This window comes from Pseudomonas sp. SWRI179, assembly GCF_014268705.1.
Classification (GTDB): Bacteria; Pseudomonadota; Gammaproteobacteria; order Pseudomonadales; family Pseudomonadaceae; genus Aquipseudomonas; species Aquipseudomonas zanjanensis.
In genome coordinates this window covers 1-114259 of record NZ_JABWRA010000012.1, presented here as the reverse complement: position 1 = coordinate 114259, position 114259 = coordinate 1, and the positions used below count along the sequence as shown (strand labels likewise).

At 60.7% G+C, this 114259-nt stretch carries 106 protein-coding genes, 1 tRNA gene and 5 pseudogenes; 83 read left to right on the top strand and 29 right to left on the bottom strand.

Going from position 1 to position 114259, the window contains the following annotated elements:
- The first annotated feature begins 127 nt into the window (after positions 1-127).
- The 4 genes from uvrY (at position 128) to HU767_RS09535 (ending at position 3327) form a co-directional block, all read left to right on the top strand.
- Positions 128-769, top strand: a complete 642-nt coding sequence (uvrY, locus tag HU767_RS09550; protein WP_003200277.1) for a UvrY/SirA/GacA family response regulator transcription factor — start codon at positions 128-130, stop codon at positions 767-769.
- Between the two features lie 2 nt (positions 770-771).
- A complete protein-coding gene (gene uvrC / locus HU767_RS09545; protein ID WP_186706176.1) occupies positions 772-2595 on the top strand; it encodes an excinuclease ABC subunit UvrC in 1824 nt (607 codons plus the stop codon).
- Positions 2596-2627: 32 nt separating this feature from the next.
- Positions 2628-3188, top strand: a complete 561-nt coding sequence (gene pgsA, locus HU767_RS09540; protein WP_018608070.1) for a CDP-diacylglycerol--glycerol-3-phosphate 3-phosphatidyltransferase — start codon at positions 2628-2630, stop codon at positions 3186-3188.
- Positions 3189-3251: 63 nt separating this feature from the next.
- Positions 3252-3327: transfer RNA gene (locus tag HU767_RS09535), tRNA-Gly, on the top strand.
- A gap of 211 nt (positions 3328-3538) precedes the next feature.
- Here the strand turns inward: HU767_RS09535 and HU767_RS09530 are convergent.
- Positions 3539-3835: a hypothetical protein gene (locus HU767_RS09530; protein ID WP_186706177.1), complete on the bottom strand. Its 297-nt coding sequence runs from the start codon at positions 3833-3835 to the stop codon at positions 3539-3541.
- 165 nt (positions 3836-4000) lie between these two features.
- On the opposite strand from HU767_RS09530, the pseudogene HU767_RS09525 reads away from it, so the two are divergent.
- Together HU767_RS09525 and HU767_RS29165 are read left to right on the top strand one after the other, a co-directional pair.
- Positions 4001-4329 (top strand): annotated as a pseudogene (locus HU767_RS09525) (transposase); the annotation flags it as partial.
- A 76-nt stretch (positions 4330-4405) separates the two neighbouring features.
- Positions 4406-4660, top strand: a pseudogene (locus HU767_RS29165) (hypothetical protein); the annotation flags it as partial.
- 70 nt (positions 4661-4730) lie between these two features.
- Here the strand turns inward: HU767_RS29165 and HU767_RS28695 are convergent.
- A complete protein-coding gene (locus tag HU767_RS28695; protein WP_272972253.1) occupies positions 4731-5183 on the bottom strand; it encodes a hypothetical protein in 453 nt (150 codons plus the stop codon).
- A 300-nt stretch (positions 5184-5483) separates the two neighbouring features.
- On the opposite strand from HU767_RS28695, the pseudogene HU767_RS09515 reads away from it, so the two are divergent.
- Together HU767_RS09515 and HU767_RS09510 are read left to right on the top strand one after the other, a co-directional pair.
- Positions 5484-5603, top strand: a pseudogene (locus tag HU767_RS09515) (transposase); the annotation flags it as partial.
- A 127-nt stretch (positions 5604-5730) separates the two neighbouring features.
- Positions 5731-6033 carry a transposase gene (locus HU767_RS09510; protein ID WP_186706179.1) on the top strand — a complete coding sequence of 101 codons (303 nt, stop codon included), beginning with the start codon at positions 5731-5733 and terminating at the stop codon, positions 6031-6033.
- A 40-nt stretch (positions 6034-6073) separates the two neighbouring features.
- Here HU767_RS09510 and HU767_RS09505 read toward each other — a convergent pair whose 3' ends face one another.
- On the bottom strand, positions 6074-6700 hold the full coding sequence (locus HU767_RS09505; RefSeq protein WP_346343459.1) for a LysE family translocator: 627 nt from the start codon (positions 6698-6700) through the stop codon (positions 6074-6076).
- A 30-nt stretch (positions 6701-6730) separates the two neighbouring features.
- Entirely contained in the window at positions 6731-7549 is an 819-nt protein-coding gene (locus HU767_RS09500; RefSeq protein ID WP_186706181.1) for an autoinducer binding domain-containing protein, read from the bottom strand.
- A gap of 159 nt (positions 7550-7708) precedes the next feature.
- Here HU767_RS09500 and trpC point away from each other — a divergent pair, with 159 nt between their 5' ends.
- The 16 genes and pseudogenes from trpC to HU767_RS28690 all read left to right on the top strand — a co-directional run bounded on the left by trpC (position 7709) and on the right by HU767_RS28690 (position 22004).
- Complete coding sequence (gene trpC, locus HU767_RS09495; protein WP_186729388.1) at positions 7709-8497, top strand: indole-3-glycerol phosphate synthase TrpC; 789 nt, start codon at positions 7709-7711, stop codon at positions 8495-8497.
- Entirely contained in the window at positions 8494-9549 is a 1056-nt protein-coding gene (locus HU767_RS09490; protein WP_186729387.1) for a Gfo/Idh/MocA family oxidoreductase, read from the top strand. Before trpC ends, HU767_RS09490 begins: the two co-directional genes overlap by 4 nt.
- Positions 9546-10679 carry a DegT/DnrJ/EryC1/StrS family aminotransferase gene (locus HU767_RS09485; protein ID WP_186706184.1) on the top strand — a complete coding sequence of 378 codons (1134 nt, stop codon included), beginning with the start codon at positions 9546-9548 and terminating at the stop codon, positions 10677-10679. Before HU767_RS09490 ends, HU767_RS09485 begins: the two co-directional genes overlap by 4 nt.
- A complete protein-coding gene (locus HU767_RS09480) occupies positions 10676-11791 on the top strand; it encodes a DegT/DnrJ/EryC1/StrS family aminotransferase (protein WP_186729386.1) in 1116 nt (371 codons plus the stop codon). The genes HU767_RS09485 and HU767_RS09480 overlap by 4 nt, the downstream gene beginning before the upstream one ends.
- The gene (locus HU767_RS09475; RefSeq protein ID WP_186729385.1) at positions 11775-12644 is read left to right on the top strand and encodes a sugar phosphate isomerase/epimerase family protein; all 870 of its coding nucleotides are present in this window, start codon (positions 11775-11777) and stop codon (positions 12642-12644) included. The genes HU767_RS09480 and HU767_RS09475 overlap by 17 nt, the downstream gene beginning before the upstream one ends.
- Complete coding sequence (locus HU767_RS09470) at positions 12628-13902, top strand: M20/M25/M40 family metallo-hydrolase (protein ID WP_186706187.1); 1275 nt, start codon at positions 12628-12630, stop codon at positions 13900-13902. Before HU767_RS09475 ends, HU767_RS09470 begins: the two co-directional genes overlap by 17 nt.
- Before the next feature lie 6 nt (positions 13903-13908).
- On the top strand, positions 13909-14994 hold the full coding sequence (locus tag HU767_RS09465) for an Ldh family oxidoreductase (protein WP_186729384.1): 1086 nt from the start codon (positions 13909-13911) through the stop codon (positions 14992-14994).
- Positions 14991-15908: a Gfo/Idh/MocA family oxidoreductase gene (locus tag HU767_RS09460; protein WP_186706189.1), complete on the top strand. Its 918-nt coding sequence runs from the start codon at positions 14991-14993 to the stop codon at positions 15906-15908. Before HU767_RS09465 ends, HU767_RS09460 begins: the two co-directional genes overlap by 4 nt.
- Positions 15898-16314 (top strand): hypothetical protein, encoded by a 417-nt coding sequence (locus HU767_RS09455; protein ID WP_186729383.1) that lies wholly within the window; start codon positions 15898-15900, stop codon positions 16312-16314. Before HU767_RS09460 ends, HU767_RS09455 begins: the two co-directional genes overlap by 11 nt.
- A pseudogene (locus HU767_RS28780) lies at positions 16200-16883 on the top strand (phenylalanine--tRNA ligase beta subunit-related protein); the annotation flags it as partial. The gene HU767_RS09455 and the pseudogene HU767_RS28780, both read left to right, overlap by 115 nt.
- Before the next feature lie 84 nt (positions 16884-16967).
- Entirely contained in the window at positions 16968-18179 is a 1212-nt protein-coding gene (trpB, locus tag HU767_RS28775) for a tryptophan synthase subunit beta (RefSeq protein ID WP_238349446.1), read from the top strand.
- Positions 18176-18964 (top strand): tryptophan synthase subunit alpha, encoded by a 789-nt coding sequence (gene trpA, locus HU767_RS09445; protein WP_186706192.1) that lies wholly within the window; start codon positions 18176-18178, stop codon positions 18962-18964. The genes trpB and trpA overlap by 4 nt, the downstream gene beginning before the upstream one ends.
- On the top strand, positions 18961-19587 hold the full coding sequence (locus HU767_RS09440; protein ID WP_186706193.1) for a phosphoribosylanthranilate isomerase: 627 nt from the start codon (positions 18961-18963) through the stop codon (positions 19585-19587). The genes trpA and HU767_RS09440 overlap by 4 nt, the downstream gene beginning before the upstream one ends.
- Positions 19588-19651: 64 nt before the next feature.
- On the top strand, positions 19652-20683 hold the full coding sequence (gene trpD, locus HU767_RS09435) for an anthranilate phosphoribosyltransferase (protein ID WP_186706194.1): 1032 nt from the start codon (positions 19652-19654) through the stop codon (positions 20681-20683).
- Positions 20684-20712: 29 nt separating this feature from the next.
- Positions 20713-21819 carry a nucleotide sugar dehydrogenase gene (locus HU767_RS09430; RefSeq protein ID WP_202894654.1) on the top strand — a complete coding sequence of 369 codons (1107 nt, stop codon included), beginning with the start codon at positions 20713-20715 and terminating at the stop codon, positions 21817-21819.
- A complete protein-coding gene (locus tag HU767_RS28690; protein WP_202894653.1) occupies positions 21762-22004 on the top strand; it encodes a UDP binding domain-containing protein in 243 nt (80 codons plus the stop codon). Before HU767_RS09430 ends, HU767_RS28690 begins: the two co-directional genes overlap by 58 nt.
- Here HU767_RS28690 and HU767_RS09425 read toward each other — a convergent pair.
- From HU767_RS09425 to HU767_RS09415, 3 genes are all read right to left on the bottom strand, one after another.
- Entirely contained in the window at positions 21986-22786 is an 801-nt protein-coding gene (locus HU767_RS09425) for a LuxR family transcriptional regulator (protein WP_186706196.1), read from the bottom strand. The genes HU767_RS28690 and HU767_RS09425 overlap by 19 nt on opposite strands.
- A 79-nt stretch (positions 22787-22865) precedes the next feature.
- Positions 22866-23450 carry an aminodeoxychorismate/anthranilate synthase component II gene (locus HU767_RS09420; protein WP_186706197.1) on the bottom strand — a complete coding sequence of 195 codons (585 nt, stop codon included), beginning with the start codon at positions 23448-23450 and terminating at the stop codon, positions 22866-22868.
- Positions 23447-24916 (bottom strand): anthranilate synthase component I family protein, encoded by a 1470-nt coding sequence (locus HU767_RS09415; protein WP_186706198.1) that lies wholly within the window; start codon positions 24914-24916, stop codon positions 23447-23449. The genes HU767_RS09420 and HU767_RS09415 overlap by 4 nt, the downstream gene beginning before the upstream one ends.
- A gap of 658 nt (positions 24917-25574) precedes the next feature.
- Between HU767_RS09415 and HU767_RS09410 the strand changes: the two genes are divergently transcribed.
- From HU767_RS09410 to HU767_RS09380, 7 genes are read left to right on the top strand one after another with little or no spacing between them, the layout of a single operon-like run.
- Positions 25575-26927, top strand: coding sequence for a phenylacetate--CoA ligase family protein (locus HU767_RS09410; RefSeq protein ID WP_186706199.1), 1353 nt, complete (start codon positions 25575-25577; stop codon positions 26925-26927).
- A gap of 8 nt (positions 26928-26935) precedes the next feature.
- Complete coding sequence (locus tag HU767_RS09405; RefSeq protein ID WP_186706200.1) at positions 26936-27481, top strand: acetyltransferase; 546 nt, start codon at positions 26936-26938, stop codon at positions 27479-27481.
- 1 nt (position 27482) lies between these two features.
- Positions 27483-28166: an iron-containing redox enzyme family protein gene (locus HU767_RS09400; RefSeq protein WP_186706201.1), complete on the top strand. Its 684-nt coding sequence runs from the start codon at positions 27483-27485 to the stop codon at positions 28164-28166.
- A gap of 3 nt (positions 28167-28169) precedes the next feature.
- Positions 28170-28781 (top strand): flavodoxin family protein, encoded by a 612-nt coding sequence (locus HU767_RS09395; protein ID WP_135845913.1) that lies wholly within the window; start codon positions 28170-28172, stop codon positions 28779-28781.
- 5 nt (positions 28782-28786) lie between these two features.
- Positions 28787-29695 carry a DMT family transporter gene (locus HU767_RS09390; protein WP_186729382.1) on the top strand — a complete coding sequence of 303 codons (909 nt, stop codon included), beginning with the start codon at positions 28787-28789 and terminating at the stop codon, positions 29693-29695.
- Positions 29682-30590: an alpha/beta fold hydrolase gene (locus HU767_RS09385; RefSeq protein ID WP_186706203.1), complete on the top strand. Its 909-nt coding sequence runs from the start codon at positions 29682-29684 to the stop codon at positions 30588-30590. Before HU767_RS09390 ends, HU767_RS09385 begins: the two co-directional genes overlap by 14 nt.
- A complete protein-coding gene (locus HU767_RS09380) occupies positions 30578-31186 on the top strand; it encodes an acyl-homoserine-lactone synthase (RefSeq protein ID WP_186729381.1) in 609 nt (202 codons plus the stop codon). Before HU767_RS09385 ends, HU767_RS09380 begins: the two co-directional genes overlap by 13 nt.
- Before the next feature lie 47 nt (positions 31187-31233).
- On the opposite strand, the gene HU767_RS09375 is transcribed toward HU767_RS09380, so the two are convergent.
- The 4 genes from HU767_RS09375 to HU767_RS09360 all read right to left on the bottom strand — a co-directional run bounded on the left by HU767_RS09375 (position 31234) and on the right by HU767_RS09360 (position 34516).
- Positions 31234-31461, bottom strand: a complete 228-nt coding sequence (locus HU767_RS09375; protein ID WP_238349444.1) for an IclR family transcriptional regulator C-terminal domain-containing protein — start codon at positions 31459-31461, stop codon at positions 31234-31236.
- Positions 31462-31510: 49 nt separating this feature from the next.
- Entirely contained in the window at positions 31511-31873 is a 363-nt protein-coding gene (locus HU767_RS09370) for a hypothetical protein (protein WP_186706205.1), read from the bottom strand.
- A 350-nt stretch (positions 31874-32223) separates the two neighbouring features.
- Positions 32224-33381 (bottom strand): prolyl oligopeptidase family serine peptidase, encoded by a 1158-nt coding sequence (locus HU767_RS09365; RefSeq protein WP_186706206.1) that lies wholly within the window; start codon positions 33379-33381, stop codon positions 32224-32226.
- Positions 33382-33604: 223 nt separating this feature from the next.
- The gene (locus HU767_RS09360; RefSeq protein WP_186706207.1) at positions 33605-34516 is read right to left on the bottom strand and encodes a LysR family transcriptional regulator; all 912 of its coding nucleotides are present in this window, start codon (positions 34514-34516) and stop codon (positions 33605-33607) included.
- 326 nt (positions 34517-34842) lie between these two features.
- Here HU767_RS09360 and HU767_RS09355 point away from each other — a divergent pair, with 326 nt between their 5' ends.
- From HU767_RS09355 to HU767_RS09255, 21 genes are all read left to right on the top strand, one after another.
- Positions 34843-35781, top strand: coding sequence for a VOC family protein (locus HU767_RS09355; protein ID WP_186729380.1), 939 nt, complete (start codon positions 34843-34845; stop codon positions 35779-35781).
- 15 nt (positions 35782-35796) lie between these two features.
- A complete protein-coding gene (locus tag HU767_RS09350; RefSeq protein WP_186729379.1) occupies positions 35797-36159 on the top strand; it encodes a Rieske 2Fe-2S domain-containing protein in 363 nt (120 codons plus the stop codon).
- A 178-nt stretch (positions 36160-36337) separates the two neighbouring features.
- Positions 36338-37462 carry an FAD-dependent oxidoreductase gene (locus HU767_RS09345; RefSeq protein WP_186729378.1) on the top strand — a complete coding sequence of 375 codons (1125 nt, stop codon included), beginning with the start codon at positions 36338-36340 and terminating at the stop codon, positions 37460-37462.
- Between the two features lie 128 nt (positions 37463-37590).
- Positions 37591-39270 (top strand): DUF1302 domain-containing protein, encoded by a 1680-nt coding sequence (locus HU767_RS09340; protein WP_186706211.1) that lies wholly within the window; start codon positions 37591-37593, stop codon positions 39268-39270.
- A gap of 12 nt (positions 39271-39282) precedes the next feature.
- Positions 39283-40647: a DUF1329 domain-containing protein gene (locus HU767_RS09335; RefSeq protein ID WP_186729377.1), complete on the top strand. Its 1365-nt coding sequence runs from the start codon at positions 39283-39285 to the stop codon at positions 40645-40647.
- Between the two features lie 71 nt (positions 40648-40718).
- Positions 40719-41822: a YCF48-related protein gene (locus HU767_RS09330; RefSeq protein ID WP_186729376.1), complete on the top strand. Its 1104-nt coding sequence runs from the start codon at positions 40719-40721 to the stop codon at positions 41820-41822.
- Between the two features lie 4 nt (positions 41823-41826).
- Complete coding sequence (locus HU767_RS09325; RefSeq protein WP_186729375.1) at positions 41827-44358, top strand: MMPL family transporter; 2532 nt, start codon at positions 41827-41829, stop codon at positions 44356-44358.
- A gap of 125 nt (positions 44359-44483) precedes the next feature.
- The gene (locus HU767_RS09320) at positions 44484-45686 is read left to right on the top strand and encodes an MFS transporter (RefSeq protein ID WP_186729374.1); all 1203 of its coding nucleotides are present in this window, start codon (positions 44484-44486) and stop codon (positions 45684-45686) included.
- Between the two features lie 48 nt (positions 45687-45734).
- Positions 45735-46808, top strand: coding sequence for an aromatic ring-hydroxylating dioxygenase subunit alpha (locus tag HU767_RS09315; RefSeq protein WP_186729373.1), 1074 nt, complete (start codon positions 45735-45737; stop codon positions 46806-46808).
- Positions 46805-47848, top strand: coding sequence for an aromatic ring-hydroxylating dioxygenase subunit alpha (locus tag HU767_RS09310; protein WP_186729372.1), 1044 nt, complete (start codon positions 46805-46807; stop codon positions 47846-47848). Before HU767_RS09315 ends, HU767_RS09310 begins: the two co-directional genes overlap by 4 nt.
- Positions 47848-48801 carry a PDR/VanB family oxidoreductase gene (locus tag HU767_RS09305; protein WP_186729371.1) on the top strand — a complete coding sequence of 318 codons (954 nt, stop codon included), beginning with the start codon at positions 47848-47850 and terminating at the stop codon, positions 48799-48801. The genes HU767_RS09310 and HU767_RS09305 overlap by 1 nt, the downstream gene beginning before the upstream one ends.
- Positions 48802-48864: 63 nt before the next feature.
- Positions 48865-49437, top strand: a complete 573-nt coding sequence (locus HU767_RS09300) for a cupin domain-containing protein (protein ID WP_186706219.1) — start codon at positions 48865-48867, stop codon at positions 49435-49437.
- Positions 49434-50426 carry a fumarylacetoacetate hydrolase family protein gene (locus HU767_RS09295; protein ID WP_186729370.1) on the top strand — a complete coding sequence of 331 codons (993 nt, stop codon included), beginning with the start codon at positions 49434-49436 and terminating at the stop codon, positions 50424-50426. The genes HU767_RS09300 and HU767_RS09295 overlap by 4 nt, the downstream gene beginning before the upstream one ends.
- On the top strand, positions 50417-51424 hold the full coding sequence (locus HU767_RS09290) for an NAD-dependent epimerase/dehydratase family protein (protein WP_186729369.1): 1008 nt from the start codon (positions 50417-50419) through the stop codon (positions 51422-51424). Before HU767_RS09295 ends, HU767_RS09290 begins: the two co-directional genes overlap by 10 nt.
- Complete coding sequence (locus HU767_RS09285; RefSeq protein WP_186706222.1) at positions 51411-52196, top strand: cyclase family protein; 786 nt, start codon at positions 51411-51413, stop codon at positions 52194-52196. The genes HU767_RS09290 and HU767_RS09285 overlap by 14 nt, the downstream gene beginning before the upstream one ends.
- Positions 52193-52924, top strand: coding sequence for a FadR/GntR family transcriptional regulator (locus HU767_RS09280; protein WP_186729368.1), 732 nt, complete (start codon positions 52193-52195; stop codon positions 52922-52924). Before HU767_RS09285 ends, HU767_RS09280 begins: the two co-directional genes overlap by 4 nt.
- Positions 52921-53871: a LysR family transcriptional regulator gene (locus HU767_RS09275; protein ID WP_186729367.1), complete on the top strand. Its 951-nt coding sequence runs from the start codon at positions 52921-52923 to the stop codon at positions 53869-53871. Before HU767_RS09280 ends, HU767_RS09275 begins: the two co-directional genes overlap by 4 nt.
- 99 nt (positions 53872-53970) lie before the next feature.
- Positions 53971-54981: an NAD(P)-binding domain-containing protein gene (locus tag HU767_RS09270; RefSeq protein ID WP_186729366.1), complete on the top strand. Its 1011-nt coding sequence runs from the start codon at positions 53971-53973 to the stop codon at positions 54979-54981.
- A 28-nt stretch (positions 54982-55009) separates the two neighbouring features.
- The gene (locus HU767_RS09265) at positions 55010-56026 is read left to right on the top strand and encodes a dihydrodipicolinate synthase family protein (RefSeq protein ID WP_186729365.1); all 1017 of its coding nucleotides are present in this window, start codon (positions 55010-55012) and stop codon (positions 56024-56026) included.
- 16 nt (positions 56027-56042) lie between these two features.
- Entirely contained in the window at positions 56043-57512 is a 1470-nt protein-coding gene (locus HU767_RS09260; protein ID WP_186729364.1) for an NAD-dependent succinate-semialdehyde dehydrogenase, read from the top strand.
- A 315-nt stretch (positions 57513-57827) separates the two neighbouring features.
- Complete coding sequence (locus tag HU767_RS09255) at positions 57828-58961, top strand: FAD-dependent oxidoreductase (protein ID WP_186729363.1); 1134 nt, start codon at positions 57828-57830, stop codon at positions 58959-58961.
- Between the two features lie 43 nt (positions 58962-59004).
- Here the strand turns inward: HU767_RS09255 and HU767_RS09250 are convergent, their stop codons facing one another.
- Positions 59005-59739: an EthD domain-containing protein gene (locus HU767_RS09250; RefSeq protein WP_186729362.1), complete on the bottom strand. Its 735-nt coding sequence runs from the start codon at positions 59737-59739 to the stop codon at positions 59005-59007.
- A gap of 280 nt (positions 59740-60019) precedes the next feature.
- Here HU767_RS09250 and HU767_RS09245 point away from each other — a divergent pair, with 280 nt between their 5' ends.
- A complete protein-coding gene (locus HU767_RS09245; protein ID WP_186706229.1) occupies positions 60020-60796 on the top strand; it encodes an EAL domain-containing protein in 777 nt (258 codons plus the stop codon).
- Positions 60797-60884: 88 nt separating this feature from the next.
- Here HU767_RS09245 and HU767_RS09240 read toward each other — a convergent pair whose 3' ends face one another.
- Positions 60885-61289 (bottom strand): hypothetical protein, encoded by a 405-nt coding sequence (locus HU767_RS09240; protein ID WP_186729361.1) that lies wholly within the window; start codon positions 61287-61289, stop codon positions 60885-60887.
- A 252-nt stretch (positions 61290-61541) separates the two neighbouring features.
- Here HU767_RS09240 and HU767_RS29050 point away from each other — a divergent pair, with 252 nt between their 5' ends.
- Both HU767_RS29050 and HU767_RS09230 read left to right on the top strand, forming a co-directional pair.
- Positions 61542-61772 (top strand): SDR family oxidoreductase, encoded by a 231-nt coding sequence (locus tag HU767_RS29050; RefSeq protein WP_346343460.1) that lies wholly within the window; start codon positions 61542-61544, stop codon positions 61770-61772.
- A gap of 573 nt (positions 61773-62345) precedes the next feature.
- Entirely contained in the window at positions 62346-63617 is a 1272-nt protein-coding gene (locus tag HU767_RS09230; protein WP_186729360.1) for an outer membrane protein transport protein, read from the top strand.
- A 68-nt stretch (positions 63618-63685) separates the two neighbouring features.
- Here HU767_RS09230 and HU767_RS09225 read toward each other — a convergent pair whose 3' ends face one another.
- Positions 63686-64708: an AraC family transcriptional regulator gene (locus tag HU767_RS09225; protein ID WP_186729359.1), complete on the bottom strand. Its 1023-nt coding sequence runs from the start codon at positions 64706-64708 to the stop codon at positions 63686-63688.
- A gap of 143 nt (positions 64709-64851) precedes the next feature.
- Between HU767_RS09225 and HU767_RS09220 the strand changes: the two genes are divergently transcribed.
- From HU767_RS09220 to HU767_RS09210, 3 genes are all read left to right on the top strand, one after another.
- Positions 64852-65751, top strand: coding sequence for a fatty acid desaturase (locus HU767_RS09220; RefSeq protein WP_186729358.1), 900 nt, complete (start codon positions 64852-64854; stop codon positions 65749-65751).
- A 278-nt stretch (positions 65752-66029) separates the two neighbouring features.
- Positions 66030-67127, top strand: coding sequence for an ABC transporter substrate-binding protein (locus HU767_RS09215; RefSeq protein ID WP_186729357.1), 1098 nt, complete (start codon positions 66030-66032; stop codon positions 67125-67127).
- Between the two features lie 26 nt (positions 67128-67153).
- Positions 67154-70927, top strand: a complete 3774-nt coding sequence (locus HU767_RS09210) for an ATP-binding protein (RefSeq protein WP_186729356.1) — start codon at positions 67154-67156, stop codon at positions 70925-70927.
- Positions 70928-70932: 5 nt separating this feature from the next.
- Here HU767_RS09210 and HU767_RS09205 read toward each other — a convergent pair whose 3' ends face one another.
- From HU767_RS09205 to HU767_RS09195, 3 genes are all read right to left on the bottom strand, one after another.
- The gene (locus tag HU767_RS09205; RefSeq protein ID WP_238349438.1) at positions 70933-72000 is read right to left on the bottom strand and encodes a DUF2955 domain-containing protein; all 1068 of its coding nucleotides are present in this window, start codon (positions 71998-72000) and stop codon (positions 70933-70935) included.
- Positions 71990-73009: an HlyD family secretion protein gene (locus HU767_RS09200; protein ID WP_346343458.1), complete on the bottom strand. Its 1020-nt coding sequence runs from the start codon at positions 73007-73009 to the stop codon at positions 71990-71992. The genes HU767_RS09205 and HU767_RS09200 overlap by 11 nt, the downstream gene beginning before the upstream one ends.
- A gap of 183 nt (positions 73010-73192) precedes the next feature.
- The gene (locus HU767_RS09195; protein ID WP_186706237.1) at positions 73193-73717 is read right to left on the bottom strand and encodes a transporter suffix domain-containing protein; all 525 of its coding nucleotides are present in this window, start codon (positions 73715-73717) and stop codon (positions 73193-73195) included.
- A 301-nt stretch (positions 73718-74018) separates the two neighbouring features.
- On the opposite strand from HU767_RS09195, the gene HU767_RS09190 reads away from it, so the two are divergent.
- A complete protein-coding gene (locus HU767_RS09190) occupies positions 74019-74390 on the top strand; it encodes a carboxymuconolactone decarboxylase family protein (RefSeq protein ID WP_225917636.1) in 372 nt (123 codons plus the stop codon).
- A 45-nt stretch (positions 74391-74435) separates the two neighbouring features.
- Positions 74436-74825: a MerR family transcriptional regulator gene (locus HU767_RS09185; protein ID WP_186729354.1), complete on the top strand. Its 390-nt coding sequence runs from the start codon at positions 74436-74438 to the stop codon at positions 74823-74825.
- Between the two features lie 12 nt (positions 74826-74837).
- Here the strand turns inward: HU767_RS09185 and HU767_RS09180 are convergent, their stop codons facing one another.
- Positions 74838-75731, bottom strand: coding sequence for a LysR family transcriptional regulator (locus HU767_RS09180; protein WP_186706239.1), 894 nt, complete (start codon positions 75729-75731; stop codon positions 74838-74840).
- A gap of 95 nt (positions 75732-75826) precedes the next feature.
- Here HU767_RS09180 and HU767_RS09175 point away from each other — a divergent pair, with 95 nt between their 5' ends.
- The 5 genes from HU767_RS09175 (at position 75827) to arsJ (ending at position 80714) form a co-directional block, all read left to right on the top strand.
- Positions 75827-76993, top strand: coding sequence for an MFS transporter (locus HU767_RS09175; RefSeq protein WP_186729353.1), 1167 nt, complete (start codon positions 75827-75829; stop codon positions 76991-76993).
- A gap of 85 nt (positions 76994-77078) precedes the next feature.
- A complete protein-coding gene (locus tag HU767_RS09170; RefSeq protein WP_186729352.1) occupies positions 77079-77708 on the top strand; it encodes a LysE family translocator in 630 nt (209 codons plus the stop codon).
- A 306-nt stretch (positions 77709-78014) separates the two neighbouring features.
- Positions 78015-78377 carry a metalloregulator ArsR/SmtB family transcription factor gene (locus HU767_RS09165; protein WP_186706242.1) on the top strand — a complete coding sequence of 121 codons (363 nt, stop codon included), beginning with the start codon at positions 78015-78017 and terminating at the stop codon, positions 78375-78377.
- A gap of 102 nt (positions 78378-78479) precedes the next feature.
- Entirely contained in the window at positions 78480-79484 is a 1005-nt protein-coding gene (locus tag HU767_RS09160; RefSeq protein WP_186729351.1) for an ArsJ-associated glyceraldehyde-3-phosphate dehydrogenase, read from the top strand.
- Positions 79485-79493: 9 nt separating this feature from the next.
- On the top strand, positions 79494-80714 hold the full coding sequence (arsJ, locus tag HU767_RS09155; RefSeq protein ID WP_186729350.1) for an organoarsenical effux MFS transporter ArsJ: 1221 nt from the start codon (positions 79494-79496) through the stop codon (positions 80712-80714).
- A 20-nt stretch (positions 80715-80734) separates the two neighbouring features.
- On the opposite strand, the gene glcF is transcribed toward arsJ, so the two are convergent.
- From glcF to glcD, 3 genes are read right to left on the bottom strand one after another with little or no spacing between them, the layout of a single operon-like run.
- The gene (gene glcF, locus HU767_RS09150) at positions 80735-81952 is read right to left on the bottom strand and encodes a glycolate oxidase subunit GlcF (protein ID WP_186729349.1); all 1218 of its coding nucleotides are present in this window, start codon (positions 81950-81952) and stop codon (positions 80735-80737) included.
- Between the two features lie 3 nt (positions 81953-81955).
- Positions 81956-83020 (bottom strand): glycolate oxidase subunit GlcE, encoded by a 1065-nt coding sequence (glcE, locus tag HU767_RS09145; RefSeq protein ID WP_186729348.1) that lies wholly within the window; start codon positions 83018-83020, stop codon positions 81956-81958.
- Positions 83020-84519, bottom strand: a complete 1500-nt coding sequence (gene glcD, locus HU767_RS09140) for a glycolate oxidase subunit GlcD (protein WP_186729347.1) — start codon at positions 84517-84519, stop codon at positions 83020-83022. The genes glcE and glcD overlap by 1 nt, the downstream gene beginning before the upstream one ends.
- 232 nt (positions 84520-84751) lie before the next feature.
- Between glcD and glcC the strand changes: the two genes are divergently transcribed.
- Positions 84752-85519 (top strand): transcriptional regulator GlcC, encoded by a 768-nt coding sequence (glcC, locus tag HU767_RS09135; protein ID WP_186729346.1) that lies wholly within the window; start codon positions 84752-84754, stop codon positions 85517-85519.
- Between the two features lie 14 nt (positions 85520-85533).
- Here the strand turns inward: glcC and HU767_RS09130 are convergent.
- The 5 genes and pseudogenes from HU767_RS09130 to HU767_RS09110 form a co-directional block, all read right to left on the bottom strand.
- Positions 85534-85889 (bottom strand): annotated as a pseudogene (locus tag HU767_RS09130) (type II toxin-antitoxin system RelE/ParE family toxin).
- Positions 85890-85891: 2 nt separating this feature from the next.
- The gene (locus HU767_RS09125) at positions 85892-86182 is read right to left on the bottom strand and encodes a type II toxin-antitoxin system ParD family antitoxin (RefSeq protein ID WP_186729345.1); all 291 of its coding nucleotides are present in this window, start codon (positions 86180-86182) and stop codon (positions 85892-85894) included.
- A 108-nt stretch (positions 86183-86290) separates the two neighbouring features.
- Positions 86291-86707, bottom strand: a complete 417-nt coding sequence (locus tag HU767_RS09120; protein ID WP_186729344.1) for an ACT domain-containing protein — start codon at positions 86705-86707, stop codon at positions 86291-86293.
- 149 nt (positions 86708-86856) lie between these two features.
- Positions 86857-88107, bottom strand: a complete 1251-nt coding sequence (locus HU767_RS09115; protein ID WP_186706252.1) for an MFS transporter — start codon at positions 88105-88107, stop codon at positions 86857-86859.
- 174 nt (positions 88108-88281) lie between these two features.
- A complete protein-coding gene (locus HU767_RS09110) occupies positions 88282-88674 on the bottom strand; it encodes an ester cyclase (RefSeq protein WP_186706253.1) in 393 nt (130 codons plus the stop codon).
- A 366-nt stretch (positions 88675-89040) separates the two neighbouring features.
- Between HU767_RS09110 and HU767_RS09105 the strand changes: the two genes are divergently transcribed.
- From HU767_RS09105 to HU767_RS09090, 4 genes are all read left to right on the top strand, one after another.
- Positions 89041-90060: a substrate-binding domain-containing protein gene (locus tag HU767_RS09105; protein WP_186706275.1), complete on the top strand. Its 1020-nt coding sequence runs from the start codon at positions 89041-89043 to the stop codon at positions 90058-90060.
- A gap of 128 nt (positions 90061-90188) precedes the next feature.
- Positions 90189-90614, top strand: coding sequence for a YciI family protein (locus HU767_RS09100; protein ID WP_186706254.1), 426 nt, complete (start codon positions 90189-90191; stop codon positions 90612-90614).
- A 23-nt stretch (positions 90615-90637) separates the two neighbouring features.
- Complete coding sequence (locus HU767_RS09095) at positions 90638-91045, top strand: VOC family protein (RefSeq protein WP_186729343.1); 408 nt, start codon at positions 90638-90640, stop codon at positions 91043-91045.
- Positions 91046-91464: 419 nt separating this feature from the next.
- A complete protein-coding gene (locus HU767_RS09090) occupies positions 91465-93204 on the top strand; it encodes an OPT family oligopeptide transporter (protein ID WP_186729342.1) in 1740 nt (579 codons plus the stop codon).
- Positions 93205-93858: 654 nt separating this feature from the next.
- On the opposite strand, the gene HU767_RS09085 is transcribed toward HU767_RS09090, so the two are convergent.
- Positions 93859-94761, bottom strand: coding sequence for a LysR substrate-binding domain-containing protein (locus tag HU767_RS09085; protein ID WP_186706258.1), 903 nt, complete (start codon positions 94759-94761; stop codon positions 93859-93861).
- A 157-nt stretch (positions 94762-94918) separates the two neighbouring features.
- Between HU767_RS09085 and HU767_RS09080 the strand changes: the two genes are divergently transcribed.
- The 3 genes from HU767_RS09080 to leuD all read left to right on the top strand — a co-directional run bounded on the left by HU767_RS09080 (position 94919) and on the right by leuD (position 100312).
- Positions 94919-97981, top strand: a complete 3063-nt coding sequence (locus HU767_RS09080) for an FAD-binding and (Fe-S)-binding domain-containing protein (protein WP_186729341.1) — start codon at positions 94919-94921, stop codon at positions 97979-97981.
- Positions 97982-98278: 297 nt separating this feature from the next.
- The gene (leuC, locus tag HU767_RS09075) at positions 98279-99700 is read left to right on the top strand and encodes a 3-isopropylmalate dehydratase large subunit (RefSeq protein WP_186729340.1); all 1422 of its coding nucleotides are present in this window, start codon (positions 98279-98281) and stop codon (positions 99698-99700) included.
- Positions 99701-99703: 3 nt separating this feature from the next.
- Positions 99704-100312, top strand: coding sequence for a 3-isopropylmalate dehydratase small subunit (gene leuD / locus HU767_RS09070; protein WP_186706261.1), 609 nt, complete (start codon positions 99704-99706; stop codon positions 100310-100312).
- 38 nt (positions 100313-100350) lie between these two features.
- On the opposite strand, the gene HU767_RS09065 is transcribed toward leuD, so the two are convergent.
- On the bottom strand, positions 100351-101277 hold the full coding sequence (locus tag HU767_RS09065) for a LysR substrate-binding domain-containing protein (protein ID WP_186729339.1): 927 nt from the start codon (positions 101275-101277) through the stop codon (positions 100351-100353).
- A 291-nt stretch (positions 101278-101568) separates the two neighbouring features.
- On the opposite strand from HU767_RS09065, the gene HU767_RS09060 reads away from it, so the two are divergent.
- The 3 genes from HU767_RS09060 (at position 101569) to HU767_RS09050 (ending at position 104741) form a co-directional block, all read left to right on the top strand.
- Entirely contained in the window at positions 101569-102984 is a 1416-nt protein-coding gene (locus HU767_RS09060) for an acyclic terpene utilization AtuA family protein (RefSeq protein ID WP_186729338.1), read from the top strand.
- Positions 102981-103289, top strand: a complete 309-nt coding sequence (locus HU767_RS09055; RefSeq protein ID WP_186706262.1) for a DUF4387 domain-containing protein — start codon at positions 102981-102983, stop codon at positions 103287-103289. Before HU767_RS09060 ends, HU767_RS09055 begins: the two co-directional genes overlap by 4 nt.
- Before the next feature lie 78 nt (positions 103290-103367).
- Positions 103368-104741, top strand: coding sequence for an MmgE/PrpD family protein (locus tag HU767_RS09050; RefSeq protein WP_186706263.1), 1374 nt, complete (start codon positions 103368-103370; stop codon positions 104739-104741).
- A 50-nt stretch (positions 104742-104791) separates the two neighbouring features.
- On the opposite strand, the gene HU767_RS09045 is transcribed toward HU767_RS09050, so the two are convergent.
- A complete protein-coding gene (locus HU767_RS09045; RefSeq protein ID WP_186729337.1) occupies positions 104792-105997 on the bottom strand; it encodes a citrate synthase in 1206 nt (401 codons plus the stop codon).
- Positions 105998-106257: 260 nt separating this feature from the next.
- On the opposite strand from HU767_RS09045, the gene HU767_RS09040 reads away from it, so the two are divergent.
- From HU767_RS09040 to HU767_RS09010, 7 genes are all read left to right on the top strand, one after another.
- On the top strand, positions 106258-107547 hold the full coding sequence (locus tag HU767_RS09040) for a citrate:proton symporter (protein ID WP_186729400.1): 1290 nt from the start codon (positions 106258-106260) through the stop codon (positions 107545-107547).
- An 84-nt stretch (positions 107548-107631) separates the two neighbouring features.
- Positions 107632-109026, top strand: coding sequence for an OprD family outer membrane porin (locus tag HU767_RS09035; RefSeq protein WP_186729336.1), 1395 nt, complete (start codon positions 107632-107634; stop codon positions 109024-109026).
- A 28-nt stretch (positions 109027-109054) separates the two neighbouring features.
- Entirely contained in the window at positions 109055-110083 is a 1029-nt protein-coding gene (locus HU767_RS09030) for a phosphoglycerate dehydrogenase (RefSeq protein WP_186729335.1), read from the top strand.
- Positions 110080-111447 carry an acyclic terpene utilization AtuA family protein gene (locus tag HU767_RS09025; RefSeq protein WP_186729334.1) on the top strand — a complete coding sequence of 456 codons (1368 nt, stop codon included), beginning with the start codon at positions 110080-110082 and terminating at the stop codon, positions 111445-111447. The genes HU767_RS09030 and HU767_RS09025 overlap by 4 nt, the downstream gene beginning before the upstream one ends.
- Position 111448: 1 nt before the next feature.
- Complete coding sequence (locus tag HU767_RS09020) at positions 111449-111775, top strand: DUF4387 family protein (RefSeq protein WP_186729333.1); 327 nt, start codon at positions 111449-111451, stop codon at positions 111773-111775.
- Positions 111772-112755, top strand: coding sequence for an alpha/beta hydrolase fold domain-containing protein (locus HU767_RS09015; protein WP_186729332.1), 984 nt, complete (start codon positions 111772-111774; stop codon positions 112753-112755). Before HU767_RS09020 ends, HU767_RS09015 begins: the two co-directional genes overlap by 4 nt.
- Positions 112752-114020, top strand: coding sequence for a lipase family protein (locus HU767_RS09010; RefSeq protein ID WP_186729331.1), 1269 nt, complete (start codon positions 112752-112754; stop codon positions 114018-114020). Before HU767_RS09015 ends, HU767_RS09010 begins: the two co-directional genes overlap by 4 nt.
- Positions 114021-114259: the final 239 nt, after the last annotated feature.

Sequence of the window (114259 nt, the reverse complement as noted above, 5' to 3'; positions counted from 1 at the left end):
AGCCTCGGATACCGTGGCGATAAAGATGCGTTGTAACTTTTATCTGTCCCTTGGCGCTAGGTCTGCGGGATGCTTTTTTGCTAAGGTGTCGTGCAACCCAAATAAGACCAAATCGTGAGGTGTCTGCTTGATTAGGGTGTTAGTGGTCGATGACCATGATCTCGTCCGTACGGGCATTACACGAATGCTGGCTGACATCGATGGCCTGCAGGTAGTTGGCCAGGCTGAATCCGGGGAAGAGTCCCTGATCAAGGCGCGTGAATTGAAGCCCGACGTGGTGCTGATGGACGTCAAGATGCCCGGCATCGGCGGCCTGGAAGCCACGCGCAAGCTGCTGCGCAGTCACCCGGACATCAAGGTGGTCGCAGTGACCGTCTGTGAAGAGGACCCATTCCCCACCCGGCTGTTGCAGGCGGGCGCGGCGGGTTACCTCACCAAGGGCGCTGGCTTGAACGAGATGGTCCAGGCCATTCGTCTGGTTTTTGCCGGGCAGCGCTACATCAGCCCGCAAATCGCCCAGCAATTGGCGATCAAGTCGTTCCAGCCAACCAACGACTCGCCCTTCGACGCACTGTCGGAGCGGGAAATCCAGATTGCCCTGATGATTGTCGGTTGCCAGAAGGTGCAGATCATCTCCGACAAGCTGTGCCTGTCGCCTAAAACCGTCAACACCTACCGTTACCGTATCTTCGAGAAGCTTTCGATCAGCAGTGACGTCGAATTGACACTGTTGGCGGTGCGCCACGGCATGGTCGATGCCAGCGCCTGAACATGACTGAATTGTTTGATCCCAGCGCGTTCCTCTCCACTTGCAGCGGTCGCCCCGGCGTGTACCGCATGTTCGACAGCGAGGCGCGCCTGCTTTACGTCGGCAAGGCCAAGAACCTCAAGAAACGCCTGGCCAGTTACTTTCGCAAGACCGGCCTCGCGCCGAAGACCTCCGCCCTGGTGGGGCGCATCGCGCAAATCGAAACGACGATCACCGCCAATGAAACCGAGGCGCTGCTGCTCGAGCAGACGCTGATCAAGGAATGGCGCCCGCCGTACAACATCCTGCTGCGGGACGACAAATCCTACCCCTACGTGTTTCTGTCCGACGGGGCCTTTCCGCGCCTGAGCATTCATCGAGGCGCAAAAAAGGCCAAGGGTCGCTATTTCGGCCCGTATCCCAGCGCCGGGGCGATTCGTGAAAGCCTCAGCCTGTTGCAGAAGACGTTTTTCGTTCGCCAGTGTGAAGACAGCTACTACAAGAACCGCACCCGGCCCTGCCTGCAATACCAGATCAAGCGCTGCAAGGCGCCTTGTGTGGGGTTTGTCGAGCCGCAGGTCTACGCCGAGGACGTGCGTCACTCGGTGATGTTCCTGGAAGGCCGCAGCAATGCGCTGACCGATGAACTGTCGGCGGCCATGGAGGAGGCGGCGGTCAACCTTGAGTTCGAACGGGCCGCCGAACTGCGGGACCAGATCGGCCTGCTGCGCCGCGTGCAGGACCAGCAAAGCATGGAAGGTGGCAGCGGTGACGTTGATGTAATCGCCGCGTTCATCAACCCGGGCGGCGCCTGCGTGCATTTGATCAGCGTGCGGGGCGGTCGCGTGCTGGGCAGCAAGAACTTCTTCCCGCAAGTGGGTATCGAGGAAGACGTGGCCGAGGTCATGGCCGCTTTCCTGGGCCAGTACTACATCAGCAGTCCGGAACGCGACTTGCCTGCCGAGTTGATCGTCAATGTGGTCCATGAGGATTTCCCGGCCCTGATCGAAGCCATCGACAAGCTTCGCGGTCGTGAACTGACCATCAGCCACCGCGTTCGCGGCACCCGTGCCCGTTGGCAGCAACTGGCGGTGACCAACGCCGAGCAGGCCTTGGGCGCGCGCCTGGCCAACCGGCAACACGTGGCGGCGCGGTTCGATGCCCTGGCCGATGTCCTCAACCTGGACGAGCCGCCGCAGCGACTGGAGTGCTACGACATCAGCCATTCCAGTGGCGAGGCGACCGTGGCGTCCTGCGTGGTCTTCGGTCCGGAAGGCCCGATCAAGTCCGATTACCGCCGCTACAACATCGAAGGCGTCACGCCCGGCGATGACTACGCGGCGATGCACCAGGCATTGATGCGCCGCTTCGGCAAGCTCAAGGACGGGGAGGGCAAGTTGCCGGACATCCTTCTGGTGGACGGCGGCAAGGGCCAGTTGTCCATGGCCCGCGATGTGCTCAATGAGCTGATGGTCCCCGACCTGATCCTGCTGGGCGTGGCCAAGGGCGCGACGCGCAAGGCCGGTTTCGAGACCTTGTATCTCAACGATGCCGCCCATGAATTCACCCTCAAGGGCGATTCGCCGGCGCTGCACCTGATCCAGCAGATCCGCGACGAAGCCCACCGTTTCGCCATCACCGGACACCGTGCCCGTCGCGGCAAGACGCGCCGTACGTCTACACTGGAAGGTGTGGCAGGCGTCGGCCCGACGCGCCGTCGCGACTTGTTGAAACATTTTGGTGGATTGCAGGAACTGTCTCGTGCCAGCATCGAGGAGATAGCCAAAGCACCCGGTATCAGTAAAAAGCTCGCTGAGTCGATTTATGCAAACCTGCACAGCGAGTAGAATGCCCGTCAACCTCGCAGCCAGTTGTGCCGATGAATATCCCAAATCTGATTACCGTTCTACGCGTCCTGCTCATTCCGATCTTCATTTTGCTGTTCTATTTGCCGTACCACTGGAGCTACGTGGCTTCCGCCTCGGTCTTCGCCTTCGCCGCCGCGACGGACTGGCTGGATGGTTACCTGGCCCGACGCCTCGAGCAGAGCACGCCGTTCGGTGCCTTCCTCGACCCGGTGGCCGACAAGCTGATGGTCGCGGTGGCCCTGGTGCTGCTGGTGCAAGAGCACGGCAACCTCTGGCTGACCTTGCCGGCGGCGGTGATCATCGGCCGCGAAATCGTCGTCTCGGCGCTCCGTGAATGGATGGCCGAGCTGGGCGCCCGCGCCCAGGTCGCCGTGTCGAACCTCGGCAAATGGAAAACCGCCGCGCAGATGCTCGCCCTGGTGATTCTGCTGGCCAACCCTTCGGATTTCAGTTTCTGGGTGCTGTTGGGCTATGCGCTGTTGCTGGTTTCCGCAGGGCTTACGCTGTGGTCGATGGTCCAATACCTGCGCGCCGCCTGGCCGCATCTGCGGACGGATGTTGAGCCGAAATAAAACTTTTTTGAATCAAAGGGTTGACGGCGTAATTTGAATCTATAGAATGCGCCACACCAAGACGCGGGAATAGCTCAGTTGGTAGAGCACGACCTTGCCAAGGTCGGGGTCGCGAGTTCGAGTCTCGTTTCCCGCTCCAAGATTCAAAAAAAGCCACTCATCTGAGTGGCTTTTTTTGTGCCTAAAAAATGTCTGCACTCATGTCGACATGGCTACTTCGGGCCCAGCCTGTGTGAAAACACCGCCGAGCAGTTCAAGACCTGCGGTTTGAAGCAGTATGAGCCGATAGTGGATTTTCACGACCGGCAGCCTTTGTTCGGTCGTAGTCCTTCGAACAGCAATGGCTGGGCTCACTCATAAAATTTACCAGCCAGCAGAATGGCCGCACAGCGTTGCCATACGTTTGATCTACTGGCACTCAAAGGGGAACTGCGTGAGCTGGCAGTCGCCCACGCTGCGGCAGCATCAAGAAAGGTATCAATAGAGCCGTTTTCCCATCCCAACGCCCCCGGTCCATAGGGAGACGACGGAGAGCTCTCTTCCAGCAAACGCTCATCGGCGAAATCCATACCTAGAGCTTCAATGAAGCCGATGAATGACTGTTCGTCGTCTACGGTTTTCAGTAGCTCATCAAGACTTATGGACATGGTGACCTTGGAAGTGCGGGATAGGTGATAGCGAAGGAGTAAATTCTCACTATGCTGCTATGCCACGAGATGAGGAGCAAGCTTACTTTCTCTTTGGGGGAGGCTGTGAGAAAGGGCAAGCAATCGTCTAACCTTTTCGTCGTCGAGGTCGTAACAGGGGCGATCATGAAGCGATTCATTGAAGGCGAGGCCCGGACGCAAGTCACCTTGCTGCCGGAGTGTCTGGACGATTACGTAACCGAAGAAAATCCAGTGCGAGTGGTCGACGTTTTCGTCGATGAACTCGACTTGGGCGCACTTGGGTTTGAGGGCGTCGATCCTGCCGCAACCGGTCGGCCAGCCACCACCCAGCGGTCTTGCGGAAGATCTATATCTACGGCTACCTCAATTGGATTCAGTCCAGTCGCCGGCTTGAGCGTGAGGCCGAGCGCAACGTCGAGTTGATGTGGCTAACGGGGCGTTTGGCTCCGGAGTTCAAAAACATGGCCGACTTCGGCTGCCCCATGCGATTTGTCGTATGAACTGCATACGAATCAATCGAGACAATTCTCAGAGAGCATTTCGATAACCATGGCTTCAATTTCTCGCTCGGTTGGACGTGCGCCCGTAGTTCTGCCCAATATCGGTGGGTCTATCCCTAACGATATGTTTGCCCATTCCCTCGGGTTACCGACGCTGTGGATACCTCATTCCTACGCAGCCTGTGCTCAGCATGCGCCAGATGAGCATCTGTTGACCGATATTGTTCAAGAGGGGCTGGGGATAATGGCGGGGCTGTGGAGGGGCTTGGGAACACTGAATTCACATCGCGGATTCACGGAGTAGCCATGTGATGTTTCGCGGCTTCCTGAAGTGCCGCAATCCGTGATCATGTCAGCGTTGGCCTTCTGAGCGTTCACTCTGCGGCAACGATAAACAAAATTCTTGGTATTGGTTGGACGTTATACGGGCGACATACTCGGGGCAGGCTAGTGAGTCTGGCCTCCTGTAACGCTGGTATTTCCGAAAGATCCAGCTCACGGGGCACAGCATATCCTTTTGCAAATGGAATCGGGCTCGGCCCGACAGGCTCCCAGCCTCCTTGCTCCGCGAGCAATGGAAGGTCACCCTCCCAAGGCCTTAGACGACTGGCCTTACGACCCGCATGGGAAAGTTGAATGCCTGGAACACTCCCCTGCGCACTCAAGAATGAAGCAAGTTCCCTGAGTTTTGGCACTGCCGCGTCCGACCAGAGACCAAGATCCTGGGGTGTTACTCGTCCGTCCGCAGTCACAGAGGTGGCCTCGAGGATGATAAGACCTACCCCCCCCAATTGCCCGAGCACCCAGGTGAACTTTGTGCCAGTCATTCACCAGCGAGTCGTCGGACAGGTATTGACACATGGGCGCCATACCAATTCGATTTCGAATAGTAGTTCCGCGCAATGTTAGCGGCGAGAATAGTCGGGACACTGTTTCCTCCTTTAAAAGTGTTGATTAGTCGTCCGGCTAATCAATTGGACTCAAACCATAACAAGGAGGACGGAAATTAGACCTGTCAGAACACACAGTGTTGCCGCTGACCGAAAACTGGTAATGTGAACTAGCCCCATGAAACACGTACTCGTCGGAAGTAGAATTTTCTCCTGATTGGATCAGGGAAATTTTGCGTGAAGACATCGCGTTTTTCCGACAGCCAAATCATTGCCATTCTTAAGTAAACTGAGGTCGGCAGCCCAGTCCCGGAGCTGTGCCGCGAGCACGGCATCAGCTTGGCGATCCTCTATAAGTAGCGCGCCAAGTTCGGCGGTATGGACGCGTCGAGGTGATCAGCATGGAAATGATGGGCAAGATTCGGCGTATTCACTTTCGAGATAAGTTGTCGCTGCATGAGATAACCAAGCACGTCGGATTTCCATGCGCCAACGAAGCTCTTACCCGAAGCCCTTCAAAGCCCAGGTTGTTCAGGAATGCCTACAACCGGGGGCAACCCTATCCAGCGTTGCCATCAGCCGCGGCATCAACGCCAACGTTATCCGCAAGTGGATACCGCTTTACCGAGATCAGCCGCCAGCGGCGTTGCCGGCTTTCGTTCCGTTGAGAGCTACGCCCAAACGGCAGGCGGAAACGTTGGCGATTATTGGCGAGCAATCGATCACCGTGAAATGGCCAACTTCCGATCCTGACGGCTGCGCCCGCTTTGTCCGTGAACTCCCTTAATGATCCGCATCGACGCCATCTGGCTCACCACCGAACGCAGTTATTTCTGGCTAAGAGCAGCGATGGAAAGTCCTGACACGATGAAGGTCAATCCCGCGCCGAGGTTGAGTCCGTTGGCAAGGCGCGGGCGTCGACAAATGTATTGCGACAGGCGCGTGGCGAAAATCCCCATCAGCGAAAATCCCACGGCCGTCAGCAGAGCGAACCAGAACCCGTAGACCAGCATCTGCACAGTGACCGAGCCGAGTGCAGGATTGATGAATTGAGGGATGAACGCCAGCACGAACAACCCTGGCTTGGGATTGAGCGCCGCGGAAAGGAAACCTGTGAGCAATATGTTTCGAAGGGGCTGCCGCGCGGCGGGTGCGAAGGTCACCAGGCTCCTGGAACGCAGCACCTTTATCCCGAGCCAGAGCAGGTAGGCTGCCCCCACCAACTTGACCACCCAGAAGGCGACGGTCGAGGTCTGGATCAACAACGTGAGCCCCAGCGACGCGGTGGTGACGTGAAACAGGATACCCAGGCCAGACGACAGGCCCGACACGAGGGCAGCCAGGCGACCCTGGCTGAGCCCGCGTCCTATCGCCAGCAAATTGTCAGGGCCTGGAGAGAGGACCAGCAGCACGCAAGCTGTGGTGTAGGTGAACCAGATGTCCATTGGAAACACGGTGACGCTCCCTGTGAGGTAGATGTGGGGTCAACTGATGATGCCCAGGACGGCTGCCCTGACCACCGCTGCGGTTTTGTTAGTGGCGCCGAGCTTGCCCACGGCGTTCTTCACATGGAATTTGACGGTGTCGAAGGAGATGGCCAGGATCTGCGCGATCTCTTCCTGCGTCTTGCCATCGGCCGTCCAACGTAGCACCTCGATTTCCCGTGCGGTCAGCCGGTAATGCTGGGCCTGATGGGACGGGGTGATCAGCAGCCTTTCCATCACTGGCGCGATAGTCTCGGCGAGCCAGCGCATCTTGAGTTCCTTGGCATTGAGTTCGGCCACATCCAGCGTAGAGCTGCCGCGGGCGAGGGTCAGCATGCTCTGGTGGCGCGAGGCATTGGTACGCGAGCAGGCCCAGCCGTATCTCAGGCCTGCGGCGCGAGCTTCTTCCCAGAACTGCGGCATCTTGCGCAGGAGTTCTCCCTGCCACAAAAAGGGTGTGGTGCAGGCGCGCGCGCGCTGTACCGAAGGGTCGACAAGCAGGAAATCGGCGTCGCTGTAGCGGCGCTGCCAGGTGCTCGAGAAATTGCAGCGCATCTGCATGATGGGGTTGGAAAAAGGCAGGGCTGTGCAGACACCGAACGAAAACCATTCGAAATCCAACTCCCAGGCAACACGTTGAACGCCGTTCACCAAGTCCTGCTCATCTTTGACCGAGCTTGTCCATGCCAGCAGGTTTGCGAGCCAAGTACGCATCGAATCTCCATTTCCGGATGCCGTTTCCCGACGTTTGTTATACCCCAGTGAAATCCCCTTGGAAAGCCTGCAGGGCCAGTGCCATCGCATGTCGGTGCGGTCCATCGCCGATGGCATCCTGGCGCCTGCCTACCCCATTGGGTAGGTGGTTTTAAACCTTCACGGCCATTAGGTTTGCTCCTCGCCGGCTGACAGAGGAACAGCACTGTTTCTCTGCAGCCTTCTTACCGGCGCTATCCCAAACTCATTGATGGTGGTCGATCCATGCTCGAAGAGATTGTCAGATACAAAGTCCAGGAAACGGCTCAACGCAAGCAGGCGCATGGTATCGATGCCCTGCTCAAGCGGATTCGTGACGCACGAGCGCCCCGTCACTTTGCCGGTGCCTTGGCAGGCGAGGGAATCTCGCTCATTGCCGAAGCCAAGTACCGCTCGCCGTCCAAGGGCGTGCTGCGTGCTGACTATGATCCACTCCAGTTGGCGATGGCGTACCAGGCCGGGGGCGCCAGTGCCCTGTCGGTCATCGCCGACAGTCGGTTCTTTGGTAATGCGCCCCATGTCGTTGGCATGCTGGCCAACCATCCTCAAATCACCTTGCCGGTGATGTACAAGGACTTCATCGTCGATGAGTACCAAGTCTACGAGGCGCGGGCACTGGGCGCCGACGCGGTGTTGATGATCGTCCGCTGCCTGCCGCCCGGCAGCCTTGCGAGGTTGCATACCTTGGCGAACCAGCTGGGGCTGGATGTATTGGTGGAGACTTTTGACGAGGCGGACATCGACCAGGCGCTATCGGTCGACGCGTCGATAGTAGGTATCAACAATCGCGACCTCGATACCTTCAAGGTCGACTTCGACCGCTCCGCCCAATTGTTCGAGTGTCTGCCTGCTTCGGTTATCGCCGTGGCGGAAAGCGGTGTTGCCGGTCATCAGGACATGCAGTTGGTAGAACGCATCGGCTTTGCCGCTGCGCTGGTGGGGGAACGTCTGTTAACAGCTGCTGACCCTTGCCTGGAGAGCCGTCGGCTGCTGGGCGCGGATGAGGCTGTATGACGATGCTGCGCTCAATCATCTTCGGCTTCGGTCACTGCGGGAGAAACCTGCATCTGGCCAGCCTGCGCTCATTGCATCGGCAGGGCTGCCTGCCCGATGTCGACACCACCATCACGGTCGTGGACCCTGAGCTGGGCGGTGGGTTGGTCGATGGCCTGGTGATGCTGCACTGTCTACCCGAGGCGTCGGCACTGCAGGGCAGGGTAGGTGTCGTGCACATCTGTACGCCACCGGCCCTGCACTTGCGTCATGTGCACGAGGCGCTTATGGCCGGTTTCCGATACATCATCATTGAGAAACCCATGGTGATGAACCTGGCCGAGGCCCAGGCACTGCGTTCCATGGAGCAACAATATGATGCGCAGATTCTGGTGGTTTCGGTGTGGGGCCACAGTCTGTTGATTCCACGGCTCACCCGGTGGCTGGAAGCCAGTGAACAGCCGCTTCGCAGTGTGCACATCATCCATGACAAGCCTCGCTTTTCGCGCTCTTTCACCCGCCATGGCGAACACCTGTTCGACATTGAAATGCCGCATCAAGTCAGCCTGGCGTTGCTGTTCGCCGGTGCTCCGGCGTCCGGGTTTCACGCGCACACCGAAGATCTGCGCGTCGAAGGCAAGCTGCGCCAGGCCATGAAGGCGGGCAGCATCGGTTGGCACGATGAGCAAGGCATCGAGGTGCTGCTCGAATCGGATCTTGCCAGTCCGATCCGCCAACGCAGTGTGCGCCTGCAACTGGAAAGTGGCGAATGCTGCGAAGGTTTTTTCCCCGTAGGTGCCGACGACAGCTACGCACAGCTCAGATGCGACACCGAGCACAGTGGCAGTAGCGCTCACCAGATCTTCGCTGACGAGCCCCTGACCACCTGTGTGGGCGAGTACTACCGCTATTTCCGGAACCACCTGCAGGGTCACGGCGGCGATATGCCTCGCAGCGGCACGGTGGCCTTCAACCAGCAGGTTGTCGAACTGCTGGAGCAGGCCCGCGGCGTTGCATCTGCCAGCGCATTGGCGTCGATCAATATGCATATGGCCAAGGAGGCCGTTCGATGAGTGTTCCGTTTTTCCAGATCACCGAAGGATTCACCCGCGCCTTGCCGCTGCTGGAGGAGGGGCTGGCGGAGTTTCATCGACAGTCCGGCTGGGTCAATGACCAACAGGTGCGGGCTTTTGAGCAGGCTATCGCCACTTATACCGGCGCGCCCCATGCTATCGCTACCGGCAACGCTACCGATTCGCTGATCATCTGTCTGATGGCGTTGGGCATCGGCCCGGGTGATGAAGTCATCGTGCCTTGCTACAGCTTCTTCGCTTCGGTCTCCTGCATCCTGCAAGTGGGGGCGACGCCGGTGTTCGTCGATATCGAACCTGGCAGCTATGCAATTGACTGCTCCCTGATCGAAGCCTGCATCACCCGGCGTACCCGAGCCATCATGCCAGTCCATCTGTTCAGGCAAATGGCCGAAATGGATGCGTTGATGGACATCGCCTGCCGACATGGGCTGAAGGTTGTCGAGGACAGCGCCGAAGGAATCGGAATGCGCTGGAACGACAGGCATGCCGGGCTGATCGGGGACCTTGGCGTACTGTCGTTCTTCCCCACCAAGACCCTGGGTGCGCTCGGCGATGCCGGAATGGTCCTGACCCGCGATGCGGACCTGGCCAGGCGGGTGCGACAGATCCTCGACAATGGCCGTGATGCCAGCGGCCTGGCGCAGTGCCTGGGCTACAACAGCCGAATGGACGACCTGCAGGCCCTATGGCTGAGGGCGCGCTTGCCCGAGCTGGACCAGGAGATCGAACGACGTGCCGCGCTTCGCGATGCCTACGACTTGCACCTGGGGCCCTTGGGTGAATACCTGCAGGTGCCGGTCACGTTGCCTCGGGCAGCGCGCCAGCGATGCGTCGACTATGTCTACCTGATCGAGGCGCAGAACCGTGACGGCCTGGTCGAGCATCTCGCTGCGCGCGGGGTTGGCGTCGAGGCCTACTACCCGCTGCCGCTGCACCTGCAGCCGGTGTGCGCCGGGCCAACCCATGCCGAGGGTCGCTTTCCGGTCGCCGAGCGGGCCGCCACCCGGGCGTTGGGCCTTCCTCTCTATGCCGATCTGAGTGCGTCAGATGTTGCCAGCGTGTGCCAGGCGATCACCGAGTTCTATGCCGCTGCCGGAGCCCAGTCATGATCAAGTACCAGGATTTCCAACGCCGTTATCCCAATGCGCAGACACAGATACTCGAGATTCTCGCTGCCCGGGTCCAACAAGGCGATTTCATTCTCAAGCAGCAGGTTCAGGATTTCGAGCAAGCCCTGGCGGCCAAGGTCGGTGCGCGCCACGCTGTCTGTGTAAGTTCTGCGACCTCCGGCCTGACCCTGTCGCTGATTGCATCCGGTATCGGGCCGGGAGATGAGGTCATAACACCTGCTTTTTGCTACGTATCGGCCGCCTCATCCATTGTGCAGGCGGGTGCTACACCGATATTCGTGGACGTTGCCCCCCACAGCGGCGTGCTCGAGGCCGAGGCCGTCGTCCGCGCCTTGACCCCACGGACGCGGGCGGTATTGGTCGCCCACCTGTTCAGCGGCCTGGCTGACATCGATGCGTTGCGTGAGGCATTGCCCGAGGATGTCCTGATTCTCGAGGACAGTGCTACCGCATTCGGGGCGCGCCTGCGCGGCCGTCATGCAGGCACACTCGGTGACATTGGCGTGTATTCATTCTTTGCGGCCAAACCCTTGGGCGGTATCGGCGATGGTGGTGCGGTGATTACTGACGACGACCAGGTGGCGGAAGCCCTCCGGATGCTGCGCAATCATGGGCAGGACGGCCGTCGGCGTTTCTACCACCAGCGCTTGGGATACAACAGCCGCATGGATGAGACCAATGCCGCCTGGCTGCAGGCCCGGTTGCGGGAAAACGACTTGCACCTGGCCCGCAAGCAGGCCATTGCAAAGGCCTACGACGAAGCCATCGAAGCCAGCGACGGCGTGTTGCTCGGCCAGCATCGCGGTACCCCGGATTTCTCCCCTCACGCCTATGTCGTGCGCAGTGCAGAGCGTGAGCGGCTAGCCAGGCATCTCACCGCGCGCGGTATCCAGACCCGCGTGCATTTTCCTGTGCCCTTGCCTGAGCAGCCGGCGTTTGTCCAATGGTCCGCAGGGCCGGCGCACTACCCCAATGCGCGTCTGCTGGGCAAGCAATGCCTGGCATTGCCCCTGTGCTCCGGCATGAGCGACGGGCAGGTATCGCGCGTCATCGAGGCGTTGAAGGAGTTCAGCCATGCCGAGGTCATTTAAGCTCACGGGAATCGCCGATGAAGGCTGCGCGTCCTTGGCCGAGCAGTTGGCGTGCCACGCTGAACTGGGCTGGCGACATCTCGAGCTGCGCAGTGTCGACAGCGTGCCGCTGGCCAACCTGTCGGAACGATCACGCGTATCGATGTGCGATTCGCTGCTCGCACAGTCCATGGACGTGGTGGTCCTGGCCTCACAGATCGGCAATTGGGGCAGCAGGATCGATACCGACTGGCAGACTGACCGGGCCGAATTGCAATGCCTGTTACAGATGGCCGGGCGTCTGGGGACGCGGATGATCCGTGTCATGTCCTACCCCAATTGTGGCTGGGACGAGGCCCGCTGGCGGCATGCGGTCATTGAGCGATTCAAGCGTCTGGTGGAAGTGGCCGAAGACGCCGACGTCGTGCTGATACACGAGAACTGTGCCGGGTGGGCCGGCCAGGGCGCCGAGCAGACCCTGCAGTTGCTCGATGCCGTTGGCTCGGATCACTTGAAGCTGCTGTTCGATATCGGCAATGGTCTGAGCTATGGCTATGACGCCCTGGGATTCCTGCGCCAAGTGCTTCCTCATGTGGCGCATGTGCATCTGAAGGATGGTTGCTGGGTATCGGACGAAGTGCACTACACCTTCCCCGGAGAAGGGCAAGTGGGTGCCAGGGACTGCATTGAGCTGTTGATGGGCGAGGGTTACGACGGTTGGTTTTCGATCGAGCCGCACCTGTGCCTGATCCCGCATCTCAAACAGACGGCTACGGACCCGCATCGACAAAGGCGGACCTATCAGGCCTATGCCGAGCATGCGCGGGACTTGCTGCAATCCTGCAGGGAGGCAAGACATGCTGTTCACGGATAAATATGTAGACCGGCTTGAGCAACTGCTGCGCATCGACACCGTGACCCCGATGGAGACCGGACAGCCCTCGTGCATTGCCCAGGCCAATACCCTGTTCGCCCAGTGGGCGCAGACAGTCGGCATGCGCGAGGTGTTCAGCGGTCCAGGCGTCCTGCCCGATGAGGCGCGGGTGCCGGTTTCGGTGCTACGCCGGATGAACGAGGCGCCCGAGTTCCTGGCTTGGCAGCCGCATAGCGTTCTGGAGATCGGCAACGGGCCGCGGGAACGTACGATCATGTTCAATTTCCACATGGACACTGTGTCACCTCATCTGCCGGTGCGGGTGCTCGACGGCGCCGTACAGGGTCGCGGCGCGGTGGATAATAAGGGGCCAGGCTTGGCGGTGCTGGCAGCCCTGGAGGCATTGCAGATGCAAGAGCCGCAGGTGCTGGACGATATCCGCGTGCTGATCCAGGTGGTGGCCGGTGAAGAAGGGGGCGCCATGGGCGTCTATGGCACCCACTACCTGTGCCAGCAGGGTCACCTGGGGTGTTTGAACATCTTTGTGGAACCGACGGGAGCCGGTTACTTCGATGCCTCTACCACCTCCATGACGTATGAAGTACGGATGGACGGCAGGGATTCGACCGACGACTTTCCGCACCAGGGCGACAATGCTTCGCTGGTTCTGGGTTTCATCGCCCAGGCCATGGCTGCCCAGTTGGCAGAGCCGTTGCACGCGCTGCAGGTGAAGATGACCCTGGCCGGTCTGCATACCGGCATGCACCACAACCGGGTTTACGGTAGCGGGCACTGTCTCTTCAATTTTGCCTATCGCAGCGCCGCTCAGGCGCGCGATGCCGAAGTGTTGGTGGAGCAAGCGTTCGACCAGGCGCTGCAGCAGTGCGGCTCACGTTTCGCCCAAAGCCCGCCATTCCTCATGACTGTCGAACGCCTGCGCACCACCTGCAGCGCTCGTTGGCTCAAGCGCGGCTTGCCGGTCCTGAACAACCACCATGTGGCCTTGCAGCGCCTGTTGGGCGAGGCCGGCATCGTGCCGAACCCGGATGCCGAACAGGCCTTCACCTGCGATGCGATGTGGGCTCAGGGCGACGGCGTCTACAGCGTCGTCTGGGGGCCGGGCTCACTGGCCGACAACGGTGCGCACACCTCCCGAGAATACGTTTCGATCAATGACCTGGACACCTTTGCAGTTGCTGTAAAGCGGCTGCTACGCCGCTTTGCCGAGCCGATCGCAAACACTCTCAAGCAAGGATAAAACGCTATGGATTTCTTCTGCATTGCAGCCAACGAGCTGCATGGGTTCACTGTGGCTGCCCTCAAGGCAGCCGGGTTCACCGCATCCCAGGCCCAGAAGGCGGCGCCCGTGTTATTGCATGCCGATCTGAACGGCCACGATACCCATGGCATCGCCAACCTGGTCAATGTCTATATCGCCGGTGCCCGGAGCGGTGAAATCAACCTGGCCGCCACCGGCCAGTGGATCAGCGATCAAGGGGCCTGCGCCACGCTTGATGCCGACGGCGGGCTGGGACTGTTGGCGGGACAGCAGGCCATGGAACGGGCCATCGACAAGGCCCGGGACTTTGGGATTGGCTGTGCGGTGGTGCGCAACAGTTCGCACTTCGGCGCGGCAGGTTTCTACGCCAGCATGGCACTGGAACACGGCATGATCGGCATGGCCATGACCAACCTGGGTCGTGAGCCCGTCGCTCATCCGCTGGGCAGTATGGCGCCCTTGATGGGGACGAACCCGATCAGCCTGGCGGCTCCGGTGGCTGCTATGCCAGCGCCATTTCTGTTGGACATGAGCACGACGGTCTGCGCCAGCGGCAAGATCAAACAGGCCATTCGACGCCAGCAAACCATTCCCACCGGCTGGCTTCACGATGCCGAAGGCCGCGAGGTTAGCGATCCTGGCGCGTACCTGGACGGCAGCGCGATGTTGCCGATGCTCGGCGGGGCTTACGCGGAGCAGGGCGGACACAAGGGCTTGGGCCTTGGGATGATGGTCGAGATCCTGTGTGGGGTGCTCAGTGGTGCCCAGACCGGTGCGGACCTTGGCAACCCGGGGCGCAATAGCATCGGCCACTTCTTCCTGGCCCTGTCCCCCGAAGCCTTTGGTGCTGGCGAAGGTTTCCGCTCGTCGATGGACCGATTGCTCCAGCACATCACGCAGGCGCCTGTGCATCCGGCGTTCGACCCGCTGAGCTATCCCGGCGCGCCTGACCTGAGGGTGCGTACCGAACGCCTGGCACAGGGCATTCCCGTCGATGCCGCACTGTTGGAGCAGCTCGATAGCATCGCGGGACAACTCGGTATTTCACAAATCACGAGGACAGCGGCATGACCATAAGGCTTGGCATCATCGGCATGGGAGTGATCTCCCACTACTACCTCAAGGCGCTGCAAGACAGCACCCTGTGCCAGCTGGTGGCGGTGTGCGACAAGGCGCCCGAACGGCTGGCGCCATTCGCGGCGACGGATGTGCGTTGCCATACCGATTACACCACCTTGCTCGCCGACCCGGACCTCGACGCGGTGATCATCAACCTGCCCAACCATCTTCATTTCACCGCTTGCATGGCTGCCCTGGAGGCGGGCAAGCATGTGTGCTGCGAGAAGCCATTGACCCTCGAACTGGACCAGGCCGAGCAGTTGCGCGACATGGCCCGCCGCTTGAACTTGACGCTGCTCACGGCCTTTCACCGACGCTACAACACCCACCTGCTCAATGCCGTGAAGCAAGGCCTGTTCAATGGTGCGGTGCATGTTCGGGCGCGTTACCACGAGCGCATCGAGGATCATGCCGGCCATGACACCTGGTATTTGGACAGTGCCTCCTGTGGTGGCGGCTGCATTGCCGACAATGGCCCGAATGTCTACGACACGCTGAGCTTTGTGCTTGGCCGACTCGAGGTCACTGGGGCGCAGGTTCGTCGAAATGCGTTGGGGATCGACATGGGGGCATTGGTCACGCTGACCAACGCGGTCGGGCTTGAGGCGAGCGTTGAACTGAGCTGGGACTATGCCCACGGCGAACAGAAAGACCTGGTGATCGACTACGCCGACGGACGCCAAGTCATCGTCGACCTGCTCAAGGACAGCGTGGGTTTCAAGACGTCCCTCTATCACGAATACGAGGGCGTCATCGCCCATCTAGCCAGGAGCATCCAAGGCATGGTCGAAGACGGTTCGATTGGTGTCGATGCGGTGCGGCTGGTGCGCGCTACCTATGCCATGGAGGCCCGCGATGCTCGCTGAACAGCCCCGTCAGCCGTCCAAGGCCAGGCTCGAGGCTAGGCTGGTGAAGCTGCTCTATCACACTCAGCAAGCACGTGGCATGACGTTGATCGAGCACCGCTCCCGTTGTGTGCGGCGCGGCGAGTTGCACGAAGTGGTGACGACCGACCAGTCAGGGGCTGAGCCGGGCGACCGGATTGAGCGGGTCGGCTTCATCGGCTTCGTCGAAATCCAGCAGGCCGGGGTCATCGAGCGCGGTGATCGGGTGTTGCTAGGCGACACCTGCATTGGTCAGGTCATTGGCTTTGACGAATGCCACTTTCCCAACCACTACAACATCCTGATAGCGGCGGACGACCTGCTGACCGGTGGCACCCTCCGGGATTGCGGCTTAGGCAGTTACCTGCACTTCGAGGAAGAGCAATGAACGAGATATTCGAGATCGATGTATCGGCAGCGGCGCGCGTGCAGTTTCCAGGCGCCAGGGTCCTGGCAATGCGCCTGCCTGGCGTGGGAAGCGTCGATGGGGCAGGGCTTGACTGGTCGGCCAACCGCGCAGCATGGACTGGCGTAGACAAGGATGCCTTGCTGACCCACCCATCGATTGCGCCGTATGCGAACTACTACCAACGTGCGGGCATTAATCCGCGCAAGCACCTGCCTTCGGTCGCCAACTTCATCCACCGTGCATTCGGCCGGGCCCAGGCGCGGTTGCCGCGCATAAATGAGGTGGTCGATACGGTCAATTGGGTGGCGGTCTCCACCATGACTTCGCTGGGGGCATTTGATGCCGCAGGAATCGAGGGACCGGTGCTGCTGGACCTCTCTGGTGAGGACGAGTCGTACGAGCCCGTTGGCGGCCAAGGACGCGAGCCGCTGCCGGCTGGCCTGCTGGTGCTGCGTGACTCAAAGAAAGTCTTGTCGCTGTTTTCCATTCGAGACACGGTCCATACCGCTACCCGCGACAGCACCTCTGACCTGCTGTTGCTAGGGTGCGTATTGCCGCCACTCGACAGCACCCCAGTCAGGGCAGCCCTGCAACTTGTCGCGCAACGCCTGGGAGATGGGCGTTCGCCAGCGCTGGAAACCCTGGCGGGGCAAGGTCCTTGGTTCGATGACCATGGTGGGTGTTTCATCGCTGAAACACTCTCGCCTCCGGTCAGCGAACTGACCGAGCGTTATCAGCAAATCATCGCCAGTGCAGCGTTCCAGCAACGTTATCGCAGCTTGCTCAAACACTATGTGGGGCGGGCTACTCCCTTGACGTTGGTGGAGAACTTCTCCCGGGAAATCGGGGTGAAAACCTACCTCAAACGCGAAGACCTGGCCCATACCGGCGCCCACAAGATCAACAATGCCCTGGGTCAGGCGCTGCTGGCGCAGATGATGGGTAAACGCCGCGTGATCGCAGAAACAGGTGCAGGCCAACATGGCGTGGCGACTGCTGCGGCCTGTGCCTTGCTGGGGATCGAATGCGTGATCTATATGGGCTTGCGTGATATGCAACGCCAGGCGCTGAACGTACAACGCATACGGTTGATGGGCGCGCGGGTAGTGGCGGCCACTGGCGGCACCCAGACCCTCAAGGACGCGATCAACGACGCCCTGCGCGACTGGGTGGCCAATGCCGACACGACCTATTACCTGCTGGGATCGGCGTTGGGCCCGCACCCATACCCGGCCATCGTCCGCTATTTCCAGAGCGTCATCGGCGACGAGGCCAGGCAGCAGTTCGCCGCGCTTGAGGACGGAGCACTCCCGGATGCGCTGGTGGCATGTGTCGGAGGGGGATCGAACGCCATCGGGTTGTTTTCGGCCTTCATCGAGGAACCTGACGTGCAGCTGTTCGGTGTCGAGGCCGCCGGCCAGGGCGAAAGCACTGGCAATCATTCGATCCGTTTCGGCCAGGGCGGACAGAGCCGCTCCGGGGTCTTGCAAGGGTGTCGCTCCTACGTCCTGCAGGACGCCAATGGGCAGATAGGTGAAACCCACAGCATTGCGCCCGGACTGGATTACCCGATGGTCGGGCCTGAGCATGCCCAGTTGCGTGACAGCGGTCGCGCCAATTATCTCTGGGCCAGCGATGACGAGGCGCTGCAAGCACTCCAGCTGCTATCGCGCTGTGAAGGCATCATCCCGGCCCTGGAAAGCGCCCATGCGTTGGCCGGCGCCATCAAGGTCGCGCGGCAACTGCCCCAGGGAGCGCGAATCATCATCAACCTCAGCGGGCGTGGCGACAAGGACATGCAAACCATTGCCCAGCTCACGAGCGCGGAGGAAGTCCCCCAATGAACCGTATCGACAGCTGTTTCGCCGATCTCGCGCAAAGAGGCGAAAAGGCCCTGATGCCTTACCTGACGGTCGGCTATCCGGCACTGGACAGCCTGCCGGAGCTGGTACAGGCCGCACGTAATGCTGGTGCGGATGTCATCGAGCTGGGTGTGCCTTTCTCCGATCCGGTCGCCGATGGTCCGGTGATCCAACAGACCAGCCACGCAGCGATTGCCAATGGCATGACCATGACGTTGGCATTGAAGCAGATCGCCGGACTTCCCCAGGACGACCAGGCGCCCGCGCTGGTGGTGATGACCTATACGAATCTTCTGCTTAACCATGGTTACGAGCGGTTCGCCGCGCAGGCCGCCGAGGCGGGCATCAGTGCAGTGATTGTCCCGGACATGCCGGTCGAGGCCAGTGGTGAGTTGCGTGCCGCCCTGGAGGCCCACGGTTTGTATCAGATCTTTCTGATGACACCGAACCTCAGCGACGAGCGCCTGCGCACGATTGCCGAACACGCCAAGGGCTTCATCTATCTGGTGTCGGTGCTGGGCACGACCGGTGAGCGCGACCAATTGGCCGACATCGGTCCGTTCGTGGCGCGGGTACGGCGATTTACTGACTTGCCTTTGGCGGTTGGTTTCGGCATTGGCACCCCCGAACAGGCCCGAGTCATGTGGCAGCAGGCAGAGGGCGTGATCATTGGCAGCGCTTTGGCACGCCGGCTGGCCGACCCGGTCGAAGCCGCTACGCAGGCCCACCACTATCTCGCTGGTTTCAAGGCCGGGGGCCGGCGATGAATGGCTGGCAGCAGGGAACGATCAAGGTGTGCGGGGTACGGACACCGGAAGATATCCAGGCGTGCCTGCAAGCCCGTGTCGATTTGATCGGCCTGGTACTGGTGCCTGGTTCGAAGCGCGAACTGTCGCCCAAACAGGCAACGGTCTTGCGTGACCTGATCGGTGACCAGGCCAGGGTAGTGGGCGTGTTCATGAATCAGTCGTACAGCCAGGTCTACGAAACCACCCTGGCCCTGGACCTGGATCTGGTGCAGTTGCATGGCCAGGAGCAGGGGCGTTGTTGGGAGCAGCTGGGACGGCCTTTGATTCGTCGTGTGATGCCGTCGGATTACCGCCGCGATCGAAGGGCCTCGGCACTGCCACTGGTCGATGCAGGGGCAGGCCATGGGGTTGCGCATCCTTGGCCGGCCGCGCGCTACCCGGAGGCGATGATCGCGGGCGGTTTGACGGTCAACAGTGTCGCAGCGTTGATCGAAGCACTCGAGCCCGCGGCCGTGGATGTGTCCTCGGGGGTGGAGTCGTCGCCGGGTTGCAAGTCACCCCGGGCTATTGAGGAGTTCTGTCGAAATGCCCGGCTCGCCTTCGAGCAGGTGCGACGCGTGCAACGCAGCATCAATCAGTAATGACGGCAGCCGCCGTGGCCTGCCAACAGGCGGGATCAGCCCAGCTAACAGGTGAGGGAGAACAATGCCGCAGAATGTGCGTGGAGTGGTTGCACGGTACAGCCAGGGGGAGCCGGTCGAGGCGCATCAGTTGCAAAGCGCCTTTCGAGCATTGATGCAGGGACAGCTGCCGGACTCGTTGATCGCTGCGCTGCTGGTGGCTTTGCAAGTGAAGGGCTTGGAGTTCCAGGCGATCGAGTGTGTCGCCCGCGTGGTGCGTGAATTTCTGATTCCGGTCCGGCATTCGGTGGCGGGGCCGCTGGTGGACCTGTGCGGAACAGGAGGGGATGCGCGGGCCACGTTCAACGTGTCGACCACCGCCAGCTTTGTGGTGGCCGCGGCGGGTGTGCGGGTGGCTAAACATGGCAACCGCAGTGTCAGCTCGACCTGTGGCAGCGCCGATGTACTGGAAGCGCTGGGCCTGGATTTGCAATTGACGCCCGCACAGATCGCTACGTGCCTGGAACGAGTGGGGATTGGCTTCATGTTCTCGCCAGTCCATCGACCGGCTCTGCCGGGCTTGACGCGGGTCCGCAGTGAACTGGCCATCCGCACGATTTTCAATGTCATCGGCCCGCTGACCAACCCCGCTGCGGCGAGCAGGCAATTGCTGGGTGTGTTCAGCGCCGAGCTGGTGCCGATCATGGCGCAGGTACTCAGGGCACTGGGCAGCGAGCGCGCGCTGGTGGTCCACGGCGAGGATGGCTTGGACGAGATTTCCCTATCCGGTAGCACGCTGGTCGCTGAGCTCTGGGATGGCGACATACGCCAGTACCACCTCCACCCCAGCGATTTCGGAATGAAGGTGTGTGATCTGGCAAGCCTGCAGGTCAGCAGCATCGACCAGGCCCGGGCGTTATGCCTGGAAGTGCTCGCGGGTCGGGAAGGTGCTCCACGCGACATTGTCCTGCTCAACAGTGCTGCGGCGCTCTACCTGGGCGACAGGGTCGAGAGTATCGCCCAGGGGCTGGAGCTGGCGACCGGCATTCTGGACAGCGGAAAGGCCATGCAAACCTATGAATCGTTGTTGTCATTTACCCGTGGATTGCGAAATTGAAGGCACAGCCGGGTTTCAAGGAGCGAAGGATGGAACAGATTTTTGGGACTGTCGCGGTGGTGGGGCTGGGCTATGTCGGGCTTCCTCTGGCGGTTGAGTTCGGCAAGCGCTTGCCGACCATAGGCTTCGATATCTGCCAGCACAGTATCGATCAATTAGGCGATGCCATAGATCCATCCGGGGAGCTTGGCGAGGAGCAGATGCAGCAGGCGCACTTGCTCACCTATACGAGCGATCCGGCGGCGCTGCGCGGCGCGGACATTATCATCGTCGCGGTCCCCACACCTGTGGATGCGGCGAATCAACCTGATTTGTCACCCTTGATACGAGCCAGTGAAACGGTGGGGCGGAACATGAAGCCCGGGGCATTGGTCATCTACGAGTCGACCGTTTACCCGGGCGCGACCGAGGAACGGTGCATTCCCGCCTTGCAGGAGGCTTCGGGGCTGGTGTGGAAAGAGGGCTTCACTGTCGGCTACTCGCCTGAGCGAATCAATCCCGGCGATCGTACCCACACGCTTTGCGATATTGTCAAAGTCGTGTCCGGCGACAGTCCGCAGAGCTTGCAGACTGTGGCCGCGTTGTACGAGCTGATTGTCCGGCCGGGGGTGCATCGTGCTCCTTCGATCAAGGTGGCCGAAGCGGCCAAGGTCATTGAGAACACCCAGCGCGACCTGAACATCGCCCTGATGAATGAGTTATCGCTGATCTTCTCGGAACTGAAGATCGACACCTGCCAGGTGCTGGAAGCGGCGAACACCAAGTGGAACTTCCTTGATTTCAAGCCAGGGCTGGTAGGCGGTCACTGCATTGGCGTCGATCCCTATTACCTCACCTACAAGGCCGAGTCCCATGGCTACCATCCCCAAGTGATCCTTGCCGGGCGACGGATCAACGATGGCATGGGCAAGTGGATCGTCGAGAAAACCATCAAGCTGCTGATCGCCGCCAACCGTGTGGTGAAGGGCTCGACGATCAATGTGCTGGGAATCACGTTCAAGGAAAATTGCGCAGATGTGCGCAATTCGAAGGTTCACGACATCATCGTCGAATTGCGAGCCTTGGCGTCAACGTCCATGTGCATGACCCACTGGCCGACCCGGCGACGGTCATGCGTCAGTACGACTGCGCATTGAGCAGTTGGGAACAGCTGCCCGCAGGCGATGCGCTGATCGTGGCTGTGCCGCATGAGGCCTATCGGCGCACCTCATTGCAGCAAATGCGCACCAAGTTATTGCCCGGGGCGTGTGTGATTGATGTCAAGGCTGTCCTGGATCGGGAGTCCTACGAGGCCGAGGGTTATCATTTCTGGCGTCTGTAAACCGGTGGGGCAACCGTCGGCATGACCAGCCCGCAGGCCGCTGCAGCACTGACGGCCTGTTGGCGACTCACCGAACCCAGCTTGCGTCGGGCATTGAGCAGGTGGAAGTCGATGGTGCGCTCGGAACAGGTCAGGATGTGGCTAATCTCCCAAGTGGTCTTGCCGACGCTGGCCCAATACAGGCAGTCCAACTCCTTGGGCGTGAGGTCCTGGCAGGGTTGGGCAGGAACCTGCAACTGATGGCGCATTCCGGCGAGCAGGTAGGGGATGAGCATGAACAGTTGATAAACGGCAGGGTTGGAAAAGCCCTCCTGTTCGGTGATCTGGGTGTCATCGAAAGCCACACTCAGTGTTCCCCTGAGCAGCTCGTAGCGCAGCGGGATGCTCAGGCCGCTGCGCAGGCCGTGTTGCTCGCGTTGTTGCCAGAAGTGCCGGGAACGTCCACGGGCGCGCCTGCGCTCGCTGTCCCAGAAAAAAGGTAGCAGTTCGCGTCGACAGTGCCTGAGTATCGGGTCGATCTCGATCAACCCGTCACCGCGATAGTGTTCCAGCCAGCGTTTGGGAAAGGTGGTGATGAGGCCGGCGAGAGGGTCGGTATCCCTCGGTGCTGCCGGTCCCAGGCTGATGAGGTAGCTGCCGAAGCCGAGCTGACGCAGCACTTTGTTCAGCAGGCGCTCCCAATCGCAACGGTTGGCATCTTTGGCGAGACTCATGAAGGCGGTCAGCGGTGCGGTACGCCCGGCCTGGTTCCGGCTGCAGACGGGGGAGTTGTGTTTGTCCATAAACGAGTCGCTCTTGTTATAGCGGGAATGAAACAGCTGGAGCACGGAAAAAGAAGGGGAGTGCGCCCCTTCTGGCGGATCACTGGTGCACGTAACACTTGATGAAACTGCGAAACAGGTCCAGGCCGTTTTCGGTCAGGATGCTCTCAGGGTGAAACTGCACTCCTTCCACTGGCAGGTGGCGATGACGCACACCCATCACATAGCCGTCATCGGTGGATCTCGAGGTGACTTCCAGGCTGTCGGGTAGCTGCTGGTCGCTGACCATCAACGAATGGTAGCGGGTGGCCTGTATGGCGCGTGCCTGCGTGTGGTCATAGACGCCCTTGCCATCGTTCTCGATCGTGCTCACTTTGCCGTGCATCACGTGCGGGGCGCGGCAAACCTGAGCGCCGAAGGCCAGGCCGATGGCTTGATGACCCAGGCATACGCCCAGTAGCGGCAAACGCCCCTGCAAGTGCCTGATCACTTCGATGTAGCCAACGTCGGCCGGATGCCCAGGCCCAGGGCCCAGCACGCAGAAGTCCGGCGAAAAATCCTCGATGCGTTGGAGGAGGTCTGGCACGTCGTGACGCTCGACGCGGGTTTCCAGCCCCAGTTGTTCCAGGTACTGGCTGATGATAAAGACGAAGCTGTCGTAGGCGTCGATCAGGAATACTTTCACAGTGCGATCTCCTTGCCGGTCACTGCCCGGTATACAGAACCCATCTTGTACAGCGTCTCTTTCCACTCCATCTCGGGAACGGAGTCGGCGACCACCCCGGCGGATGCACGCAAGTGGTAGGTCCCCTCGTCGAAGACGGTCGAGCGAATGCACAGGGCGGTATTTACACTGCCATCAAAACCCACCAGGCCAAGGGCTCCGGCGTAGATGCCCCGGCGGTTGCTCTCCATTCCCTCGATCAGTTCCATTGCCCTGACCTTGGGCGCGCCGGACATGGTTCCTGCGGGGAATGAGGCCTTGATCACGTCGTAGGCATCCAGGCTTGGGCGCAGCAGACCGCGAACGTTCGACACCATGTGGTAGAGGTGCGAGTACTCCTCTACCAGCATGAATTCGTCGACTTCCAGCGAGCCGGCCTGGCAGACGCGACCGATATCATTGCGACACAGATCGATGAGCATCAGGTGCTCGGCGCGTTCCTTCTCCGAGCGGGTCAGCTCCAGCACCAGCTGGGTCGGATCGACGCCAGGCTTCTTGCCGACAGTACCGGCGATCGGACGCATCTCAATCAAATCGTCCTTGATCCTGACGAACAGCTCCGGACTGGCACCGATCAGGTCGATACCGCCCACATGGGCCAGGTACATGTAAGGAGAGGGGTTGCGCAGGCGCAGGTTCTGGTACACATCGAACGGCGCAACCTGCGAGCGAATGCGGATCTCATGGCCGAGTTGGATCTGGTAGACGTCGCCGGCGCGGATGTGCTCCATTGCGACTTCGACACGTTCGCAAAATTGCTCCGGGGTGACCGTGCGGATTTCCTCGAATGTCTCTGGATACGGTGGCAGATCCACTGCCTCGCACGCCGGGGTTGCGCTCAGGAAGGGGTAATCCTCCACTGTACGGGGCGCCCACAGAGGGTGGTTGTTGATCAGGGTTTCGACAATGCCGTTGCTGTGGAAATAAACCAGTGTCTGATAGACCGACAGGGCGATGAGCGGGTAGCTGTAGGTCTGTTCGGCGAGATCGGGAAGGCGCTCGATCAGGCGAACGCAGTCGTAGGAGAAATAGCCGAAGAACGCCAGGCTGGACGGGGCATTGGGTGCAGGCTGGAACGTAGCCTGGATGGTCCGGAGCAGGTTCCACCCTGACTCGCTGTCCGGTAGGTGGATCTTGTGCTCGGGATCGACTTGCACCCCCCCTTGTTGCAGGCTGGCGGACAAGTGTTCACACAGCGCAGGACAGCCTCGCAGTTGTGCCTGGCCCTCATCGATACACACTTCGAAAAGGGGATCGAGCCCGACGATCGTCGCCCGGCGATCGCGGCTTGGACCGGACAGTGATTCAAGAATGAAGACAGACTCGCGACCCAGTTGCTCCAGTGCATTTGCATATATGCCAAGTGCATCTGTAGATCGACGTTCTTCGCGGCGAAGAACATTGACGTCAATTAAATGTTTATTCACGGTTATACCATTTTCAAGGTGCAACGATTCAGGCACTCCATTAAGAGAGCACCACGGGAATATAAAGTGCGCAGGCACTTTAAATAGGTGTTGACGGATATCCTGAATGTTCGGGGCGGACGCTGTTCATGTCGCGCGCAATACCAGGCTTGCAACGGATTGCAGCCATCGATGCGCAGGGCACAAGGCGCGAGCACCTTCGAATTTCATTGTGGAGAGAGCAGGACGTTGCTGGCAGGCAGCAGACAGACGCTGGTCTTCGCTAGATTATTAGCGACGCCAGATATTGCTTTTGAAGATGGCCAGAGTGGCCCGGGAACAGCTGTCGGGGTAGCTGTGGGAAGAACTGATAGCAGAAAGGTGATAGTACATTTTAGACATCCCAGTCTTGGCTAGGCACTGCGGGAACGAGCGGCAGTGCAGCGAAATTACCAGTGTGCCCCGGGGCTGTCAACTGCTGGACGGATATTGATATCTCATTCATTTCTTAGTGTCGACAGGCACAAAAACTATTCCTGCGCATATGTAATCGCGCGTGCTTTTAACAAGAAACTCGTACGCGCACAACTGCGGGATAACGCAGCTGGGTATTTGTAACTTCTGTCACTAACGTAGTGGCCGTTGAGTTCCAGTAACCCATCAAACCTGAGCGGCTGAAATGAAAGAGCATTTAGACACATTCAAGAAGCGGTACGATCCGATTCATCATGCCTATTGGACCGACGTCCTCAGCGACACCGCGTTGGCGGCATGGCATCAGGAACAGTTGCGGGAAGTGATCGGCCACGTGAAGCGTTCTTCGCCGTTCTATGCCAGGCACCTTGCCCAGGTCGACGAGCGTTCGCTGACCTTGGATGAGCTCGTCACCTTGCCATTCACGACCAAGGATGATTTGCGCGAGGCAGGCTTCGACATTCTGTCCGGCCCGCTGGAAGACAGCATCTTCTATTACGAGACGACGGGCACCACCGGGCCTGCTACGCCATGCCCACGGGATCGCAAGGAAAGCTACGCGAGCAATCGCCAACTGGCCATGGCCTACCAGGCGGTGATCGAAAAGCACTTTGCGGGTGAAAAGACCGTGGTCGGCATCATGGGGCCCACCGAGGTCCATTCCTTCGGTGACACCCTGGGCGATGTCTGCACCCAACTCGACCTGTGCAATGCCAAGATCTGGCCGCACTCACCGGTGATCGGTTGGCTCAAGGCGCTGCAACTGCTCAAGGATCTGCGGATCGGCGTGCTCGCGTCGGCGCCGGGGCTCTTGCTGGCCATGGCCAAGGAAGCCGAGCGGCAGGGCTTGAACCCACGCGAGGACTTCGCCCTGCGCGCGTTCATGATGAGCGGCGAGCTGTGCACGCCAGCGTTGAAGAACAACCTCTACAGCCTGTGGGGCGCGCAGGCCTACAACAGCCTGTATGGCTCCCAGGAAGCGATGATCATCGCGGCCTGCAACGCCAATGACCAGTTGGTGCCTCATCGCCTCAACTACATCATCGAGGTGCTCGATCCCAAGTCCGGGGAAAGCCTCGGCTGCACCGGCGACGGTGAGTTGTGCGTGACCATGCTGATCCCTGGCAGCAAGCCGTTGATCCGCTACCGCACGGGTGACCTGGTCTCGATCCAGTCGCGCCCCGGCTATCCGCAATCGATGCGCCAGACCGTCAAGGTTGTCGGTCGGGTGAAGGATGCCGTGCAACTGAACGGTCGCGCCTTCTCGGCTGCGCAGATCGAGCAGGCGTTGCTTGAAGGCGTCGAACAATGCCTTGGTTACCAGATCATCCTCAGTCGCGCCAATGATCGCGACACCGTCATCGCCAAGCTGGAAATGTCGCGCTTCTTCGAGGGTGATCGTGGGCGTCTGGTGCTGCTGATCAAGGAGCGCCTGCGCGAACGGCTGGGGGTCGATGCCACGGTCATGGTGGTGGGCGATCTTGCTGAACATGTGAACCTTGGAAGTTGGTTCAGCTGGAAAGAAGCGCGCATCGTCGATCAGCGTCAAGGCCAGTGAGGTCACCGATGAGCCTGTCTGTTCGCGTGATCGACAACGCAAATGAGCTGTTCGAGTCCGTCAGGCACCTCAGGAGTCGCTATCTGGGGACCAACCCGGCACGGGAGGATGACTTCGAGCGAAGGGAGCAGGTGCGCGACGCCTTGTCCTATCACCTGGTCTACCTGGACAAGGACGAAGTGGTCGGGACGTTGCGCGTCACCCCGCTGGGCCATGGCCTGAGTTTCGTCGAGCGGGCAGTCAATGTGCACGCCTATTTCGAACAATCGACGGACGCCTTCGATGCCAATCGCTTGGTGCTGGACGAGCGATACCGCGGCGGGCGGCACCTGCGCATGTTTCTCCTGCAGGCGGCCATCTGGCTGAAAGCCAACACCCACCTGCGATTCATCTCGGCCCTGTGCCGCGGCCAACTGGCGGCGTTGTATGTCGGCTTGGGAGGGCGCGTGCTGGTGGATGACGTTACCTGGACCGGGGAACAGGTCGAGCGGCGCTACAGCCTCGTGTACCTGGAACTCGAAAGTGTTTACCACAATGTTAAAGGAGCCTATTGAAATGCAAGCATTCTTCAAGGAACTCGACGCTATCGTCGAAGCGGGCTGGGCCCAGATCAAGCAGGGCGCCTACTGGAAGTTCAGCCTGGACAATCACACGCCACCAGCCCTCTACCAACAGCTCATGCTGCAGGTGTACCACTACACCCGCTACAACTCGGTCAACCAGGCCGCCTGCGCCTTCAGTGCCGATCCGGAAGAGACGACACTGCTGCGCTTCGTCTATAAGCACGCCCTGGAAGAGCTGGGCCACGAGCGCATGGTACTGCGCGATCTCGAGTCGGTCGGGCTGCTGCCACAGGAAATGCCAGCCCCCCTGGCGCCGACCCAGGCGCTGATCGCCTTCCTCAACGATGTGGCTATCCGCAAGGGACCGATCGCACGACTGGGCTACAGCTATTGGGCCGAGGACGTCTACGAGCACATCCAGCCGATCCTGGAAAGGTTCCGCGCAGACCTGGGCTTGAAGGACGAGCAAATGACGTTCTTCGTCGCCCACTCGACCATAGATGAGAAGCACGCCGAAGAAGTGCGCGTGGCCATGCAGCGTGCGGTGAAGACCGAAGACGATCGTCGCCAGATCAAGGAAGTCGCACGCGTCACGTTGTGGCTAACCGGACAGTTGATGGAGGAAGCGCTGCGAGCCTATCTGGCTGGCGAAGAAGGGCTGCGAGAGGCGTCCTGAATCATGAATCTGACCATCATAGTCGGTTCCAGCCGACCTTGTGGTGTCAGTGCACGGGTGGTGGCGCTGGTGCGCCGCCACTTGGGCGAGGAGATCGAGATCGATGACATCTGGCTCAAGGACTACCGGATCGATTACTGCGACGCCGATAACGCCTGTTCAGACCAGGACTGCGCGGTGCAGGACGACGTCGGGCAGTTGGTGGCGCGGCTGGATCGCGCCGATGCGGTGCTCTATCTCCCCGTCATGCACGCCTACGGCACCAACAGTCGCTTCCAGGCGTTTCTGGAGCGGGTCGGCTACGGCTTCATGCGTCCACGCCAACGCCCGCTGCGCGACAAGCTCGCGGCGATTGCGGTCGTCGGCCGGCGCTACGGGCACACGGCCGTTTTCTCCCAGGTCGCGCTGAACGTACTGCTCAACAAAATGATTTTGGTCGGCTCGGGGTTCCCGCCGTGCTTCCAGACACAGCTGGCCCACGATCCTGAAGCGGAACAGGCCTTGTGCGAGACGCTGGACCGGCTCTGTGAGCACTACCGTCGACTTAATCCCACAGGGGTTGCCACGGGCAAGCCGGAAAGAATCCTGCGGCCCATTCAATTTCAGAAGGGATAACTATCATGCCATTGAAAGATTCATTGCTGGCGCTGCTGGTCGCGTTTCTCTGGGGCGCGCAGGTCACCGCCGTGAAGATTGGCGGCGCCGAGCTGCCGCCTATCCTCATGGTCGCCATGCGCTACGCGATCATGGCGCTGTTCCTCATGCCATTGCTCAAGCGTGTCAAACGCGAGCAGTTCGGGCCCATGGTCTTGATCGCTACGATTACCGGCACCTTGCATTTTGGTTTGCTGTATTGCGGTATCGCCCGGGTAGACGCTTCTACCTCGGCAATCATCTATCAGCTGGTGGCACCTTTCACCCTCGTTCTGGCGTTCGCGTTATTGGGTGAAGTCCTGAAAGTGCGCGCGCTGGTGGGCATCCTGCTGGCGTTCGCCGGTATTCTGGTGCTGCTGGCCAAACCGCCGGCGAGCGGGACTTTTGTCGGCATGCTGCTGGTGGCGCTGGCGGCCTTGGCATTCGCGGTCGGATCGGTGTTGGCCAAGCGTCTCGGGCCGCTGGATCCGCTGGCCTTGAGTGCCTGGACGGCTGTCATCGCCGCGCCACAACTGTTGTTGTGGTCCTTCATCCAGGAGGGCGGGCAATGGGCAAGCGTCCACACGGCCAGCGCTCAGGCGTGGTGGGCGGTCATCTATACAGCGCTCAGTGGCGGTCTTCTGGGATTCGGCCTTTGGTTCTGGTTGCTCGGACGCAATTCGATGCAGCAACTGAGCCCGTATCTGCTCCTGGTGCCGCTGTTCGCGATCGCCGTCAGCAAGATCATGCTCGCCGAGGGCATCAGCCAGCGCCTAGTGATCGGCGCCGCGTTGACGCTGTCAGGTGTGGCGCTATGCCAACTGCGCCTGCCCGGGAAATTTTTTCTCAAGGCTGGCGGCAGCAAAGGGCAAGGAGTGGCGGATGAACAGCGTTGATCGACTGTTGCTCGGCACCTTGCGCCTGGTCCACCGATGGCAGTTCGGTTTGAAGCTGCGCTGGCACGCCAGTGCGCAAGGGCGATTGGCCTATCTGGAAAGTACTGCACGTCAGAAGGGGCCGACACTGGTCATCCTTCATGGCTTGGGCGCCAGCAAGGACCAGTGGGGACCTGCGATCCTGGGCATGGCGCGCCATCACCGTTGTGTTTTCGTCGATTTACCGGGGCATGGCCAATCCTTGTACGAGTCGCGTGCAGGCTTCGGACCGCTGGCATTGCTGGCAGAGCTGGAGGGCTTGTTGGAAACGGTAGTCGAGGGCCCCTTCGTTCTGGTCGGCAGTTCTTTGGGCGGTTGCGTGGCCGGACTGTATGCCGCGAAATACCCCCAGCGTGTCAGTCACCTGGTCTTGCTGGCACCTGCAGGTCTTGGCCCGGCGGTACTAGGGCCAGCATTGCAAGCCAGCCTGCAAGGGCAAGGCACAGTCTTCGGCTATCGTACGGTCGAGGAGATGAAGCGCTTCTGGAGCCTGGTGTTCAAGGAGCCACCCCAGGTGCGAGGACGCCTGGCGCAGGCCATGGCCGCAAGCGGCAGGTCGAGGTTTGCTGCTGTGCAGCGGGTGATCGAGGATTTTCGCCGCGAAGGCCTGGACGTGCTTCTCGAACGGCTTCCGCAGATCGCTTCGAGGACGCTGGTGATCTGGGGGCGGCATGACCAGGTGTTCCTGCCTGCTGCCCTGGAGAACCTGCTCCAGCAACTGCCCGACGCCCGTGGCCAGGTCATCGAGGATTCCGGGCATGTGCCCTATCTTGAACGGGGGGGCGAGGTCGCCGCGGCCATCACAGGGTTCATATCAACGTTCTGTGCCGGGGAGGCTGGATCATGCTCGAAGTGATTGCCAGCACCCGCAGTGATATGTCCCCGGCCCTGTTCAAGGCACTGGCTCGCTACCGGTATGAAGTGTTCGTCAAGGGCCTCGGCTGGGCGTTGCCCTGCGCCGAGGGCTTAGAGGTGGATGCCTTCGATCGACCGGATACGGTGTATGTCCTGGCCCGCGACAGCAAGCAGGAAATCGTCGGATGTGCGCGCTTGATTCCTACCGATCGTCCCTTTTTGTTGGGGGAGGTGTTCCCCCAGTTGATGGGCGACACTCCGTTGCCGTCCTCAAGTACCGTCTGGGAGCTATCCCGGTTCGCCAGTCGGCGTCTTTTGTCGCGACGCGCAAAGGTCATTCGGGCCTGGCACGACACAACATGGCTGATGAGCAAGGTCATTGACATCGCGCAGACCCTTGGCGCTCGTCGGTTGATTGCATTCAGCGCGCCGGGAAACGAGCGCCTGCTCAAGCGCATGGGGGTCAGCACTCACAGGATTGCGGGGCCGCAGATGATCGATGACTTACCAGTGGTGCCTTTCTGGATCAATGTGGCGGGCTACAGTAACCATATAGCGGCAGCGCCGAGAAAGAGCGAAGTGTCCGCCCGAGCCTAGGTCGCGATCCGGTGTTCATGCGCTCTGCGGCGGGACTTGGGAACGACTCAACGCAGGTGCCAGCCCAACTGAGCTGAAATCTGCTGCGTGGCCTCCATCAGGTGCTTGACGTAGTCCTGCTTCAATTCTTCCCTGAAGCCAAAACAGTGGAATGAAACGCTCATGCCGCCGATCACGTGCCCAAAGCGGTCTCGAATCGGCGCCGCCAGGCAGCGCATGTTGTCTTCGAACTCTTCATGGTCTTCTGCATAGCCTTGTCGGCGAACGGTTTGCAGTTCTTCCAGATACGCTTCGACGCTGGTCAGGGTGTTGGCCGTGCGCGCATCAACAAAGTGCTTCAGACTTTGCCGGAACGTACCGGAAATCTGCGAGTCGGTGACCGGACAGAAACGCCTCGATTTCCAGAGCAGTACTTATTGCCGTCCCGGTAACATCGATCAAGGTGGCCGAGGCTGAACCTGCCCAGTCACCATAACCGACCAGCCATAGCTTTCGCTCGGTCATCGAGTGAGTACCTGCGACGTCGATTCGACTCTCCGTATTAAGAGCCTTCAGTGAGCTTAGATGATGGACTGCTGGACGAAATCCGGTGCGCCAGAACGCGATAGCTTGCTTTGGAATTTCTTTTTTTGCTCTTGATAGACCCAAAGAACAAGTCCAGAATTGAGTCTTTTCTTGCTTTCGCAAGAAAAGAAACCCCTTATATTTCAATGAGTCGGACGCCAGATACGAGTCTCGTTTCCCGCTCCAAGATTCAGAAAAAAGCCACTCAGATGAGTGGCTTTTTTAGTGCCTGAGAAATGCCACGGAGTTTAGATGCGCTGCGCTAGACACTTGAGCATTTTTTCAGTGGATCATTCGAATAGAACAGTGGACGGTTTGACCGCCAGCGGGTCCCGGTGGGGTATGAGTCGCTACCCAGTCACGGTTGGGCCCTGTTAATAAAATGGGCGCGCGCATTGACGCCCATCGCTCGATCATGCTGTTGCACCGCAAAGCTCAAACCCTCGCAGCGTGCCGGAACATCAACTTCGTCATCATGCAGTACGCCCACCAAGTACCTCAGCCACCCAGTCGGCAATGTATTGACCGGCATTGATACTGTTATCGAAGCTCGAATGCTGCACGCCGCCCTCACGTTCGGTGAAGATTTTCAGTTCGCGTTTTGGGCTGTTGACCAACTGTTCGTAAGTGCGGTGGGCCCACTTCAAGGGAATCTGTGAATCCTTTTCGCCATGGGTGACCAGGAAGGGGACTTTGATGCGGTCCAGGATGCCGTCCAGATGAACATTCTCGGCGATGGCCATGAACGCCTCCGTGTCCTTGGCGCCCCAGACCCATGACACATGCGACCAATAGTGCGGTACCGGAAAGCTGCCTTCCTTTTCCATTCGACGCTTCTGCACATCGCGCCAGTCATGGTTGGCACCCCACACGACACCGCACGCGAAGCGCGGCTCGAAGGCTACCGCGCGCGGACAGTAGTAGCCGCCAAGCGACACGCCTTCCAGGCCAATGTGTTTGGCGTCGACATCGTCGCGGGTTTCCAGCCAATCCACCACGCGGCTGGCCCAATGTTCGCTGTCGAAGCGCGCGGTCAGGTTGTGCAGGCGAAGTGCTTCGCCGGTGCCGGGTTGGTCGATGATTAAAGAAGAAACGCCACGTTTGGCCAGCCAGGCGGGCAGGCCGACGCGGTATTTCATTTCTTTGGTGGAATCCAGTCCATTGACCTGCACCAGGATCGGCGCTGGGCCGCTGACGCCTTCGGCACGCACCAGCAGACCGGAAAGGTGTTTGCCTTCGTAAGGGATTTCGACGCGCTCGCAATTTTCCCGTGCCAGTTCGATACCGCGTTGGAACGTGTGCAGAAAGCGCTGGTACAGCTCCGTGCGGCCAGGTGCACCGTGGGCCTGCAGGCGTTCGCAGCTCAGGTAATAGGTCGCGGCGCGGTTGTATTTTTCACCGGCGGACAACAGCCGACCCTTGCCTTCGTCTTCTTCCGCCAGGCCGCACAGCTTGTCGGCCATGTTCGCCCAGGTTTCACGGAAGGCCTTGCTGCCGGCGGCGTCCGGTTGCTTGGCGGCTTCTTGCAGCGGCGCGCACATTTCTTCGATTTCGCCGATGCGGGCGCCCATTTCAATGGCCAGGTCGACGGAAAGATTCCACACGTAGTTGGTCGGGAAGTAGCGAAACATGAGGGTTATTGTCCTTGTGCAAGCAAAGGCAGGCGGTCAAATCCGCAGCGGGGAGCGCCAGACCTGACGGTTCGAAGCAGGCTAAGGGGCTGCTGATGGTTTGGCCAATCGCGAGTCGGGATGGGAGGTATTGCGAATGGCGATGGAGCTTCGTGTGCCCCATCGGCAGGAAACTTGAGGGCGCACTACAAGATCCTGATCCGCCTCAGGGCAGCGGAAGCGATTATTGCTCCAACTCGTTGATGATCTGACTGATTTTCGCCCGCAGCCAACGGTGCATCGGATCCCCCTCCATGGTCCGATGCCAGAGCATGAACTCACGCATCACCGGGATTTTCACCGGTGGTTGCACGATGCGCAGCGGCAGGTAGTTGGCGTAGAGCCTGGCCATGCGCTGGAGCATGGTGGCGATGCGTTGGGTGCCGACGATCAACTGCGGCAGGGTGTTGAAGTCGTGGGTCACCACTTCCATGCGACGGGTGAAACCATACTGGCTCATCAGCCATTCCTCGACGCTCAGTTGCCGGTTGCGGCCAAAAATCACCGAGACGTGGCCCATCTCGATGTACTGATCGAGGGTGATGCTGTCGCCTACCAACGTGTTGCCGTCCCATACGACGCAAACATGCTCCTCTTCAAACAGGAGCTGGGAGGGGTGGCCTTCGATGAGGTAGTGCTCGGGCACGATCATCATGTCGGCCTCGCCGCGCATCAGCATCTCGGTGGACGTATCGCCGGGGCCGAGCAGTTCGAAGGTGATGTGCGGGGCTTCCAGGGAGATCTTCTGAATCACCCGGGCAAACAGGACGCTGATCAGATAGTCCGACGTGATCAGGCGAAAATGACGCTTGCTGGTGGCGGGGTCGAACACCGGTTTGGCGGTGATCGAGGACTGGATCGTCAGCAGCACCTGGCGCACCGGCGCCGCCAGTTCACGGGCATAGGGCGTGGGCTGCATCTTGCGCCCGACCTGTGCCAGCAGTTCATCTTCGAAGTAGAGGCGCAGCCTGCCCAGTACGCCGCTGGTGGCGGATTGAGTCATGTGCAGGCGTTCGGCGGCGCGGGTGATGTTCTGCTCTTCCAGTAACACATCCAGCGCCACCAGGAGATTGAGATCCAGGTGGTTAAAGCGCATGGCGGTCTCGATTCTTGTATTTATTTTGTAAATACCTTCCGGCCTTCCTATCGCGGCGTCAAGTCCCGTGAATGGGGGAATCGAACGATGCCTGTTCGATTTTCCATGCAACTTGCGCTGCGCAGCCAGGTATCGCATTTGCCGATAGGTCGCATCCCGACAAGCGATTAGTCAGCGAGTTTTTGCCCCTTCAGTATCGGCCCACAGTCGGTTGGCCGTGACGCTTGATCGACTCCAAGTCCAGCCTCGGCAGCGCCTCGCCTGGCACGGTTCCCGTAAGTGGGGTGCTGGCCTGCGCTGAATAATTACAATGGAGCGGTAACTCAATGAACATCATTGGCCTTGATGCCTTGATTTTTGGCGTCGACGATATTCAAGCCTGTACCCATTGCCTGCGTGACTACGGCCTGCTCCCTGTCGATGTCGACAGTGAGGGCGGTCGTTTTGAAGCCCTCGACGGCACCGCGGTGATTATCCGACGGGCAGACGATGCCAGTCTGCCGGCGGCCATCGGGCCTGCGCCCTCGATTCGTGAAACCGTCTATGGCGTGGCCAGCGTGGCTGACCTCGAGGCCATCGCCGATGAGTTGGGGCGCGACCGCCCGGTGACCCGCGGTGCCGATGGCTCCGTGCACAGCGTGGACGATATGGGCTTTGCCATTGGTTTCCAGATCAGCGTGCGGCGTGCGTACAGCGCGCCCGCCGACCTGACCAATGCGCCGGGCCATGCGCCTCAACGCCCGGTCAATCAGCCTGGCATCAGTCCCGACATGCAGGCCTTGCCGCGGACACTGTCCCACGTGGTGTATTTTGTTCCGGATGCAGCCAAGGCCGAAGCTTTCTACAAGCGCCTGGGCTTCGTGACCACTGACACCTTTGTCGGTGCGGGCCCGTTCATGCGGCCGGCCGGTTCCGATGACCATCATTGCCTGTTCATGATCCAGACGCCGCCACACATGAAGGGTTGCGAGCACTTCACCTTTCACATGGGCAGCGGCACGGAAGTACTGCTGGCCGGACGTCGCTTCGAACAGCAAGGCTGGACCAGCTTCTGGGGGCCGGGCCGCCACCTCTTCGGTTCCAACTGGTTCTGGTACTTCAACAGCCCGTTGGGTTGCCACATTGAATACGACGCCGACATGGACAAGCACGATGACGCCTGGCAAGCGCGCCAAGCGCCGTTGTCGGCGGACAACTCGCAGTTGTTCCTGTTCACCTCCCGGGAAAAATGGTTTCCGAGCGGCCCGCCGCCCAAGCAGGCCTGAATGCGGATTTCGTCCATGAGCCACGACGCAATTGTTCTCTGTCGACTGGATGAATTGGTCGAAGGGCAGGCCCGCGGGTTCGATCCCCTGGGTACGGGCAAGGACAGTGTGTTTGCCCTGCGCCATGACGGCGAGGTGCGTGTCTATCGCAACAGTTGTCCGCACCTGGAGGTGCGGCTGGAGTACCGCAAGGATCGCTTCCTCAGTGTCGATGGCAGCCAGATCGTCTGTTACGCCCATGGTGCCCGGTTCCTTCCCAGCACGGGACTGTGCGTCTACGGGCCGTGCCTGGGGGAAAGCCTGAGTGCGCTGGGATGGCGAGCCGAGGCCGATTGGCTGGTGCTCGAAGCGGGTCAGTTGGAGGCATGTGGACCTTAATTAAGGTATCGCGGTAGCTGATACATCGTATCCCTACATGCGATTAGTCAAACGCCTGCTTTGCCGAGAAAGTGGACACAAAGCGGTACCGAATGCGTGCAAACACAGCGAGTTCTGAAGCCTGGGATCGCCCCGGCAGAACGCTCGCGTGCATAACAAGAATAAGAGTGAGACGAGCATGAACGCAGTGAAAAAGGTGCTTATCGTCGGTGGTGGTATCGCTGGTCTATGTGCGGCAATCGCTTTGCGTCGCAAAGGCATTGTCGTCGATCTTGTCGAGCTCAAGACGCAGTGGACAGTCTACGGCGTTGGCATCATCCAGCAGAGCAACGTCGTGCGCGAGATGGCCAAGTTGGGTGTGTTGGACGGCTACCTGGATGCTGCCTACGCGTTCGAGGATGTGACCATCAATACCACCGCCGGTGAACAGCTGGCGCGGATTCCTGGTCAGCGCCTGGCCGGCCCCGACTACCCAGCCAACGTCGGCATCTCGCGCCTGGCCCTGCATCAAGTCCTCAGCGAAACCGTTGCTGCCCTTGGCGTCTCGGTCCGTCTGGGCTTGAGTGTCGAGTCGCTGGAGCAGGTAGGCGAGGGCGTTGATGTGCTGTTCACCGATGCCAGTCGCGGTCGCTACGACCTGGTCGTCGGCGCCGATGGCCTGTATTCCCACCTGCGCGGTCTGCTGTTCGGCGAGCAGTACCTGCCGCGCTTCACCGGCCAAGCGGTGTGGCGCTACACCTTTCCACGCGCCGCCGGGATCGATCATCTGGCTACCTTCCAGGGGCCCGCCGGCAATGCCGGACTGGTGCCGCTGGGGCAGGATCAGATGTACCTGTTCATGACCTCCCACGAGCCCACCAACCCAAGGCTAGAGCCTGCCACGCTGGCGTCCCAAATGCGCCAGCGCCTGAGTGGTTTCACCGGGCTGATCGGCGAGCTGCGCGAGCAAATTATCGACAGTGACCGAGTCGTCTATAAGCCGTTGGAGGTGGTGTTCGTCAGCGAGCCCTGGTATCGCGGCCGGGTCGTGCTGATTGGCGACGCGGTGCACGCTACGACGCCGCACTTGGGCCAGGGCGCCGGTATGGCCATCGAAGATGCCGTCGTGCTTGGCGAAGAGTTGGTCGCCGGCGGCGGCCTTGAACAGCAGCTCCAACGCTTTATGGCGCGCCGTTATGAGCGCTGCAAATTCATCAGCGACAGCTCGGTGTTGGCCGGTGTCAAGGAAATGGCCCACGACAGCAGCTTCGACCGGATCGGCCTGGTCAGGCAGATGCTCGAGGTCACGGCAGCGCCTATCTGAGGCACCGGCAAAACCGAATTCGCTTTCCCCTGGATGTTTCATGCCTGTGCAGGCTTGGCCCGGCTCGACTGCGGGCGCCGTTTCACCAGAAGAACTGACATACAACAACAATAAAGAGGGTTACTTCGATGGCTACTCGCAAGATCGCTGCGTCGCGGCGCGTCCCTTTCACCCTGACCCTTGCGGCCAGCCTGGGGCTTGGTGCGTCGGCTGCCCAGGCCTTCCAGATCGACACCGGCAATCCCGATCTCAGCTTGCGCTGGGACAACACGCTGAAGTACAGCGCGGCCTGGCGCCTGAAGGACCCCAGCAGCAAGCTCAGCGAGGGGCAGACGGCGCTGAACCAGAATGACGGCGATCACAACTTCGGCAAGGGGTTGATCTCCAATCGGCTGGATATTCTTTCCGAGCTGGACATCGGCTTTCACAACTTCGGTGCGCGTCTGAGCGGTGCCGCCTGGTACGACACTGTCTACCAGGACCGCAACGACAACAACGACGCGGCCAGTGCCAACCAGCGTTCGGTGGGCTTCGACGAGTTCACCAGCGACACCCGTCAACTGCATGGAGGTGACGGTGAACTGCTGGATGCCTTCGTCTACTGGAACGGTGAGCTGGCCGACCGTACCTTGTCGGTTCGCGCCGGGCGTCACGGCCTGATCTGGGGCGAGAGCCTGTTCTTCGGCGGCAACGGCATTGCCGGGGCCATGGCACCGGTGGACGTGGTCAAGGCGCAGTCGGTGCCCAACACGCAGTTCAAGGAAATCACCCGGCCGGTCAACCAGCTCTCGACCGCCTACCAACTGACCGACGACGTGTCATTAGGCGCCTTCTACCAACTGGAGTGGGAAGCTACCCGCTTGCCGGGCGCCGGTAGCTATTTCTCCACCAGCGATACTATCGGCGACGGCAATGAAAGGCTGATCACCGGCGGGCCGTTCCCGGATTTCCTGGGCGGTAATGCCAACAGCCCGGCCGCGTTTTTCCATGGCAAGGACAAGAAAGCCAGGAGTTCCGGCCAAGGCGGTCTGCAGCTCAAGTACAACACCGGGACGACGGATTACGGCCTGTATGCGCTGCAGTATCACGAGAAGACGCCCTCGTTGTATTTGAAACCGAATGCCACCGGGCCGAACTTCAGTACCGGGCAAGTCGGTGAATACTCCTGGGTCTACCCGGAAGACATCCGTGTCCTGGGCGCCAGTTTCGCGACCTCCGTGGACGAGTACAGCTTTGCCGGCGAGGCATCGATGCGCTGGAACATGCCGCTGGTGTCCAACGCCCAGACCGTCCTGCCGGGCGTCGACGCGGACAACAACGATGACGCCCTCTACGCGGTTGGCCGCACGGCCCACGTCAACCTCAACGTCCTGGCTTCGCTGGGCCCTTCTTTCGTCGCCAATGAAGCCAGCCTGGTAGGTGAGATCGCCTGGAACCGCCTGCTGGCCGTGACCAGGAATCGCGCCGCCCTGGACCCTAACGCCACCGATGACGGCCTGGGCTTGAAGCTGGTGTACACGCCCACCTATCGCCAGTTTTTCCCTGGCGTCGATATCAGCGTGCCGGTGGGCATCAGCTACTTCCCCATGGGCAAGTCGGCGGTGATCGGCGGGTTCGGCCCCGACAGAGGAGGGGACATGAACATCGGCGTCTCCGCCACCTACCTGGACCAAGTGACCGTGGGGCTGACCTACACCCACTTCTACGGTCCCGAGGACACCAGCCTCAACGCCGCCAACCAGTTCAATTACAAGCAATCGTTGAAGGACCGGGACTACCTGGCTTTCTCCGTCAAGACCACGTTCTAAGAGGATTTGCGCATGACCATTCAGTTCACTCTAAAGGCCTTGTGCTTAACCCTGCTGGCCGCCGCCGCGCCGATGGCCCTGGCCGCCAGCGCCGAACAAGCGGCCGAGCTGGGCAAGACCCTGACGCCCTTCGGTGCCGAGAAAGCCGGCAATGCCGATGGCAGTATTCCGGCTTGGGATGGCGGCTACACCAAGGTCGATCCGGCCTATGTTCCGGGCGGCAAACGTGGCGATCCGTTTGCCGCGGACAAACCCTTGTACAGCATCACTGCCCAGAACCTGGCCAAGTACGCCGACAAGCTCAGCGACGGCACCAAGGAACTGTTCAAGCGTTTCCCGGACACCTATCGCATCGACGTCTATCCGACCCGGCGCACGGCGGCCGCGCCGCAGTGGGTCTATGACAACACGCTCAAGAATGCCACCCGCGCCAAACTCGTCGACAGCAGCGCCGGCCTGATTCCCGACGGTGCTTATGGCGGGATCCCGTTTCCGATTCCACGGAACGGCACCGAAGCCATCTGGAACCACGTGTTGAACTGGCGCGGCACTTCGGTGGCGGGGCATTTTCGCCATTATCTGATGACGGCCGACGGCAACCAGGTGATGACCAGCGACGGCCTGTTGACCCAGGAAATGCCCTACTACTTCCAGGAGGGCGGCCCTGAAAACTACTCGGGCGACTACTGGCAGGTGCACTTTGTCAATCTCGGCCCGGCGATTCGTGCCGGCGAGCAGATCCTCGGGCGTGAAAACATCAACGGCGACAAATCCCAGGCCCATGTCTACCTGAGCGGCCAGCGCCGGGTGCGCACGTTGCCCAACGCTTGCTGCGACACGCCGACGCCGTCTACCGCCGGGGTCATGTCCTTCGATGAGTTGAGCGTGTGGGGCGGGCGTACGGACCGGTTCGACTGGAAATTGGTAGGCAAGCAGGAGATCTACGTCCCCTACAACACCAACAAGGTGCAGAACGCTGCCCAACCGCAGGACCTGCTGGGCAAGCACCATCTGAACCCCGATTACGTGCGCTGGGAGTTGCACCGCGTCTGGGTGGTCGAGTCCACGGTGGCCGCCGGCAAGCGCCACCAGTTGCCCAAGGGCCGCTACTACCTCGACGAGGACACCTGGCAAGCCCTGCTCGGCGACCGTTGGGATGCCAGCGGCCAACTGGCCAAGACCCTCTGGTCGCTGCCTTCCGTGCTGCCCGACCTGCCAGGCCTGGTGCAACTGTCTTCCGGTTTCTACGACCTGACCTCCGGTGCGTGGTTTATCCAGAACCTCTATGCCGGGTTGCCGGACCAGTATCGCGCGGTTGATCGCTACAAGGCTTCGGAGTTCTCGCCAGCGGCGATGGCGGGGCGCGGCGTGCGTTGAGTCTGAGCTGAGCGTGAAGGGCAGGCCTGTGGGGCTGCCCTTGGGATACGAGTGTTTGTCCGAGGTAGGTTATGAACAGAATCAGTCAGGCGAGCGCATTGCTCTTGGCCCTGTATTTGCCCTTCGCCACGAGTAAGTGCCTGGCCGGGCCGGCTGCGGTGGGCGTGCCGCTCAATACCCCGGCCATGGGGGTACCGGCTGCGCAGAACGGCGTATTGATCGATCTGGCGCGGGCTGGCACACGTCTGGTGGCAGTGGGTGAACGCGGCCTGGTGGTGTTTTCCGACGATAACGGGCAGAGCTGGCGCCAGGCTTCAGTACCGGTTTCGGTCAGCCTGACAGCAGTGCGCTTCGTGGATGCGCAAAGGGGTTGGGCAGTCGGCCACGCGGGCGTGGTGCTGGCGACGCTCGATGGTGGTGAGCACTGGACGCTGCAGCTCGACGGCGTGCGGGTGGCACAGCTGGAACTGGACGCCGCCAAGGCTGACCAAGCCACCGCTGCCGACCCGGATGCCGCCATGATCCGGGTACAAAATGCCGAGCGTCTTGCCGCCGATGGTCCAGACAAACCTTTCCTGGCGCTGGAATTCGTCGATGCGCACCGCGGGTTGATCGTCGGTGCCTATGGTGTGGCGCTACAGACCACCGACGGCGGTGCCACCTGGCACTCGATGATGGGGCATATCGCCAACCCGAACGGCTTGCACTTGTACGCGATCAGTCGCCAGGGCCCGCGTTGGTTCCTGGCGGGCGAGCAGGGCTACCTGGCGCGGTCGGACGACGACGCGACATCGTTCAGCCAGTTGGACAGTCCTTACGAAGGCAGTTTCTTCACCCTGCAGAGTCGTGCCGATGGCGCGTTGCTCGTCGCCGGCCTGAAGGGCAACGCCTTTGTTTCCAACGATGCTGGCGCAAGCTTCCAGCGCCTGTCCGTTCCCGTGCCGATTTCCTTCAACGACGCCACTCGCCTGGACGATGGCCAACTGCTGCTGGTCAACCAGGGCGGCATGCTGTTCCGCAACAGCGAGCAGACCGGAGCGGCGCTGCTGCCACTGGGCAAACCCTTGGGCAAGCCTGTTTCAAGTGTGATCGAGGCCGCCGATGGCAGCCTGATCGTTGCCGGTTTCACCGGGCTGCAGCGTCTCGCGCAGCCAGCCACTGCCGCTTCGGAGTGAGGTTATGACGTCCCCTGGTAAGTTTTTCCAGTCCCCTGCGAATGCGTTCGATGACTTTGATCCGTGTTCCGGCTCGGTGCTCGAACGCGCATTGTTCAACCATCGTCTGTGGGTGTTGCTGCTGTGCCTTGCGACCACGCTGGTGCTGGGTTGGCAGTCCAGCCGTGTCGAGCTCAATGCCAGTTTCGAAAAAATGATTCCCACCCATCACCCCTATATCGCCAACTACCTTGAGCACCAGAAGGAGTTGAGCGGGCTGGGTAATGCGGTGCGCATCGCCGTGGTCAACAAGCGGGGCGAGATCTATGACGCTGACTACCTCAAGACCTTGCAGGCATTGAGCGACAAGATCTACCTGCTCCCCGGTGTCGATCGCGCCTACATGAAGTCGTTATGGACGCCCGCCACACGCTGGGTCGCGGTGACAGAAGCGGGTCTGGAGGGTGGGCCGGTCATTCCGGATAACTACGATGGCGGCACTGCGAGCCTTGCGGCCTTGCGGCGCAATGTGCAGCTGTCCAACGAAATTGGTCAGTTGGTGGCGTTCGACCAGGCTTCGAGCATCATCCAGGTACCGCTGCTGCAGCGCACCCCCGATGGCCGACCATTGGACTACACCCGGCTGTCGCAACAACTGGAGTCGTTGCGCAGCCAATACCAGAGCGACAACATCGACATCCGCATCACCGGTTTCGCCAAGAAAGTCGGTGACCTGATTGCCGGCCTGCGGCAGATCCTGATCTTCTTCGCCGTGGCGATCCTGATCACCACGGTGGTGCTGTATTGGTACACCCGCTGCATTCGCAGCACTCTGTTGGTGGTGTTCTGCTCATTGGTGGCGGTGGTCTGGCAGCTCGGCTTGCTGCCGCTGCTGAATTATCAACTGGACCCCTATTCGGTGCTGGTGCCGTTCCTGGTGTTTGCCATTGGCATGAGCCATGGGGCGCAGAAGATGAACGGCATCATGCAGGACATCGGGCGCGGCATGCACCGGGTGGTCGCCGCACGCTTTACCTTCCGCCGCCTGTTCCTTGCCGGTCTCACCGCGCTGCTCTGTGATGCGGTGGGTTTCGCGGTGCTGATGATCATCAAGATCCAGGTGATCCAGGACCTGGCGATGATCGCCAGTATCGGCGTAGCCGTGCTGATCTTCACCAATCTGATCCTGCTGCCGATATTGCTTTCCTATGTCGGGGTCAGCGGTCGCGCGGCGCGACTGAGCCTGAAAAGCGAGCACGCCGAACAAGCGGGCCAGCATCGTCATGGGTTCTGGCGCTTCCTCGACCTGTTCACCCAGCGCCGGTGGGCGGCGTTGTGCATCGCTTTGAGCCTAGTGCTGGCGACGCTCGGCTTCGTGGTCAGCCTGCAATTGAAAGTCGGTGACTTGGATGCGGGCGCGCCCGAGCTGCGGGCCGACTCGCGCTACAACCAGGATGATGCATTCCTGACCCGGCATTACGGCGCCAGCAGCGATTTGTTCGCGGTCATGATCAAGACCCCTGCCAGCGCCTGTTCGCGCTATGACATCCTGAACAAGGTCGATGCCCTCGACTGGCAGTTGCGGACCTTGCCAGGGGTGGATTCGACCAATTCCCTGGCCTTGCTCAATCGCCGGATGCTGGTGGGCCTGAGCGAAGGCAGCCCGAAGTGGTACGAGCTGCAGAACAACCAGGCGATGCTCAACATGGTCACCGCCGGCGCGCCGCGTGGGTTGTACAACGAAGACTGCAGCCTGCTGACCCTGTACACCTACCTTTCCGACCACAAGGCGCAAACCCTCAGCGGCCTGGTGGATCACGTCGAACAATTTGCCGCCGCGAACAATACCGACGAGGTCCAGTTTCTGCTGGCGGCGGGCAATGCCGGGATCGAGGCAGCGACCAACATTGTGGTCAAGCAGGCCAACCGCGAAATGCTGTTCTGGGTCTACGGTGCGGTGATCCTGCTCTGCCTGATCACCTTCCGCTCCTGGCGCGCCACGGTGTGCGCGGTGATTCCGCTGATGCTCACTTCGATCCTCTGTGAAGCCTTGATGGTCTGGCTGGACATTGGCGTCAAGGTCGCGACCCTGCCGGTGATCGCCCTCGGCGTGGGCATCGGCGTCGACTACGCGCTGTATGTGATGAGCATCCTGCTCGGCCATATGCGTCAAGGCACCAGCCTGTCGGAGTCGTATTACCGGGCGCTGCTGTCCACCGGCAAGGTGGTGATGCTGACCGGTGTGACCCTGGCGATCGGCGTGGCCACCTGGATGTTTTCGCCGATCAAGTTCCAGGCCGACATGGGCGTGCTGCTGGCTTTCATGTTCGTTTGGAACATGGTCGGCGCGCTGGTTTTGTTGCCAGCCCTGGCTCACTTCCTGTTGCCGAGCAAGCGTGTGAGCACGGGACCGGCCGAGGCCGAACCCAGCCATCCGACCAGCTTGCCGCTGACGCCTGCCTTAACCGAGGAGGGGGCGTGCGTGAAACATTCGCTGCGCCTGGCTCCGGGGCTCGATCAGACGGCAACGGCGGCCGCTCATCCCGTCGCGTCATAACAACAAGAAAGGACTTCCCATGTCTCGTGTGCATCTGTTCCAGCAGTCTCTATGGCTTGACCTCATCGCCGGCCTGAGCGCCTTCGGCATGGCATTTTGCGCGGCGCAACCTGCGGAGGTGCGCGATGAACGTTGAACGCCAGGCGCGGCTGCCGCAGTCCCTGTTGCTCTTGCTTGGCAGTTGCCTGCCGGTGCTCGGTGCGGTGCTGCTGGCCCCCATCCTGCCGCGCATGCAGGAACACTTCGCCGGCACACCGGGCGTCGCGGTGCTGGTTCCCATCGCCCTGACGCTACCGGCGCTGATGATTGCCCTGTTGGCACCCTTCGCCGGAATCATCGCCGACCGACTCGGGCGCAAGCCGTTGCTGATCGGTGCGATGTGCCTCTACACCGTCTGTGGCGTGCTGCCGTTCTGGCTGGATTCGTTGCAGGCGATCGTCATCAGCCGCGCCGGCATCGGCGTGGCCGAGGCGGCGATCATGACCTGCTGCACCACGATGATGGGTGATTACTACAGCGGCGCTCGGCGTGAACGCATGTTCGCCCTGCAAATGGTCGCGACGTCGTTGTCGGCGGCGATCTTCATTGCCGTCGGTGGCGTGCTCGGCGAGCACGGCTGGCGTACCCCGTTTGCCCTGTATGGGCTGGGGCTGGTGTTCCTGCCGCTGATGGCCTGGTTGCTCTGGGAGCCGCGTGGGCATGCGGCCATCGAGAAGAAGGCGATGAGCAGGGCATTCCCCTGGCGCACCTTGGCACCGTTGTATGGCTTGTCTTTCCTGGCGGGCTTGAGCCTGTTCATCGTGCCGGTACAAGTGGGTTATCTGCTCAACCTGCTGCATGTCGAAGGCTCGCAACAGATCGGCTTGACCATGGGCGCCAGTCAATTCGGCGTGCTGGTCGGCGCCCTGAGTTTCCGTCTGTTCAGCGGTGTGCCGGCGCACCGGCAGATGCTCCTGGCCTTCGTCGCGGCCGGGATGGGTGGCGGGCTGCTGGCGGTAGCCAACAGTCACGGGCTGGTGGTGATCGCGGTCCTGATCAACGGACTGGGCATCGGCCTGATGATGCCGACCTTGCTCACCTGGATCATGGCCCAGGTCGATTTCCAGCAGCGCGGCCGCGCCGCCGGCGGTTTCACGGCGATGTTCTTTGCCGGTGAGTTCGCCAGCCCGCTGGTTGTGCTGGCGATCACCGGTGGGGTAATCGGTGCCTTGCCCGCTGCACTGGGAATTGTCGCGGGCGTTCAACTCGTAGTGGCCCTGGCCTGTCTTCGGTTGCGGGTCAGCGGGGCTGCTTTTCCCACTGCGGTTACCGCAGACCCTGAGCACTGACTTGCCCATTCGACGTTTCATAACAATAAAAACAATGAGGAGAACACCATGAGTTATTTGCTCAACACCTGGTACATCGCTGGGTGGGCGGACGAGCTGGCGCAAGGTGGCATGCTTGGCAGAACCATCGTCGAGCAACCGATCGTGTTCTTTCGCAATAGCCAGGGTGTCATCCAGGCGCTCGCCGATCGTTGCCCGCATCGTTTTGCCCCGCTGCACATGGGCAAGATTGTCGACGACAGCGTCCAATGCCCGTACCACGGCTTGCGTTTCGATGGCAGCGGCCAATGTACGCACAATCCCCATGGTGATGGGAATATCCCCAAGGCCGCCTGTGTTCGTGCGTTCGCGGTCGCTGAGCGCCATGGGGCAATCTGGGTCTGGCCGGGTGATTCGAGCCTGGCCAACAATGCGCTGATTCCTGATTTTTCCTTTCTCGACGAGGCGCCAACCCACGCCAAGGGGCATGGGTATTTGCCTACGCGCGCGCACTACGAACTGCTGTCCGACAACATCATGGACCTGAGCCACGTTGATTTCCTGCACCCCGATACGCTCGGTGGCGGGGCGTTGTCACGCACCCGCGCCACCATCGAGGAGCTGCCCCATGATCGCGTCCGCATCAGTTGGTGGGCACCGGATGATGTGCCTCCACCGGCGTTCGGCGCTCACCTTGAAGATCCAAGCCGGGCTGACGTCTGGGCCGAAGTCATCTGGCACGCACCTGGCCTGATGCTGCTCGGCAGTGGCGCCACGGCGCCAGGGCGCCCCAGGGACGAGGGACCAGTGACATGGAACCTGCATCTGATGACGCCGCAGGACGCGGCCAACACCCATTATTTCTTTGCCAACACGCGCAGTTTCGAGCAAGACAATGCGCAGTTGAATGCCTTCGTCCAGGAGATGTTGATCGGCATTTTTGCCGGCGAAGACAAACCCATGGTCGAGGCTCAACAGCGCCAGATTGGCGAGGTTGAACTGCTTGGCCTCAGCCCTGTGTTGCTGCCAGTCGATGCAGGGGCCGTGCGCTGTCGACGTCTTCTGCGTCGATTGATTGAAGCCGAACGCGCGCAGACGCAAGCCAGTCCGTCATCAAGTTATGGAAAAGAGGAATCGCGATGAGCTTTCTACGCAACGTCTGGTACGCGGCCGCCTGGGGTAACGAGGTCAAGGCTGGCGAGCTGTTCCAACGAACCTTGCTTAATGAGCCCGTGGTTTTTTTCCGCGACATCCAAGGTAACGCCCAAGCCATTGCCGATCGCTGCCCCCACCGTTTCGCGCCCCTGGGCATGGGAATCCTCAAGGGCGATGCGGTGCGTTGTCCGTACCACGGCCTGGAATTCGATGGCAGTGGCACCTGTGTGCATAACCCCCACGGCGATGGTGCAATTCCCAAGGCGGCAAAGGTCAAGGCCTACCCGCTGGTTGAACGCTACAGCCTGCTGTGGATCTGGATGGGTGATCCACGCTTGGCCGATGCGACGCTGATTCCGGATTTCAGTTGCATGGATGAAGACCACTGGTATGTCGGCAAGCGCTACCTGCACGCGCGGGCCAACTACGTGCTGGAAACCGACAACATCATGGACCTGAGTCATATCGAGTTTCTGCATCCGTCTACGTTGGGTGGCGATGGCGTCAAGAGCGCGTTGACCAGCGTGCAAGAGGAGGGCAACACCGTTTGGTCCAACCGCCAGACGGTTGCGGAAATCATGCCGGAGTTTCTGTACGCCGCCTGGAACATTCCTCAGGGCACACCGGTGGACCGTTGGATCGATGTGCGTTGGGATGCTCCGGCGAATATGTTGCTGTTTTCCGGCGCCGTGGCGACCGGGCTCCCCAGGGATCAGGGTGTTTCCACACCGATTCCGCATCTGTTCACTCCAGAGACCGAGACCACGACTCACTACTGGTTCTCAGTCTGTTTCCCCAAGGCGATGGGCGAATTTGCCGAGAGATTCGCTGATGAGCAGGCGGCCGCGATCAGCCGGCCCTTTGCCGATGAAGACTTGCCAATGCTCGAGGCGCAGCAGCGCATGATGGGCGCTGCATCGTTCTGGGACTTGAAGCCGGTCCTGCTGATCGGTGACGCAGGAGCGGTTCGCGCGCGGCGTGTACTCGATCGCATGATTGCCGCTGAGCAGCCTGCGGGTGCCAAGTGATGATTGAAGTCATCGTCACTGGCAAACGCCTCGAAGCCGAAGGCATCTACAGCTTCGAACTGGCCCCAGCGGAAGATTCCATGTTGCCTGCCTTCAGCGCCGGCTCGCATATCGACGTGCACCTGCCCAATGGCCTGGTGCGCCAGTACTCGCTGTGCAATCACCCCGAAGAACGCCACCGCTACCTGTTGGGCGTGTTGCTCGACCCGGCGTCTCGCGGCGGTTCGCAGGCCATGCACCAACAGGTGCACGAAGGTAGTCGGCTGCGCATCAGCGAGCCACGCAACCTGTTCCCGCTTGAGCATGGGGCGGGGTACAGCGTGCTGTTCGCCGGCGGTATCGGCATCACGCCGATCCTCTGCATGGCCGAGCGCCTGGCGCGGATCGGCGCGCCTTTCGAACTGCACTATTGCGGTCGCTCGGCCGGGCGCATGGCCTTTATCGAGTACATCCGCCGTTCGACATTCGCCGCTTGCGTGCAGGTTCATATGGACGATGGCGAGGAGGTCCAGCGTCTCGACGCCGGTCGGGTTCTGTCCGGGCCAGCCGCCGACCGCCACCTGTATGTCTGTGGCCCCAACGGTTTCATGGAACACGTTCTCGGCACGGCGCGCGCGCAGGGCTGGGCCGAAGCGCAACTGCACCGTGAGTACTTTACCGCCGCCGCTGCGCCGGCCAGCGAGGCGGGCGGTTTCGAGGTGCAACTGGCCAGCACCGGACAGTGTTTCCAAGTGCCGGCCACGCTCAGCGTCGCCCAGGTGCTGCTGGAGGCCGGCATCGACATCCCGTTGTCTTGCGAACAGGGCATCTGCGGCACCTGCATCACGCGCGTGCTGGACGGCGAGCCGGAGCATCGCGACATGTTCCTGACCGATGCCGAGCGGGCCCGCAACGACCAGTTCACGCCTTGCTGCTCGCGCGCGAGGAGCGCGCGGCTGGTGCTCGATCTTTAAGGTTTTCTCATGAATTCATCGATACCCGCTGGCGCGTTTCGCCAACTGATTGAGGACTCGAACATGCAACAGCTTCCTGGTTTCAAACGCGTGGTCACCGGGCACGATGCCCAGGGCCAGGCGGTGGTCGCGCTCAGCGGACCAACGCCCAACAGCTTCCCCCTCAAGGCCGTGCCCGGTACGGTCTTCCATGAGATCTGGAACAGTGGTGCCAGCCCGGCCGTGCTGGATAACGGCGACGACCCCACCAACAAGCCGCTTCAACTGAGCCCCGCACCATTGGGCAGCGTCATTCGCGTGGTGGATATTCCGCCCGACAGCGTGCAGAACCAAGTCAGCGCCGAGGATGCCGCGGCCGCCTTCGCCGAAATTGGCCAGGCTCATGCCGGTACAGGGCAGGCGGACTCCAAGCACAAGCTGATGCACCGTACCGAAACGCTGGACTACGGCGTGGTCACCGAGGGCGAGGTCTGGCTGGTGCTCGATGGTGAGGAGGTGCATCTCAAACGCGGTGACATCGTCGTGCAGCGCGGCACCAACCACGCCTGGAGCAATCGCACCGAGCAGATGGCGCGCATGCTGTTTGTGCTGCTCGATGGTCGCTTCGCCCCCGAGCTGCAAGGAGAACCGGCATGAAGCTCAGCACCCTGAAAGATCACAATCGTGACGGTCGCCTGCTGGTGGTGTCGCGCGACCTGGCCTGGGCGGTGGAGGCCAGTGACATCGCCGGGACACTGCAGGAGGCCATCGAGCATTGGCCGCGGGTTGAAGCCGCTTTGCGCGCTCGCTATGACGTCCTGAACGAAGGCTCGCTGGCCGGGGCCTTCGCCTTTGATCCGCAACAAGCCGCCGCACCCTTGCCGCGTGCCTGGCAGTGGCTGGATGCCTCATCGTTTCTCAGCCATGGCGAGCGGATGCAGAAAGCGTTTTCGCTGGACCCGATTGAAGGTGTCGAGCACACGCCGCTGATGTACCAGGGCTGCGGCGATGACTTCCTCGGTGCTCGCGATGACATCGTGCTGCCCAGTGAAACCCATGGCATCGACTTCGAAGGTGAATTCGCCGTGGTGGTCGATGAGGTTCCCATGGGTTGCTCGGCACAAGACGCCGTCGACCATATTCGGCTCATTGTGCAAGTCAACGACGTCAGCTTGCGCGCACTTGCACCCCGAGAGATGAAGACGGGCTTCGGGTTTATCCAGGCCAAATCCTCGTCAAGTTTCGCCCCGGTGGCAATCACCCCCGACGAGTTGGGCGAAGGCTGGCGCGACGGGCGGGTGCACCTGCCGCTGAGGGTCGAGTGGAACGGCCAGTGGTTCGGTCATGCACACGGTGGTGCCATGCATTTCGGCTTTCATCAATTGATCGCCCACGCAGCGCTGACCCGGCGTCTCAGGGCTGGCTGCGTGATCGGTTCCGGCACGGTTTCCAATGCCGACCCCACGGTGGGCGCGGCCTGCATCGCCGAACGTCGTGCCGTTGAGATGATCGAGCACGGTGCGCCACGGACGTCCTTCATGCGCTTTGGCGACCGCGTGCGCATGGAGGTCTTCGATCTGCAAGGGCAGTCGGTGTTCGGGGCGATAGACCAGTGTGTCGTGCGCGGAGGCCTCCCATGCGCGTGATGATTACCGGAGCCAATGGTTTTGTTGGCCGGGCGCTGGTGAAACGATTGCTCCAGACCAATGAGTTGCGCGGCCGGCCGATCAGCGCGTTGATCTTGCTGGACAAGGAATTGGTGGGGTTTGCTGAGGATAAACGCCTGCGCCAGCATTGCGGCAGTGTCACCGACGCCGCGCTATTGCGCCGCGCCTTGGCCGATGGCATCGATGTGGTTTTTCACTTGGTCAGCATTCCAGGTGGCGCGGCCGAGCAGCATTATTCACTGGGCTATCAGATCAACCTGTTGGCAAGCCTGGAGTTGCTTGACCAGTTGCGCCAACAGCCTGGCGTGCCGGTGCTGGTGTATGCCAGCAGCGTGGCGGTGTACGGCGGCGACCTGCCGGCCCGCATGGATGAGCGCGCCGTGCCGCACCCGCAGTTGAGTTACGGGGCGCACAAGGCGATGGTGGAAATGGCGATCAACGACCTTGCCCGACGGGGCGAGGTGGACGGTCGGGCCGTGCGCCTGCCGGGCATTGTCGCCCGTCCACGTGAACCCAACGGCCTGCGCTCGGCGTTCATGAGCGACCTGCTGCACGCCTTTGCTCAAGGTGAACCGTATTGCTGCCCGGTGTCGCCCCAGGCGCAGGCGTGGTGGATGTCCGTGCGGTGTTGCGTGGATAACCTGCTGCGGGCCGCCGAACTGCCCGCCGTTGAGCTTGGCGAGTCACGTGTCTGGCAATTACCGCTGTTGCACCTGTCCATTGCCCAGGTCATGGATGCCCTGGCCGCCGTCTACGGGCAGGAACGCCGCGGGCTGATCAGCTTCGCACCGGACGCTGGACTGCAAGCATTGTTCGGCAACTTCCCCGCAATGAAAACCCCTCTGGCCCGCGCCCTTGGCTTTCGCCATGACGGCTCGGCTGGCGCCTTGATACGTAACAGTTTGAACGCTGCCACCCCGACGCGTCGTGCGCGTGGGCGGGTGGGACTTGGAGTGAGTGAAAATGCAATCAACTAAACGCCGCCTGGTGGACCTGTCCGTGACCCTGGACAACAATCCCTACACCGATCCGCCGCCATTGCTGCCGAGAATCGACTACATGGACCATCAGCAAGGTTGGCCGGAGATGGCCGCGATGTTTCCCGGCCTGTCCAAGGCGCAACTGCCCGGTGACGAATCCTGGGCGGCCGAGCGCCTGCAGATCACCACGCACAGCGGTACGCACATGGACGCCCCTTGGCACTACGCCTCGACCACGGACGGTGGCAAGCCGGCGTTTGGCATCGACGAGTTGCCGTTGGACTGGTGCCTGCAACCGGGCGTGAAGCTGGACTTTCGTCATTTGCCAGATGGTCATGTGGTCAACGCTGCCCAAGTGCAAGCCGAGTTGGAGCGTATTGGCCATGTTCTACGGCCGCTGGACATTGTCCTGGTCAACACCCGTGCCGGTGCGCTGTTCGGCCAGCCAGGGTACCTGGACGCCGGGGTCGGCATCGGCCGTGAGGCCACGTTGTACTTGTTGGAGCGCGGCGTGCGCGTGGTCGGCACCGATGCCTGGAGCTGGGATGCGCCGTTCAAGTACACACGCGAACGCTTCGCCGCCACGGGCGATGCCTCGATCATCTGGGAAGGCCACAAGGCCGGACGCGACATCGGCTACGGCCAGATGGAAAAACTGGCCAACCTGGAATGCCTACCGGCCCATGGTTTCCAGGTGTCCTGCTTTCCCTACAAGATCAGGCACGCTTCGGCCGGCTTCGTCCGCGCCGTCGCGATTTTCGAGGAATGAGCGCGCCAGCGGCCGGTGAAAAAAAGCGCGGTAGCCTGTCCCAGGGGCTTGAGGCGCTGCTGTCGGAGCACATTGTCGAGGGACGGCTGCGTGGCGGTGAACAGTTGCCCACCGAGTCGGCCCTCATGCTGGAGCATGGGGTCAGCAGGACCGTGGTGCGCGAGGCCATGTCGCGTCTACAGGCTGCCGGAATGGTTGAGACACGCCACGGTATCGGGACCTTTGTACGCGGTAGCGCCCTGTCGTTGGGGGCCTTCATCGACCCGTCGACGATCGGTCTCATCACCGATTCGCTGGCGATCATGGAGTTTCGGATCGGTCTTGAGGTAGAAGCCGTCGGGCTGGCGGCCCAGCGACGCAACCCGGATCAGTTGACGGGGTTACGGGCTCTTCTCGATCAGCTCGGGCAGCCGGATGTCAGCGTCAATGATCGGGCGGCGTTGGATTTTCAATTCCATTTTGGCATTGCCCAGGCGACCGGCAACCCCTACATCGCCAGCACACTGCTCAACCTGGGCGAGGTCATCATCCCGCGCAGCCGACTGGATTCCGCGCGCCTGTTTCACGATGAGCCTCAGCATTACGAGCAGCGCATGCAAAGCGAGCACGAACAGATTTACCAGGCGATCTTCCATCAGGACGCTGAATGCGCACGTGCTGCGATGCGCCTGCATCTCCAGGACAGTCGCGAATACTTGCACCAGGCCCGCCAAGAGTTGATGACATGACGGATAACCAGAGCTACCCGGTGCCGGACACGGCCACGCAGCCTACTGCCACGGCGCTCACCATCATCGATCCCCGCTGGACTTTGTTCGTCCGGGTCGTGGCGGCTGGCAGTCTCAGCAAAGCAGCCGTGCTGCTGGACATGCCGCAGTCCATGGTGAGTCGCAATATTGCCCTGCTCGAATCGCAATGTGGCGAACGCCTGTTCCATCGCACCGGGCGCGGGGTGGTGCTGACCGAGTTTGGCGAGCAGCTGCTGCCCTGTATATCGGATCTTCTGGCGAACGCTGAAAGCCTTGCCGATGACATTCGCAACCTGCGTGGCAAACCGGTGGGAGAGGTGGTCGTGGGTATGTTGCCCTCCGCGGTGCGTCGGTTTGCGGGGACGCTTTTTGCTGCGGTGCGTGCCCAGATGCCCGGTGTGAGATTGCACCTGATCGAGGGCGCGAGCGCTCAACTCGAAGAGCAGTTGCACGATGGTCGTCTGGATATGGCGCTGGTGCTGCGTGAGAGCGAGGCGAGCATCGGCCAAGCCCATCTGCTGGCCAGGCTACCGCTGCACCTGGTAGGACCTGCCGCTGATCCTCTGTTCGGAAGTCGAGATATTGCGCTGGAAAATCTATCGGGGCTGCCATTGGTCGTGCCAGGGCGACCGCATCTGCTGAGGGCCAGGCTCGATCATTTGGCCGCCGAGCAAGGCGTGGAGCTGTGCGTGGCCGTGGAAGCCGACTCGGTCCAGCTCCAGTACGAGGTCGTCGCGGCAGGCGGAGGCTATGCGATTGCCTCTGTGCTGCCGGGCTCGCTGGATCAACGGCTGGTTTCATCGCGCATTATCGAGCCTGTGTTGGAGCGCTTTGTCGTGCTGGTCGAATCGCCCCGGCGCCCCTTGACTCGTGCTTCCCGTGAAGTGCGACGGCTGATTTGCAATCTGTCCATGCCATCGATTTAAGCGATAGCTGCTTTGCATCCCCAGCAGTATTCGGTGGGGGGCGCGCCTCGTAGGGTGTCAGTCAACCAACGACTGATCCCCGATTGCGAGGTTTGCGCCATGCATCACGCCCAAGAACTCCAAGTCATTGCCCCGACGCTTTTTCTCAGTGACGCCGATGTGGCCTCGCTCGCCGACTGGAGCACCGCCGTCGCCGCGCTCGCCGAGGCGTATGCAAGTCCCGCATCGGACGCCATGGTACCGCCTCGCTCCATGGCCCGGGGCGATGGCATCTGGCTGCGCAGCCTGACCGCTGTCCCACCCACTGGCGGCCACATGGGCTGCAAGTTGATCGCGGCCTCCATGCGGGCGCGCTGTGCCAGCTACCTGATCGCGTTGTTCAATCAGCAAACCATGGCGCTCACTGCCCTGATCGACGGCAATCGGGTCACGGGTTTGCGCACGGCGGCAACCGCTGCGCTGGCAGTCGATTTACTGGCGCCCAAGCGCGCGCTGCGGGTGGGGGTGATTGGCTCGGGGTTTGAGGCCCGTGGCGCATTGGACTGCCTCAAGTCCGTGCGCGATGTGGCGCATGTCCGGGTATTCAGTCCAACGCCCACTAGCCGCGAGCGCTTTGCCGAAAGCTTCAGGCCTGGGCTGGATATCCAAGCGGTGAACAGCGCGCAAGAGGCCGTGCAGGATTGTGATGTGGTGATTTGTGCCGCCCGCAGCCGTGACGAGTCGCCGGTGTTGCAAGGCGCGTGGCTTTGCCCCGGCACTACGGTCGTGTCGTTGGGTTCCACCTTGCCTGAGCAACGGGAAGTTGACCCGGTCACGATGGAGCGAGCCGTCTGCATCGTCGCCGATATGCCGCAAGAGGTACTCCACGATACCGGCGATGCCATTGCGGCGATCAGTGCCGGCGTGTATGTCGCCGACAAATTGGTCGCGCTGTCGGACCTCGTCGCGGGTCGTGTCACCCCACGGCAAAACGAAAGCGACATCGTTCTTTACAAGTCTGTTGGCTCGGCGCTGCAGGACGTCGTCATCGCCCAAGCCCTGTACGAGCGCGCCCGGCAACAAGGCCTCGGCATCGAGTTGCCCGCCAGCATTGTCCCTGTCTCGAAATAACCCCTCCACTGTTCGAAGGAAAATCATCATGGCCACATACAAGAAAGCAGATGCCCGTGCCTGGGCGCGGGAAAACCTGGTGGGCTGCTCGGCGGTCACCATTCCAAGTTTCAGCGCCGATCTTAAGCGACTCAACGAACGTGGCATTCGCCACGACATTGAACATACGGTAGGCCTGGGCTACAGCGCCACGTTGCTGTGCAGCGAACTGGCGATCTCTCCCCAGGAGAACGCGCAGTTCACCGCCTGGGCCCGTGAGTCGGGGAAAAACCTGATCCTGTTCTTCCACGCGGCTTTTGGCACGCTTGCCGAGAACATCGAGGCGGTGAAGCTCGCCGAGAATGCCGGTGCCGACATCGTCCTGCTCTCCTATCCGCCGCAGTTCTGGCCGACCAGCGAGCAGGAAATCTACGACTACACCAAGGCGTTCTGCGACGCGACGGACCTTGCGGTCATGCTCTTTCCGATCCCGCTATGGGGCTTCGAGCGCGTGCATCCAGCGGGGATGTCGTTGGAGTTGGTTCGTCGGCTGTTGGCCGATTGCCCGAATATCGCCGCCATCAAGTCCGAGCAAGGGTTCCCGCTGCCAGCGGGCATTTGTGAGATGTATCACCACTTCCGCGATCAGGTGGTGATCAGTTGCCCGATCGAAGGCGACGCTATCCCCTTGATGAGCCTGATGAAACTGCAATTTTCCGGCACCAGCAACACCGCCTGGATGAGTGACTACTACCCGAAAGCCTTCGAACTGGCCCGCACGGGCCGATTTGAAGAGGCGATGGAACTGTATTGGAAGGTCAATCCGGCCCGCAGTGCCAACGGCGCTGCTGCGCAAAGCTACGCCGGCGGTACCGGTGTGCTCAACCGGACGATGTGGAAATACCAGGACTGGCTCGCCGGCTTCAACGGCGGACCACTGCGTGCCCCGGCGATGCGCGTGCCGGATCGTTTCATGAAGTCGCTGCGCCAAGGCTTGGTCGCGTCGGGGTTGCCGGTGACTTCGGATCCTGACAGCGCCTTCATGATCGGGCGTCATCCGTGCTGATCGAGAGGGTTGCACAATGAAGCATTTACTCAAGGATCCTACGCTGTGGCGCGACGGTGCCTATATCGCCGGTGAGTGGCTGGCCGAGACGCCGCACGGTCAGTACACGCTGCGTAATCCGGTGGACCAAACGGTACTGGCCGAGTTGCCGCGCTGCCGTGAAACTGAAGTCCGGCACGCCATCGACGCGGCGCATGAGGCCTTTGGCCCATGGCGTCGCCTGACGGCCAAACGCCGTGGCGAGGTATTGCGTCGCTGGTATGAGTTGATGGTCGAACATCGCGAGGACATCGCCACGCTGATTACCCTGGAGGAGGGCAAGCCCCTGGAGGAGGCGCGGGGTGAGGTCGATTACGCGGCGTCTTTTGTGCGCTGGTTTGGCGAGGAAGCCACACGGGTGCGCGGTGATCTGATTCCGGGCGTAAAGGACACTCAGCGCATTGTGGTCCTGCGCGAACCCATCGGCGTCTGCGCCGCGATCACGCCCTGGAATTTCCCCGCTGCGATGATTACACGCAAGGCCGCTCCAGCCCTCGCGGCCGGTTGCACGATGGTGGTAAAACCGGCCAGCCAGACGCCCCTGACCGCGCTGGCACTCGCCGAACTGGCGCAGCGCGCTGGCGTGCCCGCCGGCGTTTTCAGTGTGATAACGGGTAATGACACGCGCGACATTGCCGGTGAACTCACGGCCAACCCGTTGGTGCGCAAACTCACCTTCACCGGCTCCACCGAAGTGGGCCGGCTGCTGCTGGCGCAAGCGGCACAGACGGTCAAGAAATGCTCCATGGAACTGGGTGGCAACGCCCCGTTCATTGTCTTCGACGATGCTGATCTGGATGCAGCCGCTGACGGGGTGATGTTGGCCAAGTTTCGCAACGGTGGGCAGTCCTGTATCGGCGCGAACCGGGTGCTGGTGCAGTCAGGGGTTTATGACGCATTGGCGGAGCGCATCGTCGAGCACATGGCACGCTTGAAGGTCGGCAATGGCCTGGAGCCGGGTGTACAGGTCGGGCCGTTGATTGACGAGGCGGCGGTAAAAAAATCCCAGGCCCTTGTCGATGATGCGCTGGCGCAGGGTGCCCGATTGCTGTCCGGCGGCAAGCCCCATGCGCTGGGCGGCTGTTTCTTCGAGCCCACCTTGTTGGCCGATGTGACCCATGGGATGCGGGTCGCTCGTGAAGAGATCTTCGGTCCGGTCATGCCACTGGTGCGTTTCGACACGGATGACCAAGCCATTGCCATGGCCAACGACAGCGAGTTTGGCTTGGCGGCGTATCTGTTCAGCCGTGACGCGGCGCGTATCTGGCGCAACGCCGCGCGCATCGAATCGGGCATGGTGGGCATCAACTGTGGCTTGATTTCAAATGAAGTCGCGCCTTTCGGTGGCGTGAAGCAGAGCGGGCTTGGGCGAGAGGGTTCACACCTTGGGATCGACGAGTTTCTTGAGGTGAAGTACCTCTGCTGGGATGGCTTGGAAAGCGTGTGACCAACCGTCGTTAAAGGCCGGTGGATGGCGGTTTGTGTGAGCCGTCGTTCATCGGCTTTTGTATTTGTTCTGCCGCAAAGGCAGGCACTCCGAGCAATGCCCCCGGCTTACCTGCGAGACCCATCGCCGCCAGCGATACCTCGGATTGTGCAAAGCGATTTCAGCGCTGATAGCCGATTCGATAGTCTCGTGGCTGATCCGGCATTTTTCGTCGGCATTCCATGTTGCTGCGGCATTGACGCAATGACGCCGCAGCGCTCGTCGGTGCGCCATGCAATGTCTGCCCGAGTGAATAAGAATAATTAGGAGAGCGTGATGATTGCAGCAGTCAACAAGGTTCTGGTGATCGGAGGAGGGTTCTCCGGTATGACCGCGGCTATCCAGCTCGCCCGCCAGGGCGTCGAAGTGGACCTCGTCGAAATCGATCCGTTGTGGTGTCCCTTGGGAGCGGGGATTACGCTCAGTGGGCCCACGCTGCGAGCGCTTGATACGGTTGGGATTCTGGAGCGGGTCGCGGGGGAAGGGTATTTGTCGACCAATTTTGATGTGTTTTCACCGGCCGGCGACCTGATCGTGCAATTGGCGCTTCGACCGCCGGTCAGCGATAAACCGATACCCTGTGGTGGCGGCATCCTGCGCCCGGTACTGGCTCGGATATTTGCCGACAGGACGCGGGAAGTGGGGACCCGTGTGCGCCTGGGCATCACCTACGACAGCGTCATCGAGCATGACGATGGCATTGACGTGTCTTTCACCGACGGGACTACTGAACGCTATGACCTGGTCGTCGCCGCTGATGGCGTGCATTCGCGCACGCGAAAGGACTTTTTCCCGCAAGCGCCTTCGCCAAAACCCATTCATCAGAGCGTCTGGCGCGCGGTGCTGAAGCGTCCGCCGGAAATCGTGCGCCCCACTCATTGGCTGGGTCGCACCAAGGTTGGCGTCAATCCAATCTCCGAAACGCACATGTACATGTTCCTCATGGAAAACCGCGCGTTTTCCGAGTGGATTGATCCGGCCAGTTGGCCGGGTGAAATGGCGCGCCTGCTGAGTGAGTTTCCAGCCCCGATCCTGCAAACGCTGGTGCCGCAACTGTACGAGGCGGGCGCCAGTATCGACTATCGTCCCCTGTCCAATCTGTTGGTGCCGCTGCCCTGGCACAAGGGCCGTATCGTGCTGATCGGCGACACGGTGCATGCCACCACGCCACACCTGGCTTCCGGGGCCGGCATCGGTATTGAGAGCGCCATCGTGCTTGCCGAAGAGTTGCTCGCCAGTAGCAATCTACAGACGGCCCTGAGCCGGTTCGAAACGCGGCGCTGGGAGCGTTGCCAACTCGTAGTCGAGAACTCCGCGCGGCTGTGCGAGATAGAGAAAAGTGGTGGGGACAAGGAAGAGCATGCACAGATCATGCGCGAGTCCACTGCGACGCTGGCTGAGCCTATTTGAGGGATCGCGACCCTTCTGAATGGAAGGGTCGCGCTGCTGGTCTTCAGGAGCAGTGATCGAAAATGACGACCTCTTTGACGTAGGCGAAAAAAGACGCCGACGTCAGCGCCACGCCGTCCTCGGCAAGTTTTTGAAACAGCGCTCGCTGATACTGCCGAAAGGTCGAAAAATCCGCTTCATTTTCAAACCACAGGCTAGAGGCACCTTCGTATACGGCGATGTTTGGCCCGAAATAGGCCGTCACCTTGTCGCCCTCGGGTAGGTACCGGGAGCGAACATACCGGCGTAGGACGTTCTGGAAGTCGGGCTGTTCCCGGGTAATGCTCTCGTGAGCTGCGTCCCAAGCTTCGAAAAAACGATCGAGCGCAATGGCTGGATTTTTCTTCAGCAGGATCATCACCTTCCATGGGAGAGGCGCTGTAGCGGTGCTAGCCGTCTCCACTTCATCCATCAGTTGAGCGAGCTGCTCGGAAAGGTCCGCGAAGTTCTTTGCATCAGGGCCGACGGTTTGCTGGGTATAGGGATCGCTGAAGGTGCGAATCAAACCCGGCACGTCTTCAAAAAACAGCTCTGTAATGGAGTCTTTGTGAAAGGACTGGATGTAGGAACTGTCGGAGTCGATCCCGAAAGCGGCGTCGATGATATGGTTCTGCACGTACCGTTTGACGCCTAACGGTTTGGCTTTAGCGATTGCTCCGTGGGTGTGCTCCACATAGTTTAAAAACTCGGCATGCGTCATTCCGGGTTTTCTGCGTACAGCGGCTAGGATCTTAATCATGAGCGCGTTCTCGTTTTTGGCAGGGCGACAAGTCTTGGACCTTAAATGCAATGAGCGCGGGTGTTATTCATCTAGTTGTTTTCCAACACCAAAATATAAGGCCAGGTTTATCCCGCGAACCAATCGGTATTCGTGCTGGTAGGTATCGCGCAATAACATGCTTGAGCAGCCTTGAGTCCGATAGTGCGCCACACACTTCGGCCCGCGCCGACTCAGGTGGTGTCGGCTACAGTTCCTGGTAACCGCAGGAATGTATCTTGACCGCCACGGAATATTGCTCATGACGAAAAGCCTTCCATTCCAATCGCTCGGCTGCGCCGAATGCCGCAACCATGAGGCGCTGGGGTTCGATTTCACCATGGCCTTCCAGCCTATTTTCAACGTCCGGACACACGCTGCGTTTGCTTATGAAGCGTTGGTCAGAGGCGTCAATGGTGAATCGGCTGGCTACATCCTGGGGCTCGTGAACGACAGCAACCGCTACCGATTCGACCAGGCTTGCCGGGTGAAAGCCATCGAGGAAGCCGCAAGGCTGGGCCTGCTGGACATTCCCGATTGCTTGCTGAGCATTAACTTCCTCCCGAACGCCGTATACCGGCCGGAGACGTGCATCCGGGCTACCCTGGAAGCGGCGCGCCTGGCCCATTTCCCGCCAGAAAGGCTTATGTTCGAAGTGACCGAAGGCGAGAAGGTGGTCGATCCTGATCACCTCAAATCAATTTTCGTGGAGTACGAGCGCCAGGGTTTCACTACCGCCATCGACGATTTTGGCGCGGGGTATTCGGGTCTTAACCTGCTGGCCATGTTCCAGCCGCAGGTGCTGAAGATTGACATGGCACTGACCCGAAGCATTGATCGAGACTTGGCCAAGCAAGCGATCGTCGAAGGCATCATCCTGGTCGCCAGGCGCTTGGATATCCTGGTCATCGCCGAAGGTGTCGAGACCCGTGAAGAAAGCTCGACGCTTCTAGGCATGGGGATCGAGCTGATGCAGGGATATTTGTATGCAAGACCCGAGGTCGGTCATCTTCCGGCGGGATGCTTTGACTTGGGTTGATGTGTCCAAGCTCTCCAGCGGCCAGCATTCTGGAGTTGCTCGTTGCAGTTGAATCGAAAGCGCCCTCCGGCCGCGGTCCGGAGAAGCTTTACAGCGTGATACTGGTGGCGGGGTAGAACAGAATGTTGAGTACGAAGAGGATCATCCAGAAACCGATTTCCAGTGTTTCGGTAATAGGTTGGATCTTTTTGATTGCGCCGTAGACATGCACGAAAAACATCAGCGTGAAGACCACGAAAAGAATATCGAAGGCATAACTGAAACTGGTGCCGGTGGTGGCCGAACGCAACATTGCTATTTCAACGACTAGAATGAACGCGCCGAGGCAACGGCCGAAATAGATAGCCAGGTGTTCGTGTTCGGGGACGGTCCAGCGCATGAGCCGGGCCCATTGGAGCGGGGCGAGGAAGATGGGTAAGGCAAAGAACAGGGTGGTCACGATCATCAGGGTGGTGATGTATTCCTTGCTGTATTGCGCATAGTAACCAAGCATTTAACAACTCCTTGTTTTATGGGTGCATCTAGGCACCCCTGCAGTAATTTTTATTGTTGTTGTGACTGGCTGGTTTTGCGGCGGGAAGTATTGCGAGGGCTGAACAGCAGCGTCAACGCTACGATAGCGCCTACTACCAAAGGCGCTGAGGGATGTAGTACCTCCCACATCCTAAGTTTCGATGCGGGTGTGTTGTTTCAATACAATACAATGTATGGGAGAAAACAGTAGAGAGCGTTTCGATACGACCCGATACAAAAAGCTGTCAAATTTGGAGTTGCCGTACCATCGCGTAGGCTGATACGGCATCGGCGGTCGAAAACAGTCTCGACTGCAGCGCTGCGCCAACATGTCGAGCAGATCACGCCACTGGGGTATACGGCCCAACCTGAAGAAATCGCCTCGTCGGCACTGTTCCTTGCATCCGCCGATGCGAAATATGTCGACGGTGTGGCGCTGATGGTCGACGGCGGCTTGACTTAGCTACGGCAGAAGCGGCGTTATAACGGCGACCTAGTTATCCAAGAAATCCGTGAGTATGTCTGTGGATAACCGCGCTGATGCCAGGCAGGCAGCGCGTTTCAACGGGCGCTCAAAAAATGTACAGGCAGTTTGATGTCACCTTCCGCCGTGGGCGACTGAGTTTAAACAGGGCGCTGAAAACCGGGACCACCTTGCATGCATGTTCAAGGGAGCCGCCTTCGCTTTCAGTGCTGTCTTGCGTCGGCAACGCTTCTGAATTGCCTCCGAACCCCTTCTGCGCAGCCTATTCCGAAAAACGCGTACCCTGCCGGCGCGATGCCGCAACAAGCCCTTTATTTGTTCGAGTGGTGACTGTTGACACAAATGGTCACATGAATAAATATGACGCGTCTGTCTCGAGGGATCGCCATGAATCAGCGCCGCGGCAGGCCTCCGGTTTTTTCCAGGGCAGGTCTCTACGGGGATCACTGTCAGCCCGTTCAGAGAGCGCTGATATGCCCAGCTTTGCCCAGTTGCTGCAGCAATTCGTCACGAGCTCCATCCACCTCAGCTGCTGTTTCAAGAGTTCAAATAATGAAAAAAATAATGCTCAAGACCCCACTGGGCTTCGCCGCTCTGCTCGCAACTTCTCATGTGCTTGCAAGCGGATTCGCTCTTAATGAACAAAGCATCAGCGGGATGGGATCGGGGTTTGCCGGTCGTTCGTCCTCTGCTGAAGATGCGAGCACCGTTTTCGGCAATCCGGCAGGCATGTCTCGATTGAAGAGAGAGGAGATGAGTGTCGGCGCGGCGATGCTTTTCGCGAAGTCCGACATAAGCCAAACCAGCAGCACCTTCGGTGGCCAGGAGGACGGCGATATGGTGCCAGTGACCACGGTGCCAATGGGTTACTACGTCAAGCCCATTGATGAACACTGGGCGTTCGGTGTTGGTTTTTATGTTCCTTTCGGTCTGATTACCGATTACGGCAGCGGTTTTGCCGGGCGTTATTACGCCAACAAAAGCGAGGTCACGACCCTTACGTTCCAGCCCACTGTCAGCTATGCCTTTAACGACAAAGTCTCGATTGGCTTCGGTCCCACCCTCAACCGAATCAGCGGTGAAATATCGGGAATGGTGCCCAATCCCCTGAGCCCTGGTCGCAACGATGGAAAACTCAAAAGCACTGGCGACGACACGGCCCTCGGTTTCAACGCCGGGATCCTGGTGCAGGCTACCGACCGAACCCGTTTGGGGATGACCTACCATTCCAAGGTCAGTTACCACTTGGACGCCAAGACCAAGGTCACCGATGGAATTTTCAGCTTGCTGGGTGTCAGTGGCGAGAGCTATGACGCTTCGCTGGATGTGGATACCCCGGAATCGGTGGACTTCTCGGTGACTCATCAGCTCAACGCTGATTGGACCCTGTATGCGGGGAGCACCTGGACGCGTTGGAGTCGCTTCAAGGAACTGACCATCGAGAACTCGGGATTGCCTCCTTTGCTCAGCGGCTCGCTCGGCACCATCACCGAAGAGCAGAATTGGCACGATACCTGGGCTCACGCCATCGGTGCGGCGTATCGGTTGAACAACCAATGGGTGCTTCGCGCAGGTTTGTCGCTCGACCAGTCGCCCGCCAATAACACCAATCGCGGACCGCGTATTCCCACGGGTGACCGCACGGTAATCAGCTTCGGTGCTGGTTGGACACCGGTGGAAGATGTCACGGTCGACGTCGCTTATTCTTATCTGCAGGAGGAGAACGTGCAGGTCAACCACACCTCAGCGACCCGGGGTGCCTACCGTTCCAAGTATCAGAACAGCGCCAATGGTCTGGGTGCTTCGGTCAGCTACCGCTTCTGATGGATTTCCGCTTTACCGTATCTGAACGACTGGGTGGCACATGTTGCCTCCCGGTCTTATAGGTGCGCTCACCGCTTCGAGACTTTTCGATATTCATTCGGCGACTGTCCAAACCAGCGCCGGAACGCGCGCGCGAAGGCTGTAGCATCAGCGTAGCCAAGTTGAAACGCTAGATCCTCCAGCTTCATCTCGGTATTTCCCAACAGTTGCCCGGCGAGTTGTTTACGCTCCGCCTCGACGAGTTTGCGCAAAGTAGTGCCTTCCTCTGTCAGCCTGCGATGCAGGCTGCGCGGCGCCATCGCCAGCTGATTGGCAACCTCTTCAAGGGAAGCTGCCAGTCCCGTTGCCCCCAACAGAAGTTGTCGGACCTGGCCGGTGACGCCGCCGACTTGCCGTCTCTCCAGTTGCGCGCGGCACTGCTCTTCCAATAACCGGACCAGATGTGCGTCGTACATCGGCAGCGGCAACTCCGCGTCTTGCCGACGTAGCACGATGGCGTTGCTCGAACAGCCATAGTGCGGCGCGATGCCGCTCAGTGCTTCGATTCGGTCCGCGTGGGCCGGCGGGCTGCCTTGAAATTCGAGCCGTAGCAGGCGCAATCCCGACAACGCGAGCTCGTCGAACAGGCGAATGCTGGTCGCCATGTCTCGTTCCAGCAGGAATTGCCGCAGGTGGTGCGGGATCGCTGAGGCGTCGACGCTCGTGCCGTATTCATGCTGATCGCAGAATATCTCCAACCGGCAATACGCCGTGCTCAGCGGCAGGTAGCGCAGGGCGCACTGAACGGCCTCGCGCACATTGCGGCTGGTTCGCAGCGCAAACCCCCAAAGGCCGAAAGTCGCCACGTTGTACCGCAGGCCAAGCTCGAAGCCCAACGCGGGAACGTCCGGCAAAGCCAGCATCAGGTTTTCGATCAGGCGCATCTCCTGCTCGCGTGCGATCAGGGCGTCCGCGTCCCGCAGCTGCGCTTCGATGATGCCGGTGCCCAGCAGGCAGGTCTGCGCATCGACGCCATAGCGCGCAGCGAAATTCACCATCACCTGACTGATGGCCACGGGGTGCTTGAAGATTGCGTGCTTTGGTATGCCCATGCCGAAAACTTCTAAAACAACGGTGTGATACGGCCTGGCCAGAAATGCATGGCAATAGGCGTCCCAGGTCCTACTAAAGGTACATGACTACCGACTAAGGTTGCGCAACCCACTAACAATAAGAACGTCCCGGGAGGACGACCATGGATCAGGATCTCGACGCGCTGAATAAAAAAGCCGTTGCCACGGCACGCGAATACACCACTGAACTGGCCTGGCCGACGATGGCACTGGTGCTACTGGTGTGGACATCGCTTATGGGCGATTTTTATCTGTTCGCGACAGGTCAGTTGTCCCTGCCAACGGCGACACTGATCTATGCCGTTGTCACCTACATGTCCTATACACCCCTGCATGAGGCCGTGCACGGCAATATTCACGGTGCTCATCATCGACTGCAGTGGCTCAATGATCTTTGTGGGTACCTGGTCGCGCCTTTGATGATGGTGCCGTTCTCTACTCACAAGGTCGAGCATTTCACCCATCATCGTTTCACCAACCAGCCGGACAAGGATCCGGACTACGTTGTGAATGGCATGAGCGGTGGATTTCTCGCTTTCCTGGCGTGCGGATTTCGTTTCCTGTGGGTCCAGAACACCTTCTTGTTCCGCGATTATTGGCCGACCGCTCCACGGCGGGTGAAGGCAGCCTACATTGCAGAGGTGCTGTTCGCGATCGGCTGGCGTGCCGCGCTCATTGCGCTCATTGAGCGAGAACATACCTGGGTGCTACTGGTGTTCGGCTACTTGGCCGGTGGGTACTTCGTCGCGTACTGGTTCGCCTATCGCCCCCACGTGCCCTACCAGGAGTCCACGCGTTACCGGAACACCAACAGCCTGATCATGCCCGGATGGATCAAACCGTTGGAGTGGTTCTGGCTTGGACAGAACCTGCACTCCGTGCACCACCTGTTCCCACGGGTGCCGTTCTATCGCTACCACGCATTGCACCGCCGTATCGAGCCGATCATGCGTGCTCACGGTACACCGATGATCGGCGCCTTCAATCGACGCAATGTCGACGCTGCTCGACGTCCTGAATGACAAGGGTTGCGAAACATTCTTCGCCACTGGGTGGCGGGATGGTGGTAAGGCAATTGCTCCGCGTAGAGCCGGTTGAGATCGAGACACCGGTGCCGCCGCCACTGTGAGCTTATGAATCGCTCAGTTGGCTGAAATTCTCCATGGCCGCGCGAAGCGTGCATGTTGAGACTATGCTCATTGCCACTGCAGCAATGTACTGGTTTCAATTATCGGCCGCCCAAGAAAGGAGTCTGTATGTGCCTGTTTTTTCCTGCTCGGTTCTATTCGGGAGTGGCCGAATGAGCGGCTTGGTATCCCATATCGTGTGGCGCCTCGCCGGCTGCGTGGCCGGGCTGGCGATGGTTGCCACCCCTCCAGCCCAAGCGGCCGAGGGCGGTATCGCCGGCGGCCCGACCGCAAGCTATAGCATTGCCTTCAGCAACTCCTACGCGGGAAGCGATTTCCGCAAAGTCATGGTGCGCAACTGGCAGGAGATCGCGGCCCAGGCGCAAAAGGATGGCTTGATCCGGGAGGCTCCGGTGGTCAGCGCCAATAACTCCGCATCGGAACAAGCGGCCCATATCCAGGACTTGATCGTCAAGGGCACCAACGCCATCGTTATCCTGGCCGCGTCCGACACGGCCCTCAATGGGGTGATCCGCGACGCTTGCAACGCCGGCATCGTGGTGGTCGTGATGGCCAGCCTGGTCACCGAAAGCTGTGTCTATACCGTGGACTACAACTGGTCCGCCATGGGCCGCGTGGAAATCGATTACATCGCCGAGCGCCTCAAGGGGAACGGAACGCTGTTGGAGATTCGCGGCATTGCCGGCGATGCCACCGATAAGAATATCAGCGACGGTATTCGCAAGGCCGCTGGCGACTACCCAGGCCTGAAATTCGCCAAGACGGTGTACGGGAACTGGACGGCTTCCGTGGCACGCAAGGAGGTGGCGCTGGCGCTGCCGTCGCTGCCCGGCATTGATGCCGTCGCGACTCAAGGGGGCGACGGTTATGGCGCGGCCATGGCGTTCAAGGCGGCGGGGCGCCCCTTGCCGATCATCGTGATGGGGAACCGCCAGGATGAACTCGCCCTGTGGAAACAGGAACGCGATGCCAATGGTTACGAGACCGTCTCTGTCTCCGCTTCTCCGAGCGTCTCCCAGGTGGGTTTCTGGGTGGCCCAGCAGATCCTGGCGGGCAAGCAGGTGCCTAAGTTCGTCGAGGTGCCGTTGGTGCGTATCGATGGGAAAGACCTGGACGCCTGGCTCGCCACGATGCCGGTGGGCGGCGCCGCCAATCCTTTCTACAGCCAGGCTTCCGTCGCGGCGATGATCGACGCGGCCATCGACAATAAGGCCTCGCCCACGCCTTTGCCGGAAGTTACCAAACAGTAGTGGCGCGCGGGAAGCGTGGAGGGGCCATGGTGACATTCCAACTCGCCACAGACAGGCCCATTGCCGTCAGGATTGGCCTGGCGGTCGCCGCGCTGGTGTTCCTGATGCTGGCGGTGTCGCTGGTGAACCTCTACGGCCTGCGCGGCATGGTACGTGCGGTGGATTCCGCCAGCCATTCCGCGGAAATCCTGGCCTCGGTCAACGGGGCCACCGGACGGGTGGAAAATTTCATTGCCACCCGCGACCAGGAAAGCCTGTCCCAGGCCGAAGGCATGGTGGCGGCGGCTATCGCCGGTCTTTCCGCCATTCCGGTGGCCGAGGCGCAAACGCTCAAGGGCAGTCTGGAACGGCTCGCCGCGGCGATCGCCGCCTTGCGGGCGGCGAGCCTGGCCATGGAGGGCGAAACGGAAAACATGACAGCCCACTACGGCCGGATGCGAGAGGCGACCCTCCTGGTCGAACAGGGCATCGCCGATGGGTTGAAGGGAGTCGAGTCCCGCGCCGTTGAGCACGAAGCGCGGGCGGGCAATATCGAAAGTGCCCATCGCATCCTGGACACCCTGCGCAACGGCGAACGGATCATCACCGCCAATGTGGCCAGGGTGCTGGTGACCGGTGACGGGGCGGCCGGCACTGCGGCGCGCAGTGCCGGCGCGGCACTCCAGCCCGTGGTCGAACAACTGCGTGAAATGATGGGGGCGCCACAGGAGCGAGAGGCCCTGGGCCAGTTGGCGACGGCGCTCGCTGCTGCCAGCCGGGCGGTCGAGCATCTTGGCGAAGCGCCCAAGCTCCGGGGGGACGAGGCTTTGCGGCATCTCGCTGTCGTCGGGGATGTGGTTGAGCGCCTCGAGACAATGCTGGCTGACGTGGAGGGGCAGGTCGCCCATGACGCAAGCGACATTCAGGCAGCCACCGGTTTGCTGCACAATGCCGCCGCGTTGTCCAAGCGTTTCGCCGAGCGTGTCGCCACCCTGGAGGCGCAGACTTTGTCGTTTCGCCTGTCACCGTCGACCGAGATCGCCAGTTCGGTCGGTGCCATCCTGGACGAACTTTCCCGCCTCTCTCGGGTGCTCCCTTCGTCCGTGGGGCTGCAAGCCAAGGCTACGCCCTTGACGGTCAGCGATCAGATTGCCGGTTACCGGGCGGCATTCGCCAGGTTCCATCAGGCGAGCAATGCCCTGGGCGGCGCGCGCGATCAGGTTCGCAACGAAGCACGGAGCGCCGGCCTGTTGGTGGCGCGCTTCGCAGGCCAAGCGCGCTCCGACGCCGTGACCCACAATGATCGCAGCATGCTTGCGACAATACTTGCGGGCACCGTCGCCATTCTGCTGGCCGGCGCTATCGCCTGGAGCACGTCGCGATTTGTCGCGCAGCCCATCGTGGCCCTGGCCTCGGTCATGCGCCGGCTCGCCGCCGGTGACCTGAACGCCGAGATCGCCAGCGCCGGACGCGGCGACGAGATTGGCATCATGACTCGCGCCGTACGGGTGTTCCAGGAGAATGCCCTGCGCATCCGCGTGCTGGAGGCCGAGGCCGAGGCCGAACGACAGCAAGTCCAGGCCTCTCTGGAAAGAATGGTCGCCGAACGGACCGACACGCTGCACCAACAAACCGAAGTGCTGGAGGCGCAAGCCGTCGAACTCATTCAGGCGCGCAACCAGGCCGAGACCGCTAACCAGGCAAAGAGTGATTTCGTCGCCACGGTCAGCCACGAACTGCGCACTCCGCTGACCCTCATTCTCGCCCCGCTGGAGCAGCTTTCGGCGGCGACCACCCCACCAGTGGACTGGCGGGTGCAAATCGAACGCGCCCAACGCAATGCGCTGCGCTTGATGAACCGGGTGAATGACATCCTCGATTTCTCCAAGGCCGAAGCGGGCAAGTTTGAACTGTGTCCAACGCCCATTGACTTGAACACGGTGGTGGGGGTGCTGGCCGAGGATGCCGCCATGGTGGCCGAGGGCAAGGGCTGCACCTTGACCTGCAGCATCGATCCCGCGCTCGGCACGGTGTTCCTGGATCCCCGACACTTCGAGAAAATTCTGCTCAACCTGGTCAGCAATGCCATCAAGTTCACGCCCGCTGGCGGCACCGTGCACCTGGCCGTGACGCCAATGGATGGCGAGCGATTCGAACTCGCGGTGCAAGACTCGGGGATTGGCATTGCGCCGGACAAACTGCCGCTGCTGTTCCAGCGGTTTTCCCAGATCGACAATTCCGCCACGCGCCATTACAGCGGCACAGGCATTGGCCTGGCCCTGGTCAAGGACCTGGCCGAACTGATGGGGGGCGAAGTCGGCGTCAACAGCGAGCCCGGACGAGGTTCGTGTTTTTTTGTCCGGCTGCCGCTGGGGGCTGAGCAACACACTGTGCCGACCGAAGCCAGCCCTATGCACGAGCGATCGTCGCCAAGCACAACCAGCACAATAGAGCAGCGCCACCTGCGCTTTGACGACGGTCGCCAGGGCAGTCGCAACGATCGGGCATCGACGCCAGGCACAGACGACGAGCAGCCCCCGGAACATGCCTTGCGATCCAAAGTACTGGTGGTCGACGACAGCCCGGAAATGCTCAGCTATCTCAGCGAACTGTTGCACGACGACTATACGGTCGCCACCGCAACGGATGGAGAGCAGGCCTGGGCACTGCTGCAGCTTCGACCCATCGATGTCGTGGTTTCGGACGTGATGATGCCGAAGCTTGACGGCTTTGGCCTGACCGCACGGATCAAGGCCAGCGCCGGTTTTGCCCATTTGCCCGTGATCCTGGTGACCGCCCGCGGTGGTAGCGAGGCGTGCATCTCCGGGCTGGAGAGTGGCGCCGATGACTACATCGCCAAACCCTTCTCGCCGCTGGAGCTCAAGGCCCGTGTGCGCGCGGCGCTACGCATGAGCCAGGTGCAAACCGAACTGCATGCAAAATCCCGTCAGGCGGGCATGGCCGAAATCGCCACGACTGTGCTGCACAACGTCGGCAATGTCCTCAACAGCGTGAACGTATCGGCAGAGCTGGTCAGCAGTCAGATGCGTTCCTCCAAGGCCCAGGGGCTGGGCAAGGTAGCTCAATTGATGAGCGAACACGTCCATGACCTGAGCGATTTTCTCACCAACGACCACAAGGGAAAGATGCTGCCCGATTACCTGCTCAAGCTGGCGAAGGTGGTGACGGAAGAGCAAGAGGGCATCATCGAAGAACTCGGGCAACTCACCAAGGGCATTGACCACATCAAAACCATTGTCGCGGCCCAGCAGTCCTATGCCGTCGCCGTCAGTATTGTCGAGACAGTGCCAGTCGCAGCGCTGATCGACGATGCCTTGCGCATGAGTGCGGGACTACTGGCGCGCCGGGAGGTGACGGTGGTCAAGGACCTTGCCGACTTGCCCCTGCTGCCGTTGGACCGGCATCGGGTGCTGCTGATTCTGGTCAACCTGATCAACAATGCCAGGCAGGCGTTGGACAGCGTGGTCGATCGCAGCCCATGCGTCACGTTCAGCGCGTTCCTCGCTGACGGAGCATTGCGCATCACGGTGGCCGACAACGGCAATGGGATTGCGCCTGAGCACCTCAAGCGTATTTTTTCCCATGGCTTCACGACGCGCAAAGACGGTCACGGTTTCGGCTTGCACAGCTGCGCGCTGGCCGCGCAGGAAATGGGTGGCAGCTTGACCGTGCACAGCGACGGGGCCGGACAGGGCGCAACCTTTACCCTCGATATTCCTCTTGATGCTTCGCTGAGCCAGCGAAGCACACCGAACCGGCACATCCAGCCGGTCGACGATATGTCCGCGACCCATGAGTGAAGGTTTTACCCGCCGGACCGGGTGGCTGCGATGGGCTGCTGCACGCGCGCGCTGGGCCACAGCAGCGCGGCCAGGCCAATGGCATAGACAACCGCAAACAGCACGTAGGCGATGCGGGTGGAAAACAGCTGGGGCGTTTCTGTCGGCAACGGTGATACACCGAGCCCGAACAAGATGAGAAACGTCATGAGCCCTGCGCCGAATACCTTGCCAGCGGTGTTACCCATGGCGGCTTTGCCGGCAAACAGCAGGCTGACCAGCAGCAGGATCAGCGCCACCAGCCACAAGGTCGGCCGCAGTTCGAACAGCGTAAAGGCCAAGGAAGCCACGACTCCACCCAGCAGGTTGACCATCACCAGCCCGAGGGCGCTGCGGCTGCTCATGTCCAGAGAGAGCTGGCTAAGCAACGAGGCCACCGTGATGGGGACGACCATCGCTGTGGCCAATCGTGGATCGCTCAGGCACAGCGCAATCATGGCCAGCAAAATCGCCGCGCTGGCCATGGCCTGGCGAATCACCAGCGTCAGCTCGCGCGGCTGAGCGCGTTGCGGGTCGTCCTGTTCACCCGCAGGGTCGGGCAGCAGCGCATGGGCGCCCCAGGTCAGTAGCAAACCCAGGCTGACCGCCTTGACCAGAACGAGCACGATGGACTCGCCCAGATCGCGCTGCACGGTATCGAGCATCGGCACCACAATGGCAATCACCAGCATCAGCGCCGGTCCCGCGCCGCCCAGTTGTCGGCCTTGGGCGGTAAAACAGGCGAAATAAAACAGCCACAGCGACGGCAGGAGCACCCACGGGCGCTCACCGAACATGCCGGTGATGACCACCAAGAGCGCGCCGGTCAGCAGACTCACCAGCAGCGTGATCAACCCTTGGGATAACGCTGGCGCGCGGCGGCTGGCCAAGAGGAACTGGATGGCAAACAAGGGCGCGAGAAAGGGCAGGATGTCACCCAGGACCAGACCCGTGCACAAGCCTACGGTCACGGCCAGGGCGACGCGCAATCCCTGGCGTTTGATCCGCAGCAGTTCCAGCGCCGCTTGCCCATCGATTGACCCCTCAATTGACATAATTCAGCCAGGCGCCCAGGCGTGTCATCAATGCCCCCAGCGCGTTCGTCATGGGGTTGTCGTCGGTATAGATCACCACGCTTACCTGCGAGCCGTAACGTGGGCCGATCGGGTGCGGTTCCTCCACGATCAGGCGTACGGGAAAGCGTTGCGGGTCGCGCACCCAACCACTCTGGTTGCGCACGGAGGGCAGTGCGGCGTTGCTGCTATCTTGTTGTGCGACACCCCAGCCAACGCTTTCAACATGGCCCTTGAATACCCGGCCCGGCAAGACATCGAACACCAGTTCCGCCGGGTCGTCAGCCTGCACATGCTCCAGGCTGTTTTCCTTGAAGGCCGCAGACACCCATACCGTGCCCCTGTCGATGAAGGTCAGTGCCGGTTGGCCAGCGCTGATGACTTGGCCAATGGCGAGCTGCAGGTTAGTGATCACGCCATCGGCGGGTGCAATGACTTCGGTACGCACCAGATCCAACCGGGCTTTTTCCAGCGCGGCCAGGGCTTGCTTGAATTGCGGGTTGTCGTTGCCTTTGGGCCCCAGTTGCTGGCGGGCCCGTTCCAGGTCGGCTTGGGCTTTGCTCACGGCCGCTTCGGCGGAGCTCAGCGAGGCTTTGGATTCATCCTGGCGGGCGGGGGCGAACACACCGCGCTCGACCAATTGATTCACCCGCCGGGCTTGCTCGCGTATGTTGTCGCGCTGCGCCCGCGCCGACACCAGCTGTGCCTGTGCGGCATCCACCGAGGCAGTACTGGCACCCAAGGTTTGGCCGGTTTCCTCCAGTCGCGCTTCAGCCTCGTTGACGACAAGCTTGTAGGGTTGCGGGTCGATACGAAACAGCACCTGGCCGGCCTTCACCCGGGCATTGTCGAGCACCGCGATTTCTGTCACACGGCCCCCCACCTCGGCAGCCATTTCGACCACATAAGCTTGCACCACGGCTTGTGACGTCGAGGGCGTGCGTCGCTCCATGAAAATGGAGAGGGTGAACAGCACGGCGATCAATATCACAACGCCTAGCGCAATGCGTCGCAGAGGATTGGCTGGCGCAGGCTTTTCAGGCGGCGGTTCAGTTTGGCGCTCTGGCTCGAAGGAAACGGGCGAATTCTGTGTTCCGGGCATATCGGCACCTGCAACTCATGGCATTTCAAGAACAACTGACAGCGCGCCGGGGGAGGCGGTCCGGGCGTTGGCTCAGAGCGGGTCAGCGCTAGTGACCCGTGCGGTGCGGATAAACAGCGCGCGCAATTTCTCCCAGAAATTGCCACCCAGGACGAAGAAGCTGCTCACCAACAGTGCATCGCCAAGCAGTTGCAATGCCCAGCTATTGGGACGCAGGCCGGGTGCGAAAGCGTCGACATAGGGTTCGAGAAAGGAGCACACCAAGGGCAAGCAGAACATCACCAAGCCAATACGGTGGCGGGTAACGCTGACCTCCAGCTCGGCGCTGGGCACAAGGCCCGACACGTAGCCGAACACATGTTGCTTGAGCTCCTGGAAACCCGCCTTGCCCATCACTGCGATGACCAGCAGCAACAGCACCTTGTTGATGATGAACAGTGCGCCGGTGATCGCCGCGATGGTGGAGCGGGGCACATCCGCAGCCGCTGCCAGCGGCACCAACAACCACAGCGAGAGCATCAGACAAAGGATGGCGATGCCTAGCTTGAAGCGCCATTTCGCGGACTTTGACGTTGCCGGGGGCTGAGCCGTGGTCATGCTGCCTTACCTTCGTTTAGACATTATTGTGGGTATGGTCTGGAGCAAAACTGAGCTTAGCAGCTGGACTGTCGCCGCGTTTTTTTAACAACAGTCCCCTGGCACCAGGCGCTTGACTTAGAGCGCGCTCTAACCAATAGCCTTCTTGTTGCACCGCCAAAACGGCCAGTTCCGTTGTGCGGCTTAAACAAGGAGATAGGCCATGACATTTAAAAAACTTAGCGTTGCAACCGGGCTCGTGCTTTCAGCGTGCGTAACTGTAGCGCCGGCAACTGAGCCGGATAGTCGACGAGCGAAGGGCATGGAGACCCTGGAAAAAATCACCGGAGCCACCGGCAACACCGTGGTGAACTCGCTGAGCGATATTTCGCCCGAGCTGGGTGAGTGGATAGTCGATTTCGCCTACGGTGATGTGTTTTCCAGGTCTGGCGTCGCGCTTTGCACACGCGAGCTGGCAACCATCTCGGCCCTCACCGCGTTGGGGAACGCGCAACCGCAACTCAAGGTGCACATAGAGGGAGCCTTGAATGTCGGTTGTAAACCTGAGGAAATCGTTGAAATCATCATCCAGATGGCGGTGTATGCTGGCTTTCCAAGCGCGTTGAATGGCATTAGCGCAGCGCGGGAAGTGTTCGCCAAACGAGGCATCAAGATCGCCGCGCGTCCCCAGTGAGCGGGCCCCCTGCATGACCAACACCGATGGCCAAGGACAGTGCTTATGAACGCCTACCAGACGATTAATCAGGTCGCCAAGCGTACCGGCCTCACGGCGTATACCCTGCGCTATTACGAACGCATCGGTCTGTTGGCACCGGTCGCCCGAGCGGCCGGCGGGCAACGCCTTTATGCACCGACTGATATGGCGTGGCTGGATTTTCTGCTGCGTCTACGCACCACTCACATGACCATCGGCAAAATGCAGATGTTCGCCAAGCTGCGCAGCGCCGGGGATTCCACCGTTGCCCAACGCCGCCAGATGCTGGAGAGCCATTTACAGGAGGTACAAGCCGAAGTGGTTGCCATGCAAAACGCCGTGGCTGCATTGCAAGTCAAGATTGATTATTACCGTGGGCTTGAAACGGGGGAGGATGTTTCGCACCTGTTCTAGGAGGGCGGCTGTTCACATCCGATGATGCTCTAGCAGAAAGTCCACGAACACGCGTACCCGCGCTGGCATCGCCGAGCCACCGACGAACACCGCATGGATCGGCTCCCGGTCTCCGGGGTTCCATTCTTCCAGCAGCGGTATCAGGTCGCCGCGCTGCAGGTCCTCGCTCACGGTGAAATCGCCGATACGCGCGATGCCAGCACCTACCCGTGCGAGTTGTGCCAGTGCCTCACCACTGCTGCATTCGATGTTGCCGCTGACCTTCAAGGAAAACGCTCTGCCGTCACGGGTGAACGGCCAGTTGGGTTCGGCACGCCGGAAGTTGAAGCGCAGGCAGTTGTGCCGGAGCAAGTCTTCCGGTTCCCGGGGTGTGCCATGGCGCTCAAGGTATTCGGGCGAAGCCACCACCACCTGACCGGTGTCGCCGATCTTGCGCGCGGTCAGCGGGCTGTCGGGCAAGTGGCCAAAGCGTACCGCCACGTCGGCCTGGCCGCCGAGGATGTCGACCACTTCATCGCCGAGGGTGAGGTCGACAACGATATTCGGGTAACGGGCGCTGAAGGCTGCCACCAGAGGAACGATGGTCTGCCGCCCATGACCCAGGGCGGCGCTGACCCGCAAACGGCCCTTGGGCACGCCCTGGTCGGCGACGGCTTCTTCGACCTCGGCCATGTCGGCCAGGATTCGCCGGGCGCCGCGCAGGTAAGCCTCGCCCTCGGCGGTGAAGGTGATCGCTCGCGTGGTGCGCAACAGCAGGCGAGTGCCAAGGCGTTGTTCGGTACGGGCGATGACGCGACTGACCGCCGACGGGGTCAGCCCCAATGCACGTGCGGCGGCTGACAAGCTGCCTTCTTGCGCCACCGTGACGAACATGGCCATTTCACCTGAGCGACCGTTGAAGTCCATTTGTGCTCCTTAAGCAAAGGTGATTGCCAAAAATGCCATCTACCGCCTGGAAAGGCTGGATCGTAGCATTTGCGGCATAGATGAGGAGCCTTCCAATGCGTATCAATCCACCACTTATCGCACTCGCCATGGGTGCCTTTGGCATCGGCGTAACCGAGTTCGCCCCCATGGGCATGTTGCCGGGCATCGCTGCCGATCTCGGCGTTTCCATTCCCGCCGCGGGCCTGTTGGTCAGTGCTTACGCCCTTGGCGTACTGCTCGGCGCGCCGCTGATGACCCTGACCACCGGGCGGATTCCCCGGCGCTATCTGCTCATCGGACTCATGGCGATTTTCACCCTGGGTAACCTGATGTCAGCGCTGGCGACCGATTACTACAGCCTGATGGTCGCCAGGGTGGTGACCTCACTGAACCATGGCGCGTTCTTTGGCGTGGGTTCCATCGTCGCCGCCAGCGTGGTCGCCCCGGACAAGCGTGCCGGCGCGGTCGCGGCCATGTTCATGGGCCTGACCCTGGCGACTATCGGCGGCGTGCCGCTGGCCGCCTGGTTTGGCGAACTGTTCGGCTGGCGCAGCGCATTCTGGGGGATTACTGGCCTGGGTGTAGTGGCGATGGCCGCGTTGAGGTTCGCCCTGCCCAATGTGCCGGCGCCGAAAAGCAACGGTGTGCTAGCCGAAATCCGAGTATTGAGTCGTGGTCCGGTGCTGGGGGCGTTGGCCCTGACCGTCGTTGGCTCAGGTGCGATGTTCACCGTCTTCACTTACATCGCTGCGATCCTGAGCAGCGAGACTCATGCATCCACCCCTTTCATCACCGCCATGCTGGTGCTGTTCGGTGTGGGGCTGACGTTGGGCAATATGTGGGGCGGCAAGGCCGCGGATCGCTCGATAGACCGCACCTTGATCGTTTCGCTGAGCGTGCTGATCCTCGTCTTGCTGGCCTTCACCGTATTGATGCGTTGGCCGCTGCCTGCTGCGGTTGCCATCTTGATCTGGGGTATCGCCAGTTTTGCCCTGGTGCCGCCACTGCAAATGCGCGTGATGGAAGCCGCCAAGGACGCGCCTAACCTGGCCTCGGCCGTGAATATCGGTGCCTTCAACTTAGGTAACGCGATTGGCGCGGCGCTCGGCGGTGCGGTGATCAATGCGGGGTTGGGGTATCCCGCGATTTCCCTGGCCGGAGCGGCAGTGGCTGGCCTGGGGCTGTTGATGGTGTTGGCTTTTGCCTGGCGTTCAAGGGTTGGTGCGGCTGCGGCGGTGTGATGGATACACGGACCGTTTGACCAGACTCCAAGTGGCTCATTAGAGTGGGTAGCCGGACCGGCTGCCGACTGCCATGGACATCCAAATGAGCGACCTACCCCTGCTGCTTGCCTTCATCGCCGCTGCGTCAGTGCTCACGGTGACCCCCGGCGTGGACACCGCCATGGTGCTTCGCGCTACCGCAACTGGCGGTCGACGTTCGGCGGCGATGGCTTCCCTCGGTATCGTGCTCGGCTGCCTGGTGTGGGGCGCCGCGGTGTCACTGGGGCTCGGCGCCCTGTTGCACGCTTCGGAGTGGGCTTACCTTGCGCTGAAAATTGTCGGCGCAGCTTATCTCGTCTGGTTGGGCGTCAAACTGCTGCTGCGGCCCAGGACAACGCTGCAAGGGCAGGGGAGCGAGAGCGTGGCTGGCTCTGCGCGTGACGCCTTTATCCGCGGTTTATTGACGAACCTGCTGAACCCCAAGATAGGTGTGTTCTACATCACGTTCCTGCCACAGTTTGTCCCGAGTGGCGCGAGCGTGGCCAGTTACTCCTTCTTCCTTGCGGCGTTACATGTGTTGTTGACGTTGGCCTGGTTCGGCATTCTGGTGGCGGCGACGGTGCCACTGAGCAATTTCCTGAAACGCCCGGCGGCCCTGAAGGCCCTTGATCGGCTCACGGGCGGTGTTTTTGTCGCGTTTGGGCTCAAGCTGGCTGTTTCCAATCCGGCTTGAGCCGAATGTCGTACTGCCAGTGGTTCAGGCATGGCCTGCCGCTTAGCGTCCTCGAAGTCAGCGAGCGTCGGCTGCTGACATTTCGCTAGACCTCCATGCTCGGAACCGGCCCGCCAAGGTCAGGGCATTTGTCGATTTGATGACTGCGTATTACCGGCTCAAGTCGGATGAATTGGCGGCTGCTTGTTTACCTTGCATTCGGAAAACCATATATTCGCCAAATCGAATATGCAGCTTGTACGCTCCATGGCATTCATGAGCGCATCAAGACGTTCGTCCAGGTAAAAACCGAACGCTGAGATCGATATGGCTAACCCTCTGACACCCACCACCGTTTTCAAATGCCTGGCGGATGAAACCCGTGTCCGCACGATGCTGCTCATCACCGCAGAAGGGGAGCTTTGTGTTTGCGAACTGACCTGCGCGTTGAACGAGAGCCAGCCAAAGATCTCCAGGCACCTGGCTCAGTTGCGCACGTGTGGTCTGCTTTCGGACCGTCGACAGGGCCAATGGGTTTATTACCGGCTGCACCCGAACCTGCCTGATTGGGTTCACCACGTGCTGGCCACTACGCTCGAAAGTAACAGGCATTGGTTAAGCCTTGATGCCAAGCGCCTCGATGAAATGGGTGATCGTCCTGAACGGGCCGTCATGTGCTGTGCAAACTAGGTCGCTTGGTATCGCCTCCGAACGGCACGCCGAAGGTGGCAATGGCCACGCCAACCCGTGCCAGGCACCCCCCCGCTGACAACAGAGACAGAGCACAACAACATGACTATCAAAGTAGGCATCAATGGTTTTGGTCGGATCGGTCGCCTCGCTCTGCGAGCAGCGTGGAGCTGGCCAGAGTTTGAATTCGTGCAGATCAACGATCCGGCAGGTGATGCGGCGACCCATGCGCACTTGATCAACTTCGACTCGGTGCATGGTCGTTGGAACAATGAAGCCAGCGCCGAGGGCGACAGCGTCGTTATCGACAATAAGCGCATCAAGGTAACGTCCAACAAAGCGATCGCCGACACCGATTGGTCGGGCTGCGACCTGGTGATCGAAGCCAGTGGCAAGATGAAAACCGTGGCCGTGTTGCAGGCTTACCTGGATCAGGGCGTCAAGCGTGTAGTGGTCTGCGCTCCAGTGAAAGAGCAGGGCGCCTTGAACGTTGTCATGGGCGTCAACCAACACCTGTTCGATCCTGCGTTGCACCGCATCGTCACCGCAGCTTCGTGCACCACCAACTGTTTGGCGCCGGTGGTGAAAGTTATCCACGAAAAACTCGGCATTCGCCACGGCTCGATTACCACCATCCATGACCTGACCAACACCCAAAGCATCCTCGATCAGCCGCACAAGGATCTGCGTCGTGCCCGTGCTTCGGGGATGAGCCTGATTCCCACCAGCACCGGCTCGGCCACGGCCATCGCCGAGATCTTCCCGGAGCTGCGTGGACGCCTGAACGGTCACGCGGTGCGCGTGCCGCTGGCCAATGCTTCGCTGACGGACTGCGTCTTTGAAGTCGAGCGGGCCACGACCGTCGAAGAGGTGAATCAGCTGCTCAAGGATGCCTCCCTGAACGAACTGAAAGACATCCTCGGTTTCGAGGAGCGTCCGCTGGTGTCCATCGACTACCGCACCGACCCGCGCTCATCGATCATCGATGCGCTGTCGACCATGGTCATCAATGGCACCCAGGTCAAACTCTATGCCTGGTATGACAATGAATGGGGTTATGCCAACCGCACCGTCGAGCTGGCCAGGCTGGTCGGTCTGGCCGTCTGAGGAGCGGCCATGAAAGCCTTCTCAGCCCTCGCGCCACACGTGCGGCAGTACCTGCTCGTGACGGGCAACTACTGGGCCTTCACTCTCACCGACGGCGCCCTGCGCATGTTGGTGGTGCTGCATTTTCACGCGTTGGGCTACAGCCCACTGCAAATCGCCGCGTTGTTTCTGTTCTACGAGATCTTTGGCGTGATCACCAACCTGGTGGGTGGTTATCTGGGCGCTCGATTGGGGCTGAACCGGACCATGAACATCGGGCTGGGCCTCCAGGTCGCGGCGCTGTTGATGCTCACGGTTCCGCTGGCCTGGCTGACCATCCCTTGGGTGATGGGGGCCCAGGCGCTGTCGGGGATCGCCAAGGACCTGAACAAGATGAGTGCCAAGAGCTCGATCAAGCTACTGGTCCCCGATGGGCAGCAGGGCAAGCTCTACAAGTGGGTGGCGATCCTCACCGGCTCGAAGAATGCTCTCAAGGGCGTCGGCTTCTTTCTTGGCGGCGCCTTGCTGGCCTTGGTCGGTTTCAAAGGTGCGTTGCTGGCCATGGCGGCTGTCCTGACGCTGATCTGGGCCGGTAGTTTGATGTTGTTGAAGAAGGACCTGGGCAAGGCCAAAGCCAAGCCCAGGTTTCGGGATCTGTTGTCCAAAAGCCGGGCAATCAACATTCTTTCGGCGGCGCGGATGTTCCTGTTTGGTGCCCGGGATGTCTGGTTCGTGGTGGCGTTGCCGGTGTACTTGAGCAGCGTCTTTGGGTGGGATTTCTGGAAGGTCGGTGGCTTCCTGGCGGCCTGGGTGATGGGCTACGGCATCGTGCAATCCTTCGCCCCCAACATCACCGGCAAGAAAAACGGGCATGTGCCGGATGGTCGTGCTGCCTTTGGGTGGGCCCTTGCCCTGGCGGGCCTGCCAGCCTTGATTGCCCTTGGGCTCGGCAACGGGTGGTCGCCACAGACGGTACTGCTCGGCGGCCTCATGGTCTTTGGCGTGCTGTTCGCGGTGAATTCCTCCCTGCACAGCTACCTGATCGTGTCCTATGCCAAGGAAGACGGCGTGTCGCTGGACGTGGGTTTCTACTACATGTCCAACGCCCTGGGACGACTGATTGGCACCGTACTCTCCGGCTGGGTCTATCAGATGCACGGTCTGGAAATGTGCTTGTGGATCTCGAGCGCCTTCGTATTGCTGGCTGCGCTGATTTCCATGGCATTACCCAGGCATGCCAAGGCGATTTGAGGCCCCTCCGATTTTGTCGGTCAAGGCAGCGCGGCTTCGACCAGTTCGATCCAGTGCCTGACAGGGGTTCGCCCAGCACCGTCGAGGTGGGACTGGCAGCCGATATTGGCGGTGACGATGACGTCGGGGCGTCCGCTTTCCAGGGCATTGAGCTTGTTGTCCCGCAGTTGCCGAGCCAGTTCGGGTTGGGTCAGTGAATAAGTGCCCGCCGAGCCGCAGCACAGGTGGCTGTCGGGCACCGGCGTCAGGTTGAATCCGAGCGTCTCCAGGATCGCTTCGACCGCGCCCTCGAGTTTTTGCCCATGCTGCAATGTGCAGGGGCAGTGAACGGCCAGGCGCTGGTCGCCGTGTACACCGAGCTTATCCAGCGGTTCGCCGCGCAGTACCTCAACCAGGTCCTTGGCCAGGGCGCTGACTTTTGCGGCCTTGTCGGCATACGCCGGATCGCTGCTGAGCAGATGACCATAATCCTTGATGAAGGCACCGCAGCCGCTGGCGGTTTGCACGATGGCCTCGGCACCGCCTTCAATGCGCGGCCACCAGGCGTCGATGTTGCGGCGGGCACGGTCGAGGCCGGTGGCCTGGGCGTTCAGGTGATAGTCCAGCGCACCGCAACAACCGGCCTCGTCAATCGCGGTGACGCTGATCCCCAACCGATCCAGTACCCGTGCAGCCGCCGCATTGGTATTGGGCGACAGGCTCGGTTGCACGCAGCCTTCGAGCATGAGCACTTGCCGGGCATGACGGGTGGTTGGTCGTGGCTTCGCCGGATGCACGTTGCGCGGCAACTTGACTTGCAGTGTGCTGGGCAGCACCGCGCGGAACACCTGGCCACTGCGCACCAGCGCTTTGAACAGCCCGGGATTGGGCAGCACGCCGCGCAACCCCTCGCGCAACAGACGCTGGCCGAGCGGGCGCGGCACTGCCGCATCGACCACCGCCCGGCCGATGTCCAGCAAGTTGTGGTAGTCGACGCCGGAAGGACAGGTGGTTTCACAATTGCGGCAGGACAGGCAACGATCCAGATGTTGCTGGGTTTTGTGCGTGACCTCGTTGCCTTCCAGCACCTGCTTGATCAGGTAGATGCGGCCCCTCGGGCCATCCAGTTCATCACCCAGCAGTTGATAGGTCGGGCAGGTGGCATTGCAGAAACCGCAGTGCACGCAACTGCGCAGAATGCGCTCGGCTTCTTCGGCGCGGGGTAGCTGGCGGGCGTCGTCACTCAAAGTGGTCTGCATGGTTCAAAGCTCCGCGTACAGGCGCCCTGGGTTGAACAGGCCCCGTGGATCGAGTTGTCGCTTCAAGTTCCGGTGATAGCGCATCAGGGCGTCGGGCAGCGGTTGGAAGGGGCTGTCGATCAGGCCAGGGGTGTAGCAGGTCGCATGCCCGCCGACGTTCTCCACGACCGAGCGAATGAAGGTCGCTTCGGCCGCGGATTTGAGCCAACGCTGGGCGCCGCCCCAATCGATCAATTGCACGCCCGGCAGGGGCAGACGAGGCGTGTCATGGGGCAGCGAGAGGCGCCAAAGAGGCAGGTCCTCATCGAAGAAACTCAACCGATGTTCGTTGAGGTCTTGCCAGTACGCAGAGTCCAGCCGTTCGCCGCCCAAACGGTCGTGGGCCGCCGCCACCGAGCCTTCGCCGCCTTCGAGCCTGAGGTGCAGGCGTTGGCCATCGTGACACGCGGCGCTGATCGGCAGCGGTTGCTGGCCCCATTCCGCCAGGCGCAACAAGGCCCGGGCGGCGTCCATCTCCAGGCTGATGCTCAAGGTCTGTCGCGGTTTTGGCAGGACCTTGAGGGACACCTCGGTCACCACGCCAAGCGAGCCATAGCTGCCGGCCATCAGGCGCGACAGATCGTAGCCGGCGACGTTCTTCATGACCTCGCCGCCGAAGCGCAAGTGCTTGCCTTGTCCCGTGATGACCCGTGTGCCGAGGATGAAGTCGCGCACCGAGCCTGACCAGGGACGCCGTGGCCCTGAGAGTCCGCAGGCAATCATGCCGCCGACGGTGGCGTTTTCACCGAAGGCGGGCGGTTCGCAAGGCAGCATCTGCTGCGACGCGTCGAGCACTTCGGACAATTCTGCCAATGGCGTGCCACAGCGAGCGGTGATCACCAATTCAGTCGGGTCGTAGCTGACAATGCCCCGGTGCGAGCGGGTGTCGAGTATTTCACCTGTCACGCTACGGCCAAGAAATGCCTTGCTGTTGGCGCCCTGGATACGCAGCGGGGTGGCGTTCTCCAGCGCCTGGTTGACCTGTTCCAGCAGCGCTGCGCTGGCGTCGAAATCCTGTTCGCTGCCCATCAGAAACGCTCCAGGTCGGGGAAGGGCAACTGACCCATATGAACGTGCATGGCGCCAAACTCGGCGCAGCGATGCAGCGTCGGAATGTTCTTGCCGGGGTTGAGCAGCCCGCTCGGATCGAACGCGGCTTTGACGGCATGGAACATGGTCAGCTCATCGCTGTTGAATTGCGCGCACATCTGGTTGATTTTCTCGCGGCCGACACCGTGCTCACCGGTGATGCTGCCGCGAACCTCCACGCACAACTCAAGAATCTTGCCGCCCAAGGCTTCGGCGCGATCGAGCTCGCCCGGTTGATTGGCATCGAACAGGATCAGCGGATGCATGTTGCCGTCGCCGGCGTGGAAAACGTTGGCGACCCGCAGGCCATACTCGGCCGATAACGCCGCAATGGCGCGCAGCACACCGGGCAGCTCCCGGCGCGGGATCGTCCCGTCCATGCAGTAGTAATCCGGCGAGAGGCGGCCCACCGCCGGAAACGCATTCTTGCGTCCGGCCCAGAAACGCACGCGCTCGGCCTCGTCGCGAGCCTGGCGTACTTCGGTGGCGCCGGCCTGTTCCAATACCTGGCGCACGCGGCTGCAGTCGTCGTGGACGTCGGCCTCCACGCCGTCGAGTTCACACAACAGAATGGCTTCGGCGTCCACTGGGTAGCCGGCATGGATGAAGTCTTCGGCGGCGCGAATGGCCAGGTTGTCCATCATTTCCAGGCCGCCCGGGATGATGCCGGCGGCAATGATGTCACCCACGGCGCGCCCGGCCTTTTCAACGCAATCAAAGGCCGCCAGCAGCACTTTGGCCGTTTGCGGTTTAGGCAACAGCTTGACCGTGACCTCGGTGATCACCCCGAGCATGCCTTCGGAACCGGTGAACAATGCCAGCAGATCGAACCCGGGCGAGTCGAGAGCCTGGGAGCCCAGCGTCAGGTGTTCGCCGTCGACGGTGAGGATGTCGACCTTGAGCAGGTTGTGCACGGTCAGCCCGTACTTGAGGCAATGCACGCCACCGGCGTTCTCCGCGACATTGCCGCCGATGGAACAGGCGATCTGCGAGGAAGGGTCCGGCGCGTAGTACAAGCCGAACGGCGCGGCCGCCTGGGAAATCGCCAGGTTGCGCACGCCCGGTTGAACCCGCGCGGTACGGGCGGCGGGGTCGATGTGCAGGATGTTGTTGAAACGCGCCATTACCAGCAACACGCCTTTCTCCAACGGCAGCGCACCGCCGGACAAACCGGTGCCCGCGCCACGGGCGACGACAGGCACTTTGCGCTCGTGGCAGAGCCGCAGCACGCCCTGGACCTCGTCGACATGGCGCGGCAGCACCACCAGCATGGGCGTGGTGCGGTAAGCGGAGAGCCCGTCGCATTCGTACGGCTTGAGTGCTTCGCGCTGATGCAGGATTTCCAGGTCCGGCAGCTGGGCTTGCAGGGCCTGTAGCAGCGCGTTTTTATCGACGTCAGGCAGGGCGCCGTCGACACGTTCATCGTAGAGAATGTTCATGGTTCGTGGCCGACACTCAGTTGTTTTTATGAGAGGTCTGTTCCGATACGGCTGACTTGCATCATTGGCCCGGGGCGTTCTACTGTCTATGGGCTGTTGGGCTGGTCGAACCAGTTTATTCATCAGGTTGTTTTTGTCGGTCGAATAAATTATTTAATAAACAATGATTTATTGAGTGGGGTTGATGGGCGTAAACCCTGTTCCGAAGCTGGTCATACCAGTTGGAGATTCAATGGACAGCGCAGAAACCAGCCGTAACCCGCAGGTCGCCGACGTGGTCTGTGAACGCATCGAGCGCCTGATCGTCGACGGCGTGCTCAAGACCGGGCAGTTGTTGCCTTCGGAGCGGCGGCTGACGGAAAAACTTGGCGTCTCGCGCACCGCCCTTCGCGAGGGACTGAAGCTGCTACGCGCGCGCGGGATCATCAAGACCGAGCAAGGCAAGGGCTCATTCGTGGCAGACCTGTCCGGGCACGGCTTGGCCTCGCCGCTGATGCACCTGTTCAGCTCACAGCCACGCACGCTTTATGACTTGTTCGAGGTCCGCAGCCTGCTGGAGGGCGAGTCCGCGCGTCTGGCGGCGTTGCGCGGGACCGAGGCGGATTTCGTCCTTATCACCCGCAGCTACGAGGCCTTGCTCGATGCCCACGACCGGTCCCTGGAAGCCAGCGCCCAGGCCCGGCTCGACCATGCGTTTCACTTGGCGATCTGCGAGGCTTCACACAATCCGGTGCTGGTGCAAACCTTGCGTTCGCTGACGGACTTGTTGCTCACTTCAGTGTTTGCCTCGGTCAACAACCTCTACCACCGAGAACCGCAGAAGCGTCAGATCGACCGCCAACACGCCCGGCTCTACAACGCCGTGACCGGTCGCCTGCCGGAGCAGGCGCGCAAGGCCGCCATCGCCCACATCCAGGGCATCTGCGAACACCTCAAGGAAATCGAAAACGAAGAACAACGCCTGGTGCGGGCGACGTTGCGGCTTGAGGGGTGGGCGTAGGTGGAGCATCTGAATCAACCGTTGGGAAGATGCAACTGCGCCTCCATGGCATCATGAAGGAGTCTGACGACTTCGATGACGTCGTCGTTTGCCACACGGTAGAACACGATATGGCGCGGGCTTTTGACTGTCCCGAAGGGATGTTTGGCCTGCTGGCGGGAATAGATGAGGTGGTAACTGCGAAGGCCCGGCGCTAGCTCATCACGGTCCTGGCTGCCAATCCGAGAGGGCATGCCGGCGATGTCTTGCAGCGCAGTGAGGATCAGAATCTGGTAACGCTGGCGTGCTTGATCGCCGAACTGCGTCAGGGAGAGCCTGAGGATGTCGACAATGTCGCCCGCGCCGCGTTGGAAATCCGATACTGAGACATGCTCAGTGTTTCTCTCCTGTCGGGAGCGCTGCTTCCACGCTCAGTTCATTCAAGTAATGTTCCAAGCCTTCTTCGCTCAGATGAGTGAAACGCCCGTGTTCAAGATCCATGATGCCGATCGAGGCCGCTTGACGCAGGGCCTCGATTTTTGCGGCGTCTTCGGCCACACGCTGCTCCAATAGGCGCAAACCTTCTCGCATCACTTCGCTGGCATTCTGATAACGGCCGGACTGGACCAAGTCATGAATAACTTGCTCCTGGTGAGGAGTGAGTACAACGTTTCGGGTGGCCATGATAGCTCCAGCAGCAGGCAAGCAGATTGTGGATTGCTGGCATAGTATGCCAATCCTTCCGCGAACGCATACATTCAATGAGAGGTTAGCCGCCATGATTTACAAGCATCACCGGCAATCGTCGCTACCTCCCGACCGAGCCAGCGCTTCCAACACCTCAATCGCCCGCTGCGCATCTTCCCGCCCGACGAAGATATGGTCGTGGTAGTAAGCCGCGATGACGTTGCAACTGATGCCGGCCTTTCCCAGGGCCGTTGCGAAGGCTGCGGTCAAGCCCACGGCATCCAGGGCCGAATGGACGGTCAAGGTGATCCAGGCGGCGACGTAGTCGAAGTCCAGCCCCAAGGCCAAGGCCCTGCTGCGTTCGATGATCACCGTCAGGCCTTCTTTTTCGCGGAAGCTGCCAAGCACCTCTTCGCCTTTGACCAAGTTCGGGTCAGCGACGCAGCAGAAAACGTAATCGCCTTCATTGAGTGATGGGCGCATGCCGCTGAGCAGTTTCGCTATCGATTTTTCGCCTGACATGTCGATTCACCTGGTTGATGGATAAGCGGGCATTCTCCAGGAGTTTTTCGGCAGGTGCTGTTCATAGTGCTGATGACGGATAAGCAAAAGTGATAAGAGGTGGGTCTTGATGCCGGTGTGCAGGTCTCCAACGCCCCGGGGGAATAGGGTCAGCAAACGGCTTTCTTGAAGGGGCGAGGGGATACGCCCCGATAGAATGACACCATGGCGAGCACCTGCACGGTGACGGCTGCTGCCACGACGGCGACGATGGCGTGATTCGGATCGATGAAGACGGCGCGCAACAGGCCGAATAGGGCTGGGGCGAAGGCATAGGTGGCCTGGCTGATCGCAACCATCAGGGCGATCACCCTGGCGGTGTGTTCACGGCTGAACTCGACCTGGGCAATCAGGGGCGGCAAGGACGTCGCATTGCCAATGCCCGAACCGATCAGCACCACGGCTATCCAGGCCACCGTCGGGTGCAGGCCCAGGCCCAGAAGCATCAGTGTGCCCAGCATCTGAATGGCATACCCGAGACAGGCCAGCTGCCGACGGTTCATACCCTGGATCATCAGGCGTGCGGCGACGTATCGCCCGCCCATCGCACTGGCGGTGGCCAGGCCCATGGCGAACGAGGCGTCATGGGCGCTCATGCGTCCCAGCAGCATCGAATACAGGTGCGCGACCAAGCCGATCTGGGCGAACAGGCCCAGGGACATGCCGGCCGCCAGGCTGCGGAAACTGGCCGACCTAAGCGTCTGCAGGGCGGTCCATGGCGCGGCGCTGGCGCTGGCCGGCACCGGTTCCGGCTGGTCTGCGTGGTCGGGATGCTGTCCCAAGCCTTGTGGGCTTTTGTTGAAGACCAGGAAGGCGAAGGCGCCGATGAGCAGCACGGCGACGACACTGATCGCCAGCGCCGCCGCGGCAAAGCCGAAGCGCTCGATCAGCCACACCCACAGCGGCGAAAAGATCACGCCCCCCAGGCTGGCGCCGTTGTAGGCCTTGCCCAAAGCCTTGGGCCTTTCCTTGACGTACCACGGGGCGATCAGGGTGTTAACGGCTGCGGCCCCCAATGTCACCCAACCGATACCCGAGCAGACGGCGCCGGCATACAACACCCAGAGCTGGTTGGCTTGAGCCCAGGTGTTCACACCGATGCCCAGGACGATGCTGCCCAGCAGGGTGATGGTGGGCATGCCGAAGCGTGCATAAAGACGTGGCAGGTTGGCGATGACTAGCGTGCCGCTGAGAAAGTGCACGGTCACGGCGGTCGAGACCTCGGCGATCGGCCAACCCGTGCGCTCCATGACCGCTTGCATGTAGATCGGCGGCCCGTAGAAGCCGATCCCCCAACCGATCATCGCCAGGATGAACGTGCAGGCCAATACGGTTTTTCCAAAAAAACGGGTGCGTGTCATCGCCATCTCCTCCAGAGTGGCTCACAGGCTATGCGCCCGACAGGTCCCTCACTTCGGGGTGCGTCGAATAATGGATGTCGAGCGCGATTGCTTCTTGGATTTGGTTTTCCGCGATGCCGTTGCCTACGGGTACGATGCGCGGGGCGTTGCAACTGGCAGCGCTGGAGCACTCCTCTACATGGATGGGAGCTGAGCCTCGATCGCTTGCTTGTCGATAATCGACCAGACCTCGCGGATCCTGCCGTCCTCGAACGCGTAGAAGACGTTTTCCGTGAAGGCGACCCGTGCGCCATTGACCGCAAGCCCCAGGAACTCCCCAGCCGGCGTGCAATTGAATACCAGGCGAGCCGCCAACCGGGGTGGGTCGACCACCAGGCATTCGACTTCAAAGCGCAAGTCGGGGATGTCCCGATAATCCGCTTCCAGCATGCTTCGATAGCCATGCAATCCTAATGGTCTCGCGTTGTGAATCACTTGCTGATGCACAAAAAGGCCCAGGTTGTCCCAATCCTGCGCATTCAGGCAGGCGATGTAATCGGTATAAATATCGGCCAGATTTGAAGTCATGGGGACTGACACTCCGTTACGTGACTGTTTCCAGAGCATAGTCATGCTGCAGCGTCGGGCTGCTCTTCGCGAGGCCCGGGGCTGGGGGGATGTTACAAACTTGCCGTTTCCCTTTCGGGCCGATGCCAACAGAAGCGACTATCCTTGCGGACATTGAATCTGAACACTGCCTCCACAAAAAAAAGAGACGCCATGACCCATTATGATCGCGCCATCGGCTCCAGACCCGGCACCACACGCGGTGATCGAACCTGTTTGACCAGGTCCCGGTTGCTCAAGACAGTTTCAATGACGGTTTTCTGCCTTTTCACGGCAACGCCCGGATACGGCCAGAACCTGCCAGCGGCAACGGATGCCACGGTGACAGTGGCTCAAGCGCAGGAAATGGTTGCCAAGGCCACCCTCGGCGCCGTGCCTTGGAGCGGTCCTGAAACCGGTCCGCGCGCCCAGCGCGGCAAGAGCATTGCCATTGTCGCAGAAGATATGCGCAACGGCGGTATTGTCGGTGTTGCCCAAGGTGCTCGCGAGGCCGCCAAGGCGATGGGGTGGACGCTGAGGGTATTCGATGGCGCCGGGTCCCCGGACGGGCGTGCAAAGGCCTTTGCCGATGCGCTGGCGGCGAACCCCGATGGCCTCATTCTGTGCGGTGCCGATGCCCTTGAAAACAAGGCGGCGCTGGCCGTCTTCGCCGACAAGGGCGTGCCGGTGGTGGGCTGGCACGCCGGGGAAAAGCCCGGGGCGATTGACGGTACGCCGATGGCCATGAACGTCACCACCGATCCGCTCGAAGTGGCTCGCATCACGGCCATGGCGGCAGTGGCGCAGTCGAACGGAAAAGCCGGCGTGGTCATCCTGACCGACTCCAGGTACAGCATTGCCATGGCGAAAGCCAAGGCCATGGAAAACGTGATTCGGGCCTGTCGGGACTGCTCGTTGCTAGAAGTGCGCGATGTCGCAATCTCCGAAAGTCGCGAGAAAATGCCGGCGATCACCACGCAGCTGCTGCAGCGCCATGGCAAGCGCTGGACCCACACGCTGGCCATCAACGATATCTATTTCGATTACGCGGTGGCGACCTTGGCCAGCGCCGCGATCCCCCGCGATGGCATCAGCCTGTTGTCGGCCGGTGACGGCAGCGCTTCGGCGTTCTTGCGCATCCAGGAAAAGAACTACCAGACCGTCACCGTGGCCGAACCGCTCAACGTGCATGGCTGGCAGGTGATCGATGAATTGAACCGACTGATGGCCGGCCAGCCGGTGAGTGGCTTCGTGGCACCGGTTCACTTGGTCAATGCCGACAATATCGCTTTCGACGGCGGGAAGAAGTTGTTGTACGACCCAAGCAATGGTTATCGAGACATCTATCGATTCCAATGGAATCCCTGAGCGGACGTAACTTCACGGCGTATCGAAAAAAAAGGCGTCGACCTGTCGATTTCGGCCATTGCCATTCGATTAGTCCGTAGAGCCGCCACACCGACGGCTTGATCCATCCATTCTCAGGAGATACGAGCATGCGATTTATGGTGATCGTCAAGGCCAGTCCGGAGTCGGAAGCCGGAGAAATGCCCAGTGAAGAACTGCTGGCGGCCATGGGCGCCTACAACGAAGAATTGGTCAAGGCCGGGGTGATGCTCGCCGGTGAAGGCCTGCATCCCAGCGTCGAGGGCGTACGCGTGCAGTTTTCCGGCAAGGACCGGACGGTTGTCGACGGACCCTTTGCCGAAACCAAGGAGCTGATCGCCGGCTTCTGGATCTTCAAGGTCCAGTCGTTGCAGGAGGCCATCGACTGGGTCAAGCGTTGCCCGAACCCGATGGTCAGCGACAGTGAAATCGAAATCCGCCAGATCTTCGAACTCGAGGAATTCGGCGAAACCTTCACCCCCGAGTTGCGCGAGCAGGAAGCACGCTTGCGGGCGCAGCTGTCCAGTCAATCGTGAAGCTGCCGACAGGAGGACCCACCATGAGAATCATCCCTTACCTGACTTTCAACGGTCGCTGCAAGGAAGCCTTTGCGTTGTACAAGGACGTGCTTGGCGGCGAGCTGTTTTCCATGTCCTTTGCCGAGGCGCCTGAGGACGTCGGCATGCCCAAGGACCCGGACCTGATCATGCACGCCTGCCTGACCGTGGGCCATTTCAGCCTGATGGCCTCCGATTGCCCGCCGGGCCAGCCGTATAACAAGCCACAAGGGGTGTCGGTTTCCCTCAACGTCGACAGTGTGGAGGAGGCCGAGCGGCTGTTCAAAGGCCTGAGCGCGGGCGGCCAAGTGCAGATGCCCTTGGCGAAGACCTTCTGGGCGGAACGCTTTGGCATGTTCGAAGACCGTTTCGGGATTGCCTGGATGATCAACTGCGAGGGCCGGCAATAAGTCGAACACTGCTTTGGCTGCGATGCGTTGCCTGGCCGTTGGCAGCGCTCGCGGCACGCCTCACTTCCCGCCCTTGGATGGACGATCCTGGCGAGCACGCTCGCCAGGGTTTGCCTCCGTCGTGTGAACCTTGCGCCGATCCTGCGTTCACTTATTAAGCTGCCGCTTCAAGTGATCCTGGCTGTGCCCGTTTGCTGAAGCGATCCGTATGGGCTGTTCAATTCAGGCTGTAGACAAACCGTGGCGAGGGAGCTTGCTCCCGCTGGGCTGCGCAGCGGCCCTTTTTTTGTGAGCGCTTCGCACTCCAGCGGGAGCAAGCTCCCTCGCCACAGGTTCATCGTTTTCCCTAAGTAAAACCGCATCACTCAGGGAATCAGCCTGAATCTGGTGGCTGCCCCCAGTGCCGACAAGGACCTCGCATGCACTCAACCTCATCCGCCTTCCCCTTGAACGCCGTCGTCGAACGCGAGCTCAGTCTGCGTGCGGTCAGTACGGGGATTGTCCTCGGTATCCTGCTGACACCGTCCAATGTCTACGCCGGGTTGAAGATCGGTTGGTCGTTCAACATGTCGATCATTGCCTTGCTGATCGGCTATGGCATCTGGCAGGGCTTGGCCAGTCGATCGGTGGGGCGTTTGCCCTGGACGCTGCACGAAAGCAACATCAACCAGACCGTGGCCTCTGCCGCCGCGTCGATCATTTCCGGTGGGCTGGTCGCGCCCATCCCGGCCTACACCTTGCTGACGGGCCAGCAGTTGGAGGCCATTCCCATGGTGGCCTGGGTCTTTTCGGTGAGTTTCCTCGGGATCTGGATTGCCTGGTACCTGCGTCCCTCGCTGCTCAATGACAAGGCTTTGAAATTTCCCGAAGGCATGGCGACCCTGGAAACGTTGCTGCACATCTACAACCACGGCCACGAAGCCGCGACGCGTTTGAAAGTGCTGCTCAGCGCCGCGATGCTGTCCGGGCTGGTCAAGGCGGTCGATACGTTCATGTGGGCTATCCCGCGCTGGTCTCCGACCGCTCAACTGGAACGCCTGACGTTCACCGCGGACCCTTCGCTACTGTTGGTGGGGTTTGGCGGGATCATCGGTATTCGCGTGGGCCTGACCCTGCTGCTCGGCGCCTTGCTGGCGTGGGGCGGGTTGGCGCCGTGGTTGCTGGAGCAAGGCCTGGTGCAGCTGCCGAGCGGTAGCAGCGGCCCGCAATTCGCGGCGCTGGTTGAGTGGTTGTTATGGCCGGGAGTGAGCCTGATGGTCTGCTCGACCCTGGCCTCACTGGCGATTCGCTTGTGGGCATTGCACCGCTCGACCAAGGCGGGCGGCGGGGCGATCTGGACGATCCCCAAGCCTGGGCCGGCGGCCGGTTTCGCCCTGTCGATCATCCTGGTGGTCAGCCTGCAAGTGCTGTTGTTCGGCATTAACGCCTGGATGGCCTTGTTGACCATTCCCTTGGCAATCTGCCTGGCGGCGGTGGCAGCCCGGGTGGTCGGCGCCACGGGCATTCCGCCGATCGGGGCCATTGGGCAGTTGTCCCAGTTGAGCTTCGGCATCGTCGCCCCGGGCCAGGTACCGATCAACCTGATGAGCGCCAACACCGCCGGTGGTTCGGCCGGGCAGTGCACCGATTTGATGAACGACTTCAAGGTCGGCCGGGCGATTGGCGCCACGCCGCGCAAGCAGGTGGTCGCCCAGATCCTGGGGATTTTCATCGGCAGCATCGTCGGCGTGTTGGCCTACCTGGCGCTGATCCCGGACCCGCAGACCATGCTGCTCACCGAAGAGTGGCCGGCCCCGGCGGTCGCCACCTGGAAGGCCGTGGCGCAGACCCTGACCCTGGGCCTGGATTCATTGTCAGCGAGCATTCGCTGGGCGATCTTCATCGGCGGTCTGGTCGGTGTGTCGTTGGGGATTCTCGATAGCTTGTTGCCGGCGCATCGGGCCCGCTACCTGCCAAGCACGGCGGCCCTGGGCCTGGCCTTCGTCCTGCCGGCCTCGGTGTCCTTGATGATGGCCCTCGGCGCGGTGCTGACGTGGCTGGTGAGCTGTCGCTGGCCGAACCTCACCGAACGCTTCGCCATCACCGCGGCGGCGGGGTTGATTGCCGGGGAGAGCATTACCGGAGTGGGCGCGTCGTTGTGGCAGATGCTTGGGACCTGATGGGTGTTGTCGGCGAGAAAAGTCGTAATGCTAAGGTTGGCCGAGGCTCTTGGTGGTGACAACTTTGTCGTAACCTTCTACTGGCCGTGCCCCATCGGCCACCCATGTACGTTCTTTGCGACACTTGAACTTCACCCCTTTGCGCGGCGCCATGACTCTGGCCGTCTCCATGCACATTGCCTTGGAAGCAAAGGTTGGCCCTGGTTGTCGTTCATCGACACAGCCTTCGTAGCCACTGCAGATCGTCATCACAACAAAATAGACAGTCATCATCTCGGTGTTGCTCCATTGCGTGATGCGAGTGATACATCCTGTAGCCCAGGTCGGCGGCTCAAACGTTTAGCGGTGATTGCCTGCGGATGATGAGCTTCGGTTCAAGTCCCCAGCAATGGCACATCAGTACCGCGCGTCGGGAATCTGTCACTGTATTAATATATTTTTAGTTGGTTGGGTTTTGTGCCAATAAGTTGGCGTCATGCGGGGTGGGATGGGTACGGCGGGAGAGACATGTCGGCGGTCAGGCCGTCTTCGCGAGCAGGCTCGCTCCCACAGTTGGATCGGGGGGATGGCCGGAGAAATAGGTCGGCTGTCAGGCCGCCTCGCGAGCAAGCTTTGCTCCCACAGGGGATCAGCCTGAACCCTGAAGGGCCGAACTCAGTTATCGGGAAACGGCAACGAGAGCAGCCAGGCACTGAAGGCCTTCAAGGCGGGCAGATGCTGGTATCGGGTCGCGTAGACCAGGTAATAGCTGCGCCCACTTTCCATTGGTTCGAACAACGCAACCAGATCGCCGCTTTTCAGTTCATCCTGCACCAGGATTTGCGGAACCAACCCAATCCCGATCCCCGCCGCCACGGCCTGGATAAGGTGGGCGGTGAGTTCGAAGCTCGGGCCGGAGCGCATGGTGCGGTGATCGACGTTGTGCTGGTCAAACCAATCCGACCAGACACCGGGCCTCGACACGACGTTCAACAAGGCATGCTCGGCAACATTGGCCGGCGACATGGCCCGGTACTCGGGCAATGCGGTCGGGCTGGCAATCACCACCAGCTTTTCCGTGAGCAACGGATGGGCAATGTAGCCGGGCCACTCTCCCGAACCTGCGCAGATGATTGCGTTCATGTCGTGGGTGGAGGATTGGACGTCCTCGCGGATGATCCGCGAATGTATGTGCACCAGCAGGTCCGGGTGCTTGGCATAGAACTCATGCATCCGCGGCAGCAGCCATTTGGAACCGAGGGTCGGCAGGACGGCCAGGTTCAAGGGGCCGCTGTCGTTCTTGTACGAGATGGCCTGCAACGTTGCGCTTCGAATCCGTCCCAGCGCGGCCGCCAGTTCGTGCTGATACAGCGCGCCAGCGGCGGTCAATTCAATCTTTCGGCCTTCGCGGCGGAAGAGTTCGATCTCAAGTTGCGCCTCCAGGGTTTGTACCTGCCGGCTGACGGCGCTTTGGGTCAATGCCAGTTCTTCCGCTGCCTTGGTGAAACTGCAATGGCGCGCGGCGGCCTCAAAGGCAACCAGCAGCGACATCGAAGGCGTCAGGCGTCTAGGGTTCATTCATAAAGCTCATGCAAAGCCAGCAGGAATTACGTTTGCTCCAACCGTACAGGAAGGCAAGAATCATGAAAACCTTGTGCAGCTGCTCGATACGTCTCGTGCCGAGCATACGTAATGTGAATGCATAGATTAGCTTTTCAGCCTGTAGGAAAACATCATGATTGCCCGGTTATCGTCTCCTGATCCTCAGAAAGCGACCTATGACGCTTTTCTGAACGCGCTCAAAGTGGCGGGGTTTCAAGGCGAGATTGCCCGCGACCATGGCGACCGGACGGTCTTGGCCACCGACAACTCCATCTACCAGCGCCTGCCCCAAGCGGCGGTCTTTCCCCTGGATGAACAGGACGTGATGATCCTGTCCCGCTTGGCCGCCGAGCCCGCCCACCGCGCGGTGGTGCTTACGCCGCGTGGTGGCGGCACTGGCACCAACGGCCAATCGCTCACCGATGGCGTGGTGGTCGACCTTTCCCGTCATCTGAATAACATCCTGGAGATCAACGTCGAGGAGCGTTGGGCCAGGGTCCAAAGTGGCGTGGTCAAGGATCAGTTGAACGCAGCCCTCAAACCCTACGGCCTGTTCTTCGCGCCAGAACTCTCGACCTCGAATCGCGCCACTATCGGCGGCATGATCAACACGGATGCGAGTGGCCAGGGCAGTTGCATCTATGGCAAGACCCGTGATCACGTTCTCGAACTTTCGACGGTTTTGCTTGGCGGTCATCGCCTCGACAGTTCAGCTATCGACGTGGCGCTTTTGCCAGCCCTGGTCGAACGCCGGGATCGGGTGGGGGACGTCTACAAATGCGCGGTGGATATCGCCGATACCCACGCCGAGCTGATCAGGGACACCTTTCCGAAACTCAACCGCTGCCTGACCGGTTATGACCTGGCCCATCTGCGCGAATCCGATGGGCGCTTCAATCTGAACAGCGTGCTTTGCGGCTCTGAAGGGTCCCTGGGCTTCATCGTCGAGGCCAAGCTGAACGTCCTGCCCATCCCCCAATACTCCATCCTGGTGAATGTGCGTTACGCCGGGTTCATGGATGCCCTGCGTGATGCCAAGGCGTTGATGGCCATGAAACCGCTGTCCATCGAGACCGTGGATTCGAAAGTGCTGATGCTGGCGATGAAGGACATTGTCTGGCACGGCGTCGCCGAGTATTTCCCTGAAGACCCCGATACACCGACGCTGGGGATCAATCTCATTGAGTTCAGTGGCGACGACGAAGCGGCGGTCCAGCAGCAGGTCCATGAGTTCGTCCTGCACCTGCAGCGCGATACTTCGGTTGTCCGCTTGGGCTACACCCTGGCGATTGGCGCCGATGCGCTCAAGCGTGTCTATGCGATGCGCAAGCGTGCCGTGGGCTTATTGGGTAACGTCAAGGGCGAGGCCAGGCCCCAGCCCTTTGTCGAAGACACCGCGGTTCCGCCTGAAAACCTGGCGGACTTCATCCAGGCGTTCCGCGCGCTGCTCGATAGCCATGACTTGCAGTACGGCATGTTCGGTCACGTCGACGCCGGCGTCCTGCATGTGCGCCCGATCCTCGACATGAAGGATCCCGCCCAGGCCGCCTTGATCCGGCCGATTTCCGATGCGGTCGCGGCCTTGACGCAACAGTATGGCGGGCTGTTGTGGGGCGAACATGGCAAGGGCTTGAGGTCGCAATACGTGCCCGATTACTTCGGCGATTTGTACCCGGCGTTGCAAGCGCTGAAGGCGGCTTTCGATCCCTTCAACCAACTCAACCCAGGCAAGATCGCCACCCCGGACACGGTTCCAGACGCTCGACTGACCCGTGTCGACGAAGTGGAGCTGCGCGGTGCCCTGGACCGCACCATTGATGAACGTGTCTGGCAAAGCTACGACACGGCGGTGCATTGCAATGGCAATGGCGCGTGCTACAACTTCGATCCGGATGACGCCATGTGCCCGTCCTGGAAAGCCACACGCAATCGCATTCACTCGCCCAAGGGACGCGCCTCGCTGATCCGGGAATGGCTGAGGTTGCAGGGCGTGCAGGGTGTCGATGTGCTGGCGGCCAGCGATCGGGTTCGAGGGGCTGGCAGGAACCAGGGTGTTGCGCGTCGGGCCGTAAATAGCCTGGCCCGGAAGATGGGCCAGGCGGATTTTTCCCATGAAGTCTACGAAGCGATGACCGGTTGCCTGGCCTGCAAATCCTGCGCGGGCCAATGCCCTGTCAAAGTGAATGTGCCGGAGTTCCGCTCGCGTTTTCTGGAGCTTTATCACAGCCGCTACCTGCGTCCCCTCAAGGACTACCTGATTGGCTCGTTGGAATACACGGTTCCCTATCTCGCCAGGATGCCGCGCCTGTACAACTTCGTGATGAGCGCCCGGTCGATCCGCTGGGGGCTCGAACGCGTGGCCGGGATGGTCGATAGCCCGCTGCTCAGCCTGGTGGATTTTGCCGCCGTATGCCGGCGCTGGGACGTGGAGGTGGCAACACCTGAACGCCTGGAAGCGCTTTGCGGCGAGCAGAGGGAGAAAAGCGTCATCCTCGTCCAGGACGCCTTTACCCGGTTTTTTGAAACGCCTTTGCTCGTGGACTGGGTGGAGCTGATATCGAGGCTGGGCTACAAAGTCTTGCTGGCGCCGTACGCGCCCAACGGCAAACCGCTTCAGGTGCAGGGTTTCTTGAAGGCGTTTGAGAAGGCCGCCAGCTTCAATGGCCAGACCTTGCTCAGCCTCCAGCAGTATGGCGTTCCATTGGTGGGGCTCGATCCGGCGATGACCCTGGTCTATCGACAGGAGTACGCCAAGACACTGACCACCGGCAACGCTCCCCAGGTGATGCTTGCGCAGGAATGGCTGATCGATGCGCTGCCGAACGATCAAACCGTGAAGGCGGACGAGCCTTACCACTTCCTGCCGCACTGCACGGAAAAAACCAATGAGCCGGGCAGCGTCGGGCAATGGCAAAAAATCTTCCAGCGCATGGGCCTGGCGCTGAACGTGCAAGCCAGCGGTTGCTGTGGGATGTCGGGCACCTACGGGCATGAAACGCGAAACGCGGAGACATCCGACACGATCTACGGGCAATCCTGGAAGCCGCTCCTGCAAAAACTCAATCAGTCGGGCCGGGTGGTTGCCGACGGGTATTCCTGCCGCAGCCAGGTGAAGCGCCAAGAGGGTATTACCGTGCTGCATCCTCTGCAGGTTCTGTTGGCGCGCGTGAAAGAGGTGTCGGTCGAGCGCGGATAAGAGGCGATACCGCTCACTCAAAGGCTGGCGACAAACCCGTGGCGAGGGAGCTTGCTCCCGCTGGCGTGCGTAGCGCGCCCAAAAAGGCTCGACCTGACACTATGGCGGCGGACGTTATGGGGCTGCTACGCAGCCCAGCGGGAGCAAGCTCCCTCGCCACAGGCCGGAATGCACGTCGTTGAATACGTCCATTGTTCACGAATCGTGTTCCATGCCATCACCTAAAGGCCATTGATGGGTTTTTCATTGCGAATATGCTCTGTGCATCCGTGACCCGGCACCACAGAGCGCATCGCAATGAACAGCCCTCGTACCCTCTACCAGAAGCACATCGACAGTCACACCGTCGCGACCCTGGACGATCAAGGGCATGTATTGCTCTACATCGACCGCCAGGTGGCCAACGAATACACCAGCCCCCAAGCCTTCAGCGGGCTGCGCGAGGCGAAGCGTGGCGTCTGGCGTTCTCGCGCGACGTTGGCGGTCGTCGACCATGTCAACCCGACCAGCCCGACCCGTATCGCGGCCATGCCTGACGCCGGTGGCGCCTTGCAGGTCGCGTACTTCGAAGAGAACTGCCGGGACTTCGGCATCGAGCTGTTCGATGTGCTGGATAAGCGCCAGGGGATCGAGCACGTGGTCGCGCCAGAGCAGGGGTTTATCCTGCCCGGCATGGTGGTGGCGGCGGGCGACAGCCATACCACGACCTACGGCGCCCTGGGCGCGTTTGGCTTTGGTATTGGCACTTCTGAAATCGAGCATCTGCTGGCCACGCAGACATTGGTCTACAAGCGGCTGAAAACCATGCGTGTCACGGTCACCGGCACGCTGGGCATGGGCGTCACCTCGAAGGACATCATCATGGCGCTGATCGAGAGGATTGGCGCGTCAGGCGCGACCGGGTATGCCATCGAATTCACCGGCCCGGCCATCAGTGCATTGAGCGTCGAGGCGCGCATGACGATCTGCAACATGGCGGTGGAGGCCGGGGCCCGGGGAGCCTTCATGGCGCCCGATGAAAAAGTGTATGGCTACCTCAAGTCCAAGCCCCGTGCGCCTCAAGGCGAGCACTGGAATGTCGCGGAAAAAAAGTGGCGCGAGCTCTTCACCGATGAAGGTGCGGTGTTCGACAGCGAAGTGCGGGTGGACGTGGATGGGTTGGCGCCGATGGTGACCTGGGGAACCAGCCCGGACCAGGCGTCGCCCGTCAGTGGCAGGGTTCCGGACCCGGCGACCATTGCCGATCCGATCCTGCGCCAGGGCATGCAGCGCGCCTTGACCTACATGGGGCTGGAAGCCGGCATGGCGTTGAGTGACGTGCCGATCAGCCATGCGTTCATCGGCTCATGCACCAACGCGCGCATCGAAGACTTGCGTGACGTCGCACGGGTGGTGGAAGGCAGGAAAGTCGCCTCGACCGTACGGGCGATGATCGTTCCCGGATCAACCCAGGTGCGTGCCCAGGCTGAAGAGGAAGGCTTGGCCAGGATCTTCCTCGAAGCCGGTTTTGAATGGCGTCAGTCCGGATGCTCGATGTGCCTGGCCATGAACGACGACGTGCTTGCCGCGGGCGATCGTTGCGCGTCCAGCACCAACCGAAACTTTGAAGGTCGTCAGGGGGCGGGCGCCCGGACCCACCTGATGAGCCCGGCGATGGTTGCCGCAGCGGCCATCCGTGGTCGCCTGACCGACGTACGCCTATTGGCCGAGGAGATTTGAACCATGCAACCTTTTGAAACCGTGACTGGAAAAGCCGCGCCGTTGCTCGCTTCCAACATCGATACCGACGTCATCATGCCCAAGCAGTTCTTGAAAGGGATCGATCGAAGCGGGTTGGATAAAGGCGTGTTTTTTGACCTGCGTTTCCTTGAGTCCGGCGAACCCAATCCAGATTTCATCCTCAACCAACCGGCCTGGAGCGGGGCCAGTTTCCTGGTGACCGGGCCCAACTTTGGCTGTGGTTCCAGCCGCGAGCATGCGGTATGGGGGCTCAAGCAACTGGGGATTCGAGCACTGATCGGGACAAGCTTTGCCGGTATTTTCTATGACAACTGTCAGCGTAACGGCGTGCTTGCGATACAGCTGTGCGAATCGCAGTTACAGAGACTGGCTCGCGTCGTGAGCCATGGGGCTACCGCGACGATCAGCGTCGACCTGCCGAATCAGCGGATCTGGCTGAGTGAGGGCTCGGTCATCGAGTTCACCATCGATGCGCTACGCAAGCAATCGTTGCTGTCGGGGTTGGACGCCATCGGCGCGACCTTGCAGCGTGCGGCACAGATTCGTGATTTCGAAGCGCGTCACTACGCAGACAATCCGTGGCTGGACTGAGTGCCCAGGCGCGCCTGCCCGCCACCGCTGCCGGGCGCTCAAGCGAGGGCGAGGGCCTTGAAATGCGCTTCGAAGAATTCGATGCAGGCCCTTAGCTTGGCGGACTGGCTGAGCCGTGTCGGGTAGACGGCCCAGACATCGGCACTCTGGGCATGGCCGGGCAGCACGTGGACCAGTTGTCCACTTTCAAGCAGGGGCTTCACGTCCCACACGGAGCGCAGGATGATGCCTGCGCCACTCAAGGCCCAGCGCAACACAATCTCGCCATTGTTCGATGAAAGTGGGCCGGTGACGCGGATGGATTCTTCAATGCCGTCTTTTGTCAGGTTCCAGATGCCAAAGGCGTTGTTATGCTCCTTGAGCACCAGGCAATCATGCCGGGCCAGATCCTCCAGGGAGGTCGGGATGCCGCGCTTTTCCAGGTACCCGGGGGTTGCACAGAGCACCCTGCGGTTACTCACGAGTTTTTTTCCCAGAAGTTGTTGGGGAAGGTCGTAGCCCACCCTGATTTCGAGATCGAAGCCTTCATTGACGATATCGACCATGCGATCAAATACGTCCAGGCGAATCTCCAGTCGAGGGTACCGCTGCGAAAGCGAGGCAATCGCGGGTGCGACGTGGTTACGACCAAAACCGAAAGAGCTGCAGATATGCAAACTCCCCTGCAATTGCTGGCGGGAGTCGGTCAACTCGCTGATGAAGTCATCCATATCCCCCAGCAGTCGCGTTGCGAAGACGCGGACACGTTCGCCGTCGTCGGTCAACGCGACACGCCGGGTCGTGCGATGCAACAGCTTCGCGCCCAACGCGGCCTCAAGGACGGAGATCCGCTTGCTGACATAGGCCGGGGAAAACCCCAAGGCCTCGGCAGCATTGCCAAAGCCATTTTTCCGGATCACGGCGAGGAATACACGGAGGTCCTCCGGCAACAGGGATTGTTCTCGAGGGTGAGGCTTGCGTCTCATGGTCTGGACTATTCCAATCATAATTGTCGGAGTCAGTTTGCGATGTAGGCGCCAAACGTTCATGCGCTGCAATGAAAATGCCCATCGATGGCGCCCCCCAGGCAAGTTTTTAACACACCCGCTTGAAAATAAAAAATGGGTCTGGCGCTCTGGCGCGATATTAATCGGGTTATGCCTGGAGTGCCAAAGTTACAGTGTGTTTGTTAATGATATATGGATAAATTCTGTCCACTTGTCAGCGCAATTGCAGCCATTATTATTGGCGCACTGAGTGATCTGAAAGAGGTTGTCATGGCGCAGTTATTTGAAGGTTGCGTAAAAGTGATCGTTCCCTGTGGTTCTTTGGGGGCGGGTGTTCGAGAAGAAGAAATTGCTTATGGATTGGCTGCTGGCGCGCAAGTAATCGCCACGGACGCAGGTTCAACTGATAGCGGCGCGGCCTATCTTGCACTTGGAAAGTCCAAGAACAACCGAGGCGCAGTAAAGCGTGACCTGACGATATTAATGAAAGCGCAGGCGCGATCCGGCGTACCGATCATTGTGGGGACCGCTGGGCAGGCGGGCGGTGACCTCAATCTGGACTGGACCCGTGATATCGCCTTGGAAATCGCCAAGGAGTTGGGCGTATCGCCGAAAATCGCACTTATCTACTGTGAGCAAGACAAGGACATCATCAAGAAGCTCAATGCCGAAGGTCGTATCAAGCCGCTCCCGCCTCATGCCGAGCTGGAAGATACAACGGTGGACAGCTGTGAGCACATTGTCGCGGCATTGGGAGTAGAACCCTTTATCGCCGCCCTGGATGGCGGTGCCGATATCATATTGGCCGGCCGCGCGACCGACACCGCCGTCATCGCCTGTTATCCCATCTGGAAAGGCGCGCCGTGGGGGCCGTCCTGGCATGCCGGCAAGACGGGCGAATGCGGCGTGCAGTGCGCCGTCAACCCCACGCTTGGATCGGGGATCTTGCTGAGTATTGATGCCAATGGCTTCGAAGTGGAGCCGTTGAGCCAGGACAACCAGTGCACGCCCCATAGCGTCTCGGCCCATATGCTGTATGAGAACAGCGACCCGTTCCGGTTGGTGGAGCCTGGCGGTATCTTGAATGTTGCCCAGGCGCGTTATGCCGATTTGAATGGGCGTGCCGTTCGGGTAGAAGGCTCACGCTGGGAAACGATGCCCTACACGATGAAGTTGGAAGGGGCCGCCGCCGGTTTATATCAAACGATCATGTTGGTGGGCATCCAGGACCCGGATGTGCTCAACGATGTCGATGGGTTTCACGATCGGCTGCTGGAAGCGCTTTACACAAGAACCCGTCAGTCCATTCCAGCCGAAGAGTTGGGTGAGTTTCATATTTCCTTGCGGATGTATGGATGGAATGGTGTCACCGGGGTAAAACCGCCTGTTGGAACATTACCGCCAACTGAAATAGGCATGTTGTTTGTCGCCACTGCCGCGACTCAGGAAATGGCCAATACCATTGCCCATGCGTGCAATCCTTACTTCTTTCATTACCCCAGTGTCATGGGCAAGGAATTACCTTCGTATGGATTCGCCTTTACACCGGCGGATATACCCCGAGGCCAAATTTATGAGTTCAAGTTGAACCATGTGGTGCAACTTGAGAATCCCATGGCGTTGGTACGTCTTGAATGGATCGATTTGTCGGACAGGCCAATGGCGATGAAGGAGCTTGCACAATGATCAAGTTGCGTGATGTTTGCCGGCATGTCCGTTCCAAACAAGCGGGGCCGTTCTGGATTACGTTCGATATCTTTTTCAGTGGCCGCGAAAATTTCGAGCGTTATGCCGATTGTGCCGCACTTTCCCCGGCGCAATTTGCCAGGCTCTACGGCACCGATCCCGAACGGGTCAAGCGCATTGCAGTGCCGGACCTGGAAATGGTCAAGATTTCTTATCCCCGTGCAACGCCACAAGGCGGCATGGTCGAGCGCGACATGCATGCCGGCCAGCAATACGTCCGCTTGCTTGACGTGGTCATCGACTGAGACGGCGGCACCGCGTCGCGCCTTGATCTGTTCGCCTCATGGACGAGGCCCGGTCCACCTATTCAACCCGAGGTACTTATGACGGACTCGACCGTAGCGATGCGGCTTGCACGCTATGCCCATGCATTCAGAAAACAGCACCTGCCCGAAGCGATCATCCACCTCGTACGCCAGCGCTTTATCGACAGCCTGGCGTGCGTGCTGGGTGCCTACGGAGCTGACCCGGTAAAGGCCGCGGTGTGTTACGCCGCCGCCAATCGCGCCAAATCATCCAGCGTATTCGGCACGCACCTGCAAACGACCCCGGAAATCGCGGCGTTCACCAATGGCCTGATGGTTCGTTTCCTGGACTATAACGACGGTTATATGGGCCTGGAGCCCGGCCATCCCAGTGACAACATCCCAGCCTGCCTCGCCCTGGCGCAAGCTGAAAACGCAACCGGGGCGGAGCTGATTTCGGCCATCGTCCTGGCCTATGAAATCCAGATGCGTTTGCAGGATGCGGCCAGCTTGAACAAGCGGGGCTGGGACCACGTCAATTACATCAACGTCGCAATGGCTGCGGCGGCTGCCAACCTGATGAAGCTGGACGTGGCGCAGACGGAGCAGGCGATCAACATTGCCGTGAGTGGTCACTTGGCCATGCGCCAGGTGCGCAGTGGAGCATTGTCCGACTGGAAGGGCTGCTCCGCCGCCAACGCCGCGCGCAACGCCATTTTCGCCGCCCAATTGGCGCGCCATGGCATGACGGGACCGTCGCCGGTGTTTGAAGGTGAGATGGGGTTCTTCAAGCTGGTTTCGGGTTCGTTCGATCTGGATACCCGTCGTTTCGGTACGCCGGACAATGGCGACTACGCCATACGACGCTCGTTGACCAAGACATTTCCCACCAATGGCGAGCTGCACACCGCCGTCTGGGCTGCGCTGGATATCCGCAAGCGCATCGATGGCGTGGAAGATATCGCTGCCATTACGATCGCAACGTCTGAATTCAACCGGCGGGTGTTGGCCGATACGCCTGAAAAATGGTTGCCGAAGACCCGGGAAACAGCAGATCACAGCCTGCCCTACAACGTGGCTCGGGCCTTGCTCGATGGCGACATCACGGTGGATTCGTATCGCCCTGAAAAGATTGCCGACCCGGCGGCGATTGCCTTGATGGACAAGGTCAGTGTTGTCGAGGATCCGGCGTTGACCGCACTGTTCCCACGGCATCTGGCCAACCGTGTCTGCGTGACCCTGGTGTCCGGCGAGCAAGTCGTGAGTGAGATGATCACCGGGCCCGGTTCAGTCGAAACGCCGATGACCGATGGCGATTTCGAACGTAAATTCCGGCGCATGGCCATGCCGCATATCGACGCATCGGCACAAGCTGAAGTGCTCGGCTTCGTTGCTGGTCTCGAAAAGCAGACCGAATTCACCTCGCTGTTTGCGGCGATGGCCGTTTCATAGCCAGTCTGTCGCTCCAATGGGCGCTTCCCAGAGGCGCGACCGAGCGGGGATTAACGGCGGGCGGTCTCGCTCGCCGTAGGCAACGTCCCTACGTAACGAGCGCGAGGACGGGCGTCGTGGTGCTGGTTGTATTGCTCGCTGGCATGGGCTATCCAGCCGATCAGGCGACCGATCCCCGCCAATGAAATTTCCTGTCCATGCAGCCCTAACTTCTGGCCGATGAAGCTCACCAGCAGGATGAATTCCGGTGGGTACGCCACGAGTTCCGAGGCCACCGCAAACGCTTTTTGCAGTTTTGCGAATTCGCTGTCGCCCTCGAAGACGGCCGTCAACGCCGCCATGAGATTGCTGGCGCGCGGATCGTTGATGGCATGCACATTGGGGCCAAACCCGACAATGTGTCCGTCCTGGCTGTAGCGCTGCAATATAGGTCGCGCAGGGTCTACAGCGGTGCAGATTTCCTCGATCATCCTGCTGGCGGCTTCATTTCTTCCATAAGCGATTCTGTGGCCCCGGGCTGCGGCAAGCCCGGCAATGACCGCGTAGTAGGGGGTGGCGCCGGTCGTGGCGGCGACACGCACGCTATGGGCGGTGTGGTCCAACTCATGGTCGATACTGAGGATCAGCAGGCGGCGGATCAGGTCGGCGTACGCCGGTGGGGCGCCGCAGGCCTGGGTGATGAATTCATGCAAGGGTTGCGTGCTCGGTTCGGTCGCGCCCACCACCAAGGCGGCAAACCATCGGACGACATCGGCGCCAGTACGCGCGTAGCTGTCCGTGGAAAGGTCGAAGGCCTTGGGGTTTTCTCTTTGGACCAATGGGAAAAGCGCGATGGCTTTTTCCTGGGCGGACATGTGTTCGTAGATGTTCAGCAGCTTGACACTGTCCCTCGGCACACGGGGCAGTGACGTGCCGAACGCAGACGGCACTTGCCAGATCAGCTCGGCGACGTCTTCAACCGTTGCGCGGTCAGCGAGCTCGACGACGTCATGGCCCCGGTAAAACAGGCCATCATCGGTGATCAGCGTAATGGCGCTGTCCGACGGCGACGAGCGCTTGGGCGCGTGCTTCTCTCCCGCCGGACGCTTGACCAGGCGCTGGATGTCTTCGGCCCAATAACGGCGCTTAGGCGTGCCCGGGATCTTGAGGGAGCGGATATTTTTGCGGCTGACGTAGGCGTACAGCGTCGGCAGGCTGATTCCGAGTAGGGCTGCCGCCTCTTCTGCCGAAAGGTAGAGGTCTTCTTGTTCTGGCATGACGAATCCGAGCAGGTTGATTGGAGTGGCGTACATATTTATTAAATATACGGTCATTCCGTCAATGTCTACAAAGCAGCAATTTTTTCTCTGTTGCGTCGTGAGTCATTTGTCCAAACCGACGCGGTCGATGGGGGATATTGACGAAAAAAATCAAGATTTACAGGCTTTCACCCCCTATGTAGATTTCGAGTGCGCAAAAGTTGTTCACATTGATTTTTGATGGCGTCGATAACAATAAAAACGAAAAGGTGAAACGCATGGCTTGGTTAGGTTTCGCAATGGTCGTCACGTTTATGGCATTGATCATAAGCAGGCGACTGTCCGCTGTGACGGCACTCATCCTCGTTCCGGTTGCTTTCGGGCTGGCCAGTGGGGCAGGGCCGGAACTGGGTGGGATGGTGATGGGCGGCGTCAAGCAAGTAGCGCCCACCGCACTGATGTTGATGTTTGCAATCCTGTATTTCGCAATCATGTTTGACGCCGGGCTCTTCGAGCCGGCGGTACGGCGGATTCTGCGGTTTGTCGGCAATGATCCTCTTCGCGTTGTGTTGGGCACCGCACTGTTGGCCACTGTGATCTCGTTCGATGGGGATGGTGCGACGACGGTCTTGATCGTCACCACAGCGTTCCTGCCGCTCTATCTGCGCCTTGGGATGAACCCGCTCATTCTGGCGTTGATGCTCCTGCTGACCAATACCGTGGTGAACCTGATTCCCTGGGGAGGGCCGGTCGCCCGCGCCGCCAGTGCCCTCCATCTCGATGTGGCGGACATGTTCCTGGGCCTGGTACCGGCCATGTTCGCGGGGCTTGCCTATGCATTCGTCGTCGCGTTCTGGATCGGCCGCAAGGAACGGCGCCGCTTGGGCTGGACGCCCGGTCACCAAGACGTTGCACCGCAGGAGGTCGTCTTGCCGACCGTGCAATCCGAAACGCAGCGGCCGAAGCTGTTCTGGGTCAACCTGGCGCTCACCGCCGGGCTCATGTACGCCATGGCGACAGGGCTGGCACCTTTGCCCATGTTGATGATGGTGGGCTTTTCCCTGGCGCTGTTGATCAACTATCCACGCCTGTCGGAGCAGAAGGCGCGGGTGGCGGCTCATTCTGAAAGTGTCCTGATGGTCATCGCCCTGATCTTCGCTTCAGGTGCGTTCACCGGGATTTTGTCAGGCACCGGAATGGTCGACGGCATGTCGGGGAAAATCGTCCAGCTGATTCCCGACGGCGGCGGACAATACTTCGGCATCATTACCGCACTGGTGGCTTTGCCGCTGAACTTCCTGTTGTCCAACGACGCGTTCTTCTTCGGCATCTTGCCGGTACTGGGGGCGGCGGGGGCGGAGTATGGTATCGACCCGATGCATATAGCCCGTGCGTCGGTGTTGGGGCAACCCGTCCATGCACTCAGCCCATTGGTCGCTGCGGTGTATCTCATCAGCGGGATCATCAAGCGCGACATGGGTGATATGCAACGCTATTGCCTGCTCTGGGCCATAGGCAGCAGCCTTGTCCTGATTGTCACGGCGGTAATTACCCGGGCGATTATCTGATCAGTTAGTTCTCTGCGCCGAAGTTTCAAGGACGCCAGCTCGCGTCTGCTCACGTCAAAATAAAAATAATAGATGAGGTGGTCGATGAAATCGATTAACGCCGTCGCTATGACGTTGCTGTCGACATTGTTTGTGTCTGATGTTTGTCTTGCGGCAACCATCAGTAACCCCGACAGGTTCCAGCATGAAGGCAAGTTGAATGCTTATCTTCGCTCGATGTATATCAATACGCGGATATCCAACGATTTGATCGAAGATCGTTTTGGTGGTTTTCCGGACGGCGCCGAGTTGGGCGGGACAGGGGTTGGTGCGATCCTCGACTATAACTCCAGTTATTGGGCCGGCGTTGTAGGGTTTGATGCCTCGTTGTATGGCGTGGCGATGATCGACTCCAAAGACAATGGGCGGGATTTATTTGACGACAGCGATGGCACTAACGGTGGCTTTGCAAAAGTCGGCCAGGGTTATTTCAAGTTGCGTTACGAGGGCGACGGCTGGAACGCCGATTCGCAAATAGGCCGGGGCCGGTTCGATGCGGGGACGTTGGTCACGCTCGACACCCGGATTGTGCCGGGATCCTATCAAGGAGGCCGGGCCCACCTGAACTTCACCGAGATGGGCATCGGCCCGCTGCCCGGTACGTTGGGGTTTGAAACCGCCTACATCAACCGCACGTCTCCTAGGGACCGGGAAGACTTCGAACACCTGCTGAGCCAGTCGGGCGAGGAAATAAAGGACCTCTACACCTACGGCATTAAATACGACTTGAAGGCCATCGAACTGGGTTACGACCATGGTGTATCGCGGGACTTCAATGAGAACACCCGTTATGGTCTGACCCTGAAAGCACCCCTCGGCGATAAAGCCGGCATTGTATTGGACACTCAATATTATGAGTTTGAAAAAGCCGGGCGAATCTGGGAACGCGACTGGCAGGCCGGCGAGGCCGCTTATGACGATGACGCGACGTGGCTGAACATCAATGTGGGTTTATTGCTTGATAAGCTTCGCTTGGGCGTTTCATTTTCCGAGACCAAAGCCGAGTTGACCAGCGGACTGGGCTACGCCTATTTCGATCATGGCGATAACGTCGACGGCAAGATGGACGCCTGGACACGTTCCGGAAACGACTTTAATAACGACGGCGAACGCACCTGGCAAATAGGCGCCGAATATGATTTGAGCGGACATTCGTTATTAGGCGCTTCGCTGGACGGTTTTAAAGTCATGACCATTTACAAACAAGGTGAGTTTGAGGCCACGGACCCTTTCAGTGGCCGACGCACCGACGTGCGCGAACGGCAGAACGAATACCGTCTTTATTATCGCTTCGACGAAAAGGAGTATTCCGGACTTTCCGTGGGTTTGATTTACATCGATTACCGAATCGACCAGGACTTTGTCGCCTTGGTGTCCGCTCAACCCGACAACGTGGTCACTGGCTCGGAAGCCCGGGTGTACCTGGATTACGCATTTTGATTGCCGGACATATATCGAGAGGCCAGTGATGTCTAAACCTCGCCACACCCTAGTGATTACACAGCGGTTTTTCGATGCAGAAACCGTGCACTTCCTGAAGAGCCACGGCTGTAACGTTGTTATTGCGCAACTGGCTCAGGGGCAAGCGGATGGCGACCTGAGCGAACGCCAGTTGCTCGATCTCCTGGAAGACGCCGACGGTTGGATCGTCGGTCACGCGAACGTCACGTCGAGCCTGCTGAGTAGGCTCCCGCGCCTGCAAGTCATCGCCCGTCGTGGCGTGGGCTACGAGCGGGTCGATACGGCGGCGGTGGCGGCGGCAGGGAAGGTGGCGACCATCGCCATCGGCGGCAACGACGCCAGCGTCGCAGACCACACCGTGGCGTTGATGCTCGCCGTGTGCCGCCAGCTCAAACGCTGCCAGTTGGGGTTGTCGGCCAATGACTGGTCGATTCCCTTGGGAGGCGATTTGTACCGCAAGACCGTTGGCGTCGTCGGCTTGGGCCGGATTGGCCGGGGTGTACTGCAGCGCTTGTCGGGGTTCGAAGTCAAGCCGCTGATCTACACCCCTCATCCAGACAACGCAGAGGTCGAAGGTATCCCCCGAAGCTGTTTTGTCGACCTGGAAACGCTGCTTGAGGAAAGCGATTTCATCACCCTCCATGCACCGCTCAACCGCCATACCCATGGGTTGATCGATAGCCGTGCGCTGAAGCGGATGAAACCTTCCGCGGTGTTGATCAATACCGCGAGGGGTGGGCTGGTGCGGGATGCGGATCTGCTGTGGGCCCTGCGGGAAAACCGGTTGGCCGGGGCAGGGCTCGACGTATTCGAAAGCGAGTCGGAGCCGGTGCTTTCGGCGGTGACCGAACAACTCATCCAACTCCCCAACGTGATCGTGACGCCCCATGTCGGCGCCTCCACGGTCGAGGGGCTCAATCGTACCAATCTGATAGCCGCGCAATGTGCGGTGGCTGTACTGGAGGGGCGTAGCCCGCCTGGCCGTTGCGTCATCGCTGACGGACGTCGCCCTACAGACTTGAAGGAGAATCCATGAATACCCCGATTAAAGTGCTGACGCCAACGGGCGCGATTGGCACCGGTTTCCCACGGGCGGCGTTTGACCAGGCGCTGCTGGAACGACCGGACGTGATTGCAATGGACGCGGGGTCGACCGACTCCGGTCCCCATTACCTCGGCACCGGCACGACCAAGGCTTCGGCCTCGATACTGCGGGCCGAGTTGCGCGTGTTCATGCAGGCGCGGGCGGAACTGGACATCCCGTTGATCATCGGCAGTTGCGGCACCTGTGGTTCCGACGCAGGCGTCGACCTGATGCGCGGTCTGTGCGAGGAAATCGCCGCCGAACTCGGTCAGGCCGTGCGCATCGCGAGCGTCTACAGCGAGCAACCGGCAAGCGTGGTGAAACAAGCGTTGGCGCAGGGACGCATCAAGCCCTTGCAACTCGATCACATCGACGATGCCTTGGTCGAACGCTGCTCGCGCATTGTCGCGCTGATGGGCGTGGAGCCCTTCATTCATGCGCTTGAAGATGGCGCGGACATCATCCTGGCAGGACGTTCCACCGACACGGCGGTGATGGCTTCGCTGCCCATCCTGCGCGGGGCCCATCAGGGCGCCGCGTGGCATGCTGGAAAGATCCTGGAGTGCGGCGCGTCCTGCACGACCACGCCCGCCAACGCGGTGGTAATGGCCGCGATCGACGACACGGGATTCACCATCAAGGCCATTGGTGAGGGCGCCCGGCTCACCCCGCGTTCGGTCATGGCCCACATGCTGTATGAAAACAGCAACCCCTACGTACTCGTCGAGCCCGGCGGCGTACTGCACGTGGAGGGGGCGGTCTACACCGCGTTGGACGAACAGACCGTGCGAGTCGAAGGTTCGGTCTGGACGCCAAGCGAAGACTACACCGTCAAGTTGGAGGGGGCGGCGCCGTGCGGCTTCCAATCGGTGGTCATGAGCATTGTCCGGGATCCGGAATACGTCGAGCGCTTCGATGAGTGGCTGGCCTATCTGGATTCGGTCATGCGTCAGCGGATCGAAAAGCACCTGGGCATCGGCGCCGATGACTATGACTTGCAGTTCCGCGCCATTGGCAAGGATTCAGCCTTGGGAGCGCTTGAGTCACGGGTGGGCGCGCCCGTGGAAATCGGCGTCATGGCCATCGCGACGTCGGCGACCGCCGAGCGCACCCAGGACATGGTCGCGTTGCTCAATCCTTACCTGCTGCACTTTCCGTTGCCTGGCGACAAAGACCTGCCCACCCACGCGTTTCCTTTCTCGCCGGCCTCGATGGACCGGGGCGTGGTGCATGAGTTCGTGCTCAGTCATGTGATGGTCGTGGCGGATCCGTTGGCACCTTTCCGGTTTTCTATCAAGACAGTCGAGGGCGCGTGAAATGAACACACTTCAAACATTGGGTTATGAGATCCGCTCCAAGAACGCCGGGCCGTTTTCCCTGACCATCGATGTGTTCTGCAAGGACGCGGACACCTTCGCGCAACTGGCCGCGGAGCCAAAGTTGCAAGCCCCCGCGATTGCCGAGCTGTTCCGCAGGCCTGCGCAGTCGATCAGCGTTTTTCCCATCGAGGCGTTGAGCGTGATCAAGATCAGCCTGCCGCGTCCAGTGGTTCAGGGCGCCTTGCAGGACCGGGACATGCACGGGGCTCAATGGGCGTTCATCCTGCTGGACGCACTTGGAGTCGGCGAGGACCCCCGGCCATGAGTTGCGTTGCAAGCGGGGCGGCGGGTTCACCGCCGCCGGTTCACCCTGACCTGGTGGCCGTGGCCACGACGCTGCGCGAACAAGGGCTGCTACCGGTTGTCCAGGGGGACGTGCAACGTGTCCGGGCGCAACTGGAGCGGATCGATGCCTGGGCGGCGCGCCGCAGCGTGCCGCTGTCCTATGAGCGCACCTTGGGTTTTGCTGTCGATGGCCGAACGGTGCCCTGCAAGCTCTATTGGCCGGAGGGCGATGAGGCGCCTTGCTTGATGTTCTACTGCCATGGCGGAGGATTTCGTCACGGTTCGCTCGCCGGCTGGGATGCACCGCTGCGCCAACTGGTGCGTGACAGTGGCCTGGCGGTGCTGTCCATCGATTATGCGTTGTCGCCGGAATATCGTTTTCCGGTGGCGTTCAACGAAGTGGTGTCGATCGTCAGCCGGGTGATCAAGCTCGGGGCAATCACCGATTGCCCTGTGCGCGGTTATGCCTTGGGCGGGGATTCGGCAGGCGCCAACCTGGCCTTGGGCGCTGCACTTGCGCTACGGGATGCAGGGTGTGATGGGCTGCGGCAGTTGCTGCTGTTCTATGGCAGTTACTCGCGCGACCTGGGCTCCGATTCCTGGCGAAGGCTGGGTGGGTATGGGGGGCAGAATCTGTCGGTCGAGACTATGAGCGCCTACTGGGCGAGTTACCTGGTCGATGATGAGGATGACTGGCGGGTACAGCCGATCATCGCTGACTTGGCCGGCCTGCCACCCGTGCGATTGGTGGTGGGCGAACTGGACCCGTTGCTGGATGAAAACCGGGAGCTGGCGGATCGGTTGGAACGCGCGGGCGTGGCGACCCACCTGCAAGTGCTTGCGAACATGACCCACGGGTTTGTCCGATTCAATGAGGTGGCGCCGGTCGTGCGCGATGTGATCGGTGCGCAGGGCAGCGCTTTGCGCAGGGCACTTTGCGCTCAGGCGAACTTCCCATGAACCTGTGCCGTATCGCGAATTTTGCGCGGATCTGCCTCGGGATATTCAGCGTCATGACGGCCAGCGCCTCGGCGGCAGGCACGCTCCCCGTCGGTCCTGACGCGGGAGACAGGGAGCTGTCGGCGTTTTATCGCTGGCCTGAAGCAATGCCCGCGCTGCCCGGTGTGCTGCTGCGAAGCGAGACGCTGGCGGTGCCGCCGCAGATGCCCGCCGCCGGGCAGGCTTTGCGCCTGCTCTATAGCTCCACCGACGAGCGCTGGCACTCCGGACTCGTTCCGGTCAGCGGGGCGTTGTACCTGCCGGCTGGAGAGCCACCGCCGCAAGGCTGGCCGTTGCTGGCCTGGGCCCACGGAACGCTGGGGATTGCCGACGCCTGCGCACCGTCCTGGGCTGGATGGCGCGAGCGTGATGGGGCGTATATCAATCGTTGGCTGGCGCGCGGGTTCGCTGTGGTCGCCACCGATTACCAGGGCCTGGGAGGGCCAGGGCCGCATCCCTATACGTTCTGGCAGGCCGAGGGACGCTCTGTCCTGGATGCGATTCGCGCTGCGCGTTCCATCAGGCCAGGCCTGATTGCCAATCGCATGTTTTTGGCCGGGCAATCCCAGGGAGGAGGGGCGGCGTTGGGTGCGGCGATCCTGGCCGGTGGTTATGCGCCGGAGCTGCCTATCCGCGGCGCAGTAGTCACGGCCCCGAACAGCACATTTCCCCATGGTCCCATTGCGTTGCCGCCGCGCCAGTCCAATACGCTGTTCCTGGCATTGGCGTCCGGCGGCTTGCGCGAGGACGGGCCACGGGTCGAGGACATCCTTACGACCAGAGGCCTTGAACTGCTAAGTGTTGCCCGGGAGGGCTGCAGTCGCGACATTGCCCGCAAATCCAAAGCGTTGCAGATCGATTCGTTTGCCGAGCTTTTGACCATTTCCCCCGAGGCATTGATGGCGGTGCGCATCCCCTCGACCGACATGCCACAGGCATCGATTGGATTCCCGTTATTCATCGCCACCGGCCTGGCTGATCAAACGATCACGCCCGTGCGCCAATATGCGGTCGCCACGGCGTTGTGTGCCGCTGGCAACCCCGTCACCTGGCGGACGTATGAAGGCCTGGGGCATGACGGGGTGCTGCATGGTTCATTGGACGATGCATTTGCCTTCGTCGAGGCCCAACTCGACGGACCGGGCCATGGCTCGAACTGTTCCACACTGCAAAGGCCCGGTCCGCCGGGTGAAAGGGATGCTGCAGCGTCGTTTAACGACGACTGAATTTCCCCTGTGGGAGCGAGCCTGCTCGCGATGGCGGAGGGTCAGTTTGCAGTGATGTTGGATGTGCTGACGCCTTCGCGAGCAAGCCCGCTCCCACAATGGTCCTGAGCTGCATGCAAAGCTAAGGAACACTCAATATCCCCTGTGGGAGCCTGCTCGCGATGGCGGAGGGTCAGTTTGCAGTGATGTTGGATGTGCTGACGCCTTCGCGAGCAAGCCCGCTCCCACAATGGTCCTGA

Coding starts and splice junctions, on each gene's coding strand:
- HU767_RS09045 (WP_186729337.1), bottom strand. CDS start 105,997: ATGCCAGAACAAGAAGACCTCTACCTTTCGGCAGAAGAGGCGGCAGCC.
- HU767_RS09170 (WP_186729352.1), top strand. CDS start 77,079: ATGAGCGACCTACCCCTGCTGCTTGCCTTCATCGCCGCTGCGTCAGTG.
- HU767_RS09380 (WP_186729381.1), top strand. CDS start 30,578: ATGCTCGAAGTGATTGCCAGCACCCGCAGTGATATGTCCCCGGCCCTG.
- HU767_RS09210 (WP_186729356.1), top strand. CDS start 67,154: ATGGTGACATTCCAACTCGCCACAGACAGGCCCATTGCCGTCAGGATT.
- HU767_RS09470 (WP_186706187.1), top strand. CDS start 12,628: ATGCTGTTCACGGATAAATATGTAGACCGGCTTGAGCAACTGCTGCGC.
- HU767_RS09310 (WP_186729372.1), top strand. CDS start 46,805: ATGAGCTTTCTACGCAACGTCTGGTACGCGGCCGCCTGGGGTAACGAG.
- HU767_RS09405 (WP_186706200.1), top strand. CDS start 26,936: ATGAGCCTGTCTGTTCGCGTGATCGACAACGCAAATGAGCTGTTCGAG.
- HU767_RS09035 (WP_186729336.1), top strand. CDS start 107,632: ATGAAATCGATTAACGCCGTCGCTATGACGTTGCTGTCGACATTGTTT.
- HU767_RS09295 (WP_186729370.1), top strand. CDS start 49,434: ATGAAGCTCAGCACCCTGAAAGATCACAATCGTGACGGTCGCCTGCTG.
- HU767_RS09240 (WP_186729361.1), bottom strand. CDS start 61,289: ATGCTTGGTTACTATGCGCAATACAGCAAGGAATACATCACCACCCTG.
- HU767_RS09185 (WP_186729354.1), top strand. CDS start 74,436: ATGAACGCCTACCAGACGATTAATCAGGTCGCCAAGCGTACCGGCCTC.
- HU767_RS09175 (WP_186729353.1), top strand. CDS start 75,827: ATGCGTATCAATCCACCACTTATCGCACTCGCCATGGGTGCCTTTGGC.
- HU767_RS09475 (WP_186729385.1), top strand. CDS start 11,775: ATGCCGAGGTCATTTAAGCTCACGGGAATCGCCGATGAAGGCTGCGCG.
- HU767_RS09385 (WP_186706203.1), top strand. CDS start 29,682: ATGAACAGCGTTGATCGACTGTTGCTCGGCACCTTGCGCCTGGTCCAC.
- HU767_RS09110 (WP_186706253.1), bottom strand. CDS start 88,674: ATGACTTCAAATCTGGCCGATATTTATACCGATTACATCGCCTGCCTG.
- HU767_RS09320 (WP_186729374.1), top strand. CDS start 44,484: ATGAACGTTGAACGCCAGGCGCGGCTGCCGCAGTCCCTGTTGCTCTTG.
- HU767_RS09010 (WP_186729331.1), top strand. CDS start 112,752: ATGAACCTGTGCCGTATCGCGAATTTTGCGCGGATCTGCCTCGGGATA.
- HU767_RS09270 (WP_186729366.1), top strand. CDS start 53,971: ATGCATCACGCCCAAGAACTCCAAGTCATTGCCCCGACGCTTTTTCTC.
- HU767_RS09300 (WP_186706219.1), top strand. CDS start 48,865: ATGCAACAGCTTCCTGGTTTCAAACGCGTGGTCACCGGGCACGATGCC.
- HU767_RS09400 (WP_186706201.1), top strand. CDS start 27,483: ATGCAAGCATTCTTCAAGGAACTCGACGCTATCGTCGAAGCGGGCTGG.
- HU767_RS09345 (WP_186729378.1), top strand. CDS start 36,338: ATGAACGCAGTGAAAAAGGTGCTTATCGTCGGTGGTGGTATCGCTGGT.
- HU767_RS09065 (WP_186729339.1), bottom strand. CDS start 101,277: ATGAGACGCAAGCCTCACCCTCGAGAACAATCCCTGTTGCCGGAGGAC.
- HU767_RS09395 (WP_135845913.1), top strand. CDS start 28,170: ATGAATCTGACCATCATAGTCGGTTCCAGCCGACCTTGTGGTGTCAGT.
- HU767_RS09080 (WP_186729341.1), top strand. CDS start 94,919: ATGATTGCCCGGTTATCGTCTCCTGATCCTCAGAAAGCGACCTATGAC.
- HU767_RS09500 (WP_186706181.1), bottom strand. CDS start 7,549: ATGGACCGCACCGACATGCGATGGCACTGGCCCTGCAGGCTTTCCAAG.
- HU767_RS09060 (WP_186729338.1), top strand. CDS start 101,569: ATGGCGCAGTTATTTGAAGGTTGCGTAAAAGTGATCGTTCCCTGTGGT.
- HU767_RS09355 (WP_186729380.1), top strand. CDS start 34,843: ATGAACATCATTGGCCTTGATGCCTTGATTTTTGGCGTCGACGATATT.
- HU767_RS09120 (WP_186729344.1), bottom strand. CDS start 86,707: ATGTCAGGCGAAAAATCGATAGCGAAACTGCTCAGCGGCATGCGCCCA.
- HU767_RS09220 (WP_186729358.1), top strand. CDS start 64,852: ATGGATCAGGATCTCGACGCGCTGAATAAAAAAGCCGTTGCCACGGCA.
- HU767_RS09485 (WP_186706184.1), top strand. CDS start 9,546: ATGAGTGTTCCGTTTTTCCAGATCACCGAAGGATTCACCCGCGCCTTG.
- HU767_RS09030 (WP_186729335.1), top strand. CDS start 109,055: ATGTCTAAACCTCGCCACACCCTAGTGATTACACAGCGGTTTTTCGAT.
- HU767_RS09340 (WP_186706211.1), top strand. CDS start 37,591: ATGGCTACTCGCAAGATCGCTGCGTCGCGGCGCGTCCCTTTCACCCTG.
- HU767_RS09440 (WP_186706193.1), top strand. CDS start 18,961: ATGAATGGCTGGCAGCAGGGAACGATCAAGGTGTGCGGGGTACGGACA.
- HU767_RS09230 (WP_186729360.1), top strand. CDS start 62,346: ATGAAAAAAATAATGCTCAAGACCCCACTGGGCTTCGCCGCTCTGCTC.
- HU767_RS09325 (WP_186729375.1), top strand. CDS start 41,827: ATGACGTCCCCTGGTAAGTTTTTCCAGTCCCCTGCGAATGCGTTCGAT.
- glcF (WP_186729349.1), bottom strand. CDS start 81,952: ATGCAGACCACTTTGAGTGACGACGCCCGCCAGCTACCCCGCGCCGAA.
- HU767_RS09020 (WP_186729333.1), top strand. CDS start 111,449: ATGAACACACTTCAAACATTGGGTTATGAGATCCGCTCCAAGAACGCC.
- HU767_RS09085 (WP_186706258.1), bottom strand. CDS start 94,761: ATGAACCCTAGACGCCTGACGCCTTCGATGTCGCTGCTGGTTGCCTTT.
- HU767_RS09455 (WP_186729383.1), top strand. CDS start 15,898: ATGCTCGCTGAACAGCCCCGTCAGCCGTCCAAGGCCAGGCTCGAGGCT.
- trpD (WP_186706194.1), top strand. CDS start 19,652: ATGCCGCAGAATGTGCGTGGAGTGGTTGCACGGTACAGCCAGGGGGAG.
- HU767_RS09530 (WP_186706177.1), bottom strand. CDS start 3,835: ATGTCCATAAGTCTTGATGAGCTACTGAAAACCGTAGACGACGAACAG.
- HU767_RS09040 (WP_186729400.1), top strand. CDS start 106,258: ATGGCTTGGTTAGGTTTCGCAATGGTCGTCACGTTTATGGCATTGATC.
- HU767_RS09305 (WP_186729371.1), top strand. CDS start 47,848: ATGATTGAAGTCATCGTCACTGGCAAACGCCTCGAAGCCGAAGGCATC.
- HU767_RS09050 (WP_186706263.1), top strand. CDS start 103,368: ATGACGGACTCGACCGTAGCGATGCGGCTTGCACGCTATGCCCATGCA.
- glcD (WP_186729347.1), bottom strand. CDS start 84,519: ATGAACATTCTCTACGATGAACGTGTCGACGGCGCCCTGCCTGACGTC.
- HU767_RS09190 (WP_225917636.1), top strand. CDS start 74,019: ATGGAGACCCTGGAAAAAATCACCGGAGCCACCGGCAACACCGTGGTG.
- HU767_RS09225 (WP_186729359.1), bottom strand. CDS start 64,708: ATGGGCATACCAAAGCACGCAATCTTCAAGCACCCCGTGGCCATCAGT.
- HU767_RS09275 (WP_186729367.1), top strand. CDS start 52,921: ATGACGGATAACCAGAGCTACCCGGTGCCGGACACGGCCACGCAGCCT.
- HU767_RS09360 (WP_186706207.1), bottom strand. CDS start 34,516: ATGCGCTTTAACCACCTGGATCTCAATCTCCTGGTGGCGCTGGATGTG.
- HU767_RS09510 (WP_186706179.1), top strand. CDS start 5,731: ATGCGCCAACGAAGCTCTTACCCGAAGCCCTTCAAAGCCCAGGTTGTT.
- HU767_RS09255 (WP_186729363.1), top strand. CDS start 57,828: ATGATTGCAGCAGTCAACAAGGTTCTGGTGATCGGAGGAGGGTTCTCC.
- HU767_RS09390 (WP_186729382.1), top strand. CDS start 28,787: ATGCCATTGAAAGATTCATTGCTGGCGCTGCTGGTCGCGTTTCTCTGG.
- HU767_RS09350 (WP_186729379.1), top strand. CDS start 35,797: ATGAGCCACGACGCAATTGTTCTCTGTCGACTGGATGAATTGGTCGAA.
- HU767_RS09290 (WP_186729369.1), top strand. CDS start 50,417: ATGCGCGTGATGATTACCGGAGCCAATGGTTTTGTTGGCCGGGCGCTG.
- HU767_RS09090 (WP_186729342.1), top strand. CDS start 91,465: ATGCACTCAACCTCATCCGCCTTCCCCTTGAACGCCGTCGTCGAACGC.
- HU767_RS09025 (WP_186729334.1), top strand. CDS start 110,080: ATGAATACCCCGATTAAAGTGCTGACGCCAACGGGCGCGATTGGCACC.
- HU767_RS09250 (WP_186729362.1), bottom strand. CDS start 59,739: ATGATTAAGATCCTAGCCGCTGTACGCAGAAAACCCGGAATGACGCAT.
- HU767_RS09160 (WP_186729351.1), top strand. CDS start 78,480: ATGACTATCAAAGTAGGCATCAATGGTTTTGGTCGGATCGGTCGCCTC.
- trpA (WP_186706192.1), top strand. CDS start 18,176: ATGAACCGTATCGACAGCTGTTTCGCCGATCTCGCGCAAAGAGGCGAA.
- HU767_RS09465 (WP_186729384.1), top strand. CDS start 13,909: ATGGATTTCTTCTGCATTGCAGCCAACGAGCTGCATGGGTTCACTGTG.
- HU767_RS09055 (WP_186706262.1), top strand. CDS start 102,981: ATGATCAAGTTGCGTGATGTTTGCCGGCATGTCCGTTCCAAACAAGCG.
- uvrC (WP_186706176.1), top strand. CDS start 772: ATGACTGAATTGTTTGATCCCAGCGCGTTCCTCTCCACTTGCAGCGGT.
- arsJ (WP_186729350.1), top strand. CDS start 79,494: ATGAAAGCCTTCTCAGCCCTCGCGCCACACGTGCGGCAGTACCTGCTC.
- HU767_RS09115 (WP_186706252.1), bottom strand. CDS start 88,107: ATGACACGCACCCGTTTTTTTGGAAAAACCGTATTGGCCTGCACGTTC.
- HU767_RS09410 (WP_186706199.1), top strand. CDS start 25,575: ATGAAAGAGCATTTAGACACATTCAAGAAGCGGTACGATCCGATTCAT.
- HU767_RS09215 (WP_186729357.1), top strand. CDS start 66,030: ATGAGCGGCTTGGTATCCCATATCGTGTGGCGCCTCGCCGGCTGCGTG.
- HU767_RS09460 (WP_186706189.1), top strand. CDS start 14,991: ATGACCATAAGGCTTGGCATCATCGGCATGGGAGTGATCTCCCACTAC.
- HU767_RS09335 (WP_186729377.1), top strand. CDS start 39,283: ATGACCATTCAGTTCACTCTAAAGGCCTTGTGCTTAACCCTGCTGGCC.
- HU767_RS09095 (WP_186729343.1), top strand. CDS start 90,638: ATGAGAATCATCCCTTACCTGACTTTCAACGGTCGCTGCAAGGAAGCC.
- HU767_RS09245 (WP_186706229.1), top strand. CDS start 60,020: ATGACGAAAAGCCTTCCATTCCAATCGCTCGGCTGCGCCGAATGCCGC.
- HU767_RS09280 (WP_186729368.1), top strand. CDS start 52,193: ATGAGCGCGCCAGCGGCCGGTGAAAAAAAGCGCGGTAGCCTGTCCCAG.
- HU767_RS09480 (WP_186729386.1), top strand. CDS start 10,676: ATGATCAAGTACCAGGATTTCCAACGCCGTTATCCCAATGCGCAGACA.
- HU767_RS09265 (WP_186729365.1), top strand. CDS start 55,010: ATGGCCACATACAAGAAAGCAGATGCCCGTGCCTGGGCGCGGGAAAAC.
- HU767_RS09365 (WP_186706206.1), bottom strand. CDS start 33,381: ATGTTTCGCTACTTCCCGACCAACTACGTGTGGAATCTTTCCGTCGAC.
- HU767_RS09180 (WP_186706239.1), bottom strand. CDS start 75,731: ATGGACTTCAACGGTCGCTCAGGTGAAATGGCCATGTTCGTCACGGTG.
- HU767_RS28695 (WP_272972253.1), bottom strand. CDS start 5,183: ATGACTGGCACAAAGTTCACCTGGGTGCTCGGGCAATTGGGGGGGGTA.
- HU767_RS09315 (WP_186729373.1), top strand. CDS start 45,735: ATGAGTTATTTGCTCAACACCTGGTACATCGCTGGGTGGGCGGACGAG.
- HU767_RS09425 (WP_186706196.1), bottom strand. CDS start 22,786: ATGGACAAACACAACTCCCCCGTCTGCAGCCGGAACCAGGCCGGGCGT.
- HU767_RS09430 (WP_202894654.1), top strand. CDS start 20,713: ATGGAACAGATTTTTGGGACTGTCGCGGTGGTGGGGCTGGGCTATGTC.
- leuD (WP_186706261.1), top strand. CDS start 99,704: ATGCAACCTTTTGAAACCGTGACTGGAAAAGCCGCGCCGTTGCTCGCT.
- trpC (WP_186729388.1), top strand. CDS start 7,709: ATGCTCGAAGAGATTGTCAGATACAAAGTCCAGGAAACGGCTCAACGC.
- pgsA (WP_018608070.1), top strand. CDS start 2,628: ATGAATATCCCAAATCTGATTACCGTTCTACGCGTCCTGCTCATTCCG.
- leuC (WP_186729340.1), top strand. CDS start 98,279: ATGAACAGCCCTCGTACCCTCTACCAGAAGCACATCGACAGTCACACC.
- HU767_RS09330 (WP_186729376.1), top strand. CDS start 40,719: ATGAACAGAATCAGTCAGGCGAGCGCATTGCTCTTGGCCCTGTATTTG.
- glcC (WP_186729346.1), top strand. CDS start 84,752: ATGGACAGCGCAGAAACCAGCCGTAACCCGCAGGTCGCCGACGTGGTC.
- HU767_RS09195 (WP_186706237.1), bottom strand. CDS start 73,717: ATGACCACGGCTCAGCCCCCGGCAACGTCAAAGTCCGCGAAATGGCGC.
- HU767_RS09260 (WP_186729364.1), top strand. CDS start 56,043: ATGAAGCATTTACTCAAGGATCCTACGCTGTGGCGCGACGGTGCCTAT.
- glcE (WP_186729348.1), bottom strand. CDS start 83,020: ATGGGCAGCGAACAGGATTTCGACGCCAGCGCAGCGCTGCTGGAACAG.
- HU767_RS09100 (WP_186706254.1), top strand. CDS start 90,189: ATGCGATTTATGGTGATCGTCAAGGCCAGTCCGGAGTCGGAAGCCGGA.
- HU767_RS09205 (WP_238349438.1), bottom strand. CDS start 72,000: ATGTCAATTGAGGGGTCAATCGATGGGCAAGCGGCGCTGGAACTGCTG.
- HU767_RS09490 (WP_186729387.1), top strand. CDS start 8,494: ATGACGATGCTGCGCTCAATCATCTTCGGCTTCGGTCACTGCGGGAGA.
- HU767_RS09165 (WP_186706242.1), top strand. CDS start 78,015: ATGGCTAACCCTCTGACACCCACCACCGTTTTCAAATGCCTGGCGGAT.
- HU767_RS09125 (WP_186729345.1), bottom strand. CDS start 86,182: ATGGCCACCCGAAACGTTGTACTCACTCCTCACCAGGAGCAAGTTATT.
- HU767_RS09285 (WP_186706222.1), top strand. CDS start 51,411: ATGCAATCAACTAAACGCCGCCTGGTGGACCTGTCCGTGACCCTGGAC.
- HU767_RS09015 (WP_186729332.1), top strand. CDS start 111,772: ATGAGTTGCGTTGCAAGCGGGGCGGCGGGTTCACCGCCGCCGGTTCAC.